This is a genomic window from Deinococcus deserti VCD115 (assembly GCF_000020685.1).
In the GTDB taxonomy this organism is placed as follows: domain Bacteria; phylum Deinococcota; class Deinococci; order Deinococcales; family Deinococcaceae; genus Deinococcus; species Deinococcus deserti.
Window position 1 is genome coordinate 2,236,637 of the sequence record NC_012526.1, and the last position, 108,599, is coordinate 2,345,235.

Below are 108,599 nucleotides of genomic sequence, written 5' to 3' on the forward strand. Positions count from 1 at the left end.
CGTTTCGCGGGTGGTCCGGTGGGCGTGGATACCCTGGCGACAGCCATCAGCGAGGACGCCCTGACGCTGGAAGACGTGTACGAGCCCTACCTGATCCAGCTGGGCTTCATCAAGCGCACTCCGCGCGGACGGGTGGCCACGGCGCACGCCTACGACCACCTTGGGCTGCCGGTCAGCGGCGGAGACGGGGACCTGGGTCTGTTCGTGAACTAGGAGAAGTGCAAACAGGGCCACCGGGGCAATACGCTCCGGTGGCCCTGTTTGCCGTTTAGCTGAACTGCCTCAGCCACGCTGCCGTCAGGTGCACGTCCTCACCAGTCAGTTCGTGTCCGGCATTCAGCAGGTGCTGCTGAACCTGGGCGCCGGCTCCCTTCAGGTAGGGCGTCACGCCCCCCGCGTGGGCAGCGTACGGGTCATGGGCCCCGTGCAGCACCAGGGCGGCCACGCCGCTCAGGTCAGCTGCGGGCGGCTCGTCCAGCGGCATCACCGGGCGCAGCAGCGCGGCTCCCCGGAAAGTCTGCGACTGGGTGGCCAGCGTAGCCAGGGCAATGTTGGCGCCGTTGCTATAACCCAGGGCAACCACCCGGCCGGGGTCAAGACCGTACTCCTGCGAAGCTTCCTGCACGAACTGTGACAGGGCCTGAGCCTCGCTGAGAATCTGCGCCTGATCGTAACGGGTCGCCGAGAACCGGCGGAAATAACGGGGGAATCCTTCGTCCAGCGAGCGGCCCCGCACGCCCAGCAGGTGAGCGTCCGGCGCCACCTGCCGGCCCAGCGACAGCAACTGGGTTTCATTGCCGCCGGTGCCGTGCAGCAACAGCACGGTCAGGTTGCCGCTGCCGCGTTCCAGGTGGTGAATCCACTTCAGATCAGTCATGCCTGCACCTCAGTCGATGGGTTTGAGTCCGGCAACAATCTGCTCACGGCGCGCCTCGAACCGGGGCGGCAGGATCACTTTCTCGCCCAGGGTGGTCATGTCCTCGTCCACTCCGAAGCCAGGGCCGTCGGTGGCGATCTCATAGAGGATGCCGTTCGGCTCCCGGAAGTACAGACTGCGGAAGTAGTATCGGTCCACCTCGCCGCTGGTCTGCAGCCCGAAGTGACGGAAGTGCTCGGTCCAGGCGTGGTACTGCTCCTCGGTCGGCGTCCGGAAGGCGACGTGGTGCACGCCGCCGGCGCCGGGATGGGCCGGGGGAAGGTCGGGACGTACCGCCACGTGCAACTCGGCGTGAGGGCCGCCGTCTCCCATCTCGTACACGTGCACGGTATGGGCAGGGCTCTCCGGATCCGGGTACTGCCGGACCGGGCGCAGGTTCATGACGCGCTGCAGCACCAGGTCGGTATTGCGCAGATTAGGCACCGTCATGGTGATGGGTCCCAGACCACGGATCTGATGCTCGGCCGGTACCGGACTGGCGTCCCAGGGAACGGGCGCGTCTCCGGCACCACCATCTTCGACCAGCGCCAGACGTTGCCCCTCATGGTCCTCGAAGTCCAGGGTCGCCCGGCCGTCGCGCTCTATGATCTCGCCGTGAGGCACCTTCAGGGCCGCGAGTCGCTCGTGCCAGTAGCTCAGGCTGGCTGCGTCGCGCACACGCAGGGCCGTGCGCGTCACGGTGTGATTGCCACGCCGCTCACGCGGTACCGGCCAGTCGAAGAAGGTCAGGTCGGTGCCGGGCGTGCCGACCGCGTCGGCATAGAACAGGTGGTAGGCGCTGACATCGTCCTGGTTTACGCTGCGTTTGACCAGCCGCATGCCCAGATCCTGGGTGTAGAAGCGCTTGTTTTCGCGGATGTCGGCAGATACGGCCGTCAGGTGGTGAATTCCGGTGAGGTTCAGGCTGGTCATGCGGGGTCTCCTTTGCTGAGGGTCAGCGGACGCAGGTGAGCTTCGATGGTGGCGCGGCGGGACTCCAGGAAGGGCGGAAGGGCCAGCCGCTGGCCCAGTTCCTCGGGAGCCTCGTCCGTGGCAAAGCCGGGGCCGTCGGTGGCCAGTTCAATCACCAGACCATTGGGGTCGCGGATATAGATGGACTGAAAGTAGTAGCGGTCTACCCGGCCACTGTTGCCGTACCCGGCCTGCTCCAGATGCAGCAGCCAGCCCAGCACGTCACTGTCCCGCAATCGCAGGGCGACATGATGAACACTTCCCGCACCAGGACGGCTGCGCGGCAGGTCCTGACGCTCGGTGACGTGCAGTTCAGTATGCGGCCCGGCACTCTCTCCCTCCGCTGGCGTCATCTGAAACACGTGCGTCGTGAAACCTTCGGTGGGGTACGTGCGGACCGCAAGCAGGTTGAGGCCCTGTTCCAGGAAGGTGCGGGTCGGCGCCAGATCTGCGACCGTAAAACCGCTGTAGCCCAGGCCCTGAATCTGGTGTTCGACCGGAACATCGGTCAGTGGGTTTGGCTGCGCGCGCGGGCCTGCTCCCCTGTCATCCACCAGGGCCAGACGCGTGCTGTCCACGTCCTCGAAGAACAGGTGCGCGCTCCCGTCAACCCAGGTTACCCCGCTGTGCGCCACACCAAGGGCCGTGAGGCGCTGTGCCCAGAAGTTCAGGGCAGGCTCACCGGTCACCCGGAAGGTGGTCAGCGTAATCGAGTCGTTGCCGCGGTGCTCGGGGGCGGCGCGCGGGAAGTCGAAGAAGGTCATGTCGGTTCCAGCACTGCCCGCCCCGTCGGCATAGAACAGGTGATACATGCCGGGCGAGTCCTGATTGACTGTCTTCTTGACCAGTCTCAGGCCCAGCACCCGGGTATAGAAGTCATGATTTCGGGCGATCTCGGCGCTGAGGGCACTCACGTGGTGCAGGCCGTGCGGAGTGGTGTTCATTGATCTTCCTCCTGAAAACGGGGCCACAGACCAGCCAGCAGTTCGGTTTCCGCCGGGGTCAGGCGGTCCAGAAATCGGGCGCGGACGGCCCGCAGATGACGAACATGCACGCGTCGCAGCTTCTTGACACCCTGCTCGGTCAGGGCCGCCTCCCAGCCGCGGCCATCGGTCGCGCAGCGCCGGCGCTCGATCAGGCCCTGGGCCTGCAGCTTGTCCGCCAGACGCGTCAGGCCTCCCCCGCTGAAGCGCACTCGGCGGGCCAGTTCAGTCATGCGGAGTCCGTCAGGGCCAGCCTCCTGCAGCGTGGTCAGCAGTTCGTAGGCCGGCAGGTTCAGCTCATCGGCAGTCAGTTCTGCGTCCAGCGCCTTCCAGAGGGTGTCGTGAGCATGCAGGAATCCGCGCCAGGCGAGCAGCTCTGTGGGGGTCAGGCTCAGCATTGAGGCCTCCTCTCGTTCTGAAAGCATTCTATAACTATTTGCTTTGCAAAGCAAGTAAATGATCAGAGGTGTGAAGGCAGCTTTCAGACAGATTCTCCCGCTACACTCGCGGCATGAGCGACCTGCAAGTGCAGATCTTCGGGGTCAAGAAAAGTGCGGCGACCCGGGCCGCCGAGCGCTTCTTCAAAGAGCGGAAGGTCAAGATTCATATGGTGGATCTCAAGGAGCGGCCCATTGCCAAGGGCGAACTGGCGCGCTTCGTGCAGAAATTTGGCCTGAATGCCCTGCTTGACCTGGACGGCAAGGCCTATGCCCAGAGCAATCTCGCCTACCTGCGCACGACTGAGGACAGCGTGATCGCAAAGGTCATCGAGACGCCCGAACTGCTTAAACTCCCGCTGGTTCGCGCTGGCAAGGTGCTGACTGTGGGCGAGGACATGGCCGGCTGGAAAGCCATGCTGGACGGCTGAAGCTCCCCATGCACCCTGTGTTCACGAAACTGCATGCTGCCGGCCACCCAAAGCTGCATGTCCTGAATGCTCCGGAGAGTTTCCACCCGGCAATGCAGACCATGCAGGCATCGGCCACTATTTTCACCGAGTTGCGCCCCAACGAACAGCCAACGTTTCTGATGACCTTTGCTACGACCCAAGCGGAACTTGGTACCTTCGCACAGCAATGCGCCCGGCAGACGCATGGGGACGCGGTAATTTGGGTGGCCTACCCCAAAAGTACCTCAAAGCGTTATCGGTGCGAGTTCAACCGCGACTCAGGCTGGGCTGCCTTTGGTGAACATGGCTTTGAGCCGGTACGTCAGGTTGCCATTGACGAAGACTGGACGGCGTTGCGCCTGCGGCGAGTCGGATTTATCAAGTCACTCACACGCGCCGGAGCCATCAGTGACGAAGGCCGGGCCCGTATCGCAGCCCGCAGGAAAAACTCAAGCCCTGTCACGTAGGCTCCTTCACACCGGGCTAAGCCGGACCCGGGTGTTGTGGAACGTGCTGCCGCCGCCCAGGTCCGTCAGGGTCTGCGCGGTCAGCTCGTTGATGCTCGTACCGTCCGGCGCGGACAGACCCCACCACGTGCCTTCCACCACGGCGGTGCCGGGCTGGGTCACGTCGGTGACCTTGACGCGGCGGCGCACCTGCCCCACTTCACTTTGCAGCCACGCGTAGGTGCCGTCGTTCAGGCCGGAACGCGCGGCATCGTCCGGATGAACCAGCACGTGAGGCTCGCTGCCCTCAGCGCGGTTCAGATTCTCCAGCACGCCATAGGTGCTGTTCAGGAAATGATGCGCGGGCGGCGTGAGCAGGCGCACCGGGTACTCGTCATTCAGGGTTGCCCTGGCCTCACGGTGCTGGGGCGCCGGCGAGAGCTGCACCCTGCCGCTTGGTGTTTCCGCGCCGTTCGCATACGGCAGGAATTCTTCAGGTAGGTTGAGGCGGACACTCCCTTCTGCCTTGAGCCGTTCCAGCGTGATGCCAGCCAGATGCGGGTGATCCGTTTCCAGCAGGGCCGTGATCAGTTCGTCCACCGTCCAGTACACGCTGGGCTCGGTCACTCCCAGGCGGCGGGCAAGTTCCTGCATGACCCAGGAGTTGGGCCGGGCCTCTCCCGGCGCTTCCAGCGCCGCCGGGTTGTAGCCCAGGAAATGATGGCCGTAGCTGGTGTACAGGTCAGCGTGTTCGGCAAAGGTGGTGGCCGGCAGCACATAATCGGCCAACCGGGCCGTTTCGGTCATGGCCTGCTCCAGCACCACCACCAGGAGGTCCTCGCGCTGCAGGCCGGCACGCACCCGGCCAGCGTCGGGGGCCACCACCGCCGGGTTGGTGTTGTACACGACCAGGGCGCCCAGGCCAGCTTCAGGGCGCAGGGCACCGGCCAGTTCATTCATGTTGACATGTGGCGTGTCGGGGCGGATCAGATGTGCGGCTCCCAGCTGCGCGCGGTTGAGCTTGAAGGCCCCGCTGGCACTCAGGCTGCAGCCCCCGCCACGCAGGCGCCAGTCCCCGGTCAGTGCAGGCAGCAGGGTGACCGCGCGCAGGTTGGTGCCGCCGGACTCGTGACGCGTCATGCCGTACCCCACCCGGAAGTAGCTGGGGCGCGTCGTGCCGATTGCGCGGGCGAAAGCACGAACCTGCTCGGCCTCCAGTCCCGTGACCTGGGCGGTGCGCTCCGGGGTCCATTCGGCAGCGGCAGCCCGCAGGTCCTCCACGCCGGTGGTGGCCTCGGCAATGTAGGCCTCATCGGTCCAGCCGTGCGCGAACAGTTCGTGCATGACCCCCAGCGCCAGCGCCGCGTCGGTTCCGGGACGGATTTTCAGGTGCTCGTCGGCAAAGGCAGCCGTGCGGTTGCGGTACGGGTCCACACACACGATGCGTGCGCCGCTTTTGCGCGCTGCCGTCAGGTGAGGCGTGAGGTGACTGTTGGTCGACAGGCTGTTGATGCCCCACAGGACGATCAGCCGGGCGTGCGCAATGTCCGGTGGGTCCACCGAGTAGCGCGTGCCGTAGCCCATGCTCCAGGCCTCGGTGCCGGCAGTCGCGCAGATGGTCTCGTCGAGTTCAGGCGTGCCCAGGGCACGGAACAAGGCGTGCACATGGGTGCCTTCCATCAGGCCCATGGTGCCGGCGTAGTTGTAGCGCAGCACGCTCTGTGGGCCGCGCGAGTCGAGCAGCGCCCGCAGGCGGGCGGCAATGTCGTCCAGCGCTTCGGCCCAGCTCACGCGCTCGAACACCGGCTCGGGCTCGGTCTTGGCATTCACGCGCCGCATTGGATACAGGGGACGCTCGGGGTGATTGGCACGCGCCGGATAGTGCACAGTCTTGACGCAGGCAAAGCCCCGGGTAATGGGATGCGCGGCGTCACCCGTCAGCTTCACCATCTGCTCGGTCACCTGTCCGGTTCTGGCATCTTCCACCGGCGCCACCGTAATTTTCAGTCGGCAGGCATCCGGGCAGTCCAGCGGGCAGGTCAGCAGCACTTCACGCGTCATGCCCGCAAGTCTACGGGGAGCGACCGGGAAGCGGCAGGGCCACTCTTCACCTTTGAGGGCGGTCGCTCGGGGCGAACAGCAGCCAGCGGCAGAGACGTGGGTGACCTCCGGTAGCTGCCGCACTGGCGCAGGTCACGCAATAGGGATCAGTCGCATCCCAGCGGCAGCTGGCGTTCAGGCTCCGGCCTGATGGATAAACCAGGCGTGACGACGCTCCCAGTGTGCCTGCACTGCGGGCTCCAGCCCCCAGCTGGCCAGCCGGCCACAGGGCCGCAGCGCCGCCCGCAGGTCCCAATAACGCAGCCGGTCCAGGTCAAGGTCACCGTACTTTCCATACTCGCGGGTAAAGGCCTGCATGGCTGCCTCGCCCTCAGAGAACAGCAGTTCCAGGCGGGTATTGCCCACATCCGCCAGCGGGTCACCCACTGCGGCGTCTTCCCAGTCCAGGACGGCGGAGAGCTGCCCAGCCTGCCACAGCGTATTCCCTGGCCAGAGGTCGCCGTGCAGCACCGAAAGGCGGCCCGGCTCACCCTGGTTCAAATCATGCAGGGCACTTCGGATCCGGCTCTCGGACAAGGACTCGTCTGGCGCGGCAGGTGCCGGGCAGGGTCCAGACAGCAGTGGCAACCCCATTCCCGCCGGGTCCAGCGCATGCAACCGGACCAGGAACCTGGCCAGCTGCCTGGGGTCAGCCAGGGCCGTGGCCCCATTTTGGCCCTCCAGGAAGGTGGTCACCAGGAGGCCCGGCCGATGATGTACCGGAGTGGGGACGGGAAGCCCGGCGCGGTACAGCTCCTCCAGCAGCTGAAATTCGCGCACCGCGAGGTCAGGAGCGCGGATCAGATCCTGGCGGCCATACTCCCGAACAACCAGCCTCCGGCAGTGGCCCTTCTGACGGACATCCAGGGCAGTAACCCGGGCAGACACCCCTCCGGCCAGCCGCTGGGCATCCAGCAACTCAGCGCCCAGTTCCAGCGCCAGCTGCTGGAAACTGTTCATATCATCGGGCGTGGCGTTACTGAAGGATGCCACGGTCGACAAAAGCTTTCTTCACGGTGGCGGCCGCCTGCCTGCCGTACATGGCCTGCGCGGTCCTGACTGTCTGCTCGGCGGCGGCGGCAAAGCTGGTATCGGGCGCGAAGCCAAACTGCGCGTTGATGACAATGCGGTCGGCTGTGCGCGCGCCCAGAGCATTCCAGATATCCCAGAGCGCACGCGACCAGATCATGCCGTCAGCATGAACCTGTCCCCGCAGGTCCTCGGGGTAGTGCTTGTTGGTGTCGATGCGGCGCAGGCAGTGCGGTTCAGTGCTGGTGTAGCTGACCGCGTCCCAGTCCATGATGCAGCCCAGCGGCGCCCTGACTGGAGCGCCATTCGCCGTGGAAACGGCGTATCCGACGGTCATGGCCAGATAATCCCCAAACGCCTCGCCAATGGCACCGGCCTCCAGGCTGCTGCCAAAACCCGGCACCTGCGCAGCATGCACCGCGTGACCGTACTCGTGAACGATCACCTCACCGTCCTCGGCGTCGTCCACACCACCCTTGCCCAGGCGCAGCCAGTTGTGCTTGTCCCACATGTAGCTGTTGTCCACGCCGTACTGGCTGACCTTGATCAGCTGCTGCTGCATGTTGACCGGCTTCAGCTCACTGCCGAAACCCAGGGTCTGCAGGTACTTCTGCGCCTCAGTTACCCAGAAATAGGCCATCACCTGCTCGAAGCCGTCCTGGTCACGGGTGAAGTGAAACGGTCCGGTGCCGTATACCGGCGTGCCGGTCTCGTTGATCACCTTGGCCCACTTACCACTCAGGTAGCCGCTGCCGTCACGTTCACTCAGTGTGACGTTGTAATAGGCGCTGGCAGGAACGGCGCTGGCGCTGTCTCCATCGTCGACGAGCGTCTGATTTCCGCTGCTCTGCACCGGGTTGGGCAGAAAGACCCGTGCGGCGGCGGTGGACTGGCCGGTCGTGGGTTTGCCGTTGCCTCCCTGAGCACTCAGTGACGTGTCCTGACTGACCTGCTGTCCACAGGCGCCGAGAAGGAGGGCGGTCACGAGGGCCGTCAGGCCCTGCCGGCTGAGCTTGGTTTGCATGGTGGGGGCAGTGTACCGGCTTTCAGGGCCCGGGAGGGCCCAATGTGACCTATATACGACGTCAGAAAGAGTGCGGGATTTTTCCCAATGCGCATCTGCAAATAAGCGCACTGGGAGGGCCTGTGGACACCCGGCGGAAAAGGGCCCGGTACATCCTGCATCGAGTGGTGCCAGCGAGCCGGTCGAGTTCATTGGGGTGTTCTAGGCTTCCCGGCGGGATGGTCACGGAGCAGATGGATACCCTCATCTCTCCCGATGACATCGGGAGATGTCCTTAGTGCATTGGACGCCGCCAGCTGTATGCCGACGCTATTAGCGCGACAACTTCTAAAACACCATTCATAGGCTCGCCTGCCAGAACCGCTGCGGCGGACAGAAACCCACCCAGCATCAGCAGGGACCAGCGGCCCCCGCGGGATAAAAATAGAGAGGCATTGAAGAAAACTCGACAGCAGTCATGTCTGCCTTGATGTGAACCTGCAGGCACAGGTTCCCCAGACGCATTCCTGATTCTGCCTGCGGGTATAGACTGCCTCCTATGATTGGAAAGACCTACACCACGATGCTGGGCGGACGTGAACTCAGTATCGAGACCGGCCGGCTGGCCAAGCTGGTCAGTGGCAGCGTCACCCTGCGATACGGCGACACCATGCTGCTGGTCACCGCGCAGGCCCGCGAAGAGAAAAGTCCTCTGGACTTTCTGCCACTCACAGTGGAATTCGAAGAACGCCATTACGCTGTCGGGAAGATCCCCGGATCGTTCCACCGCCGTGAGGGCCGCCCCGGCGAGAAGGCCATCCTCTCGGCGCGTATCACCGACCGCCAGCTTCGCCCGCTGTTTCCCAAGGGCTACCGCCATGAAACGCAGGTGATTATCACGGTGCTCTCGGCTGATCAGCAGAATGCCCCTGACGTGCTCGGGCCTATCGGTGCATCAGCGGCACTGAGCATCAGCGACATCCCCTGGGGAGGCCCCACCGCCTGCGTGCGTGTGGGTCAGGTGGACGGACAGTTCATCGTCAACCCCACCGCCGATCAGCTTACGAGAAGCCGCATGGATCTGGTCGTGGCCGGGACCCGCGACGCCGTCATGATGGTCGAGGCCGGCGCGCAGACCGTCTCCGAGGAAGATCTGGTCAGCGCCATCGAGTTTGCCCATGCCGAGATGCAGGGCGTCATTGACCTGATCGAGCGCATGCGCGCCGAGGTTGGCCAGGAGAAGTTCAACTTCCTGGCCGAGGGCGACCTGACCCAGGATCTGGTTCCTGAACTGGCTGAAAAGGCCCGCGCCGGAGGCATCCGCGACGCTCTACTGACAACGAAGAAAAAGGAGCGCAGCGCCCGCACCAAAGCCGTGCGTGACGCGATCATCGCAGGCTACGTGCCTGACCCCAACGCAGAAGGCGCCGCAGCACGCATTGCCTCGCTCAAGGACGCCTATGCCAAGGTGGAGAAGCAGGAACTGCGCCGGTTGATTCTGGAAGAGGACCTGCGCGCCGACGGCCGTAACGGCCGCGCCGTCCGTCCGATCTGGATTGAGGCCCGCCCCCTGCCGCGCGCGCACGGCAGCGCCATTTTTACCCGCGGCGAAACCCAGGTGCTGGGTGTGGCAACCCTGGGCACCGAGCGTGACGAGATCCTGGTGGACGACCTGACCACAGAGGACAACGACAAGTTCATGCTGCATTACAACTTCCCGCCCTACTCCACCGGAGAGGTCAAGCGCATGGGCGGACAGTCGCGGCGCGAGATCGGGCACGGCCATCTGGCCAAGCGCGCCATCCGCGCGGTCCTGCCGTCCTTTGAGGAATTTCCCTACGTGATCCGCCTGGTGGGCGAGGTGCTGGAATCCAACGGCAGTTCCTCCATGGCTACGGTCTGCGCCGGAGTCCTCGCCCTGATGGACGCCGGAGTGCCGATCAAGGCCCCGGTCGCCGGCGTGGCGATGGGACTGGTCATGGAAGGCGACAAATACCGCGTGCTGACTGACATCCTGGGCCTGGAAGACGCACTGGGCGACATGGACTTCAAGGTGTGCGGTACGGCCGAGGGCGTCACCGCCCTGCAGATGGACATCAAGGTCGGCGGCATCACGCCACAGGTTATGCGTGAGGCACTCGCGCAGGCCCGGGAAGGCCGCCTGCACATCCTGGGCAAGATGGCCGAGGTGCTCAGCAGCCCACGCCCCGAGCTTTCGCCCACAGCGCCGCGCATTATCAGCATCAAGATCAACCCCGAACTGATCGGCAAGGTCATTGGCCCGGGCGGCAAACAGGTCCGCGAACTCGAGGCCATGGGCGCGCAGGTGACCATCGAGGAAGACGGCACCATCCGTGTGTTCAGTGCCGACGGCGCCGCAGCCGAAGCTGTGCGGGCCCGCATCGCCGGGCTGACCAAGGAAGCCAAGGTGGGTGAGGAGTACGAGGGCACGGTGGTCAAGACCGCTCCGTTTGGTGCGTTCGTGAACCTCTACGCCGGTCAGGACGGCATGCTGCACATCTCGCAGATCAGCGAGGAACGCCTGAGCGCGGTGGAAGACGCCCTGAACGTGGGCGACAAGCTGCGCGTGAAGATCGCGGGCATCGATGACCGCGGCAAGATCGACCTGATCCGTCCGGAACTTGAAGGCAAGATCGCCCCGCGTGAGCCGCGTGCCCCCCGTGGAGGAGGCGACCGTGGCCCGCGTCCGCCCCGCCGCGACTGACGCTGCTCTGAGCTGACCTCAATACCGGCTGAAGGCCCCCGTATGCACGGGGGCCTTCTTTGCAGGCTTCGGCAGCTTTACTCGAGAGGGGGCGCCGAGCTGTCCGGGTCGAAGGGCGGTTCACCAAAAGACTCATCTTCAGGCAACGGCTCCTCGGGCTCGTACTCCACGGTGCCGCTGGGATCCTCGACGGGAACTGGGGGCGCTTCTGGAGGTGGGACGGCTTCTGGAGCTGCGGGCTCCGGCTGCGCCGGCTCGGGCGCTGAAGGTGTGGGGGCCGGAAAGTCGGACGCCGAAGGCTCGGGAAGAGGTTCAGGATCAGCTGGCAGCGCGGCAGGAATTTCCTGTACGGTCTCCTCCACCGGCGCTGGTTCTACAGGCTCGCTGGGGGTCGGCTCCGGGTCCAGGACCTCAGGCTCTACAGGCGCCGGGACAGGTTCAGGCGCCGGAGCGCTGTTCTGCCGCCGTCCGAAGAACCCGCCGCCCTGCGCGGTGCTGCGGTCACCATTGCGCGCCACCGGGGCCGTGTCCGCCTCCGCTTCACGGAAAGCCATATTGACCTGACGGACCACCCGGTAGGTAATCCCGGACGGCTGCTGAAAGGTGGCTTTCGGCTGGCCCTGCAGGGCTCCGGCAACAGCCTGCTGCCAGACAGGTGTGGGCACGGTTCCACTGTAGGCCCAATCGGGCATGGCGCCGCCTTCCTGCTTCCCGACCCATACTGCTCCAGCAATGGTTGGGGTCACGCCGGCAAACCACAGATCCTTGATCTCGTTGGTCGTTCCGGTCTTACCCCCGACGTCCCAGCCAGGAATCTTCGCGCGGGTGGCCAGACCGCCCTGGGCTTCGGTCAGGTCGTTGACCACGCCACGAATCATGTCCAGCCCCAGCCACGCAGTCTGCGCATCCCAGATCCGCTTGGCCTTGGGAGCAGGGCGGGTGTAGAGCAGTTTGCCGCGAGCATCCTGGGCTTTACGCACCAGCGTAGGTGCGTAGTACAGCCCGCCGTTGGCAAAAGTCGCGTAGGCCGAAGCCATCTGCAGGGGGCTGGCTTCCAGCGTGCCGATGCTCAGGCTGAGGCCCGCGTCCTTGGGAACCGTGAAGTTCATCTCGCGCAGCTTGTCCTCGAAGGCTTCGATCCCCAACTCCTGGGCAATACGCACGGTGGGCAGGTTCAGGCTGTGATCTAGCGCAAAGCGCATGGTCACGTAGCGTCCGCTCCAGCGGCGGTCGTAGTTCATGGGCTGATAATCACCGGCAATCGGAGCGTCCAGAACGGTATCGCTCTGCTTCCACTTGTTCTGGAGCGCCAGCGTATACAGCAGTGGCTTGATCGCGCTGCCTACCTGCCGCCGACCCTGAGTCGCATTGTTCCAGTCACTTGGCCGCCCCGCCGTCAGTTTCTGGCCGACCAGGGCCAGCACCTCACCATTGACCGGGCTGACCAGCGCGATTCCCATGGTCGCTCCTTCCGGCAGATTGTTCGCCTGCCGGCTGGCCTGCTCGGCGGACTGCTGGGCCTGCAGGCTCATGCCCGTGTAGATCTGTCCGCCCCCATAGAGCGCCTTGCGGCCGATCAGCGGCAACAGTTCCTTTTCCACAGCCTGCAGGTAGTGCTGAAAGCGGAAGCGGCTCTCTCCGCCCCGCGCTTCCATGATGTTGATGTTCTCCTGAAGCCGGTCCGGGCGTTCCAGAGTGGCCGTGCGCACCGTTCCGTCCGGGCCCCAGCCGATGCGCCAGCCAGCCGGATAGATCTCGGTTTTCCAGGCGGCGTCAGCTTCAGCCTGTGTGACACGTCCGTCTTCGACCATGCGCGCGAGCAGACTCTTCATCAGGGGGCGGTAGGCCTTGAATTCCTTGTAGCGTCGGTTGGGAGCAGGAATGATGGTCGCGAGGTAGACGCTCTCGGCCAGGTTCAGGTCCGCCGCGTTCTTGCGGAAGTAGGCGTGAGCAGCCGTTCCGGCCCCCACGATATCGGTGCGGCCACCGTCTCCCCAGTACACGACATTCAGGTAGGAGTTCAGAATCTTGTTCTTGTCGAAGCTGCGGTCAATCTGGTAGGCCAGCAGGGCTTCTTTGAACTTGCGCTCGGGCGTACGTGCACCCTGAAGGTCCGAAAGCAGGGTGTTTTTTACGACCTGCTGGGTAATGCTTGAGCCGCCTTCCAGATCGTTGCGCAGCAGTCCCTTGACCAGCCCGCGCGCGATGCCGATGTAATCGACCCCGTGGTGCTCGAAAAAGCGGCGGTCCTCACTGGTCACCACGGCCTTCTGAAGCCAGGGGCTGATCTCGCCCAGCTTCAGCAGGTTGCGGTTCTCGCCGCTGCCGCTGCTGAGGCTGGGCGTCAGGGTCCCGACCAGCTGACCCGTGCGGTCGTACACGCGGGTCTGTCCGCTGAATTCCAGCACGTCCAGGTCCGAAACGCTGGGAAGGTTCTGCCCCCATGCGGCCCAGAGGCCGGCCACCCCCAGGATGACCAGCACCAGCAATGCGCCAAACAATCGAAACACCCACATCAGCGCCACTCTACCGGGCTTTGATGTGACCGGACCGTGTGCCCGGAGTCAGGAGAAGGCGGGAAGGCCCACATGCGGGCCAGCCTACGCCACGGCAGCCTTCCACCACGTCCCCCATAAGCATGAGCTTTGACCAACCCTGGCCCCTTTACAGCGCGGCCCACACTTGTCCGGCAGCAAAAGCGGGTAGCATGACACGGTTTTTTCCCATGACCCAGCCTGCCTCCCTGTCTTCCTCTGCTTCCGCGTCCAGCGCCGATACCGCGCGCCTCTTCCAGCCGATCGTGAAGGGGGTGGGCCAGGCCATCGGCGATTACCGCATGATCGAGGAAGGTGACCGCGTCATGGTCTGCCTCTCAGGTGGCAAGGACAGCTACACCCTGCTGGATGTGCTGCTGCACCTGCAGCGCAAGGCGCCCATCCGCTTCGAGATCGTGGCGGTGAATCTGGACCAGGGTCAGCCGGGCTTTCCCCAGGATGTCCTCCCCCGTTACCTGACCGGCATGGGCGTGCGGCACGACATCCTGACCCAGGACACCTACAGCGTGGTCAAGGAAAAAACGCCCGAGGGCAAGACCACCTGCGCGCTGTGCAGCCGGCTGCGGCGGGGCATTCTGTACGCGCATGCCCGCAGGATCGGCGCTACCAAGATCGCCCTGGGGCACCACCGCGACGACATCCTGGAAACCATGTTCATGAACCTGTTTTTCGGTGCACGCCTGAAGGCCATGCCGCCCAAGCTGCAAAGCGACGACGGGACCAACGTGGTGATCCGCCCCCTGGCCTATGTGGCCGAAAGTGACATCATCCGCTACGCCCAGGCCCGCGAGTTCCCAATTATTCCGTGCAACCTGTGTGGCACCCAGGAAAACCTGCAGCGCCGCGTGGTCGGCGAGATGCTGGAGGCCTGGGAGCGCGAGCACCCTGGGCGTCTGAACAACATCCTGCGTGCGCTGACGCGCGTCACACCCAGCCACCTGCTTGACCGCGAGCTGTTTGATTTTGCGGCGCTGAGTGTCACGCCTGCCGAGGGCGACCGGGGCTTTGACGCCGAGGAATTTCCCGAGCGCGAGTTCCTGGCCGGACTGGGCGAACTCCAGATGTTGAGCTGAGGGAAAGCCTTCTCCCTCAGCTCACTGGTCCTGCCCGGCGGCTATCGTTTCAGCGTCTGTCCCCTTAGCGCATGACAGCCGCAGGCTCAAGTGCGGCGTGAGCTTCAAGCAGCAGCGCTTCGGTTTCGCTCCAGCCGACGCAGGCGTCTGTGATACTTACGCCCGGGCGCAGATTGCTGAGATCTGCGGGTATAGCCTGCTTGCCAGGGTGCTCATTGCTTTCGAGCATGACGCCGCGAATGGCGCTCACGCCCGCCTGACGCTGCTGCAGGACATCGCGCCACACCAGCGACTGCCGGGTATGGTCCGAGCCGCTGTTGGCGTGCGAGCAGTCGACCATAACGGCTGGTGTGAGCCCGGCGGCGCTCATCAGGTCGGCAGCTTCGCGCACAAACTGTGGCGCATAGTTGGGCCCGCCCCGTCCTCCGCGGAGAATCACGTGTCCGTCGGGGTTGCCGCGGGTGTGCACGATGCAGGCCTGCCCATCGTCGTCTACCGTGAAAAAGGCGTGGGCATGACTGGCAGCCACGATGGCGTCCACGGCCAGCCTGATCCCGCCGCCGGTGCCGTTCTTGAATCCCATCGGCGCGCTGACGGCGCTGGCCATGGCGCGGTGCGTCTGGGACTCGGTGGTCCGCGCGCCAAGGCAGGCCCAGGCGACCGTGTCAAACAGGTACTGCGGCGCAAACGGGTCGAGCAGTTCAGTAGCTACGGGCACGCCCATTTCTGAAACCCGCAGCATCAACTCGCGGGTGCGCTCCAGGCCCCGCGCAACGTCGTTGGCGCCGCTGAGGTCAGGGTCCAGCAGGAATCCCCGCCAGCCTACCGTGGTGCGTGGTTTGTCCACGTATACCCGCATCTGGACTTCCACACGGTCAGCCACCTGCTCGCGCAGCACAGCCAGACGGCGGGCGTAGGCCAGCGCCTGGTCCATATCATGAATGCTGCACGGACCCACCACAGCCAGCAGCCGGTCATCCTGGCCATGCAGGATGGCCTGGGCCGCGCGGCGTCCGGCCAGAACCGTGCGCTCCGCCTCCGGAGTCAGCGGGTGTCGGTTTTTGAGTTCGCGGGGGGTGGGCAGTGGGGAAAATCCGGTAACGTTCAGGTTCTCGGTGGTGCTGGGGGCGGGCTGGCGGGTCATGGCTACTCCTTGAAGTTGAGATGCATGCTGTCTGGCGGGAAACGAAAACCGCCCGGTGGCCTCCTTGGAGGGGTGCACCGGGCGTTGAAGGTCAGAGAAACGCGACGCTAGGCCCGGGGCACCCCGAACCAATAAAAAAACGCGCTGCGAAGCTTCATATGGGCAGTGTATGGCCGGAGTAGGGGGCAGCTGGCGGCAGTGTCTAGCCGGGGGTAACTTAACCGTCCCTAAGCGCCGCAGCGGCCCAGTCCTAAAGGCGGCAACAGAAAGGCTGCTTGGCTGCAGAGCAGCAGATTCATGTTCCCAGAGCTGGGCCTGTATCTCTGATCACCAGAGCCACGTTCAGCCACACATCCCGCGAGCTTCTGTTGTGCTCAGCTCTCGTCAATCTGGCGCAGACGCTCCAGGCGCGTGGCCAGATCCCCCATCTCCAGGGCGCGCAGGGCCTTCGCGGCGCGGGTCAGGCCAGCCTCATCCACGCGGCCCTCGTTCCAGCCGGCGATCAGCATGGCGCAGCCCTGCAGCGCGTCCGTAACGCTTTCACGGTGAAACATGGCTGCAAGGTTACCCGACTGGGCCGGTTTGGTGGCCTGCACCTGGGCCTGGGCGTCGAGAATAACCTGCATAAAAATCTGATCAAGTCGCGCGCGGTCATCCGCGCTGATGGTCTTGCCGGCACTCTGCGTCATGTGGCGCAGCATACCGGCCCAGCCCAGCAGCCGGACGTAATCCCGGCTTCACACCCACTCCTGCCGAAAAGCAGAACCGGGTGCGGCCAAATTAACCAGCGCCCGGTTCTGGACGGCGGTCTACTGGGGCCCGTAGAACAGTGTCTTCAGCAGGCCTCCCATCACACTGCCCAGCAGCCAGTGCGCCATACCCGCCAGCACCAGCGTCATGACCGCGCTGCCCTGATCACGCAGATTCATGCTTGACTGCACGGCAACGTAGCCGAACGCCACCATGACCAGCGAGATCAGCAGTCCGATCAGCCAGCCGAGGACCGGAACGATGCCAATCAGAGTGCCCAGAATGCTGAGCGGCACAAAAAACAGCGTGAAGGTATAGGCCACTTCAGGATAAGTTCCGGTGCCCTTAAACAGCTTCCTGCCGATCAGATACACCGCGCCGGTAAAGATCAGGAACTGCGCTGGAATCAGGATCAGCCGGGTAACCAGCTGTCCAATTACTGTGACGTCCGTATGAAAGATGGCGAAGACGGCGGCAATGATGGCTGACACTGCGGCGGCAAGACCCACATAAACCAGAGCCTGACGGGTGCCACCCCGACGCTCGAAGCGTTCGAACGTGGCTGGGCTGGGGCGGGCCAGTACGGCACTGCTCTGCGCAAACATATCGCTGACAGTGGCCTTGACCTCGGCGGTCTGGAACCTGATGGGCTTGCTCATGGTGCAGGGTACGGGATTCGGGAAGAAAACGTTCCACCGCCGGATTCACGACGAATTCAACGTCACGTCTTCGAGCTGTGTCAGCCCACTGCAGAGGGTGCCCAAAGCCTCCGGCAGTGCATTTCCCAGTGACAGGCACAGCGAGGCAGTTGCGGGTCCTGCAGGGCCGCCCAGACCGGTTCGGCATGATCAGTGTTCCCGCGGCGGCTTCCCCGCGCAGTGCTGGCGCGTCTTGTGGTCACTGCCCAGGCGAGGCACTGAGACCAGAAGGCAGCCCACACAGCCCCGCAGCGCAGCGGGGAAGCAGTGCGCTGCCTGGTCCGTCTACCCAGAGACCTGATAGTGCCAACGCTAATCCCACAAAAGGTGCAGAAAACGGGGGCAGCCCTGCCCACTCCGTGAGAGAATGTCAACCATGAGCGACCCCTCCATGACCTCCGACGGCGCCACGACCCACTCCGGGTTTGTAGCGATCGTCGGCAAGCCGAACGTCGGCAAGAGCACGCTGCTCAACAGTTTTCTGGGGACCAAGGTGGCACCCACCAGTCCGCGCCCGCAGACCACGCGCCGGGGCGTGCGCGGCATTTCCACGACCGACACCCATCAGATTGTCTTTGTGGATACGCCGGGACTGCACAAGCCCAAAGACGCCCTGGGCAAATACATGAACCACGAGGTGCACAGCGCCCTGGCAGACGTGGACGTCATCATCTGGGTGGTGGACCTGCGTCACCCCCCCACCGACGAGGACGAGCTGGTGGCCCGGCAGGTGCGCGAGCTGCCCAAGCCACTGTTTCTGGTCGGCAACAAGACCGACGCCGCCAAGTATCCGGATGAGGCCATGAAGCTCTACCGCGCCCAGCTTGAGGGCCGCAGCGCGGAAACCAGCGAGATCATGCTTTCTGCCCAGAACAACCCGCTGCAGGTGGCCACCCTGCGCGAGCAGATTCTGGACATCCTGCCGGAAAACCCGTTCTTCTATCCGCGTGGCGCGGCCAGTGATCAGAGCCGCGAGACATGGGCCGCCGAGATCATCCGCGAGGAAGCCATGAAGAAGCTGCGCGAGGAGTTGCCCTACGCCGTGGCCACGCGGGTCAACCGCTGGACCGAGCGTGAGGACGGCCTGCAGCGCATCGAGGGCGAGATCGTGGTGGAAAAGAACGCCCATAAGGGCATGGTGATCGGCTCGGGCGGCAAGCAGCTGCGCGAGATTGGTCAGGCTGCCCGCAAGCAGCTGGAAGTGTTCCTGGACCGCAAGGTCTTTTTAGGCCTGGAAGTCATCGTGATTCCCGGCTGGCGCGAGGACGAGGAAGCCCTGCGCGAACTCGGTTACGAGTAAGGGCGCTCAGCCCCACCGAGGCGGAGGCTCAGGCTTCCGCCTTCTGCTTTTTCCGCTCGCGCAGGGCCTCTTCGTAAAACAGCTTCGTGTGGTACATGCGGATTTCTCCGGCGGCATACAGCCCGAGAAATTCCGTTTCGCTGACGTACCGCACCTCGGCCACCTCCTGCCTCAGGACCGGTCGGAACACGGAACCCTCGGTTGGTTCGGCCAACCAGGCGTGGCGCAACACCAGCACCCCGTCCGGAAAGCGGCCCAGCAGGGCGCCCAGAAACTTCAGGAGGCGCACGCGTATCCCAGCTTCTTCCCAGGCCTCGCGCACGGCAGCGTCCTGCGGATTTTCCCCAGGCTCGACCGTCCCGCTGGGAAGATGCCATAAGCCCGCCTTCCCCATCTGCCCAGAGACTCCACGTTCACGGACCAGCAGGATGTCGCCGGCCCGGTTCAGCACCACCATACCGGCCGCCCGGTGCGTGACCGGAAGGTGAAACGACTCGCCGAACTGCACCGCTACCAGCCCTGACGTCCGCGCAGGCCCGTGACATGGGCGATGTGGTGACGTCCATGCCACGCATACATGCCCAGCAGCGTGTCCAGGGTGTAGGTGCGGCCCTGTGCGGGGTGCGTCCAGGGCCGGCCCCAATCGCTGACGCCTTCCAGGCTGGCCACCCAGCGGCGGTGCAGGCTCTCCAGGAGGTCCAGGCTGACGCCGACCGGCAGCCGGGCATCCGGCAACTCGGCCCAGAGCGTTTCGTCATACGGTCTGACGCCCGGGTTGTCCTCTGTCAGGGCCAGCTTCGTGCGGACGTAGGCGTTCAGGTGGCTGTCGGCCACGTGATGCACCACCTGCCGGACCGTCCACCCTTCCTCGCGGTACGGGGTATCCAGCTGGGCATCCGACAGGCCCTCGACCGACGCCCGCAGGGCCTGCGGCAGGGCACCCAGGGCAGCCAGCGCCCCGGACCGCTCCTGTTCAGAGAGGCTGAGGGGCGTGGGCATGGGTCCCAGGGGATAGCGCAGATCGCTCATGATTGAGCCTCCTGTTCCTGGAGCTCTCCGGACCGGAACTCATCAGGCTGGTCTTGTTTTTTCGTCCAGCGTGTGGCGTCACGCTGCTCGATCTTGGCCATCATGCGCTCGAACCCGCGCTCCAGATCCAGGCCGCGCTCGTTGGCCATGCACAGGGTGACGAACAGCAGGTCAGCCAGTTCCATCTCCAGGTCACCGGGCTCTTCGCCAGCCTTCGGCTTCTTGCCGTTCATGTGCGAGACCACGCGGGCGATCTCGCCGACTTCCTCGGTCAGGCGCGCCAGCATCAGGAGTGGCGGAAAGTAGCCCTCCTCGAACTGCGAGATAAACGCATCGACACGCCTGGAAGCCTGCGCGAAAGTCAGCGGATCGCCGGGGGTCAGGGTCATGGTCTCAGGCTAGCGGTTCCGGCAGGACGCCCATACACAACCTGAGAGCCACACCCCACCCGGATGCGGCTCTCAGGTTGTGCAGGTCAGCGGATGTACAGGAACGTTTCCTGAACATCGCGGTCGCTGGCCGCATACGGAGTCAGGTAGGCACTGGTGGCGGCATTCCACTGGGTGCCGTCATAGGTACCGCGCAGAATCAGGTCCCCCGTGGGACGCGTGCGGGTAAAAATCGCACGGACACGCTGCACGCCACGCGGAGCGGCGACGTTGTAGGTCACGCCGTCCTGCGGGCGGGGAAACACTGTGGTCCCGGCGTTGACATAAACGTTCTGAGCCAGGGTCGTTGCAAAGCCGTTCTGCAGGGCCACCAACGTGACATACCCGGCAGTGCGCGTGGTCAGCTGGAACCGCACTGCCTCACCCACGAAGTAGGAACTGCCTTCTCCACGGTCCGGAGCGAAGCGGGCGATCAGGTTGCTGGTGCTGCCGGTCAGCGACACATTGGGCCGGACCGTTACGGAGCAGGCGCTGAGGCCCAGGGCCAGCGTACCGAGAGCCAGGGCAGGGCGGACAGAGAGCATGCGCATAAGTTCAGCGTAAGCTCCGGATCTGACCGGAATCTGAGGCCTTTGGCTGCATCATCCCACCGTTGCCCACCTGGCGCAGGGCGTAGCATGGATCATGTTCCGTCGAGGCGTCCGGAGAGTGGTCCTGAGCCTGCTGCTGGCGTTGCCTGGCGCCCTGGCTGCCACAGCGCCGCCGTCTATGCCGGCCACGCCCTCCCGCCTCACAACGGTCCAGGGACCGTACACCACCAACCGGTTCTTTGAGGACCTGAAGGAAGGCCACGTCGCCGCGGTCACGCTGGACGGTGTCGGGAATGCCAATGTGACCTTGCACAGCAGCATGCGGACCCAGGCGCTGGTTGTTCCACCAGATGCCGCCACCCTGGCACGCATTCGTGCTGCGAACATTCCACTTCGCGTGCTGGCCGGGGGTTCGCCCTTGGGATGGGTGGGTCAGGTGATGCCACTGCTGGTCACTGCCCTGATTCTGCTGGTCCTGTGGCGCTCACTGCGGGGGCCACAGGCCAGCAACAACACAGCTCAATTCGGCAAATCGAAGGCAGCGGTGATCAGCGAGGGGCAGGTGAAGCTGAACTTCACGGACGTCGCCGGCTGTGACGAAGCCAAACAGGACCTCCAGGAAGTGGTGGACTTTCTGCGCCACCCCGAGCGCTACCACCAGCTCGGCGCCCGCATTCCCCACGGTCTGCTGCTCGTCGGTCCCCCCGGCTCTGGCAAAACCCTTCTCGCCAAGGCGGTCGCCGGTGAAGCGCGGGTACCGTACTTCTCCCTGTCCGGCTCAGACTTCGTCGAAATGTTCGTGGGCGTCGGCGCCGCCCGCGTACGCGACCTGTTCGAACAGGCCCGCAAACACGCACCCTGCATCGTCTTCATCGACGAGATCGACGCCGTGGGCCGCAAACGCGGCCTGAACGTCCAGGGCGGCAACGACGAACGCGAACAGACCCTCAACCAGCTGCTGGTGGAAATGGACGGCTTCGCCTCCGGACAGGAAGTCATCATCCTGGCCGCCACCAACCGCCCGGATGTCCTTGACGCCGCGCTGCTGCGTCCGGGACGCTTCGACCGTCAGGTGGTGGTCGACGCCCCCGACGTGCGGGGCCGCGAGATGATCCTGCGCATCCACGCCCGCAAGAAACCACTCGATCCGTCGGTGGATCTCTCGCTGATTGCCCGGCGCACCGCAGGCATGGTGGGGGCGGAACTGGAGAACCTGCTCAACGAGGCGGCCCTGCTGGCGGCGCGGGCGGGGCGGACGCGGATTGTGGGACGGGATGTGGACGAGGCCCGAGACCGGGTGCTGATGGGTCCCGAGCGCCGCAGCATGGTGGTCAGAGAAGCCGACCGTAAGGTTACCGCCTACCACGAGGTCGGTCACGCCCTCGCCGCCCAGTTATTGCCGCATGCCAACCGGGTGGCCAAACTGACGGTGGTTCCGCGTGGACGGGCCGCCGGCTACATGATGCCGGACGCCGACGACCGTCTGCACGTCACGCGCCCTGCCCTGGAAGACATGATTGCTGTGGCCCTGGCCGGGCGCGCCGCCGAGGACGTGGTTTACGGGGAAATCACCACCGGCGCCCAGAACGACTTTCAGCAGGCGACCGCCCTGGCCCGCCGGATGGTCACCGAATGGGGTATGAGCGCGCGCATTGGCAAGGTCGCCCTCGCCACTGAACAGGGCCGTGACCTGGGAGGCATGAGCCAATCGCTGCCCATCAGCGAGGCCACCGCGCAGGCAGTGGACGCGGAGGTACGTTCGCTGATCGACGCGGCCTACACCCGGGCCGTCACCCTGGTGCGCGAGCACCTGCCACAGGTCCACGAGGTGGTCAAAGTGCTGCTGCGCCTCGAAACCCTCAGCGGAGAGGAATTTGCCACACTTCTGGCGGGGGGCACGCTCGACGAACCTGTTCAGGAGCCGCTGGTGGCCTCTCCTCTGCCTGCCTGACGGTCAGGACTTGTCGTCCTCAGCGTCGCGCGTCAGGCTGGGTTTGACAGGTGCCTGCGTCCGCTCCTGCTCAGTCAGCGGCGTCGGCGTAGTGCTGATCAGACCCGGTGCCGGCGCGGACGGTGGCGTCTGCACGGACGGCTGCGTTTCGCGGGGCTGATCGTCACGTGTCAGCTTGATTTCAATGGGTCCGCCGGCAAAATTCAAACTGCGCTGCGGGAACGGGATTTCGATGCCTGCCTGATCCATAGCAATCTTGATCCGCCGGTTGAACTCCCGGCCCACTGCGTACTGGCTCTTGGGCTGCACCTTGAACAGGGCCCTTAAGGTCACGCCATCAGGGGTGAGCTGGGTGACACCCTGGATATCGGGCTCTTCCAGGAAATAGCCCTTCCACTCGTCGTCAGTGGCCAGTTCCTGGCTCACGGCCTTCAGGACCCGCAGGGCGTCGTTGATGTTGGCGTGGTAGGTCACGTCTACTGTCGCGACCACCCTCGACCAGTCCTTGCTGCTCACACTCACCGTGGCGATCTGCCCGTTGGGAATGATGTGAACCGTGCCGTCCAGGCCGCGCAGGGCTGTCATCCGCAGGTTCAGTTTCTCCACGCTGCCGCTCAGCAGTCCGGTGTTTACGGTGATGACGTCGCCCACGCCGTACTGGTCTTCAAGCAGAATAAAAAATCCCGTAAACACGTCCTTGACCAGACTCTGGGCGCCAAAACCCACGGCGATGCCCAGCACCGAGACCCCGGCCAGCAGGCTTGTGGCGTTCACGCCGAGGGACTGCAGCCCCGCAATCAGGCCGACAATCACGATCACTACCTTGAGGGTGCTGTCCACCACGCCTTTGAGGGTCTGCACGCGGACTGTGCGGCGGTTGAACTCATCGTCACTGCCCTGGACGATGCGTCCGCTGAGCGCACCCACCAAGTTCCACGCGATCAGCGCCAGCGCCAGAATCACCAGGGTCTGTCCCGCGCTGTGCCGGAACCACGACTGGATGTCCTGGCCAAGTTCAAACAGCAGTGGTACGTCCGGCAGATATACGACATTGGTGGCAATGGCCAGCCAGCCGATGATGACCAGCAGCCGCCAGATCCATTGCAGGGCCGTGCGCAGCGACCGGTTGATGTGAGGCTCCAGATGGCGCAGCAGAATGCGGCCAAAACGGTACAGGGCGTAGGCAACTGTCAGGGTCAGGGCCAGCCCCACCCAGACCTGAGGTTTTTGCAGTTGAAAGGTCAGCGTATCAAGCATCCTCGGTGCCTCCGGGGGAAGGTGCGCAAGTCCGGCGGACTGCGCGAACAGGAACGGGAAAAAAGCCAAGGCTTCCTGTCAGAAGCCAGCGGCTGGATCAGGTTTCAGGAGCGCTCTGCACCGAACGCCGCTTCCAGCCGCGGGATCAGGTTCGATTCATGTGCGCGGGCGGCGCGCAGCACAGCATTCTTCACGGCGCGCGCGTCAGCGCTGCCGTGACCGATAAAGGTCAGCCCACGCACCCCGATCAGGATGCTCGCCCCATAGGTACTGGGGTCCAGGCGTTCGGCCAGACCACGCAGGGAACCGCGCACGAGCAGTGCGCCCAGCTTGCTTTGCAGACTGCTGGTCAGGGCTTCCTTGACCCAGCCCAGCAGCACCCGAGCCTCGCCCTCGGCAAGTTTCAGAACCACATTGCCGGTAAAGCCGTCCGTAACCACAATGTCGGTGGTGGCCTTGAAAATATCGTTGCCTTCTACATTGCCATAGAAATTCACACCCTGGCCATGCAGCGCACGCAGCAGCGCGTGGGCTTCAAGAACCAGAGCACTGCCCTTGTGGTCTTCCTCGCCAATACTGAGCAGGCCAACCGTAGGGTCCTCTCGGTCCTCGAGCACTTTCAGGTACACCGTCGCCAGACGGGCCCACTGCGCCAGATACGCAGCTTTCACGTCGGCATTGGCTCCCACGTCCAGCAGGGTGGTAAAGCCGCCCCGGGCCGGCAGATGGGTCAGGATCGCCGGCCGATCAACCCCCCGGATCCGCCCCAGGGTCAGCAGCGCGCTGGCCATGGTCGCCCCGCTATGGCCCATGCTGACGGCGGCGGCCGCTTTGCCGTCCTTGACCAGACGGGTGCAGATGTTGATGCTGGCTCCGGTCCGCCCGCGTACATCGCTGGCGTGTTCGTCCATCCCAATCACATCAGTGGCGTCTACGACGTCAATAGGCAGGCTGCTGCTGCCAGAGTGTTTGCCCAGTTCGGCGTGCAGCGCCACCCGGTCGCCGACCAGCAGCACGCTGACTCCAGCGCGGGCCGCCTGCACAGCGCCGTCCACATTGGGCTCCGCGCCGTGATCACCGCCCATGGCGTCGAGCGCAATCGGCAGCGCCGTTGGCAACGGCGCTCCCGTCCTAGCGGTCATCCGTGTCACTCAGAGGAGCCGTGACGTAGAAAGGCCGGCTGTCCGCCGGGCGGTCGTGACCCCGCTGCTCGCTGGGCAGGCGGTAACCAGGGCGCTCGACATGCACGCGGATGTCCTTGAAATCCACGTACTCATCGGCGGCGTTGCGCAGCTCATAGCTGGTCATCTCAGCAATGCTGGCCACCACTACCCGCTTGCCACGGGCCCGCAACACCTCTACCGGGCGCTCGAAGTCGCCGTCACCAGTAAGCAGTACCGCTGTGTCGTACCGGTCGGCGGTGGTCAGCAGATCGGTCACGATCTCCACGTCCAGGTTGGCGCGGCGCGAGGTGTCGCCATGCTCGTCGGTACTTTCCCGGAGAGGGCGGGTACGTACGGTGTAGCCCATGTAGGTCAGGGCATCTGTAAAACGCTTCTGCTTGTCGTCAATCGGCATCGGAACAGCCGTGTAGTAAAAAGCGTTGTACAAGCGGCCCTGCGCAGCGAAGTGCTCCAGAATCTTGCGGTGGTCGAAATTCCAACCCAACCGCTTGGCTGCCGCGTACACGTTGGCGCCGTCAATAAACAGTGCAATACGTTCCATCCTGATAGGTCCCCCTGTCAATGTCAGTCTGTGCCTTCCGGTTTCAGACAGTTGCTCTACAGGATACCGGACCCGTCCGGCAGAGGCAGCACCGGCCGCAATGAGGAGTCGTGCAACGCCTCCCAGACTTCCTGGCGCAGTGCGGCAAGGTCCACGCCCCGGGTGCGGGCTGCGTAGCCTGGCGGCAGCTGTTCCAGGTGTTTCACGGCCTTGTGGTAATTACGGTGGGTCAGGCTGCCATGAACCCAGCGTTTGTGCAGCGCAGCGGCAAGCAGAATCACACCCTGCAGGAAGTGGCGCTCGGGGCCTGTCGACTGTAACCAGAGCGGCTCCCAGGCTTCGTGTGCCTCCCACCAGTGCCCGGCATTGAAGAGCGTCACGCCCGAGGCCCAGAGGTCCTGGCCGCCGCGCGTGGCAGAGTCGGAAGTCACGCTGCTCAGGGTAACCCCCGCACCTTCCAATGAATACGCCGTTAGGTGGGCCCCATGCAGGACGTAAGCACCGCGGCGTATATTCGTGGCATGAAACCAGTGGAACTTACCGACACCAACTTCACCAGTGAAATCGAACAGGGCCTGACCCTGGTAGATTTCTGGGCACCCTGGTGTGGACCCTGCCGCATCATTGCGCCGGTGATTGAGGAACTGGCCGGGCAGTACGAAGGCCGGGTCAAGATTGGCAAGGTCAACGTGGACGACAACCCCGTGACCCAGGGCCAGTACCGCGTCATGAGCATCCCCACCCTGATCCTGTTCAAAGACGGTCAGCCGGTCGAAGGTGTGGTGGGCGCACAACCCAAGCGTGCATTTGAAAGCCTGCTCGACAAGCATCTCGGCGTGGCAGCCAACTAAAGCCAGCGTCCGGCCTAGTCCGGCACCCGCCGCCTCTAGGGGCCGCGGGTGCTTTTGCGCCGTGTCTTACAGCCGCACAAAATCCGGGGGGGTCCAGGCGTGCATGGCTTCCGAAAGCAGCATCTCACCGTCCGGCCAGTCTCCATGCCCGCTCTCGGTATTGATGTGGCCGGCCTCCCCTGCGGTCATAAACTCAGCCTCCCAGGCCTGAGCAAAGAACTCTGCACGTTCGAAGCCGGCGTACGGGTCGTTTTCACTGGCAATGACCAGCGCAGGAAACGGCAACGGAGAAAGCGGCACAGGTGCCATCTGGCACACCGCCGGGTATAGGGCAGGCATGTCGGCCTGCTCGGCGTCGGTGGGTCCGACCAGTAGTGCACCCCGCACCCGTAGATGACCGCCGTACAGCTCGGCCCAGTGCACGATGGTCAGTACGCCGCAGGAGTGGCCCACCAGAATGAGGTCGCCTGGTGTGGCTTCAATCACCTGCTGAAGCCGCGCTGACCAACCCTGCGGCGTGGGATTTTCCGGGTCATCGTGGCGAACTCTGGACGCACCGAACTTCTGCTCCCAGAGGGTCTGCCAGTGGTCGGGGCCGCTGTCACCCAGGCCAGGGACGATTACGAGTTTCGGGGTCATGGGCTCAGGGTACACAAGAAAAACTCCCGCCGGAGCGGGAGCTTTCTGTATTTGTCTGGATTCAGACGAGTTCGATCAGGGCCATGGTGACGCCGTCACCGCGGCGGGTGCCCACGCGCAGGATGCGGGTGTAGCCACCGGGACGCTCGGCGTACTTGGGGGCCACTTCGTCCATGACCTTCCGCACGACAGCGTTGTCGTGGATGTCCTGGGCGACAAGGCGGCGGGCATGCAGATCGCCGCCCTTGGCAGTGGTGATGATCTTCTCGACGTAAGGGCGCAGCTCCTTGGCTTTCGTGAGGGTCGTCTGGATACGGCCCTCGCGCAGCAGCGCCGTCGCCTGGGCACGGGCCAGGGCGGTACGGGCACTGCTGTTGCGGTTGAGCTTGCGACCGGCTTTACCGTGACGCATGGGTGTTCTCCTTGGGGTTCAAGCCCTGGGGCTTGGGGGCGGTTGCCTTCATTCGCTGTGCGCCTGCCGGATACTGCGCCGTCAGCCGCTCTCTTAAAGACAACCTTGTTCGGTTCCTCGCTTCGCTCCGGTGGCCTGCGCCACCTGGCTGCTCAGTCGCGCAGAGCCAGCCCAAACTGGGCCAGTTGCTGCTTGATCTCGTCGAGGCTGCGCTCGCCGATCCCCGGGACCTTTTTGAGGTCGCGGTCGGACAGGGCGCACAGGGCGTCCACGCTGTCGATGCCTTCTTCCTTGAGGGAATGCAGCACGCGGGTGGTCAGACCCAGACCCTCGAGGGTCACGCGGGGCGAGTCGAGTTCGGCGGGGTAATCGCCGGGGTTCAGGTTGACGCTGCCGCTGGTGGGAGGCAGGTCGTACACGTTATGCGCCGGTACGGGCGTAGGCGTGTAGACCGGCGCCACGTCACTGACGAGGGCGGGCAGGGCTTCCACGTTCCCGAAGACAGTCAGCTCGTCACGAAGGATCTCGACAGACTTGTCGAGGGCGTCCTGCGGGCCGGTGCTGCCGTCGGTCCAGACGCGCAGGATCAGGCGGTCCAGGTCGGTCTGCTGACCCACGCGGGTATTTTCCACGTGGTAGGCCACACGGCGAACCGGGCTGAACACTGCGTCCACCGGGATCGAGTTGATGCGGTCCTTGGTGGCGTGCTTATCGGCGGGCACGTAGCCTTCGCCTTCTTCAACGCGCACTTCCATCACCAGTTTGCCGTCTTCGGCAAGGGTGGCGATGGTCAGGTCCGGGTTGACGATCTCCGCGTCACTGGGGACCTCAAAGGCACTGGCCTTCACGACACCTTCGCCCTGCGCACGCAGGGTCAGGGTCTTGGGACCACTCGTGTGAAACCTCACCACGAGTTCCTTGAGGTTCAGGATCAGCTGGATAACATCTTCCTTAACGCCAGGGATGGTTGAAAACTCGTGCAGAACATCCTCGATGTACACGCTGGTTACAGCCGTACCGGGGATCGAGGACATCAGGATGCGCCGGATGGGGTTCCCGATGGTGACGCCGTAACCGCGCGTGAGCGGCTCCAGGACGAACTCGCCGTAATTGCCGTCCACGCGGGCTTTGAGTTGGGGGCGCTTTTGATCCACTGGGGCCTCCTGATTTAGCGCGAGTAGTACTCGATGATGAAGTTCTCGTTAATAGGCAGGGCGAGGTCTTCACGCGCGGGGAGGCGGGAGAAGGTGCCCTTGAAGTTCTCGACATCCAGTTCGACCCAGGGGCTCACGCGGCGGCGCTTCTGCGCTTCCATGTTTTCCTGAACGAAGCCCATCTGACGGCTGCCTTCGAAGACGCTGATCTCGTCGCCGATCTTGACGCGGTAGCTGGGGATGTCGACTTTCTTGCCGTTCACGAGAATGTGGCCGTGGCCCACGAACTGACGGGCCTGACGGCGAGTGCTGGCAAAGCCCATACGGAACACGACGTTATCCAGGCGGCGTTCCAGCAGCTGCAGGAACACGGTGCCGGTCACGCCAGGAACGCTGGCCGCTTCCTCGAAGAGGTTGCGGAACTGCTTTTCGCCCATGCCGTACAGACGCGCGAGCTTCTGCTTTTCACGCAGACGCACGCTGTAGTCGCTGGGACGGCCGCGGCCACGGCGCTGACCGTGCTGGCCAGGCGCGTAGGGGCGCTTGTCGAGATACTTCTGGACTTTTTCAGTCTCCGCGAGGTTGATGCCTTCGCGGCGGCTGAGCTTGGTAATGGAACCACGGAAACGACCCATGTCTTAACTCTCCTGTGCGGCCAGGGAACCCGAGGCTCCTTCTGGCCGGGTCTGCGGCCCTCTGGTGCCCGCTTCCTCGCCGGTGGTGCGGCTTTTGCACACAGGTGTGCAGCGGAAACGGGGCAGGTGGGCGCGCGCGTGCGCTTTAGGCGCGGAACTTCTTCTTGGGGCGGCAGCCGTTGTGAGGCACGGGGGTGTCGTCCATGATGGACTTCACTTCGATGCCCGAGGCCTGAATCGCGCGGATGGCCTGCTCGCGGCCGGAGCCCGAGCCACGCACAATCACGTCAACGATGTTCATGCCGAAGGTCTGCTGCGCCTTTTTCACGGCGTCAGCGGCGGCCAGCTGAGCAGCGTAGGGGGTACCCTTCTTGCTGCCCTTGTAGCCGATGGTCCCGCCACTGCTCCAGGCGACAGAGTTGCCGTCCAGGTCGGTGATGGTAACGATGGTGTTGTTGTAGCTCGCATGCACGTACGCGCGGCCGGCGCTGATGTTGCGGCGGGCGCGACGGGGTGCCTTGCCTTTGGTGGGTTTCGCCATGGCTTACTTCCTCGTCGCCTTTTTCTTCCCGGCAACGGTCTTTTTCGGGCCTTTGCGGGTGCGGGCGTTGGTCTTGGTGCGCTGACCACGCACGGGCAGACCGCGGCGGTGACGCAGGCCGCGGTAGGCGCCGATGTCCATCAGACGCTTGATGTTCTGGCCGACTTCACTGCGCAGATCGCCTTCGACCTTGAAGGTCTTCTCGATGGCGTCACGCAGGGTGCTCTGTTCCGCTTCGGTCAGGTTCTTGACGCGGGTATCGGCACTGATGCCGGTCTGCGCCAGAACTTCCTTGCTGCGGGTCAGGCCAATGCCGTAGATGTAGGTGAGCGCAATTTCAATGCGCTTTTCGCGGGGCAGGTCAACACCAGCTACACGTGCCATGCTTAACCCTGCCTCTGCTTGTGCTTGACGTTGGAGCAAATGACCAGCACGCGCCCATGGCGGCGGATCACTTTGCAGTTGTCGCACATCTTTTTGACACTGCTACGAACTTTCATTGCTTCCTCCTCGCGCCGCCGCACCAATCATGGTGCTTTTCGAGCAGCGCTCGACCCCCCTCCCACCTTGGCGGGTGGGGAATCTGTTGGGTACCTCTGCCTGGCCGTTACTTGCGGTAGACGATGCGCCCTCGAGTGGTGTCGTAGGGGCTGATTTCCAGAACCACGCGGTCTCCCGGCAGAATGCGGATGTAGTGAATACGCATCTTGCCGCTGATGTAAGCCAGGATGTCATGCCCGGTGTCGAGCTTCACACGGAACGTGGTGTTTGGCAGTGCCTCTTCAACCACGCCCTCTGCCCGCACAGTGTCGGACTCTTCCTTCTTACGCTTTTCCCGCTGTTCCGGCATCTTTCGTCTCGCCACGCAACCTCCAGGCCTGATACAAGCCAAACGTAAAGGTATCATGGCTCTGGACCGCAGAGCAAGACACGGCAGACAGTTCGTCCGTAGGGCACCTTCCTTCTTTTTGCGTCCATCTATTGAGGACAAAAACAGGGCCTGCTCTGGGTTCTAAAAGCTCTGCAGGGCAGAAGCGGGCCTACATCATTGCTCGTGTCCTGCTGACCCCCGAACCACCAGCCCCTGTTCGCCCGCCCAGGCCGCAACATCATCGCCCCGGATGGCTGCGGCCATCAGCGCCGGGAAGTGGTCGGGCGTGCAGGCAAAGGCGGGAATCTGCAGCTGAGCAAAGGCGCGGGCCACCCGGTGGTCGTAACTGGGTGAGCCGTCATCGGACAGCGCCAGCAGGGCAATCATGTGGACACCGGCGTCCTTGAGGCTCCGGGCCCGGGCGAGCATCTCCCGCTCGTTCCCGCCTTCATACAAGTCCGAGATCAGCACCAGGATGGTCTGCTCCGGGCGCCGGATCACGCCCTGGCAGTACGCCAGCGCACGGTTGATGTCGGTCCCGCCGCCCAGCTGAACGCCGTAGAGCAGGTCAACGGGATCTTCCAGGTGCTCGGAGAGATCCACCACTTCGGTATCGAACGCCACGACCCGCGTGGCCACCGCCGGCATTGACGACAAGACGGCTCCGAAGACACCGGCATACACGACACTGGAGGCCATGCTGCCCGACTGGTCCAGGCACAGCACGATGTCGCGCAGGCTGCGCCGCTTGCGCCCCATACCGACCAGACGCTCAGGAATGATCGTCTGCCGGTCCGGCAGGTAGTTCTTGAGGTTGACCCGGATGGTCCGGTCCCAGTCGATCTCGCTGGGGCGGGGTCTGAAATTGCGCTGGGCGCGGTTCAGACTGCCGCTGACCGCTGCTCGCGTGGGCTCCTCAAGGCGCCGGGTCAGATCGTCTACCACCCGGCGAACCACTCCACGCGCTGCGTCCTTGGCCGCCGCAGGCATGACCCCCTTGAGGCTGAGCAGCGTGCCTACCAGATGCACGTCCGGCTCCACGTGCTCAAGCATTTCCGGCTCGAACAGCAGCCGCGTGAGGTCCAGGCGCTCGATGGCGTCGGCCTGCATGACCCTCACCACGCTGGCCGGGAAGAACTCCCGCAAATCCGCGAGCCAGCGGGCCACCCTGGGCGCGCTGGAACCCAGACCGGCACGCCGCGAGCCCGTCTCGGCGTCGTACAGCCCGCTGAGGGCGTCGTCCATCCGCTGGTCCTCGATGGTCAGTGCGACGCCTTCGCCAGCACCACTCAGACCGTCAGCCTCGCCCCCCCCCAGCACCAGACGCCAGCGGCGCCGGGCTTCATCATTCATAGCCGTCATGAACCCACCCCCAGCATCCGTGCGACCACCGGCACGACACGCAGACCCCGTTCCTCGCTGAAGGCGTACGGTGCGGCCTGTACTGAACTGCCGCCTGTACGCAGCGCTTCCCCAATGGCGCGGCGCTCAGCTTTCTCGAAACGGCTGAACACCCGGCGCAGCAGCGGCAGCACCTCCTGAAACACCTGCGCGTCCAGGCTGGTCAGCCACCCGTCCAGCAGCGAGAGCAGGACACGGTCATGGGTCAGCAGAATCCCACTCTGTCCCAGAAACCCGTCCAGCCAGGCCGTCACCGCCTGTGGCGGCTGAGCATGAGCCAGGGCCAGCTGCATGTGCCGCTCGACCGTGGAGGCCTCCAGCTCTCCGCCGTCCCGCAGCCGCCGCACGGCGTCTCCTGCCAGCAGGGGCGGAATATCCTCCCGGGCCGCCAGTTCATGCAGAGCCGCGTACCACTCGCTCAGGGCTTCGGGATCATCCAGCAGGCGCACGGCTGCGTCGGCTTCCTGCACCGCAGTGCGTAGCTCGGTCGCTGCGTCGTCGGCCAGACCCGTGGCGGTGGCAGGAAGCCCCACACTGGCCCGTGTCAGCAGGGCGCGGAAGGTGCCGGTGGCTTTGAGGTCACCGGTGACCCGGCCACGCACATCGCCGTAGCGGGCCAGCCGGGCCAGAGGCGGCAAAGCTGCAAGCATCTCTCCCACGTCTGCGCTGACTGCTGCGCGGGCGTCCAGGGCCGTCAATGCCGGGGGCAGGGCACCCGGGAGGTCGGCATACCGCACCGACTCCAGAAGGACTGTCAGCTCACCCAGAGTCGCGGCCTCCCTGGCACGGTTCACGGCGTGAGCTGTGGCGGCCGACTCCACCGTCTGGCCCCAGCGGCTGGCTTCAACCAGCCGGACACTGAATTCCGGCGCCCACTCCAGTGCCCAGGCTTCCTTGAAGGTGCCGCGTCCACCGCTGTAGCGCACCTGTGCCCAGGGCACTCCCAGCAGGTTCAGGCGGTGAAACAGGGCGCTGCGGGCCAGATCGTGATCCTCGCGCAGGTCCAGCGTCAGGTCCAGGCGGTCCGGCTGCACTTTCAGCCGCAGCCGCTTCTGCTGCCGGGCCAGATCCTGAGCCAGGGGCACACTTGGCGTGTCGTCAGGAACCCGGCCCAGGGTCTCCCCCACCACCAGTTGCCGCTCGATGAGGCGCAAAGGCAGGTCACTGTCCCAGCCGAAGACGCTCATGGCCGCCTCGTTCAGCTCGTCCAGCCCCGGAAGGCGCCGGCCACGCAGCGCCGCCAGGGTACCCGCCAGCCGGGTCGCTTCGATCACGCCGGCACTGCTGGCATCCAGCCGCTCGGCACGCAGCAACCGGCCCACCCGGGCAAACCAGCGTTCGGTCACGTGTTCAGGAGAGGTAAAGAGATGATGGTAGTAACCGGGGGACCGCACGCCCGCGCCGTAGCCACTGTGCACCGAGAGCCTCCCGTGGGTCCAGGGCACCCAGGTCAGACTGACTTTAGCCTTGGGAAGCCCCTTGAGCAGCGCAACGTCATCTTTGGCCCGGAACGCGGCCAGGTCCAGCGCTGGAGCGTGCCAGGCGCCGCAGACTACCGCCACCCTCCGGAAACCCTCCTTTTGCACTGCACGCAGGGTCTGGCGCATGAAGGCCTCGCGCTGCGCTTCTGTTCCCGAGGCCACTGGCGCGTCTTCCCGGACTGCCTGCATGGCCTCAAGCACCGCACCGAAAACCTCAAAATCGTCGCCGCGCGCCTCCACCAGCGTTTCCCACCAGCGCTCGAAGTCGGTATGTCCGGCAGCTTCGGCCAGCAGGCGCAGGGGGTCGGTGTGCAGGTCATCCCCCTCTTCCGGCGTCCTCTCCTGGGCCAGGGTCGTGCTGGCGGGGAGATCCATGAAGCGCGCGGAAACGCCAGCCGCAGCTGCCCAGCGGAACGCCACGTACTCCGGGCTGAACGACGCGAACGGCCAGAAGGACGCCCTGGAGGGGTCTTCATTGACATAGCCCAGAAGCGCTACAGGAGGCTGCAGGTCCGGGTCGGTCAAGAACGGCAGAACAGAGTCGGCATCAGCAGGTCCTTCCACCAGCACCAGGTCCGGCTGAAGCTGCTTCAGGGCATGCTCCAGGCTGCGCGCACTGCCCGGCCCGTGATGCCGGATGGGAAACAGGGTGACCTCACTCATGGGCAGGCCTCAGCTCACCGCCCGGCACGCCTTGTAAAACGCCTTCCAGTCGTCACGTTTGCGGGCCACCGTCTCCAGGTACTCGCGCCAGATCACGCCGTCCTGCACAGGGTCTTTGACCACCGCGCCTACCAGGCTGGCGGCTGTGTCGTGTGCTCCAAGCTCCCCGTTTCCGAAATGCGCCGCGAGGCTCAGCCCCTGGTTGACCACACTGATCGCCTCAGCCGTGCTGAGGCTGCCGCTGGGACTCTTGAGCTTGGTTTTGCCGTCCTCGGTCACCCCGGCACGCAGTTCACGGAAGACCGTCACGATACGGCGCACCTCTTCCAGCGCAGGCGGCGCAGCTGGAATCTGCAGGGAGGCAGCCAGCTGGCTTACCCGCTGAACCACGATGCTGACCTCGTCGTCCAGGGTGTCGGGCACCGGCAGAACCACCGTGTTGAACCGGCGTTTCAGGGCGCTGGACAGTTCGTTGACGCCCTTGTCGCGGTTGTTGGCCGTGGCGATCAGGTTGAAGCCGCGCACCGCCTGCACTTCCGTGTTCAGTTCCGGGACCGGCAGGGTCTTTTCGGACAGCACCGTAATCAACGTGTCCTGCACGTCGCTCTGCACGCGGGTCAGCTCTTCCAGGCGGGCAATCTTGCCGTCCCGCATGGCGCGCAGGACCGGGCTTTCCACCAGTGCGGCCGGGCTGGGTCCCTCGGCAAGCAGACGCGCGTAGTTCCAGCCGTAACGGATGCTTTCCTCACTGGTGCCCGCGGTGCCCTGAACCAGCAGGGTGCTGTCACCGGAAATTGCAGCCGCCAGGTGCTCGCTGACCCAGCTCTTTGCAGTTCCCGGCACCCCGATCAGCAGCAGGGCGCGGTCGGTGGCCAGGGTCGCTACGGCAATTTCCATCAGTCGCCGCTCACCGATGTACTTGGGAGAAATCGGGGTGCCGTCACCGGCCTGCCCACCCAGCAGATACGTCAGCACTGCCTGGGGGCTGAGGTTCCAGCAGGGCGGGCGCGGGCGGTCATCGTGTGCGGCAAGGGCAGCCAGTTCGTGGGCATAGGCCTGTTCGGCATGCTGGCGCTGGACATCAGGGCGAGGCGGGGTGGGGACAGCGTGAGTCATGACTTAGCTCCTTGCTGAAAGTCAGCGTGCATCTGGGCACGCAGGCTGAGGGTGCCCAGCAACTCGCTCAGGGCACGGTGAGCAATCTCCGGGGCAGTATCGGGGAGGGGGTCGGGGGCAGGAACCGAAGGGTCTGCGCACAATGAGGTCAGGGAAAGAAGTTGCTGCCAGAACCTGTCCCAGGCGGAGTAGGAGCTCAGGTCGTTCAGGCGGTCACGCAGGGCGCGGATCACGTCGCGGCTCAGCTCAGCAGGCCAGGGACTGGGAAGCGCTTCAAGCAGGTGGTACGCCTTATCAGCCCGGCGACCCGCCAGTGCCAGTCTGAGCTCGGCATACAGGGCAGTCACGGGTCCCAGGCGCAGCAGGCCAGGTTCATGTGGAAAGTGCGGCAGCAGGGCCTGTGCAGTGGGGCGGTGCCGGGCCACCATCGTGCGGGCCGCCAGGGTATCCAGAGCGTCAAGCTGACTTGCCATCCCGACCAGTTGCGTGGGTGACAGGTTCAGCACGTCCAGGAGAGCCTGGGGATGGGCCGCGCCCAGCAGTGCCCGCAGCAGCGAGATGCCACTGTGGGGATCACGCCGGGCCGCGTCCACCAGCCCGTCACGCTTCAGGTCTGTATCCGGCGTGGACACAGAAGGCACAGCAACATCTTCCCCTGCCGCCAGACGAGAGCCCAGGTCACCTGGCAGCAGGGCCTGTGCCTGCGCCGCATAACGGCGGTTCAACGCACTGCGCGGCCACAACCGCAACACTTCACGGGCCAGATGCGCCACATCAGTGCTGCGGTCATTCAGCGCATCTTCGAGCAGGGACTCAAGCACCTCGTCCTCTGGCTCCAGGGTGTCGAGCAGAGCCGAGAGCAGACGCCGGCGGGTCCCGGCGCGCTCCGCAGCAAAGTGGACGCGCAGCAGTTCCCGCGCAATCTCAGGATCCCTGGCGCGCCATGTGCGGAAGATGCCCTCACGCCCGGCCTCGCTGGCCTCGTCCCAGGCATCCGGGTCAGGGCCCGCCGTGGTCTTGCCCCCCGCCAGAAATCGCCAGTCGGGGTTAAAGGCCGCCAGCCAGACTCCACGTTCGCTCAGCACCGGGCGCAGCTGCTCCCGCAGGGTGGTGTCCTGCCGCGCCCTATCAAGCAGTTCAGGCAGTGAGGCCGGCGGCACGTGCCAGCCAGCAGCCGCACAGAGTTGCAGCCATTCCGCCAGCAGGGGCGTACCCACGACCAGGGAAAGGTGCCGCGCGGCGCACGCCGGGGCTTCAGGCCGGGTCTCTTCCGGGGCCGTGGGTGGCAACTCTGTGGCTGCGCGGTCCACGGCCCGGCCAGCCAGCCGGACGCTAGCCGCCAGCGAAGCGCGGGAGAGCAGCATCTGTTCCGGCGTGCCCGGCAATGTGTTCAGAAGTCCGGCCAGGGGCGAACCTTCATGGACAGGCAGGGACGCACGTGAGGTTCCCACCAGCGCACAGGCCAGCAGAGCGTCAAAGTCGTTCATGCCTGCTCCTCCCGGCCGCGCAGCGGCGTCAGCCCGGTGGGTTCCAGCAGACTAAGCGGTGTAAAGCCCGCGCCGTCCCACTCTCCGAAGATGGTTACGGGCCCGCCAGCACTGCGGGCAAGCATCCCCAGCAGCAGGCGCTCGTCACCCATCAGCGGCAGCGCCTGCCCGTGTTCATCTCCTACCTGCCAGCCCGGCAGGAGCCTGACCGGACCCACAAGGTGGGCCGTACGCTCCCGCCAGGGATTCAGTGCCAGCGCCTGAGCGTGGGTGTCGAGCAGGATTTCCAGCGTGATGCCCACCCCCACTGTCACTGGCTCGACACCCCTGACCTCGCCCCGGATGACTGCACGCTGAGGTGCGGCAGACGGCACAAAACACACCTCTGCCTGTACGCTCTGTCCCACCGGAAGCCCAGGCGGGAGGGGACGCCCGGCCACAGCAAAATCCAGCAGCAGGGCGCTGCGTTCTCCCCGTCGCAGCCAGGTGCGCCGGGTGGTCAGGTTATCTTCATCTCTGAGCGTGATCTGTCCCAGCACCTCCCAGCAAGCTGCTGCCGAGACACTCAGGTCTGCTTGGTTCAACGGAAATCCCAGAGCGGCACGCAGATCAGCCTGCTGATTCGAATCCAGAGCCTCCCGCCGGGTCCAGGCCTCGCAGAGCAGGTGCAGCAATGACAGATGGGTCAGCAGCGCCGCCGGATCATCCAGCAGTTCAGGAACACGGCGCACCTGCCGAGCGGCACCTGGAGCCTGAGCGTCCACCAGACGCGCTGCCTGAGTATCCCAGTCGGTGTAGGGGCGGACCCTGGCCTGAGCCAGACCGTCACGCACCAGATCCTGCAAAAAGATATCCAGCCCAGCCAGCCCCGCAGTAACCTTCCGTTCGCGAGCCGCACGCCGCCTGGCCTGGGCCGCAGGGTCAGCGTCCTTTGTGGCCGTGGCCGAAGGCACTCCTTTCTGACCAGCGCGCTCCTGACGGCCATGAAGCCAGGTCTGGATACTTTCAGGGGCAGGTTCCGTACCGAAACTGTCCGCGTAAGAGACGGACAGTAGCAGCAGCGCCAGCGCATGCTTACAGGGAAATTTGCGGCTGGGGCAACTGCATTTACTCACCAGTCCGTCCAGGTCGACAGCAGTCAGATACGGAGTCTTGCCACTTCCCTGACACCGGCCCCACACGACGCCGCCGGGCAAATTGAGCTCTGGCCAACGCGCCGGCGTAGCCAGACTGCGGGCGCTCGCTCCACTGCCGCTATCGGATGCAAGAGCAAGAATACTGTCGGAAGTCAAAGCCATCGTAGAAACCTCTGAGTGAATTACGCTTTGAACGTAATTGTAGCAGAGTTACACTGTGATCGCAACTCCAAATGCTGGAAAGAGATCTGGGGCAAAAAGGGAACGGGAGGCCTGTAACTTCAGGCCTCCCGCAGCTCGGTGCTGTAGCACTACAGCTTTACTGCATCCCCTTCAGAATCCGGTCGTAGACCTCATCCAGGCTGCCTACTCCATTGACCGTATACAGCTGGCCGCGTCCCGCGTAGTAGTCGATCAGCGGCTGAGTCTGCTCGCGGTAGACCTGCTGACGCCGGCGGGCGGTCTCTTCATTGTCGTCGCTGCGAACAGCCTCGCCGCGCGCCTGAGCCTGATTGCCACGCTCCACGATCCGGTCAATCAGGACCTGATCCGGCACTTCGAGCAGTGGAACGGCCGTCACCGGGGCGCCGAGGTCTTCAAGCAGCGCGTCAAGCGCTTCAGCCTGCGCGCCGGTCCGGGGGAATCCGTCAAAGATCACGCGTACAGGCCTCATGCCCGCCAGCTTGTCGCGGATCAGTGCGATCAGGATCTCGTCGGGAACGAGGTGACCTGCGTCCAAGATGGGTTTGACCTGCTGGCCCAGCTCAGTACCGCGCGCTACATGATCGCGCAGAATATCTCCTGTACTGATCTTGGTCAGTGACTGCTCTTGGGCCAGTCGTTCGGCCTGCGTGCCTTTACCGGCCCCAGGCGGGCCCAGGAAGATCACAACCTTGTTTTCCGTTTGCGTCAAGTTAGCGCTCCTTTGACTGGTCTTATGGCATCCGTCGCGCGGGATTCCCGGCTGGAACACACCTGTCTGAATGCCTGCCCACATTCATGTTTCTACACCCTAGAGGCGACTTTTGGGCCTCGGCACAGGTGTCATGTTCATGACCCTGCAGACCCCCGACAGTGAAGCTACAGCATAGGACGTTGCGGCCTGTCTGACACAGCGCATGCTCAGATGTTCCTCTGGTGGTGACCCAATACAGATAAGGAGCTGGGGCCCCCCGCCAGTGTGCGGGAGGCCCCAGGAATCCTTAGCTTTTTCAGTTGTTCAGGCGGCTGCGAATGCGGCCCTTGCTGATAAAGCCATCGTAACGGCGCACAGTAAGTTGCGCTTCGAGCTGCTTGAGAGTCTCCAGCGCGACCCCCACGATAATGAGCAGGCCGGTGCCAGAGAACTGAAACGTGGTGATGCCAGTGGCGCGCTGAACGACCTGCGGGAAGATGGTCAGGACCACCAGGAAGACCGCACCCCACAAGCTCAGGCGACCGCTGATGCCTCCAAGGAACTCGGCAGTAGGCACGCCTGGACGGACGCCAGGAATGAACCCGCCTGCTTCCCGCAACTGCTCCGCAATACGCTTGGGGTCAAACTGCACGCTGTTGTACAGGTACGTAAAGCCGAAGATCAACGCAGCTTCCAGCGCGATGTACAACGGCGCACCAAACACCAAGTTCGACTGAATCCAGGCGTTGACTTCCGGAGCACGGGTTGCCGTGGCACTGGCGATCAGGTTAGGAAGAATCAACATGGCACTGGCGAAAATGACCGGAATTACACCAGCCTGGTTGACCTTGATGGGCAGCCAGGTGGCCTGACCGGCTCCGCGCGCCTGTCCGGCCGCTCCGCCCCGTGCACGCGCGTAGGTCACGGGTACACGGCGCTCGGCCTGATACACGTACACGATGCCCGCGATGGTCGCGATGATCACGGCGATAAAGGCCAGCAGCGGCATCAACTGGACCGCGTCAGTACGGAACAGTTCCGCGGTGTTGGCAATCTCGGTGGGGTACACCGCGATGATGCCAGCAGTAATGATCAGACTGATACCGTTTCCGACCCCCACTTCGGTGATCCGCTCGCCAATCCACATGGTGAAGGCAATACCTGCCACCTGGGTCAGCACCATCACGAGAATGGTGAACAGTCCCGGCTCCCAGCCCACCGCAATGAACGACGGGTTGCTGTTGATGTACAGCGAGAAGAACAGCGCCTGTAAGGTGCCAAGCCCAACCGCGGCGTAGCGGGTGAACTGGTTGATCTTCTTGCGACCTTCCTCGCCTTCCTTGGAGAGTTTTTCCAGGGCCGGGATGGTGGTGGTCATCAACTGGATCACGATGCTCGCCGTGATGTACGGCAGCACCCCCAGCGCAAAGATCGAGAACTGCGAAAGATTGCCGCCCGAGATCATGCTGATCAAGCCGAACAGGCCGCCCGAGTTCGCTTGACTCAGGGCGGCACTGTTCACGCCTGGGGTGGGAATAGCACTCCCCAGGCGATAGACGGCGAGCAGCAGCAGGGTGAAGACAATCTTCCGCCGAAGATCCGGGATCCGGAATGCGTCGCGGAAGGCGCGGAGCATTACTCCGCCTTCTGGGCGTCTTCGGTCTGGCTGTTGGGCAGGATGACCTTGCCCCCGGCAGCTTCCACGGCCTTGACGGCAGCGGCGCTGGCAGCGTCCACGTGCACAGTCACGGCGCGGGTCACTTCACCAGTGGCCAGCAGTTTCACCGGGCGGTTCTTGCGGCGGACCAGACCGGCGAGCTCAAGGGCTTCGCGGTTAAAGGTGTCGCCTTCCAGCACGTCCAGCTGACCCAGCTGGATCACTTCGTAGGTCGTGCCCACGTTGTTGAAACCGCGCTTAGGCAGACGGCTGATCAGGCTGCTGCGGCCACCTTCGAAGAAGCTGCCCTTCCCAGCGCCGCTACGTGACTTCTGGCCCTTATGGCCGCGTCCGGCGGTCTTGTCGGTACCACCAGGGCCACGACCAACGCGCTTGCGATTCTTGCGGCTGCCCTCGGCGGGCTTGAGTTCGTGGAGCTTCACGCTTCCACCTCCAGCAGATGCTTGACGGAGTTCACCATGCCACGGATGGCAGGGCTGTCCTGGACTTCACGGCTGTCGCCGATCTTCTTGAGGCCCAGCGCCTTAACGGTGTCCACCTGGTGCTGAGGACGACCGATAACGCTGCGCTTGAGGGTAATTTTCACTGCGCGCCTCCAGTAACGGGAGCCGCCTCAATGCCGCGCAGTGCGCGGACCTGTTTGGCGGTGCGGAGGTTCTTGAAACCGTCGAAAACGGCGTAGGCCACGTTGACCTTATTGCGGCTGCCCAGTTCCTTGGACAGCATGTTGGTGATGCCAGCCAGTTCGGCAATCGAACGGGGCACAGTGCCGGCAATTACACCGGTACCGGGGCCGGCGGGCTTGAGCAGCACACGGCTGGTGCTGTTCACGCCGACAATCTCGTGGGGAATGGTGCCGTTCTCGACCGGCACACTGATCATGTTCTTGCGGGCAATGCTCTTGGCCTTCTCGATAGCCACAGGCACTTCTTTGGCCTTGCCAATGCCCATGCCCACGCGACCGTTGCGGTCGCCGAGGATCACCAGTGCAGCGAAGCGGAAGCGGCGGCCACCCTGGTAAGTCTTGCTGGTGCGGTTGACGAACAGCATCTTCTCTTCGAATTCGCTGGTCTCGCGCTCCACATTGCGGTCGTTACGACGATTAAAAGTCAAGGCCACCCTCCCGCGCCGCGTCTGCGAGCGCCTTCACGCGTCCGTGATACTTGTACTGGCCGCGGTCGAACACAACCTGCTTGACACCTTTGGCACTGGCAGCTTCAGCCAGAGCCTTGCCGACGGCAGCTGCGGTGTCGGTCTTGTTACCGGCCTTGACGACGGCGCTGGAAGCAGCGGCGAGCGTGGTGCCGTTCTTGTCATCGATAATCTGGGCGTAGATGTGCTTGCTGGAGCGGAACACGCTGAGGCGCGGGCGCTCGCCAGCGGCGATGCGGACCTTGCGGCGGGCGCGCAGCTTGCGGCGGATTGAGGTCTGGGCAGCCATTATTTCTTCCCTTTCCCGCCCGTGGCGCCGGCCTTACCGGCCTTCAGGGCGATCTGCTGACCAACGAAGCGCACACCCTTGCCGTGGTAGGCGTCAGGCTTGCGGACTTCGCGGACGTTGGCGGCCACCTGGCCGACGAGCTGCTTGTCGATGCCGCTCACGTCGATCTTGGTGGGTTCAGGCACGGCGAAGGTCACGCCGGCGGGCGGATCGATCACCACGGGGTGGCTGTAACCGATGGTCAGTTCCAGAGCCTTGCCGTTGAGCTTGGCACGGTAACCGACGCCCCGCAGTTCCAGGTTGATAACGAAGCCGTCACTCACGCCCTTGACGGCGTTGGCCACCAGGGTACGGGTCAGGCCGTGCAGAGCGCGGTGCTCCTGGCGGTCGCTGGGACGTTCGACCAGCAGCTGGCCGTTGTCTTCACGGATGGTCAGGTCGGGGTTGAAGGGAACGGTCAGTTCGCCTTTGGGCCCCTTGACCTTGAACACGCCGCTCTGGGTGTTCACGGTCACGCCGCTTGGCACGGCGATGGGTTGTTTACCGATGCGGGACATAGTGTCTCCTTAAGTGTCGGCCGCTCAGAGGCGGGCCGTGGTCAGGACCGAAGCCGGAAAAACCGGAAAGGGCCGGTTTACCAGAGAACGCAGATAACTTCGCCGCCGACGCCCAGCTTGCGGGCTTCGCGGTCAGGCAGCAGGCCTTTGCTGGTGGAGACCACCGCAACGCCCATGCCGCGCTGGATGCGGGGCAGGTTTTCAGCGCTCACGTAAGCGCGGCGGCCGGGACGGCTGATGCGCTCGATGTGCTTGATGACCTGCTCACGCTTGGCGCCGTACTTCAGCGTCAGGCGCAGCACGTCGGCCGGCTGGCCATCGAGGCGGGTGCGCTCGACGCCAGCCACGTAGCCTTCGGCCACGAGCAGGTTGGCGAGCTGCTCTTTGAAGTTGGAAGCCGGGACATCCACGGTTTCCTTGTGGGTGCGCGTCGCGTTGCGGATGCGCGTGAGCATGTCGGCGATAGGATCACTCAGCATGGGTTTCCTCCGGGGGCGTGTGAAGATTGGACACAGAGGCCCCGGCGGGTGGCGCCTACAGCTGTCTGCTGAGGCGCACGCTTCTTCCCGTGGAATGTGGGTCTGCCGTTCCAGACACTTCTTCTGTTGGGTCTTCTCCCGTGTGGACGATCACCGCTCAAATGGGAACGGTTCGTATCCAGTTGGGCCTGCACAAGTCGCATGCCAGCCTCGCACAGGGTGCGGGGACTGGCGCACGAGAGTCTAGCTTACCAGCTGCTCTTCTTCACGCCGGGCAGTTCGCCCTTGTGTGCCATCTCGCGGATGCAGATGCGGCACATGCCGAAGAAACGGTAGTAACCGCGTGCGCGGCCACAGCGGGAGCAGCGGCTATAGTTCTGCACGGCAAATTTATGCCCGCGCGCCGCCTTGACAACTTTCGAGGTGTTCGCCATTTACCTGTTTCCTTACTTGCGGAAGGGGAGTCCCATCGCCTGGAGCAGCGCGCGGGCTTCCTCGTCGGTTTTCGCGGTGGTCACGATGGTGATGTCCATACCACGCACCTTATCGACCATATCATAGGTGATCTCCGGAAAGATCAGCTGCTCTTTGATACCGAGGTTGTAGTTGCCACGGCCGTCAAAGGCATTGGGGTTGATCCCACGGAAGTCACGGATACGGGGCAGACCGATGTTGATCAGCTTCTCCAGGAACACGTACATGCGCTCGTTGCGCAGCGTGACCTTGACGCCCACGGGCATGCCCTGGCGCAGCTTGAAGTTGCTGATGCTCTTCTTGGCCTTGGTGATGATTGGCTTCTGCAGGGTGATCAGGCCCAGTTCACGGGCGGCCTTGTCGATGGCCTTGCTGTCTTCCTTGCTGCTGCCGAGGCCTTCGTTGATCACGATCTTTTCGATGCGGGGCACGGCCATCACGCTGGAGTAGCCAAACTGCTGCATCAGCGCGGGACGCACCTGCTCGTTGTACTTGGTCTTGAGGGTCTGCATGTTGCCTCTCTTCGAGCGGAAAGGGCCGCTCAGGTCAGGCATTGGGCGCCTGACCCTGAGTATCAGTCGATGACTTTGCCGCTGGCGACCGCGACGCGCACTTTCTTGCCGTCAACGATCTGCTTGCGGATGCGGGTGGCCTTGCCGGTCTCGGGGTCCACGATAGACACCTTGCTGGCGTGCAGCGCGCCTTCACGCTGCTCGATGCCGCCCTGGGGGTTGCTGGCACTGGGCTTGACGTGCTTGGTGACCAGGTTCACGCCTTCCACGATGACCTTCTGGTCACGGGGCAGCGCGAGCAGGACCTTGCCTGTCTTGCCTTTGTGCTTGCCGCTCAGAACGACAACAGTGTCGCCCTTCTTGACGTGCAGCTTGTCGCTGTGGTGGCTTCCGGCGCTAGGACGGGGCATTACAGCACCTCCGGGGCCAGGGACACGATCTTCATGAAGCGGCGGTCACGCAGTTCGCGGGCCACCGGCCCGAAGACGCGGGTACCGCGGGGCTCGCCCTGGTTGTTGATGATGACGGCGGCGTTCTTGTCGAACCGGATGGTGCTGCCGTCGGCGCGCTTGATGGCGTGACTGGTGCGAACGACCACAGCCTTGACCACGTCACCGGCCTTCACGGCGCCGCGCGGAGCGGCGTCCTTGACGCTGGCCACGATGATGTCACCCACATGGGCGTAGCGCTTGTTACCGCCGCCACCCGTGGTCAGGCCCTTGCCGCCGATGCCGCTGTTGAGCACGCGGATGCACATGATCTCGCGGGCGCCGCTGTTGTCCGCGACGTCCAGGCGGGATTGAGGCATGATCATGCGTTACCCCCTTCAGTTTCCACGGCGGTGGTCTCAATGCCGCGGGGACGCTCGATCAGCTTGGTGACCTTCCAGGTCTTGGTCTTGCTGATAGGACGCACGGCCAGGATCTCGACGCGGTCACCGATCTTGAACTCGTTGTTCTCGTCGTGGGCCGCGTACTTGTGGCTGCGGGTCACGACCTTGCCGTACAGGGGGTGAGCGAAGCGGCGCTCCACCTTGACACTGACGGTCTTGTCGGCCTTGTCGCTCACGACGACGCCGGTGAAGGTCTTCTTCATTTCTGCTCTCCCGCGCGCTGCTCACCACGGATGGTATTGAGCTGCGCGACTTCGCGGCGGAGTTGCGTGACGCGGTGCGGCTGGGCCAGGTTTCCCATGGCAGCCTGGAAGCGCAGCTCCATCAGTTCTTTCTTGCGGCTGTCGATTTCCTTCTGGAAGTCTTCGGCCTTGAGTTGACGCATGTCACTGGGCTTCATCGTAGACCTCGCGCTTGACCATCTTGGTCTGGATGGGGAGCTTGTGGCCGGCCAGGCGGAAGGCTTCCTTGGCCTGTTCCTCGGTCACGCCAGCAACTTCGAACATCACGCGGCCAGGCTTGACGACGCTCACCCAGAATTCCACGGCGCCCTTACCCTTACCCATTCGGGTTTCAGCGGGCTTCTTGGTCACCGGCTTGTCAGGGAAGATGCGGATGTAGATCTTACCGCCGCGGCGGAAGTGACGGCTCATGACGATACGGCAGGCTTCGATCTGGTTGCTGCGGATCCAGGCTGGCTCCAGAGCAATCAGGCCGTAGTCGCCGAAGGCCACGTAATCGCCGCCCTTGGCGTCGCCGGTCATGCGGCCACGGTGCTGCTTACGGTACTTGGTGCGCTTCGGAAGAAGCATCATTCACCTCCGGCGCGGCGGCGCGCGGTGGGGCGACGGCGGTTGGCGCGGTCGCCACCTTCGGGACGGCGTTCGTCGTTGCGGCGCTGGGGACGGGCGATGGTCTCGGTGCGGCCACCGATAACTTCACCGGTAAAGACCATCACTTTGATACCCAGGATGCCGTAGGTGGTGCGGGCCAGTGCGGTGCCGTAGTCGATGTCGGCGCGCAGGGTGTGCAGGGGCACACGGCCTTCACGGACGGTCTCGCGGCGGGCCTGCTCGGCGCCACCCAGACGGCCGCTCAGCACAACCTTGACGCCACGGGCGCCGGATTCCATCACGCGCTGCGCAGCCTGCTTCATAGCGCGGCGGAACGCGAAACGGCGCTCGATCTGCTCGGCGATACGCAGGGCCACCAGGGGCGCGCTGATGTTGGGGTTGGGAATCTCGGCAACATTCACAGCGACGGTGCCGGCGCTGACGAGTTTCTCGATATCGGCGCGCAGCTGCTTGATGCTGTCGCCGCCCTTACCGATCACGATGCCAGGCTTGGCGGCGGAGATGATCACGTTGACCTGCTGGCCAGCGCGCTCGATTTCCACACGGGCGATGCCGGCGGCGGACAGTTTTTTGTCCACGAGCTTGCGGATCTTCTCGTCTTCCTTGAGCAGGCCGGCGTACTGCTTCTTGCCGGCGTACCAGCGGCTGTTCCAGCCACGGGTGATGCCCAGGCGGAAGCCGTTCGGGTTGATCTTGTTGCCCATTAGCGTTTGCCCCCACGGGTGTCATTGCGCTCGCCAACGATGATGGTGATGTGGCTGGTGCGCTTCTTGAGGATGTTGGCGCTGCCACGGGCCCGGGGGATCAGACGCTTGAGGGTCGGACCAGCGTCCACGTAGGCGGCGGTGATGACCAGGCGGTCTTCGAGCATCTCGTCGTTGTGCAGCGCGTTGTGCTTGGCGCTGTTCAGCACCTTGGCGACGGGCTCGGACGCGCTCTTGGGCAGGAAGCGCAGGATCGCTTCGGCGTCGCTGACGCTCTTGCCGCGGATGACGTCCACGACCAGGCGCACCTTGCGGGGGCTCATACGCACGTACTTGGCGATGGCCTTGCCAGGCGTGCGCAGCTTGACCTGCTGCTTGCGCTGCTTCTTGTTGCGGAATTCAGGCGTGGGGGCGGTCATTTCTTCTTGCTCCCCTTGGCGTTCTTATCCGCACCGTGCCCGCGGTAGCTGCGGGTGGGGGAAAATTCGCCGAGCTTATGGCCGATCATCTGCTCGTTGACGAACACCGGCACGTGCTGCTTGCCGTTGTGCACAGCGATGGTATGACCGATCATTTCCGGCACGATGGTGCTGCGGCGGCTCCACGTCTTGATGACGCGCTTGTCTTTGCGCTCGTTCTGGGCGTCAACCTTTTTCAGGAGGTGATCATCCACGAACGGGCCTTTCTTGAGGCTGCGGGGCATGCTCTACCCTCCTTACTTCCCGCCGCGGCGGGTGACGATGAAACGGTCGCTGTTCTTGCGCTTGCGGCGGGTCTTCAGGCCCTTGGCCAACTGGCCCCAGGGGCTGACAGGCTGACGGCCTGCGCCGGTACGGCCTTCACCACCGCCGTGGGGGTGATCCACGGGGTTCATGGCGCTACCGCGCTGATGGGGCTTGCGGCCGAGCCAACGGCTGCGTCCGGCTTTACCGAGGTTGATGTTCTTGTGCTCGGCATTGCCTACCGCGCCGATGGTCGCGTAACACTCGGTGTGGATACGGCGCAGTTCGCCGCTGGGCAGGCGCACGATGACGTACTCGCTTTCCTTACCCTGAACCTGCACGCTGGTGCCAGCGCTGCGGGCAAGCTGGGCGCCCTTGCCGGGAACCAGTTCCAGCGCGTGCACAACTGCACCCACGGGGATAAAGCGCAGGGGCAGCGCGTTGCCGAGTTTGGGTTCGGCTTCAGGGCCGGTGTTGATGGTGGCGCCGACCTGCAGGCCTTCGGGAGCGAGGATGTAGCGCTTCTCACCGTCAGCGAAGTGCAGCAGAGCGATGCGGGCGCTGCGGTTGGGATCGTACTCGATCGCGGCCACGCGGGCGCTGACGCCACTCTTGTCACGGCGCTTGAAGTCGATGATGCGGTACAGGCGCTTGTGCCCGCCGCCGATAAAGCGGCTGGTGATGCGGCCGCGGTTGTTACGTCCACCAGTCTTGGGGAGCGCTTCGGTCAGGGCCTTCTCGGGGCGCTTCTTGGTCAGTCCGCTGAAGTCCGCAGTCGTCATCTGGCGACGGCTGGGGGTATAGGGACGGTATTTCTTGACGGCCATGTTTCAGATCTCCTTAGGCCTGGCCCTCGAGGGCAGCAATGGTCTGGCCCTCGGCGAGGCGCACGATGGCCTTCTTGCGATCTGCACGCTGTCCGATGAAACGGCCCACGCGCTTGCGCTTGCCACGGACATTCATGGTGCTGATGCCCACGACGGTTACGTCAAACGCCTTCTGAATGGCGCTCTTGATGTCCGTCTTGGTTGCGTTCGGGCTGACCCAGAAGGAGTACACGCCGCGTTCCATGCCGGCGTAGGCCTTCTCACTGATCACGGGCTTGTGGATGATGTCGTAGTGGCTCATTGCTCCACCTCTTCCTGCGCGGGCTCGAGGGCCACAGCGTCGATCACCAGGCGGTCATGACGCAGGATGTCGTAGGCGTTGAGGCCAGCGACAGGCAGCACAGTCGCCCAGGCTACGTTGCGGGCGCTCTGGCGGGTCTGGGCGTCGTCGGTGACGATCAGCACGCGCTCGCTGCCGTCCAGGCCGTTCTGCGCGGCCCACGAGACAAAGCTCTTGGTCTTGCCGTCGAGGTCAAAGCCGTCGACAGCGATCAGCTTGCCGCCGTCCTGACGGTCGGCCAGAGCCATCGCCAGGCCCAGCTGACGAACCTTGCGGGGCAGGGTGTAGCCGTAGCTGCGGGGCTTGGGCCCGAAGGCCACGCCGCCGCCCACGAAGGTGGGAACGCCGCGGTCGCCGTGACGGGCGTTACCGGTGCCTTTCTGGCTGTACATCTTCTTACCGGACTTGCTGACCTGCGCGCGAGTCTTGGTGCTGGCCGTGCCACGGCGGCGGCTGGCAAGCTGCCAGGTCACCACGTCGTGCAGGATGGCCGCGTTCACTTCCGGCAGTTCGAGGTCGATGGTGCGCCCCCCGTTCTTGCCGATGACGTTGATCTGCGCCATGTCTTACTTGCCTCCCTTGGCAGCCTGACGCAGCACGACAAGACCACCGTTGGCGCCGGGAATGGCTCCCTTGACGAGAATCAGATTCTCGTCGGCGCGAACTTCCACCACTTCCAGGTTCTGGACGGTAATGCGGTCCATGCCCATGTGGCCGGCCATGCGCTTGCCCTTGTACACGCGGCCGGGCGTCTTGCGCTGGCCGATCGAACCGGGGCGGCGGTGCCACTTCTTGGAGCCGTGGCTCGCGGGACCACCCTTAAAGTTCCAGCGCTTCATAACGCCCTGGAAGCCCTTACCCTTGCTGGTACCGGTTGCGTCGATCTTCTCGCCTTCGGCGAAGATGTCCACGCTGACGGTGTCGCCGTCGGGGTTGAAGTTACGGAACTCGCGCAGGAAACGCACGGGCGAAACGCCGTACTTCTTGAAGTGCCCGGCAGCAGGACGGTTCACGCGCTTCTCGCTCTTGGGCGCGAAGCCGATCTGCACCGCCTCGTAGCCGTCGCTCACGGAGGTCTTGCGCTGCACGACAGGGCAGGGACCCGCCAGCACAACCGTCACGGGAACGGCGCGGTCGCCCTTCCAGATCTGGGTCATGCCGACTTTGGTGCCGAGGATGCCCTTCATGCGCGGCCTCCCACCGTCTTGATCTCGATGTCTACACCGGTGGGCAGATCGAGGGTCATCAGGCTATCGATCGTCTTTTTGGTGGGGTTCATGATGTCCACCAGACGGTTGTGGGTGCGGATCTCAAAGTGCTCGCGGGCATCCTTGTACTTAAAGGGGCTACGCAGCACGCAGAAGCGGCGGATGCGGGTGGGGAGCGGCACAGGACCGCTCACGTCCGCCCCGGTGCGCCGGACCGTGTCCACGATCTTGCTCGCGGACTGGTCCAGGGCCTTGTGGTCAAAGCCACGCAGTTTGATACGAATCTTCGGGGCAACCATGTTCTATTACTCCAGGACCTTGGAGACGACGCCAGCGCCGACGGTACGGCCACCTTCGCGGATCGCGAAGCGCAGACCTTCTTCCATGGCGATGGGCTTGATCAGTTCCACGGTGAAGGTGACGTTGTCACCAGGCATGACCATTTCGACGCCTTCAGCGAGTTCCACGATACCGGTCACGTCGGTGGTGCGGAAGTAGAACTGGGGGCGGTAGCCACCGAAGAAGGCGCTGTGACGGCCACCTTCATCCTTGGACAGGATGTAGACGCTGGCTTCGAACTTGGTGTGGGGCTTGATGGAGCCGGGCTTGGCCAGCACCTGGCCACGCTCGACGTCATCACGGGCCACACCACGCAGCAGCACGCCCACGTTGTCGCCGGCCATACCGCTGTCGAGCAGCTTGCGGTGCATTTCCACGCCGGTCACGGTGGTTTTCTTGGTGTCGCGCAGGCCGATGATTTCGACTTCGTCCTGGATCTTGACGATGCCACGCTCCACACGGCCGGTAGCCACGGTGCCACGACCGGTAATGGTGAACACGTCTTCGACGGGCATCAGGAAGGTCTTGTCCAGGTCACGCTCGGGGGTAGGGATGTAGCTGTCGACGGCGTCGAGCAGTTCCCAGATGTTGTCGACCCACTTGTTCTCGCCGCGGGCGGTCTTGGGGTTACCCTGCAGGGCTTCGAGGGCCTGCAGCGCGCTGCCCTTGATCACCGGCAGGTCGTCGCCGGGGAACTCGTACTTGCTCAGCAGTTCGCGCACTTCCATTTCGACCAGCTCGAGCAGTTCTTCGTCGTCGACCATGTCGACCTTGTTCATGAACACCACGATGTACGGCACGCCAACCTGACGGGCGAGCAGGATGTGCTCGCGGGTCTGGGGCATGGGGCCGTCGGCGCTGGAGACCACCAGGATCGCGCCGTCCATCTGCGCGGCGCCGGTGATCATGTTCTTGACGTAGTCAGCGTGGCCGGGGCAGTCCACGTGGCTGTAGTGACGGGTCGGCGTGTTGTATTCCACGTGGCTGGTGTTGATGGTGATGCCACGGGCCTTCTCTTCAGGCGCCTTGTCGATCTGGTCGTAGGCCAGCGTTTCGATGGTCGGGTCCATCGCGGCCGCCGTGAAGGTGATCGCTGCCGTCAGCGTGGTCTTCCCGTGGTCGACGTGTCCAATCGTCCCCACGTTCACGTGGGGCTTCGTGCGCTCAAACGTTCCCTTTGCCATGTTCTTACTCCCTCCAAGCGGTGGATTCACACGCAAAATCGCCCCTTTGTTCGGGCTTCCCCCGCGCATGCCGCAGGGTTTTGATGGTGTGACCCACATTGGGTTGGTTCTCGCCAGGGCAGTGTCCCGCCATGCTGGCACGTTGCGTATCCTTTCCTGTGTTGGGTCCAGGACCGTCCACGCACCGACTTCATAGGGTACAAGAAGTTCGCCCACACTGCAAGCAGTGTGGGCGGAGCAACTCAGAAAATGCCCTGGGAAATCAGCGGCGGGTATAGGCCTGGACCTCGCGGTCAAAAGCTCCGATCAGCATGATGACCCCCAACACCGTTCCAAACGGAATAAGCAGCAGACTCAGCACGGCAATTACAATGCTCGCGCCCCGGCCCCAGGCGCGCCCCTCCAGGACTGCCCGGCGCGTGAAATACAGAAACAGGATGAGGCCGACCGTAATGAAAAAGGACAGCCACAGGATCAGCGTGATCTGCTCCGGCGTGAGCTGCATCGGCGGCAGCCCCGATTGGGCGCTGTACTGTGCGAGCAGCTCATTGATAGTTCCCGTAGAGAAGGGCAGCATCAGCAGGGAAATAGCGTTGTAGATCAGGCCGATCAACAACGGCACGGTCAGAAACGACAGCCTTCTGGGCTTGGGACCGGCTGGGGACGCAGGAGGCGAGGCGTGCGGCGGGTGGGTCATAGGGTTCTCAGACTACTGCTCAGACCTGCGGCCTGCGCCTGATTCACAAGAAAAAGACCCGCCATATGGCGGGTCTTTTCTTCCCTTATGGGATTTACTTCTTCATCAGCTGCTGGGCAAGGTTGTTGGGAACCTGGCTGTAGTGATCAAAGAACATGCTGTAGCTGGCGCGGCCCTGAGTCATAGAGCGCATGTCGGTCGCGTAACCGAACATCTCGCTCAGCGGCACGAAGGCCTTGACGATCTGCGCATTACCGCGGGCTTCCATGCCCTGGATCTGACCACGGCGGCTGTTCAGGTCGCCGATGATGTCGCCCATGTAGTCCTCAGGCACAGTCACTTCGACGCGCATGATGGGCTCCAGGATGGCAGGCGCACCCTTCTGGACGGCTTCCTTGAGGGCCATGGATCCGGCGATCTTGAACGCCATTTCCGAAGAGTCCACTTCGTGGTACGAGCCGTCGTACAGACTGACCTTCATGTCCACGACCGGGAAGCCGAGCATGGGGCCGCTCTGCAGCGCCTCTTCGATCCCCTTCTGGGCTGGTCCGATGAACTCGCGGGGAACGGTACCGCCCACCACGATGTTCTCGAACACGAAGCCAGCGCCGGGCTCGAGGGGCTCGGCCTTGATCTTGACGTGTCCGAACTGACCACGGCCACCGGACTGACGCACGAACTTACCTTCCACGTCCACGGCCTTGGTGATGGTCTCGCGGTAGGCCACCTGGGGGGCGCCCACATTGGCCTCGACCTTGTATTCACGCTTCAGGCGGTCCACCAGGATTTCCAGGTGCAGCTCGCCCATGCCGGAGATGGTGGTCTGGCCGCTTTCCTGATCGGACTCCACGCGGAACGTGGGGTCTTCTTCAGCGAGCTTCTGCAGACCAATACCCATTTTCTCCTGGTCGGCTTTGGTCTTGGGCTCAATGGCCAGCTTGATGACAGGCTCGGGCACGTCGATGCTTTCCAGCAGGACGCGGTCCTCACCGTCGGCGATCAGGGTGTTGCCGGTACCGGCGTCCTTGAGGCCGATCACGGCGCCCAGTTCGCCTGCACGCAACTCGGTGACTTCCTCACGGCTGTTGGCGTGCATCTTCAGCAGGCGGCCCACACGGTCACGCTTGTCCTTGGAGGCGTTGTACACGTAGCTGCCGGACTGCAGGGTGCCCGAGTAGATGCGCACGAAGGTCAGGCGGCCCACGTAGGGGTCGGCCATGATCTTGAATGCCAGCGCGGCCAGCTTGCCTTCGGGGTCGGCGGGGAACTCGACGGTGTCCTCGCTGTCCTCGACCTTGCCGCGGATGGCCGGCACTTCCAGTGGGCTGGGCAGGTAGTCCACCACGGCGTCGAGGAGCAGCTGCACACCCTTGTTCTTCAGGGCGCTACCGCACAGCACGGGGAAGATCTTCTTCTCGATGGTGCCCTTGCGGATGGCGGAAACCAGCTGCTCAACGCTGGGCTCCTCGCCTTCCAGGTACATCATCATCAGGTCTTCGTCGACTTCGGCGGCAGCTTCGATCAGCTGGGCGCGCATCTCGGCAACCTTGTCGGCGAACTCGGCAGGGATGTCGCTTTCCACGATGTCGGTACCCAGATCGTTGGTGTAGACGTGGGCGCGCATACGAACGATGTCGATGATGCCCTTGAAGTCATTTTCCTGGCCCATGGGGTACTGGATGGGGGCAGGAATAGCGCCGAGGCGCTCTTTGATGTCCGTCAGCACGAGCTCGAAGCTGGCGCCGGTCTTGTCCATCTTGTTGGAGAACGCGATGCGGGGCACACCGTAACGGTCGGCCTGACGCCACACGGTCTCGGACTGAGGCTCCACGCCCTGGCTGGAGTCGAACACAGCAACAGCGCCGTCGAGCACGCGCATGGAACGCTCGACTTCAATGGTGAAGTCCACGTGGCCAGGGGTGTCGATGATGTTAACGACGTACTCCTGGTCGGTACCCGAGCGCTTCCACTTGGCGGTGGTAGCAGCGGCAGTGATGGTGATGCCGCGCTCGCGCTCCTGCTCCATCCAGTCCATGGTGGCGGCGCCGTCGTGCACTTCACCGATGTTGTGGGTACGGCCGGTGTAGTACAGGATGCGCTCGGTGGTGGTGGTCTTGCCGGCGTCGATGTGCGCGGCAATCCCGATATTGCGGAAGTGGGTCAGGTAGCTCTGGGCTTTGGTGGTCATAAGACTCCCTAGGTTGAAGGGGCGACCGCTCCGGTCACCGTGATGAAATCACGTACTTCGCAGGAAACCCGGACAGGCAGGGCGAGCCCTACCGCGTCCGGGAATGCACTTCAGCACCCTGAAGTGGTTTACCAGCGGTAGTGCGCGTAGGCGCGGTTGGCTTCCGCCATGCGCTCCACGTCGTCTTTCTTCTTGATGGCGCCGCCACGGCCCTGGGCGGCGTCCATGATCTCGCCAGCGAGACGCTCGATAGCGGTGCGCTCAGGACGGCCGTCCACGGCCGACATCATCCAGCGCAGGGTCAGGCTCTGCTGACGACGGGCGCTGACTTCGACGGGCACCTGGTAGGTGCTGCCGCCCACGCGGCGGCTGCGAACTTCCACGCGGGGCTTGATGTTGTCATAAGCCTGCTTGAAAACCTTGAGGGGCTCCTGGCCGGTGCGCTCCTGCACCAGGCGGCAGGCGCCGTAGAAGATGCGGCTGGCCAGGTTCTTCTTGCCGTCTTCCATGATGCGGTTGATCATTGCGCTGACCAGCACGTCCTGGTAAACCAGGTCCGGCTGGAGGGGGCGCACTTCTGCTTGGCGGCGACGTGCCATGTTGACTCCTTAAAAGGCGCCTCGAAAGAGTGCGCGGGGTGTGTGAGGGGACAGGAACCGGGATACGGCACTTGTGCCGCGTGTAAGGGGGGCGGGGCGGAGCGCGGCATCAGACCCGACAGGGGTCAGGCCAGCAGCTGCGACGCCCGGACCAGTCCTTACTTCTTCTTGCCTGCGGCGGCTGCGCCGGCCTTGGGCTTCTTGGTGCCGTACTTGCTGCGGCTCTTGTTGCGGTCCTTGACGCCCTGGGTGTCGAGGCTGCCACGAACGATGTGGTAGCGCACACCAGGGAGGTCCTTCACACGACCGCCGCGGATCAGCACAACGCTGTGCTCCTGCAGGTTGTGGCCTTCACCGGGGATGTAGGCGGTGACTTCAAAGCCACTGGACAGACGCACACGGGCAATCTTGCGCAGCGCGGAGTTGGGCTTCTTGGGGGTGGTGGTCTTAACGACCGTGCACACGCCACGGCGGAAGGGGCTGCCCTTCAGGGCCGGAACTTTGCTCTTCTTCTGGAGCGTGGTGCGCCCCTTACGGAGCAGCTGCTGGGTGGTAGGCAGAGTAAATCACTCCTCGTGCTGTCTTGCGGTGAGTGGGCGGTGAAACAGACACACGCCCGTGCTTGGAAGATACCCGCCCACACGACAGATACTGAAGGGGGCAGGGTTGGGTTGGCGGTTGTGCTTGAGGTGATCAACGCACTGTCCGGCCACTGTCAGCATCAGGGCCTGGAAGCGGCGCATGCCGAGAAACGCCCGAGGTGCAACCCAGTACCGGGGCCGTTTTCCAACCTTGACAGCATACGCGCTTCACCGGGCAGCTGCAAGATGCCTCCGGACGTTCATCAGGGCAGCAGTCCTGCCTGCGGGGCGACATGGGCCTGTCTTCCAAGTCTTACAGACCATCAGACAGGCCCACAAAGCGCTCGGTGAAGCCCTGTTGCTTCTTTCGTCGAATGGCGCTCATTCCGCTGTACTTCCCGACTTCTTCTCTCCCTGCTGAGGCTTCCATTCGGGTGGACGACAGGCTTCTGGGCAGGCCTCACCGTTCGTCATTGCGGTGACATAGGAGTCGCTGCTCTTTTGTGCTACACTCCCGGTCGCCCGTTCAAGGCTGTGCGGAGAGGTGCCAGAGTGGTTGAATGGGTCGGTCTCGAAAACCGAAGTACGGGCAACTGTACCGTGGGTTCGAATCCCACCCTCTTCGCCAGAAGCAGAACGCCGGAATGCACAGAGCATCCGGCGTTCTGCCTTTGTGCATCGCCGAGCGAGGGCAGCCCTTCTGGCGCAGCGGCAGCGTCTGCATTTATCCCTGCAGCGGTCTGCGCCGGAAGAGTGCCAGGCCTCCGGCCCGGACAAGCACACAGGCCAGGAGGACTTTGCAGTGCGCTGGCCGCTTGGCGGAGCCAGCGCGTGTCTGATTCTGCGCCTCCCACCTCCCGGGAGGCGACGGGTCGAAGTAGGGCGTGCCTGTTCTCAGGGCCTGCCTGGCCACCAGCAGGGAGCGGTCATGGCCGGCATGCAGCGGGGGAAGCCCATCCCAGGAAAACCAGCCGACCTCACTGGCCTCCAGAATGGCGTGTGGCTCTCCTGGAGCCTCGACCAGGAAAACAGGGGCGACGAGATGCAGGCATGCAGGTGGGGGGTATAGCGCGAGTCAAGAATCGCGAGCAGCCGGGTGGCAGCGCCCCGCAAGCCGGTTTCCTCAAACAGTTCACGCTCGGCGCCCTGGGCAGGGTCTCCCCTACTTCCGCCATACCGCCCGGCAATGCCCAGCGGTTGGTGTCGGTCCGGCGGATCAGCGAGACGCGGCCTTCGCGGATCACCACAGCCTCAACGGCCAGCAGCGGGGTCACATGAGCCAGGTGGCTCAGGTACGCAGCCCGGACCTGCCGCAGGTTCACGCCCGAATCCATGGCAGCGAGCCGGACGCTGAGATCCAGCATCCGCCGGAAACGGGCTACGTCATAGGAATCCTGCCCATACGTCAGGCCCATCAGGGCCAGGGAACGGGGTTCCTGCGCAATCAGCTGGGGGCAGGTCGGGCTTCGTCAGAGTGACTCCCCTATGTGCTGGCCTGCAGGTTCCCCAGGTGAAAGCGAAGCGCACCTGTGTGGTAGGCCGCGTGAAGGATGGCCGCATGCGCCAGACGTGTCTGCTCGGCATTCAGCGGTAAATACAGCGCGTCGTACAGTGCCTGACCCGCCCGCGCCAGCCGCACCAGTTCATCACGCCATAGCGTAGCGGTGACCTGCATGTCCCAGGCCTCTGGCTCATCCGGACGCAGCGCCAGTGGGTCCTGAAGCTCTGCCGCCGCGTGCTCCAGGGACTGACGCAAATGCACCACGACCTGCGCCGGACTGGGGCGGTCCGGCGCGGCGGGCGCAGCTGCCTGCGCGTACGAGAAACCATGCACAGTCCGCAGGAGCCCCGCCTCCTTCTCGCTGAACAGTCCCGTGCCCAGACCGAAACTCGGATTTGGGCCGTACAGAACTTCACGCAGCGTCTCGCGGAGCAGGTCGGGCGTCATAGCGTCAGGGTACGCCAACCGTCACCTGGACCGGGTGACCGCCCTCCTAGGCACGGAGCAGGAGGCCGGGCGATGATCCGCCTGGCCGCAATAACGGCCTCAGGTACCGCGCTGTCAGCAGCGAGGCCTGACCTGCGAGAATCTGGCTCTACGCTTCATTTCGCTGTTCCACCCGCCTGATCCGGCGCGACGTAGCGGACGGTGCAGACAGTATTGAGCCCACCACGCATGCCGTAATCACAGCGGATGGTCATCGACAGTGGATCAAGCAGCCGCGTCAGGTCCGCAAGCAGCCGCCGGGTGGCATGCTCGTGATAGATCCCCACGAAGCGGTAGCTGGTCAGGTAGTACTTCAGGCTCTTGAGCTCCACGCATTTTTCGCGTGGCTGGTAGCGGATCTCCAGCCGCCCGAAGTCCGGCAGGCCGCTCCAGGGGCACACCGGGCTGAACTCGTCAGTGATGATCTCAATGTCCATTGGCTCGCCAGGGTAGGCCGCCGGATCGTCCTGACGGACATAGGCAAAGGTGTCGAGCACCGCCACGTCGATGGCGTCGAGGCCTTGCACGTCGTAGCGCCGGTCAAAGCCCGGCTGGCACGGGGGGGTCGTTGTCATATGGTCCTCCTTATGACCGCCAGCGGCGGCCAGACCAGCAGCACAGGCCGGTCCAGGCGGGAGGCTAGCGCATACGCCACAAGGCCGATGCAGGAGAGCTCACGCTGCCCTACCTTGGGTCCACGATGATCAAGAATTTCCTGTAAATGCACACCTTGATATCAGGACCTCAGGAGTACCCTTAGGGCAATGACCGGACGTGTTTTTTTCAGGGCGGCCCCCACATCCGTTGGGATAGAACCGGCGCCGGCCTGCTGGTCATGCCACCCAACCGTCAATCCTGATGCAATGCCTCCCGGCGCGAGTTGAGACCACTCCTCCGCCTCACCCTTCTTTCCCTGTAAAGGAAGTGAACCACCATCGATAAAGTGCATGGCAATACATCGGGCCTACGCCCGTCACAGCTGAAGGCTCTGGGCAATCTGTACCGCCGCCGCATTGAACCTGGCCGGATCGGGTCACCGGAACTGGCCCGCAATCTGGCAGAACTCTCGCACGACGTGCGGCGCGAGGTCGGAGTACTGATCGACCGCCGCGGACGTGTCATCAGCGTGTCGGTGGCCGACGCCAAAGCCACGGAATTCCCCGACCTGCGTATGGGCGAAAACCGTCTGGCGGGCTTTCATCTGCTGCACGCCCATCCCAAGGGCGGGCCTCTGAGCAAGGGCGATCTGTCTACGCTGTTCCTAAAGCGCCTGGATGCGGTCAGTGCTGTAGAAGTGCGGCAGGAAGGGCAGCCCGGACTGGTCCACACGGCACACCTCACGCCTCCGGGCACAATCGGCGAGGAAGAGGACTGGCGCATTCTGCCGCCGGTGTCTTCTCATCAGATCGACGAATTTGATCTGGGAGCTCAGGTGTCGGCGCTGGAGGAAGAAATTGCCCGCGCTGCGGTTGGCCGGGAGTCCAAAAAGGACCGTGAGCGCGCCATCCTGGTTCAGATTGATCAGGGCGAGTTCGACGCCGAGGAGCGGCTGGATGAACTGGCTGAGCTGGCCCGCACGGCCGGCGCAGAAGTGGTTCACAAGGAGCTGGTCTACCGGCGCAATCTGAAGGCCGGGACCCTGGTCGGGGCCGGCAAGCTGGAAGAACTGACCAGCCGGGCCTACCACCTGGATGCGGACCTGCTGATCTTCGGGCAGGAACTCGGGCCTGCCCAGGCGCGCGAGATCGAAGCCGCCACCGGTCTGAAGATTCTGGACCGTACCCAGCTGATTCTGGACATTTTCGCGCTGCATGCTCAGGGGGTCGAGTCTCGCCTGCAGGTGGAGCTGGCTCAGCTGCGGTATATGAAACCTCGCCTGCTGGGAGCAGGCGCTGCCCTCTCGCGCATCGGGGGTTCGGCTGGCAGCTCGGCAGGGGGCGCCATCGGGACGCGCGGGCCCGGGGAAACGAAACTGGAGCTGGACCGCCGGCGGATCAACGACCGCCTGAGCTTTCTGGAAAAGCAGCTCGAAAATGTCTCGCAGCGCCGTGAGGAACGCCGCAAGAGCCGCGAACGCAATGACGTACCGGTGGTGTCCATCGTGGGCTACACCAACGCCGGCAAGAGCACGCTGCTTAACACCTTCACGCACGCTGCCGAGGAACCCCGCCGCGTGCTGGCTGAAAACAAGCTGTTTGCCACGCTGCGTCCGACCAGCCGCCAGGGATTTATTCATGGAGTGGGCCCGGTGGTCCTTACTGACACGGTGGGGTTTATCCGGGACCTGCCCAAGGACCTGACCCGCGCCTTCCGCTCCACCCTCGAAGAAATTGGGGACGCCGACGTTCTGCTGCACGTGGTAGACGCAGCCAGCCCTGGCGCTGATACCCGTCTGGACGCCGTGAACCGCATTCTGGAGGAACTGGGTTTCCGGGATATGCCAACCGTGGTGGCGCTGAACAAGGCTGACGCGGCCGATCCCGAACAGCTGGCCCGTGAAGTCGAGCGGACCGACGGCATCGCGGTCAGTGCGCTGCGCAACATCGGTCTGGCTGAACTCAAGGAAGCTCTGGCTGACGCCATCGGACAGGTGCAGCGTGCCGAACTGGCCCAGCGCGAGGAAGAGCGGGAGCGCTCAGCACAGTACCGCTAACCTCCACACTTCACTCCATCCAGCTGCCTCTTTCGGCAGACGCGCCTCTCACCTGCGGGTGGGGGGCTTCTATGTTTGCGGAGCAGTTCATGTGTTGCCTGGGTCTATCTTTCGTGGTCCTGGTCATGCTGCTGGGTGAACTGGTGGCCGAGCGAACCGTTCCGACCCTGCTGCTGTGGTTCTGTTGCGGTCCTTGACGCAGAGGCGCGGCATAGCCATTGCGCTGGTCAGTCCCCTGTTGGCCGCCTGGGGTGCGGATCTGCTGAATGTTCCCTTGGGGCAGCTGTTCATCACAGGCCCGTCAGCACGGATTATGACCTACAACGTGGCGCGCGGAACTCTCGGCCAGCCAGCCGCGCTGGCCCAGACACCACGGGCCGCAGATGCGGACATTATCCTGTTGCAGGAGTCAAATTTCGTGCGGGCCAGCGATCTGGCTGTGATCAGGGCCGCGCTGCCGGGCTACCGGGCCGTGCAGGCACACGAGGTGACCTCCTGGACCCGCCTTCCTCTTCTGGATGCTGAGCGACTGAACCTGCCGCTGATTACGCGGCAGATTCTGGTGACCCGGTTACGCTGGAATGCCCAGCCGCTGACCGTGATCAACATTCACCTGGGCACGGTCATGCTGACCAGCGCCCTCAAGGGTGATCTGGCACGGATCAGACGCACGCGTGACGTGCGTACCGCTCAGATCCGTGTAGTGACGGAAATTGCGGCGCGTACCCAAGGCCGTCTGCTCCTGGGCAGTGACCTGAACACTCCGCCCAGGACAGGCATTCCGGCTTCCGCAGACCTCGTTTGGATGCCCGGCACACGACGTGGCCGGGCGAGGTCCCGGCTGGACTTTTCCCTCATTGAAGCTGCGTATCGATCATGTGATGGGCCGCGAGCTGAGTCCGGCCCTCAGTGAGGTCGGAGCAGCGCAAGGCAGCGACCACCAGCCGCTGCTGACCGAGTGGCAGGCTGTCCCTGCCAAGCCATCACGGCCATAGGAGTGAAACTTTCTTCACGCCCCTCTTGGCCCCCGCGCAGGAACAGCCGACATACTCGGGATTACCCACAGGAGGTTTTCGCATGACTGGACCCTATGACCGTCCGCCTTCCCCCGCGTCTGAACCGACCGATACACCTGCACCTCTGCCTGAGCAGTTGCCAGGAGCCACCGAATCGGGGCCAATGATAGACCCACCCGTCAATCCTGATCTTCCCGGCATGCCCGTACCCACACCCAACGAAAACCCTGATACGCCTGGGTTACCTACCCCGTCGCCGACCCCCATGCCTGCGATGTGATCAGCGGTGAACTTGCCAGGGAAGCCAACGCTTTCCTGGCAAATTTTCTTATGACCTCACGGGTACTGTCTGCGCTACAGAGTCTGGCCTTGATCCCTCAACCAGCGTCGCCAGGTCGGATACTCCGGCATGACCCGGGCCACGTGAGCCCAGTAGCGGGCAGAGTGATTGAGCTCCAGCAGATGCGCAGCTTCATGGAGTGCCACGTACCTTAAGACCTCCAGCGGTGCCCTGGTCAGTTTCCAGTGCAGGCGGATATCGCCTCCTTGTGTGCAGCTGCCCCAGCGGGTACGTGCACCGCTGACCAGCACCCGGCCCAAGCGGGGGCGCGCCCCCAGCATGTCGGCGTACTCCTCGACCAGGGCGCGGTAAGGCCCTGCGGCAGCACGCCTGGTCCAGGATTCCAGGTGTCGCTCCGGGTCCTCGTCCGGAAGCCACAGAAGTTCACCTTCGCGCCGTGCCCGGGTCGTGCTTCCCAGCCGGAGGGTCAGTTCTTCACCCAGGAAGCGTATTGCGCTGCCATCTGTTACTGGCCCCCGGGCCGGCGGCTGAGCAGCGTACCGTTGGAGATGGCCTTCTACCCAGCCACGGCGGTCCACCAGAAACAATTGCAGACGCTCGTCCGGGATTCGGACCGGTGCGTACAGGGTCACCTCGCCGGGACGTACCTGGAGACCCACGGTGCGGCGGCGGGCACTGCGCTTCAAGGTAACTGGAATGCCAGAAATGACCCAGGGGTCGTGCATGACACCCAGCTAAGCGCGCCCACGTGCAAGAAAAAGGAACGCAGCCTGCACTCGCCGCGTTCCTGCCGTGGTGACCTTACAACTGCCGGTAATCAATGTTGAAGGTATCGCACTTGTTGGGGTCGCCCGACTCGTAGCCACGCATGAACCAGCTGACCCGCTGCTGGCTTGAGCCGTGGGTAAAGGAGTCCGGCACCACGTAGCCCTTCGACTGCTTCTGAAGGTTGTCGTCGCCGATGGCTTCGGCTGTCCTGACTGCTTCCTGCACGTCCTGCGGGGTGATATTGGCCTGCGACTGCACGCGGTTTCCCCAGACACCAGCGAAACAGTCCGCCTGCAGTTCCAGCCTGACACCGTAGCTGTTCTGCTCTGCCTCACTGCGGGCCGACCGCTGCTGGCGCTCAACCTGATCAGCGATCCCCAGTTCATTCTGGATGTGGTGGCCGACCTCATGGGCGATGACGTAGGCATAGGCAAAGTCACCACCACCACCCAGACGGCGCTCCATGGTCTGAAAAAAGCTGGTGTCGATATAGATCTTGTTGTCCAGCGGGCAGTAGAACGGGCCCACCGCGCTGCTGGCCTGTCCACACCCGGACTGGGTGCCCTGAGTAAACAGGCGCAGGGTCGGATTCGTGTACACCCGTCCCGCCTGCTTAAAAATGCCCCCCCAGACCTCATTGGTGCTGCCCAGAATGCGGTCTACAAAGTCGTAGTCCTCATCGGGAGCAGGCTGCCCCTGGGCCCCGCCCTGCGTGGGCGGCTGCTGAGTCTGCGTCTGCTGGGTTTGAGTCTGGGTTGGTGTGGAGCCGCCCCCCAGGATGACGCTGGGGTCGATCCCAAAAAACATGGCGATAAGGGCAATAATCAGGCCGCCGATTCCACCGACTGCCATTCCCCCGCCCGGCAGACCACCCGCGCCACGGCGATCCTCGATTCCGCCCCCACTGCCCGGAAGATTTCTCCAATCCATATGTTGCCTGTCTCCTTCGTCCATGCCCCACCAATTCGCGGTGCGGCGGGTGGCTGAACGCGTCACGCTTGATCTGCAGGCATTCTAGAACTGGACTTGGGAAGCGGCTCTGACGCATTTCTTTAGGGTCGGCCGTGACATCTGCTCAGGCATCTGGACCGGAAACCTTGCAGGCCTATGTCAGGAGACGGGCCGGGCGGGCTGGGTCACCAGGATCCGGGCCTGCTCCCCCTCGGCACGGATCAGCCCGGTGGTGTCGTGAACAAGCAGTTCCTGGGCACCTCCACCTGCGAGGCGCACCGTATAGGTGGCGTCCCGGCCACGGAACTCCCGGGCCAGAACCGTCACTTCGGTAGCGGCCGGGTCATCAGTAAAGGCCAGATGTTCGGGGCGGACGCTAACCAGCACGGGCCCACTGGCAGCTTCCACCAGCGGCACGATGCCCAGGGCTGTCCGGGCCATGAAGCGGTCAGCGGTACCGCTGAGCAGATTGCTGCGGCCCAGAAAGTTGGCCACGAATGCGGTGGCCGGGCGGGTATAGACCTCAGCCGGCGTACCGATCTGCTCGGCTTTTCCGCCGCGCATCAGCACCAGGCGGTCACTGAAAGCCAGAGCTTCCTCCTGATCGTGGGTCACCAGGATGGCGGTGGTGCCGCTGTGACGCAGGATGGCGCGGACTTCCTGACGGGTAGAGTGACGCAGTTGGGCGTCCAGATTGGAAAACGGTTCGTCCAGCAGCAGCAGCGCCGGGCGGGGTGCCAGCGCACGGGCCAGCGCCACACGCTGTTGCTGCCCACCAGACAGCTGGTGGGGCATCCGGGACTCGAACACCGTCAGACCTACCAGCGCCAGAGTCTCGCGGGCACGCGGCAGGCGCTGGGCGCGCGGCAGGTGCTGCAGCCCGAACAGCACATTGCCGAGCACACTCAGGTGGGGAAACAGGGCGTAATCCTGAAACACCAGCCCTACCCCACGCCGCTCGGGCGGCACGAACGGCGCGCTCATTTCACGTCCGCCAATGCTGACAGTTCCCGCGTCCGGGCGTTCCAGACCTGCGATCAACCGCAGGGTGGTGGTCTTCCCGCAGCCCGAAGGGCCCAGCAGGGTCAGCAGTTCGCCAGGCTGCGCAGTCAGCGACAGGTGATCCACCACCGGTGGAAGACCCGGTGCATAGCGCTTGGTCAGCCCCTGAAGGTCCAGGGGAACCGAATCCGGCGCGGAAGTGCGGCCTGGCATGGGCTCAGTGTTTTTAATGAAACTGGGGCTGGCAGGAATGGGCTGAACAGTCATAGGCGGCCTCGGGAGGAGTCGGCGGGCCCGGCACTGGACGCAGGGCGGCGGGGATGGTCACGGCGCAGGATCAGCAGGGTCAGCAGCGCCCCACTGACAGCCAGAGCCAGGGCGTATGGCGCAGCGCTGGCGTACTGGGCCTCTTCGGTGTAGGTCCAGACGTTGCGGGCCAGTGTCTCAAACCCGATGGGACTGAGCAGCAGGGTCAGAGGGAGCTCCTTGAGCACACTGAGAAATACGAACGCAGCGCTGACCAGCAGGCCCGGCCGGATCAGCGGCAGGGTCACGCGGGTCAGGGTGCGGCCGGCACTCAGCCCCAACACACGCGCAGCTTCCTCCAGCCGGGGAGTCGCTGTGTTCAGACTGCTGCGCAGGGGTCCCACGGCCTCGGCCACAAAATGCAGCGTGTACGCAGCGATCAGCAGGGGAAGCGTCTGGTAGAGCGGCGGGGCAACCTGCAAGGAAAAGAACACCAGGGCCAGGGCGAAAGCCAGAGGCGGAGTCGCGTATCCCAGGTACGCGGCCCGCTCGGTCACACGAGCCCAGCGTCCCCGGTAACGGCTGCCGATATAGGCCAGCGGAAAAGCCAGAAGTGTGGTGGTAAACGCAGCCAGAGCCGCTGCACCCAGCGCAGTGCGCGCCGCTTCCCACAAACCGGCCCAGGCAAATGGATTGGTTTCCAGACGCATCCAGTACACGATGGTGCCCAGCGGCACGACCAGCGCGGCGCCGGCCAGCGTTGCGGCAAAGATCCAGGCCAGCGGCGTCAGGCGGCCCAGCTGGACCCGGCGGGGTTCCCTGGCGCCGCCAGGAGACACACGCGACACATGAAGGTTGCGCATCAGTCTGGCTTCCAGCCACAGCGCAGCCGCAGTCACCAGCAGCAGCAGCAGCGCCAGCCAGGCCGAGTACACCCGGTCATAGGCCGCGGTGTACTGCTGATAGATCGCGGCGCTGAAGGTTGGATACCGCATCAGACTGACCACACTGAAATCTCCCAGCACGTGAAGCGCAATCAACAGCGCTCCCGACAGCCACGCAGGACGCAGGTACGGCAGGGTCACCTTGCGGAAGGTCTGTATCGGCGAGCGGCCCAGCAGGCGGGCTGCGTCTTCCAGCGCCGGGTCCTGGGCACGCAGCGCAGCATGCAGGTTCAGAAACAGGTAGGGAAAGGTAAACAGCGTCAATACGCCCAGCGCACCCCAGAAGCCACTGGGCCCGGGCCAGGCCAGACCCAGCAGGGTATCCAGAGCACCACCTGGTCCGCTTGCAGCAATCAGGGCGTAGGCGCCCACATACCCAGGAATGGCCAGTGGAAGCACGCCCAGCAGCAGCAGCACCGACCGTGGACGAAAGTCACTGCGGGCGCTCAGGAAAGCCAGTGGCAGCGCCACCAGCGTAGTGGTGACCAGCACAGCAACTGTCAGTAGTACGGTATTGCCAAACAGCTGTACGTTCCGCCAGCGGAAGACAATCTCGCGCAGCTCGGTCCACTCGGCACCCAGGGCACGCAGAACCAGATATGACAACGGCAGTAAGACGCCCAGCACGGTCAGCACGGCAGGCAGCAGCAGAGCCAGAGGGGGGCGGCGGTAGGTCATAGAGGCTTCGGACTCCAGGGCCCGGAACCCTGGAAAGTTATCACAGCGAATTACTCAGGATTGAAGGATCAGATGCATGAGAACGCCCCCGGTCCTCCGGGGGCGTTGGGGAGACATGTTTCAGAGCAGGCCGGCATCGCGCAGCAGCTTCTGCGCCTTCTCGATGTTCTTGGGCAATACGGTGGGATCAATGCGCGGGCTGCGCTTGACCACGTCGCTGTAAGGCAGCATGGTGGTGGGCTGCAGCGTCGAGGCGATCACGGGATATTCAAAGTTGACGCTCAGGAAGAAGTTCTGGGCATCCTTGCTTGTCAGGGTGCTCAGGAAACGGTTGGCGTTCGAACGGTTCTTGGCCGACTTGAGCACCGCAGCGCCGGTCGCGTTGCCCAGGTTCCCGATATCACCATTCTTGAAGAAGAAGGTATCGATCGGGTAGCTCAGGCGGTTGACCCGCTGGATGTAATAGTGGTTCGTCAGCGCCACATCGATCTCGCCAGCGCGCATGGCTTCGAGCATACCCACGTTGCTGGTCTTGTAGTCCTTCGGAGCCAGCGCCTTCATACCCTCGATCCACTGGCGGGTGGTTGCCTCGCCATGCTTGGCAATCATGGCGGCCAGGAAGTCCTGGAAGCTGGGGTAGCTGACCGTCCAGCCGATGCGGCCTTTCAGGCTGGTCATCTTGGGCAGGTCAAGCACGCTGTCAGGCAGCTGATCAGGTTTGATCTTGCTGGTGTTGTACGCCAGGACCCGGAAGCGCACGGTGGTTGGCAGCCAGCTGCGGTCGTCCGGCAGGTAGTCGTCACTGACCGTGCGGGTCAGGGCGGTGCCCAGCTTGCTGAACCGGCCCTCAGACGCCAGTTCACCCAGTGCACCCACACTGTTGCCCCAGTAGATGTCGGCCGGGCTACGGTTGCCTTCCTCACGAAGGGCAGCGACCAGCTGAGCATCGGTGCCATAACGGACGTTCACCTTGATGCCGGTCTGGCGCTCGAACTGCTGGACGATTGGTTCGACAAAGGTTTTGGCACGGCCTGAGTAGATGGTCAGCGTTCCCTTGGTCTGAGCAAAGGAAGTGCCTGCCACGAGGAGAGCGGTAAGGGCGGTCACAGTGCGGATCATGCCTTAATCCTAAGTAAACCGCTCAGATTAGTTAGGGCCAAACGTCCCTACAAAGAGAAACGCGTCCAGGTGCTGGTTCTCAGCGTTCCTCCAGCGCCAGCGTCACCAGCCGGGTCACCAGTTCGCTATAGCCGATGCCAGCGGCCTCAAACAGCTTGGGATACATACTGGTGGTAGTGAAGCCTGGCATCGTGTTGACCTCGTTCAGGAACAGCTCGCCAGTTTCTTCGACATAAAAGAAATCCACACGCGCCAGACCAGCACAGTCCAGTGCACGGAACGCCTGAAGGGCCATCTCACGCACGCGCTCGCTCATGTCGCGTGGCATGCGGGCCGGGATATGCATCTGGGCGCGGCCTTCGGTGTATTTGGTTTCGTAGTCGTAAAACTCCGAATCGAAGCTCAGTTCCCCGACCGGGCTGGCCACGGGTGCGTCGTTGCCGAGAATGCCAACTTCGACCTCGCGGGGTTTATGAGAGGTCATGGCCTCCAGAATGACCCGGCGGTCCAGACTGAAGGCGAGATCCAGTGCCGCCTGCAAGTCATCTGTATGCGACACCTTGCTGATGCCCACGCTGGAGCCCAGGTTGGCCGGCTTGACGAATAATGGAAAGCCAAGCTCGGTTGCACGCGCCGTCACCACTTCGGGCTGACTCCGCCACTCGCGGCGCAGTGCCAGCCGCCACTCCACCTGAGCGATTCCGGCGGAAGCCAGCACCTGTTTGGTCATGACCTTGTCCATGCTGACGGCCGACCCCAGCACGCCACTTCCGACGAAGGGGATTCCTGCCAGCGTCAGCAGTCCCTGGATGGTGCCGTCCTCACCCATGGGTCCATGCAGCAGAGGAAAGACGGCGTCATATCCTTCTGCACTCGCCACGCGGTGCAGCACCAGGTCTCCCCCACCAGGAGCTTCTCCGGTTTCCAGCGCCTTCTGGGTGCCGGTGGGAGGCAGCCAGCGGCCCTGCTTGCTGATCACCACCGGCGTGACATCAAACTGGTCACGGGGGAGCGCGGCCAGCACGCTCCGGGCGCTCATGAGACTGACTTCGTGTTCACCGGACTGACCGCCCGCCAGCAGCAGGATGCGCTTCTTCACGCGGCGCAGTATTCCACGCCGGGGTGCCCGCGGCACAGCGAGGTACAGCTTGTACACATCGGGCGCATAAAGCTCATCTGCGGACCATGCTGATAGCGCTGCACCTGCGCCCAGCGGCCATAAAGGGGAGACGCTTCACATCTTGTCCAGATATGTGGGCTATTATGCTCATCGTTATCCACAATAGGTGCCGATCTTGCGACGCTTTCAAAAGCCCGTTAGATTCACACCTCAGCACTACCAGGAGGCCTATGAAGAAAATCGCGATCCTCAGTACTCTGCTCGTGACCAGCATGGCGTTTGCCGTTGCCCCCAAGGACACCTTGGTGATCCAGCGCAGCGCAGACATCCCCACCATGGATCCCGGCGTGACATATGACACGGCTTCGGCCGAGGTCGTTGACCAGATGTACGAGACGCTGCTGACCTACAGCGGCAGCAGCCTTACCAAGCTCGAGCCCCTGCTGGCCACCAAGTGGGCCATCAGCAACGGCGGAAAGACCTACACCTTCGACCTGCGCAAGAACGTCAAGTTCCACAGTGGCGCCACCATGACCTGCGCCGACGCGGAATACACCTTTGAGCGCAACCTGGTGACCAACAGCGCCGAATCCGGCAACTGGTTTATCGCCGAAAGCCTGACCGGCGTCCAGGGCAACGCCAACGACGAGAAGAGCGTGACCTGGGCCGTGATCGACAAGGCTGTGGAGTGCAACAACGCTGGTCAGCTGGTGTTCAACCTGCCCAAGGTTGACCCCGCGTTCCTGGCCAAGCTGGCCTACACCGGCCAGGCCATCATTGAGAAGAAGTACACCACCGGCCTGGGCGAGTGGAGCGGCACCGAGAAGGACTGGAAGGAATGGGTCGGTAAAGACCTGACCGGCAGCAACCTGAGCAAGAAGCCCAACGGAACCGGCCCCTACGAGTTCGTGCGCGCTGACGCCAACACTTTCCTGGCCACCGCTTTCGATGGCTACTGGGGCAAGAAGCCAGCCATCAAGAACGTCATCAGCCAGAAGGTGCCTGAGCTGGCAGCCCGTCAGCAGGCCTTCCTGCGTGGCGACGCCGACTTCATTGACGGCGGTGGCCGCAGTGTCGACGAGGCCCAGATCAAGGGCAAGCCTGGCGTGACCTGGATCGACAACCTCCCCAACACCACTGCCACTGCCATCTTCATGAACGAGAAGATCAACCCCAGTGGCGGTCTGCTGGGCAGCGGCAAACTGGACGGCAAAGGCATTCCGTCAAACTTCTTCACCGACGTGAACGTGCGCCGTGGATTCTCCTACGCTTTCAACTACCAGCAGTACATCGAAGACGTGCAGAAGGGCAAAGGCAAACAGCGCACCATGCTGCTGCCCGATATCTTCCCTGGGTACGACCCCAAGGTGAAGACCTACACCTACGCTCCCGCTAAGGCTACGGCAGCCTTGAAGAAGGCTTTCGGGGGCCAGGTCTGGAAGAACGGCTTTACCCTCACGGCAAACTACCGCGCCAACAGCGTGCCCGCTCAGACCGCGATGGAAATTCTGAAGCGCAACATTGAAGCCCTGAACCCCAAGTTCAAGGTCATCCTGCAGCCCAAGCAGTGGAGCGAAATGCTCGCCGCCTCCAAGAAGGGCGAGGAAGCCATGATGCTGATGGGCTGGGCACCTGACTACGCCGACCCTGACAACTTCATGTACACCTTCTATGCCTCGGACGGCTACTACAGCCCCCGCGCCAACTGGAAGGACGCCAGCGTGGACAAGTGGCTCAAGCAGGCCCGCAGCACGGTCAACACCGCGCAGCGTAACCGCCTCTACAGCCTGGTCGGCAACCGTGCTTACGAGCAGGCTCCGTTCATCCTGATCCCCGGCGGCATCGACTACACCTTCTTCCGCAGCAACATCAAGGGCATTACTGCCCAGAACTACAACCCTATGATCTCCACGCGTTGGGCTGACCTCAGCAAGAGCTGAGCTGATACCCTTCTGGAGTCCCGCCTGAGCGGGCGGGGTGGCCCCACAGCCACCCCCCCGCTTTCGCCGTGTTACACGAATTCAGACGCAGGTAAGACAAGAGGCTCACATGCTCAATTTCATCGTCAGGCGACTGATCCAGATTCCGGTGGTGATGCTCGTCCTTTCTCTGATGGTCGTCGGGCTCACGCAGATGCTCACCCCCGAACAGCGCGCCGCGCCATACATCCGCAGTGAACAGCAGGCCGCCCGCCTCGAACAGATCATCGAAGAACGTGGTCTGCGTGACCCGTTTCCAGTTCAGTACAGCCGGTGGTTTGTCAAGACAATCAGCGGTGACCTGGGCTTTTCGAAAGCCAGCGGCAAGGATGTGCTTGACACCATCCGCGAAAGGCTGCCCGCCACGATTGAACTGACCATCATTACGGCTATCCCTATTCTGCTCCTAAGTATCTGGTTGGGGACCCTCAGTGCTCTACACAAGGACAAGCTGATTGATCAGGTGTTGCGGGTAATGACCATCATTGCCTACAGCCTGCCCACGTTTGTGCTGGGTATCCTGATGCTTGCCATTTTCTATGCCTATCTCGGCTGGTTGCCTGGAGCTGGACAGCTCAGCATTGTCAACCAGTTTGCGATTGGAGATCTCAGACGCTACACAGGCATGCTCTCTGTCGACGCCATGCTCAACGGACGCTGGGACATAGCCTGGGATGTCATCCGTCACATGCTGCTGCCTGCGGCGACGCTGACCATCGTGTCCAGCGCCAGCATCATCAAGGTGATGCGCAACAACATGCTTGAAGCCCTGACGAGTGACTACGTTCGTACTGCGCGGGCCAAGGGTCTGTCGCCGCGGATCGTGAACAACAAGCACGCTCGCCGCAACGCACTGCTGAGCATCGTCACGCTGGGTGGTTTCCTCATTATTGGCCTCCTGGGCGGGTCGTTGATCACCGAGACCATCTTCGCCTTCCCAGGTATCGGCCAGTGGGTGGTACAGGCAGCGCTGCAGATCGATCTGGCGGCTGTACTTGGCTTTGCCCTGCTTTCAGCACTGATTGTGGTTGTGGTCAGTACCCTGGTGGACATTTTGTACGGCGTGATCGATCCTCGCGTGAGGTTTGACTGATGTCCACTCGCCCATTCCACAGCACTGTCCTCAGGAGCGCCGCATGACGACCACCTCTGCCCCTCTGACCGTGAATAAAAAGAGCCGCTGGCAATTGTTCTGGACCAGCCCGGCCATGCGCAAGCTACGCCGTAACCCGCTGGCCCTTACAGGTCTGTTTATCACGCTGCTGTTCGGGCTCATGGCCCTGTTTGCGCCGCTGATTGCCAAGCCCACTGGCGACTGTCTGCGTGACCTCGGGCTCACCAGCGCAAGTCAGGTCACCAATCCGGCCAATGGAGCCTTCTGGCGTGCCATTCTTGCTCCGCCGGCAAGCTGCTACAAAATGGAGCGGGTCAGTTTCGCCCAGGAGCCTAAACCTGCCAGCGAAATTACCGGTACCTTTGCTCCGTTCGGCACTGTCAACGGGTACAACATTTTCTATGGCCTGGTCTGGGGAACCCGCACTGCGCTGAAGATGTCGTTCATCATCGTGGCGATCACCCTGACGATCGGCGTGATTATCGGGGCAATCAGCGGCTATTACGGCGGCTGGATCGACAACCTGATCCAGCGCTTCATTGACGTGCTGTTTGCTCTGCCACCTCTGATCCTGACGGTGGTACTGCTGACCATCCTGCGCGCCAAAAACCCAGGGGGGGATCCAACAGGACCTATCATCCTGGCGTTCAGCGTGGCCGGTTGGGCGAGCTACGCCAAGATCATTCGCGGTGACGTGCTGCGAACCCGCCAGCTGGAGTATGTGGACGCAGCGCGCGGTCTTGGTGCCCGCGACCCGCGCCTGATCCTGAAGCATGTGGTTCCCAACAGCGTGGCCGCTGTGTTCACCATTGCCGTGCTGGACCTCGCCACCGTGCCTCTGAGTGTGGCGGCGCTGTCCTTCCTGGGCCTGGGGTTTGAACCTGGATCTTCTGAATGGGGTCAGCTGGTGGACTTCTCGCGTGCGTGGCTGAAGCCTGAGTACTGGTACGCACTGGCCTACCCGGCTGCGTTCATCATCACGTTCAGCCTGGCGTTCAACCTGTTCGGTGACGGCCTGCGCGACGCAATGGACCCCAAGAGCCGTTAAGCCTGCCTGTCATATTTCAAAGAAGCGCCCGCCTTGTCCTGGAGACAGGCGGGCGCTTTGCTGTGTGCACAGCCTTCAGGTCAGCCTTTCAGCCGCCTTGTGGACTTGAGGCTCCCGTACCCAGCCCGCCAGCTGTCCATATCCCACAAGGTAGGCACATAGCGCCAGTACCCAAAGCAGAATCACCCCGCGCAGGTCATGCAGCAAAGCGCAGCCCAGCAGAAACGTGATTCCTGGCGCCGAAGCTGCCTGCATAGCGGCCGTCAGAGCCGCGCGGGAAGATGGCAGTGCCGGGTCACGTGCCACACGGCCCGCAAGCCAGAGCGCCGCCCCAGCAAACGCAATGCCCATGCCTCCCAGTCCCAGGACTGCGCCCAGAGGTAAACGTTCTGGACGTGTCAGCAGATACAGGCCACCAAGCGGCAATCCTGGAATTGCCAGGGCCAGAAAAGCCAGAGTATAGGCGCGGCGCGAAGCCCGGATCAGGCCGTCACGGGTACCAGTCTGCAGGTCGCGTGAAATGGATTGCAGCATGCGCAGATTCAAGGGGCAGCCAGGGTCAGCAGCTGAACTGTCGCCAGATGCCCCCCTACCTGCACCTGTGCACCCTCCGGCAGTTCCTTGCGCAGTCGGGCCAGACTGAGGCCCCCGGCAAAGTGACCGGATTGCCCGACCACCTTACCCTCAGCGGTGACCTCAGCATGATCAGGCAGATCTGTGCCCGACAGGCGAGCCAGGTGATAGCGGGTATTTCCACGCGCTTCCAGGCGGGCCATAATCTCCTGGCCTACGTAGCAGCCCTTGCGGTAGCTGATGGCGGGCAGTGGCCCGCCCAGATCCAGCCCGACCTCCTGCGGCAGCACCCCTGTAAAGCCGTCCCGGACGATATCCGGAATGCCGGCACGCACCCGCGCCGTTTCCAGTTCATCGAGGGGTGCTTCCTGGCCGCCCAGCGCGTTCAGAACATCTTCTTCCTGCCGCGCGAGATAGTGCAGGTCTACGCCGGATGTACCGCTGCGGTTGACCCGCCCAGCCAGGGTGACGGCCCCCCCAAGGTCGAGGCTCTGGGCCGCCGGTCCGTCGGTCAGCCAGCCCGGAACAGCCTGATCCCAGACGTGGACAGTCCGCAGGGTGTCCGTCACGTCCTCGACTTCTACCTGATCGAAGATGATGTAACGCTTGAGCCGGGCTGCCAGCCCTGGGGCCTGACCGGCATCCAGGTGCAGGTAGATGTCCTGCTCACGGCGGTAAGCGCGGGCAAACTGCTCGATCTGGCCCCGCACGTTGAGAAAGGCGCAGGGCACCAGACCCGGAGTAGGTGCGCCGCGCAGATCACCGGTCATCTGGCCGTGTACAAAATCCACACGGTCAGCGCCTGTAATGCGCAGGCTGGATGAAGGCAAAAAGGTCCACATAGGGTCAGGGTACGGGATACACCGCCAAGCATGTGCAATGCCTGTCCCGAACAGCATGTGGCGCTGTAATCAGGAAACCCTGACTGCACTGTGCTGAGTCAGCACCTGGTTGCTTTCTGATCAGCCGTCCAGCTGACTCCAACCAGGTCAACGGGACGGCGTTATTCCGACCTGATGTGAACATACCGGGAAAAACGTCTGGAGTCACTTGTTCTCTGATCGGCGTTCAGTTTCTTCGCGAACTGCTTCCAGACAGTTTTGTACAGAGACCCTGGGGCTGCTGAAGGACTGAGTGCAGCCTCGCTGCGCGAATCTTCGTGCCTGCGTGAGTGCTCTCGCCTGCTCGTTACGGAGCCACCCGGGAGTCGTCCCGGTTTCCCTGCTGTCAGTCGCAGGCGGTGGCCAGGGCCCGGCGCCCCAGCTGCGCCTCGCGGGTCAGGTGCCAGCGCTGCAGGTCAGCGGCCGACTCCCGGATAATGGCCTGAGCGTGTGGTAGGGCGTCACGCCGGCTCTGCAGGTTACGAGTCACGATGTCAGTCAGGTCGTCCAGGTTCAGGAGGTGCGCACCAGTCACCTGAGCGATGTCAGGGTCCAGAATGCGCGGCACACTGATGTCAATCAGGAACATCTCGCGCTCGGGACGGCCAGCCAGGGCAGCCTGGACGCCCTCGCCATGCAGGACGTAGTGGGGCGCAGCACTGGAGGCAATCACCACGTCAGCCTGGGGCAGAACCTCGTGCAGGTATTCGTGGGCGCAGGCCTGTCCACCAAGCTTCTCGGCCAGCTGCCGGGCGCGCTCTACGGTACGGTTGACCACGATCACGTCTTCCACGCCCGCCGCACGTAAATGCGTCAGGGTCAGTTCGGCCGTCTCGCCGGCACCCAGGATCAGGGCTGTCCGCCCTTCCAGCGTTCCAAGGGCTGCCTGCGCCAGTTCCACAGCAGCACTGGAGACACTGACCACCTTGTCACTCATGCCGGTTTCAAAGCGCACGCGCTTCCCAGCTGCCAGGGCACCCTGCGCAACCTTGTTCAGCACCTTGCTGCTCAGCCCACGGCTGTGGGCACTTTGCCAGGCCCGCTTCACCTGTCCCTGAATCTGGGTCTCCCCAATCACCAGGCTGTCCAGGCCCGCTGCGACCCGGTACAGGTGAGCCACAGCCGCCTCGCCGCGGTAAACATACAGGTGATCCGCCAGTGCGTGACCCCACGCTCCCTCGAAGGCCGCGACCGGGTCACCTTCCAGACCGGCCAGATAGACCTCGGTACGGTTACAGGTGGCCAGCAGCATCACTTCCTGCGCATGACGTGACAGGTGTGAGTACAGCGCCTCTTCTTCACCACCCCGGACAGCGGCTCGCTCACGGACCTCAACCGGAGCAGTGTGGTGGTTGAGCCCCACCACGATGAAGTCAAGCGGAGCAGGCGGCAACGTACCAGACAGATCAAGGAACTGTTTCGCCGTAGGGCAGGAAAGGGTCATGCTGGGACTCCCATTGTGGTCCGGATGTCTTTGCGCAGGGTCTGCAGGGCCAGCTCACGTCCAGGGCCCGTCTCCCGCAGGGCCTCCTCACGCTGCCTGGACCACTGCTCCACAGTGGTGCTGTCAGGCAGCAGCGCGGAGATTCTTTCACCCAGAGCCTGGGCGAGCATCGGCAGCTCACGCCCGGTGCTGACCGCCACCTGAAGGTCGCCGCTCGATATGACCGCCGGGAATCTCAGCGTGCTGAGTGCAGCGTCGCCCGCATGATTGACCAGGGCGCCCTGCTGATGGGCCGCAGCACAGAGCCTGTCATTCACGGCCGGGTCGTTTGTGGCGGCCACGACCACCTGCGCATCTTTCAGGTCAGCGGGCTCACAGGAGCGCTGGACAACAGTCACGGGCAGAACAGAGAATTCAGGGTGAACCTGCGGAGCCACCACTGTCACCTGCAACCCGGCTTCCAGCAGTGTCTGGGTGCGGCGCAGCGCTACCCGGCCACCACCCGCCACAACGGCCGGCTGACCGCTCAGGTTAAGGAAGGCAGCAAGCAGACTCATCTGGCGCAGCATACCTCCTTATGGCGGGGCTCACGTCCCGGACCGAACGGTAAGAAGGCTGTCCAGCACGCTTTTCAACTTTGAAGCCTGCCTGGGGGCTCAGGCCTGGGGCCCCGTACCTTCCTCGCTCAGAACGGAAAGAAAGGTCTGCAGGAGTGCTGGATCAAACTGAGTGCCTTCTCCAGCGCGCAGCAGCTCCAGGGCCTCGGCAGCCGGAATGGCCGCGTGATACGGCCGGTCATGCGTCAGGGCATCGAACACGTCCACCAGGGCAAACAGACGGGCCAGCAAGGGAATGTTCTCGCTCTGCAGCCCGTCCGGATAGCCGCGTCCGTCCCAGCGCTCGTGGTGCGAGCGGATCACACTCAGGGCGCCGGACGTGACCCCAGGCACCCGCCGGGCCAGATTCTCGCCAGTGACAGTGTGCTGCCGCATCAATGCCCATTCGTTCTCGTCGAGAGGTCCTGGCTTGAGCAGCACGCGGTCAGGGATATTCAGCTTGCCCAGATCATGCAGATAGGCTCCCTGACGGAGATCATCCAGGGCGGCTTTAGGCAGCTCCAGGGCACGGCCAAGCTGCTGTGAAAGCTTTACAGTCCGCCGGGTATGGCCCTGGGTTTCGTAATCCCGTGCCTCCATGGCCAGACCTAGCACCAACAACGTATTTTCCTGCGCCTCCGCCGCTTTCTGAGCCTCACGGGCGCGTTCGAGAGCCACGGTGCCCGCGTGAGCGAACGCCAGCAGCAGTTCGCGCTCCTGCGTGCTGAACGGAGGCTCTACGCGCCCCAGAGCGAGTACACCCAGCAGTTCATTGTGAGACGTGTACAGTGGCGCAAACAACAGATGCTGGTCCGGAGCTCCGGGGGTCCGGACCGCTGTCGGTGGGATCTGCTCTCTGGCCACCATCAGCACTTCACGTCCGTTCAGTGCAGCCTGCCAGGTGAGCCCCTGGCCACGCGGCACCCGGAAGCCCAGAGGCGGGTCTGATTCCCCTGCCGAGTGGGTCACTATCAGGGCGTCCTGCATGGGCGTGACGCTCAGAAAATACACGTACCGGCTGTGCATCAGGCGCAGGGCAACAGAGGTCAGAACAGCCTCGACCTCACGCAGGGTGTGGGCGCCCAGCAGCTGCGCGCCCAGGTCCAGCAGCGCGCGGAGTCCCGCGTTCTCACGCTCGATGTCCCTGGCGTGCATGCTTCACCCTACTGGAGCCAGCAGGCTGCAGGTGAGAATGGTTGCCAGCAAGACTTATTCAGTGGGCTGAAGCGTAGGACTCCGAAGGCAGACCCGTCATTCGAAGCTGTGCTCTACCGCGTCGGCCAGAGCCTCCAGACTGGCGGTCTCGGCCACCTGAAGGTGCCGGAACCCGGCCTGCCGGGCTGCTTCGGCGGTCTGCGGCCCCATGGCGACCACCCGGAGTGTCAGTGGGTCAAACTCTGGACCGGCCAGGGCTGCGAGATGCCGGGCCGCACTGCCTGAGGCGAGCGTGACTGCATCCACAGTGCGCAGCCGGCTCCGCAGAACCGGATCCAGAGCAGCAACCTCGGTACGGTACAACTCAGCGCGCTGGTATACCACGCCGCGGGCTTCCAGCAGGCGCTGAAGGCTGTCTTCGGCCAGCTGGGAGGTCAGGTGCAGCGCCACCTCGCCCGGACGGACCGGCAACTCGTCCGCCAGATGGCGTGCCCCTGGAGTAGAGGGCACAAAGTCGGCGCGAAGCCCACGTTGCTGCAGGCTGGCGGCGGTACTGGGCCCTACCGCCGCGAGGCGAACCCCCGCCAGGTGCCGGGCATCCAGGCCGAGAGCCTGCAGATGCTCCATTAATGCTGTAATTGCCTGATTGCTGGTCAGAAGTAGCCAGGACACATCATTCACATCCCGCAGCCGGGCATGCAGGGCGTCATGGTCGCTGGTCGGCGCAAAACGGATAAGTGGCACCTCCAGGACCTCGGCGCCGCGTGTGCGCAGCACGTCACCCAGGGCGCTGGCACCTTCGCGGGTGCGGGTCACCGCAACCGTGCGGCCTGAGAGGGGCCGGGAGGCCGGGTTGAACCACTGCAGGGTTTCACGCAGACGCACAACCTCACCCACTACCGTGACCGCCGGTGCACCCAGCCCGGCCTCCCTGACCGCCTGAGCGATGGTCGCCAGCGTGCCGGAAACCTCGCGCTGCCGGGGGGTACTGGCCCATTGCACCGTGGCAGCGGGAGTCGCGGGATCGCGGCCACCTTCGATCAGCTGCGCGGCAATCCGTTCCAGATTGCGCACGCCCATCAGCAGAACAAGGGTGTCGACGCCCGCCAGGGTCTCGTGAGGCATGCCGCCGTCATGGGTATGGCCAGTCAGCACCGCGAAATTCCGGGCGACGTTGCGGTGGGTAACGGGAATCCCGGCATATGCGGGCGCCGCGATGGCACTGCTGACGCCCGGCACGACCTCGAAAGGAACCCCAGCCTGGACACAGGCCTCGGCTTCCTCTCCGCCCCGACCAAAGACGAACACGTCTCCGCCCTTGAGCCGGGCCACCCGCTGCCCGCCGTTCTCCTGTGCCATCTGGACAATCAGCGTATTGATCTGCTCCTGCGAGATGTACTCCGAAAAGCCCTTTTTCCCGACGTATATGGTGCGTGCCTGCGAGCAGTAGCGCAGGAGTTCCGGATTGGCCAGGTAGTCGAACAGCACCACATCCGCCTCCTGCAGGGCCTGCTGGCCACGCAGGGTCAGCAGGCCCGGGTCACCCGGACCGGCCCCGATCAGGGACACAAAAGCTCGGCTAGGTCCAGCGTCGGTCATGCGTTACAGGCTACGTCAGGGATGCTGGAACAATGCGTATAAGCTCAGGCATGCCCATGACTAATCTGCTCGACCGTCTGGCACAGGCTGAGGCGCGCGCCCACACACGCTACGGTCTGAGCGGTGCTGTGGGGCAGTTTGGGCCACTGACAGCCGTGTATGCCGGAGCAGCTCTGGTGCTGAATTCCGCGTGGCTCGGTGGCCCTGGTGTGCCCTCAGCTGACGAGCTGGACGCCTTTGAAGCATTCAGCCGGCAGCATGGAGAGGCACCGACCATTCATATGCTGTCGCATGCTGCCCCCACCCTGCTGCCGGAACTGGAGGAACGTGGCTATGCCCTGACGTCCCTGCCGCACCTGTATACGCGGAACCTGGACAATCTCCCTCCAGCGCCGGGCATGACCATCTGCCAGGAAGACGACCCTGACCAATGGGCCGAGTGGTCCGCCCAGGGTTTCGGCGGGGGACTGGAGATCATGCGGGCTGTGGCCCAAGCTCCGGACACCCGGCTGTACACGGCGTGGCTGGACGGTCAGCCTGCCGCAACCGCTGCCATGAGCCTGACTGACGGCCTGGCTGCCCTCCACGGCACCTCTACTCTGCCGGCGTTCCGTGGCCGAGGTGCCCAGACGGCGCTGCTCGCCTGGCGTCTGCACCAGGCTGTGAAGGCAGACGCCGACCTGGCCAGTGTATTTGTGACTCCTGCCTCGCCCAGTGAGCGCAATATCGTCCGGGCTGGCTTTGTGTTGACCGGTTTCCGGCTGACCTTCAGGCAGCGTTGAGTGGAGTGCCGCTTCAGGCCTGCTGGACAGATGACCGGTCTGAGCAACCGGTCATCCTCCGTTGGAATCTGCACGGGAACCACGAGTGCAAGGGAAACCGCGGGCTGCAGGCAGCCCGCGCGGTCCTATTTCGAGTCCGGGTCCGACTCTTCTGCGCCCTCCACCCATTCCAGCAGGTCTCCTGGCTGACACTCCAGGACGCGGCATATTGCATCCAGGGTACTGAATCGAATGGCCCGTGCCTTACCGGTTTTCAGAATGCTCAGGTTTGCCAGGGTGATTCCTACTCGTTCGGAAAGTTCTGACAGGGTCATCCGGCGCTCGGCAAGGACCTGATCAAGCTTGACCAGTACAGGCATCAGACCGTTAATTCGTGTTCGTGGCGCAGCTTCCGTTCCTCTTCGCGCAGCACGCACGCCTGCTGGAGGACCGCAGCGAAGATGGCTAGCACGGCAGCTGTAAGTAGAGGAGCCACGCCCAGTTCCAGTACGCTCAGGGCACCGAGAGAGGTCCGCGACGCCAGAAACACGGAAGCATCCGGCACGTCTTTCAGGGCAGTGTGGACCACATCATATGGTTGAGCCTGCTGGATGGCCCACCACCTGAGGGGTACGCCAATCAGCACGAGCACTTGGCAGAACAGCGCAATCCGGGCAGCGAGGTGAAGGTCACGGATGTTTGCTGGGTCAAACGGATCGAACATCAGACGGTTAAAGAAGGTTTTTACCCGGCTGTAGGCCACGAAAAGAAAGGTCAGGAGTCCAAGGCTCGCTGCTACACCAAGCACCTTGATCCACACAGGTGGATTCAGGGTGACGCTCATTTCGGTGATGCGAAAGTGCTGATCGTCAAGTCGAAGAGCGATTCCAACCGGTACAGCGAAGCTGAGGGGGTGGGACAGAGGTGACCCGGTCAGCAGAGTCCACAGAAAGCCGAGGCTAAACAGAACAAGGAACAACATGCCCAGATTCAGGACCCAGTTGAGGACGATACGCGCAGATTCGGGGTGAAGCATGACGCCTCCTTATCGAATTTCAATATACTGCTTTATCGATTATCGGTAAGGCGCATATAGCCAGCCTCTGGAAAGGGTATAGCCATATGCCGCGCAGTTCACATGGTCCGGCCTCCAGGAGCCCTTAGTTCATATTGTTTTCAGGACTGTGCCCTTCCTCTGATATGGCCGTTTCACGGCCATATCCCCGAACCGCCTCACTGTGGGCGCGACTGCCGGACCGCGTCACGCACCGCTGCACATACGGCTTCCTGCACCAGCGCCCCAAGAAGCAACGGGTCGGCTGCTGGCCGCATTCCACTACTGAGCATAAAAGCGCTGTCTCCATCCCAGAAGGTATGGCTCGGATGAATCACGCGTCCCAGAGCGGTCTGAGCAGCGTCAGCGAGCCGGCGGCATTCACTTTTGGTCAGGATATGCTCGGTGACTACTGCCACCAGGGTGGTGCTCTCCACGTCGCCTGGGGTAAACGCCAGGGCTCCAGGCCCTGTGCCCGGACCGGCAAGCACCTCTCCCCTCTCGTCCAGCACGTCTCCAATAGGGTTCGCTACGGCCAGAACGCCGACCCTGACGCCGTGACGCTCCAGGCACACGCTGCCCAGACCACCGGGGACTGCCCCCGTTCCCAGGTATTTCCCGGCCGTGGCGCCAGTGCCTGCTCCAACGCGCCCACGCTGCACCGGAGCTGACGAGGCGGCGCGCGCTGCGTATTCGCCCTCGGCATCACCTGGCCGGACCTGGGCGTCTCCCACCCCCAGGTCGTAGATCACAGCGGCCGGTACGATCGGTACCCGCGCCCAGGGCGTCTCATGCCCAATCCCGCGTTCTTCCAGAACCCGCACCACACCGCTGGCCGCCGCCAGCCCGAAGGCGCTGCCGCCAGTCAGGAGTAGGGCGTGCACCCGTTCGACCTTCTTCTCCACTTCCAAAAGCACCCCTTCGCGGGTCCCAGGGCTGGGGCCCAGAAACGAAGCGGAAGCTACAGCGCCCTGAGGCGGGCACAGCACAACTGTGCAGCCGGTCAAGCCGACCGGGTCGCTCCAGTGCCCCACCTGAAAGCCAGGAACTGCGGTCAGGGTGGTGTTCTCAACAATCATGTCCTGCAGTCTGGCAGGGTCAGGGCATTAAAAAACCTCGCCCGCGGGGGCGAGGTCAGGCAGCAGCCACAGTGATCAGGGCGTCTTGAGGGCGTACCCGATGCCGCGAACCGTGCGGATGATGCCGTAACCATCAAGGTCGCGCAGCTTGGCGCGCATGTTGGCCATGTGCACGTCCACAACGTTGCTGTTGCTGGGCAGCTCACCGTTCCAAACTTCGCGCTCAATTTCCTGGCGGGAGTAGACGCGCCCCGGCTGGCGGGCCAGGAAGGTCAGCAGGTCGAACTCCTTGGGCGACAGGCGCACCTCGTGACCGTTGTAATGGCACAGGCGCTTTTGCGGATGAATTTCAAGCGCACCTATGGAGATCACTTCGCCGTGCTGCTGATGACGCAACTGCACCTTGACGCGCGCGACCAGTTCCTCCGGATGGAAGGGCTTGGTCATATAGTCGTCGGCACCGGCCTCCAGCAGGTTTACCTTGCGGTCCACCGCGTCCATGGCGGTCAGGATGATGATCGGCACGCTGCTGGTCTTGCGCAGGCGACGGGCCACTTCCGCGCCGTCGAAATCTGGCAGGCCGAGGTCGAGAACCACCAGATCCGGAGCGTGTTCGCGGGCCGACGTCAACCCAGTGATGCCGTCGGCGGCCGTCAGGACACGGTAACCGGCTTGTTCCAGTTCGTACTGGACGACGCGAGTGATGTCCGGATTGTCTTCGATAAGAAGGATGCGTTGGTCCATGGCTGCCCTTTAACTCCTGAAGTCCGTGAGTGTGTCCCGTATGGACGCCTGCTCGGCGCCTATGCGGAATTCCCCCTCGGTGGATCGAGGGCGAATCGTGATTGTGGTCATCGTAGGGTCAGGGGTGCGTTGCAGTGGCGTTAACACGGTTTATGTTCGCTTAACAGCCGTCAGGTTCCGTCCTGCCCTCCCAGGTCCGGCATGGTGCCTACAATGCGGGGATGACTGGTGGCTCTCACGATTTCGACGATACGGACTTTGACCCTTTTGCCCTTGAGGACGAAGGACAGCTCGAACGGCTCAACGGCGCGGATCTGTACTTTGAAGTCGCGGGCAAGGGCCAGGAGGACAGCGCACCTCTGATCTTTCTGCATGGCGGTCCTGGCTACAACAGCTATTCGTTCCGGATTCTGTTTGGCGAACGACTCACGGGGCGCACCGTCGTGTATCTGGACCAGCGCGGCTCCGGACGCAGCGGACCTCTGGAAGACACCGAACAGGGCGCAGCTACCCTTGACCTCGACACCCTGGTCGCAGACGTAGAAGCCCTGCGCGACCATCTGGGAGCCGAGCGGATCGTGCCCCTGGGGCACGGCTTCGGAGCCCTGGTGGCCCTGGAGTATGCCCGGCGTCACCCCACGCGCACCGAACGGGTGGTGCTGGTTAACCCCTGGGTTCACTTCCCGGACCTGGCGCTTACCCTGCTGGAAGAGGCCAGCACACTGCGCAGCCGCGACCTGGAAGACCCCGCCGATCAGGTCCGTGCCAGCACGCCCGAAGGCCAGCACCCCCAGGTGGGCAGCGCGCGGGTGGAAGCAGCTTTTGACCTGCTGAACGCCCGCGATCTGCTCAATGCCATGCACTTCAGGGACGCGGCCAGCCGGATGCGGCTGGAGTTCGTGGACGCCGAGGGTCAGCTTGCCGGGGGCGGTGAGGTGCAGGAGGCACTGGTAAACCAGGGGCTGTGGGAGTTCGAGTACGCACCGTTCCTGCAGCAGATCCGCCGGCCAGTGTTCCTGATTGCCGGCGCCCATGACCGCAGCAGCTATCCCACGCAGGTGCAATGGGTGGCTGATCTCGGCGGGGCGGACGTCAGCGTGCTGGACGCCGGACACTACCCCTGGCTGGACGATGAGGACGCGTTTGCCGAGGCTCTGGAGGAATCTTTATCCCGCTGAGCCTCCCGTGCCCGTGCAGATGGCCTCTCATAGCGCTTCATGACCCCCGGCTATACTCCCGGACGAGCTCATGAAAGGTCTGATTCTGGCCGCGGGTCGCGGCAGCCGTCTTCTTCCCATCAGCGCCACCCGGCCCAAACATGCGCTGCCCATAGCTGGCGTGCCGATTATCCGGCGCGCGGTGCGGGCCCTGCATGAAGCAGGAATCCACGACATCGGCATCGTGACGAGCCGTTCAAGCGAGACCGACCTGCGCGACGCCACGCAGGGAAGCGGCCACCTGACCTTTATTCTTCAGCCGGAAGCCCTGGGCACCGGCGACGCGGTGCTGTGCGCGCGTGACTTCCTGGAAGAGCAGCCCACACTGCTGTACCTGGGTGACAATCTGTTTGAGAATTCCCTGCGTCCGGTTGCACTGGGCCTGCCGGGGACCGACGCTGTGATAGGTGTCAAACAGGTAACCAATCCTCAGGCCTACGGCGTGGCCGTGGTGGACAAGGGTCAGCTGAGGCGACTGGTAGAAAAGCCGCGCCAGCCGGAAAGCAACCTGGCAGCCTGCGGGGTATTCGCGTTCCAGCCGCAACTCATGGACCATCTGGCAGAACTGGCGCCCAGTGAGCGCGGCGAGATCGAGTTTCCGCAGGCGCTGACCTCGGTTCTGGCGGCTGGAGGACGTGTCCGTGCGGTGGAGTTCAAAGGCTTCTGGTCGGATGCTGGAGCTCCAGCAGACCTGCTGACGGCCAATGCCCACTTCCTGTCGCGCCTGCCATCACGCGTAGATGGCCGGGTCCAGGGCACAACTGTTTCTGGCACGGTCGTCATTGAGGCAGGCGCCGTGGTGGAGGACTGTACTCTGCGCGGCCCGGTGTGGATCGGGCCGCACGCGACCGTAAGGGGCAGCACATTGGGCCCACATGTCAGTGTGGGTCCCCACGCCCGGATCAGTGGGGCGACAGTCAGTGCCTCGCTGATCGACGAGTTTGCGCACATCCTGCATCCCTCACGTCCACTGCGCAACGCTGTGGTGGGCCGGCACGCCGTCATCAGTGCTCCCAGCGACGCTGGCCTGCAACTTGTGATCGGCGACCGCAGCGTCGTGCGGCTGTAGTGGGCAGAGGTTCGTCTGATCATGAGCTGCTCCGGTATGAACGCTCCGATTGCGCCCCGGTCTTGAGCGGACGCACACCCGCCTGGGCTCAGGGCCCACTACCCTGGGCGCATGACGCAACCTGAACGCGAGCGGCCTGGCGGAGAAGTGCTGATCAGCGGCCTGGATACCGGTCCTTGCGACGCGGAAAGAGAGAACCGGTCTCCTACCGAGGACGCTGCACGCCTGATACCAACTGCGCACCCCGCACAGGAACCTGAAGACGAAGACGGCTGAGGCTCTGGCCTCTATGTACCGCTGTCCTTTCCTGACGCCGCGCTAGAATGCGCGGCGTCTCGCGCCCCCTTGACTGTGTGGGCGCAATTTTACGGACAGGAGAACCTTATAAATCATGGCCGGTCACAGCAAATGGTCGCAGATCAAACGCAAAAAGGGTGCCAACGACAAAAGACGCAGCGCGATGTACTCCAAGCATATCCGCGCCATTCAGGCCGCCGTCCGCTCCGGTGGAAGCGGTGATCCAGGCGGAAACCTCAGCCTGAAAAATGCCATCGCGGCCGCCAAAGCCGACACTGTGCCGGTAGACAACATCGACAATGCCATCAAGCGTGCGGTGGGTGCAGGTGAAGGCGCCGCTGACTACAAGGACGTGACCTACGAAGGTTACGGACCGGGCGGGACGGCGATTTTCATTGAGGCGCTGACGGACAATGTCAACCGCACCGTCGCCGACATCCGCGCGGTGTTCAACAAGCGCGGCGGTTCGCTGGGCACCAACGGCAGCGTGGCGTGGCAGTTCGAGAAAAAAGGCGTGATCCTGCTGACCGACCGCAGCGAACAGGCACAGGAAGTAGCCATTGAGCACGGCGCAGAAGATATCCAGGAGTCCGACGAAGGCCTGGAAATCAGCACCCCGCCCACCGAGCTGTATGCGGTGCAGGACGCTCTGGCCAGCGCCGGATTCAACATCGAAAGTGGTCAGATCACCATGATTCCCAGCAATACCGTGGCCGTCACCGGAGACGACGCGAAAAAGCTGATGGTGCTGCTTGAAGCCCTTGAAGACCTGGATGACGTCCAGAACGTCTACAGCAACGCTGACCTGCCCGACGAGGAGTAATCCACCAACCAGGGGAAGCGGGGCGCAGACTGGCAAGAGTCACGCGCCCCGCTTCCTTTGGGTGACTTTCTAATACGTTCCCAGACGGTCCTTTCAACGACAGGCCCTGGCGCGCACGCCCGCGAACCTGAACTTACAGCACCAGCGCCTGCGCCTGGCCACCCAGCCGGTCCCACAGAGTGAATGCGGCGCGCGCTCCGGGCCGGATGATGCCTTCATCGTCCCAGCCAGCAGCCAGCGCCGGTCCGCGGGTATGCGCCCACAATACCTCCAGCTCGGTCATGGCTTCTGACGGGGCCAGGGCCTGCCCGTCATCTCCCACACGAGTAATCGCCGCCGCGAAGTTGGCCTGCGGCACCGGCGGAGCGACCGGCGCGTCACTGCCGAAAGCCAGGATCGCGCCTGCCTCCTGCAAGGAGCGGAAGGCGTAACTCCTGGCCTCCAGATGCGGCATCAGGGCCCGGATCATGGGCGCGTCAGCCTGCAGGTGAATGGGTTGCACGCTGGCAGTGAGACCGCGGAAGCGCGCAATATCCTCCGTGCGCAGGTGCTGGGTGTGCTCGATCCGCAGGCGGATTCCACGCGCCTGGGCAGAGGCACGCAAGTCGTCATACACGTTCAGGACCTCGGTATTGGCCCGGTCTCCAATGGCGTGTGTCACTGGTGTCAGGCCCAGGGCAATGGCTTCCAGGCCTCGTTCACGAATCAACTCTGGAGGGTCCAGTGGGATCCCTGTTCCAGAGCCGTCAGCAAAACCAGGGGCGTGGAGCCACGCCGTGCGGCTGCCCAGCGCACCGTCGGCAAAGAACTTCACCCCACCCCACTGGAAGAGCCCACCCGGGTTCATGGCCAGGCCCAGGCTACGGGCCTGGTCGAGCCGCTCGTGGGGAAGGCAGGCCCATACCCGCAGCGGCAGTTCACCCCGCGCCGCCAGGGTCTGCAGTGCCCGCGGAGCTTCCGCGGCTTCAAAGCCCATGGTATGGGCACTGACATAGCCGCGTGCGGCCAGATCATCAGCCCCAGCCTTTGCGGCCGCCAGATACTCCGCCTCGCTGGGAGCGGGAAGAGCTCGTGCTACCAGTTCAATGGCCGTTTCGAGCAGGGTTCCAAGTGGCTGCACGACCCGTCCGCCCTCCGGATCCGGCGTGTGGTCACTGACCCCCGCAGCACGCAGCGCGGCTGAGTTGGCCCAGGCCATGTGCAGGTCCCGCGAGTACAGCAGCACCGGGTGGTGCGGGCTGACCTCGTCCAGCATGGCAGCGGTCGGGTATTCAGTCAGGCCCAGCTCGGCCATAAGGAAACCGCCTCCCCGAATCCAGCTGCCAGCCGGCAGAGCCGCGGTGCGGGCTGCCACGCGGGCAAGAACCTCCTGCAGGCTCTGCACGCCGTGCAGAGACAGCTGCGAAAGCGAGAAGCCGTAGGACACAAGGTGAATGTGGGCGTCAGCGAGTCCCGGTGTCAGCAGCAGGTCGCGGTGATCCTGCACGGCTGCACGAGGGGCGAGGTCGCACATTTCCTCGCGTGAACCAGTGGCCAGGACACGTCCGGCACCAATCAGCACCGCCTGGACTTCAGGCCGGGCGTCATCAAGCGTCAGGGTACGGGCATGAACAATGGTCAACGGCTCACTCATTCCCTAAGGGTAGAGCACCAGAAGACCTCATCGGCTCCGGCCTCTGAGGCTGTTAGACTCCGGAATATGCCGCGCATTCTCGTGGTGGATGACGATGCCGCCATTCTCAAACTCGTCAGCGTGATCCTCTCCCGCTCCGGGCATGAGGTCCGCACCAGCAGCCATCCCGTGGAAGCGCTTGACCTGCTCAAGGTCTTCACGCCTGACCTGATTATCAGCGACGTCGTCATGCCTTACATGACCGGCCTCGAATTTCTGGAGAAGGTCCGGGAAGACGAGAAACTTTCTGCCCTGCCGTTTATGTTGCTGTCCAGCCACGCAGAGCGGGGCGACGTGCGGCGCGGCATGAACCTGGGTGCAGACGACTATCTGCCCAAACCTTTTACGCCGCAGGAACTGAATGTCGCCATTGATGCCCGTCTGCGCCGCGCCGGCCTCAATGTGCAGGGCGAAGACAGCATGCAGGCCAAAGGCCTGGGGACCGCACAGGTGGTCTGGAAGGGAACCCCGGTGGCCTGGGTCAGCCGTAAGGCCCTGGAGCTGTTTTTCTACCTGCTTGAACACAAGGAAGTTACCAGCTGGGAAGCCGCTGAGGCGCTCTGGCCCGAGAAGGATGAGGGCCGGGCCAGCAGCCTGTTTCACACCACTCTGCACCGTCTGCGTAAAAGCCTGAGCAACGAGGCTGTGGTCAGTGCCAACCGCCGCTACGCCCTGGCGCCGGACCTGAACCCCACCTACGACGTTCAGCGCTTCGAACTGCTGGCCCAGCAGGCCGAGCAGGGCAGCCTGGGCCTGGAAGAGATGCGGGAACTGGTCAGCCAGTACGGCCTGTTTCTGCCGGGTGCCGACAGCCCCTGGGTAGACGATGTGCGGTCCAGGCTGGAGCAGAAGCAGTTGAGCCTGCTGAGCCTGTGTGCCAAGGCGGCCACAGCTGCTGGCAAGGACCGTGATGCCGCACAGTTTCATCAGCGTGCCCTGGCCATTGATCCCATGAGCGAGGCCGACTGGCAGGGACTGGCCCGCGCCCTGGCAACCATTGGAGACCCCCGTGCACGCCTAGCTGCCCAGCGCGAGGCCTGGTGGGCTGTTGATCTGGACTGAACAGGAGTAAACGTTCGTGAAGGCCCAGGCACTTTCCTGGGCTTTTTTGTGGTGGTCAAATCGTCGACCAGACTTCAGAAATGGCGCGTAGCATGCCTCCACAGTTCACGGAGGTTCCCATGATTGCTTCCCCACAGACCACTGGGCCCAAACCAAAGTCCAAACCAAATCAGCCCATAAATGAGCCCTATAAGCCAACAGCGCCGAGAAAAGCCAATCAGCAGAAATGGCGAAAGGGTTTTCGGGGCAGAAAGAATGGTCTTGAATTCTTCCTGAATATTGAGCGCAAGTCAGACGGAAGCTTACACGCACGCTACTGGGTACATCCTGGTAGTTCTACGGGATGGCAGCTAACTGGCAACGTACATCAGGACAACACATTTATCCTGAGAGGCATAGAGAATAGTGCTTCATTTGAAGGCAGATTTACAACCAATGCAGTATCCATTACTGCCAACTTCGCCAAGGGAGGCAAAAAGATTGGGGGCCTTCAACTCGCCCAGGCGCCGCTCCGCCTTCCAAGTAACGTTAAGCCAGTGCTCGATGGCCCAAAGCCAGAGAGCACGAGCAACCCAAGTGTGGACGCCGTCGTCTTGGCGGCTCAAGCCCTTGCCAAGAAATTGGGTAAACCTTTTAACAGAACCCAGGCAAATCACCATGTATCTTTGATAATTTCTGCCTGCTCAACGGCAGGCATTACAGATATAAATCAAATGGCATATGTATTTGCGACAGCCGTATGGGAATCTTCAGGCTTTACTGCATATTACGAGAAATACATGCCTGGATGGACAGCAAAAGAATATTTTGAACAAGCCTATGGGCCAAACCCTACACGTATTCTACCTAAGGACGCAAGACGCCTTACATTAGGTGTTAGTGCTACAAAAATTTTAGAAACACGCAAACGAAGAAATTTAGAGGAACTTGGTAACACCGAACCAGGGGATGGACACAGATTCAGAGGCCGAGGCTATGTCCACCTGACGGGAAGGGCAAACTACGCGCGAGCTCAGCAATATGCCGTTATTCCGAGCGGCATTAAACGTAATGGAAAGGTTCCCAATTTATTGGAAAATCCAGATCTCGCCGCTTCAGATAGCGAAATCGCGGCAATTATATTGGCCAAAGGTATGGCTACCGGATCATTTACCGGGACATCGCTCAAAGAACACATCAACTCGCAAAAGACAGATTTTATCGGGGCTCGGAAAATCATCAACGACAGGGATGAAGCTGCTCGGATAGCTACAGGAGCTGACACATTTGCGTCTGCCATAAGACGCGTCACATCAGACGACCAAGATGGTGATCCAACCCCAAATACAGCTTTGATGGAAATAACTGCAAATCAAGAACAGTTTATTTTGAAAATTCCTGTTGCTGGATATAGCTCAGACGAACTAAAAGAGATGCGCTCTGGCGTTGCAATCGGTTCACTGAACGGTATAAATGCTTATTTCAATGGTCCAGATGAAGCCCAAACCTGGGGTGATAGTTACTCCAAGGATGGAACTATCTACTATGGATTCAAATGGCAATGCGTGGAATTTGTCAGACGATACACAAGCATGAGCGGTGGGAAGTACATTTCCCACCGTGGCAACGCCTCTACGTTTTACAAGAGCTCGATCCCAGACGGTGGCCATACCTTCGATGCTTTCACCCAATATCGAAATACAGATCCTAAAACAGGTGCAAAAATAGGAAGCATTGGAAAACCAAAGCCTGGAGATATAATAGTTCTTTCTACAAATACATATGGACATGTAGCAGTTATTGCCGAAGTCGGTGACGAGCATATTTCAATTGCACAACAAAATGTCTTGACAAACTTTAAAGAAGAAATCTCGCTTAAGAAGAACGGTAATCGATGGGTCGTGGGAGGAAAAGCACAATGCTGGCTAAGACATCAATAAGATACTTAAATATATACATATCGATCCTGTTTATTACAAGTTGCGCTGCCACTGCTGGTTCACCGATGATGGGCCGAGAACTCTCAAAAGCCTTCTTGGAGGGCGCATTCTGTAAAAAATATCGTTGTGAGATCAACGACTCTATCGAATCTTCCGATACTTTATCATTCAATATTACTGTGCCAGGAAACAAATATTCTGATGACCTTAGTTTGCACAACTCAGCAACTAATCTTGTATTCCGATTTTCAAATTCCACCAATCGCCTTATCTCAGCTTCTGCATTTTTTCGCACAGACTACGCTATAAATCGATTGAGGCCTGAATATGCAGAACTCGCCAACGATTTTTATCTTATTATGACTGGAAGAAAAATGATGCAAGAGCATGAGTACTCCCATGGCGGAGTAATTACTACATGTCTATCTTCGTTAGGCAAGTCTCAACGCTCCGGAAAGTCCATTACATATCAAGTACTTTTGAAAGGGGTTCTGCCTGATAGAACACCTTATATAAGTACATGCCATCAATTACTAAATAAAGGTATTAAACAGGTCAACCGATGGATGGTAATTAGGATTCATTGAAGCATATGTAACCATCGTATATATCACCATGTATAATATTCATACTCTTGAGATCAATTCCAATTTATTACAATAAAATTTTAATCTTTTCAACACTATTGCCACGAAGCCAAGTCTCTTAAGATTTATCGGAGCCGAATAATAAAAGCTTAAAGTCTCGACTAATCGGGTGTAGGTGCGGCCAGTTGGACCCTAAGCCCGTGTACTGCTGCATCAATCGCGTCCGACGCTAAACTGCTCACCATGACTGCTCCGCTCACCACGTCCCAAATCCGCGAGAAGTTCCTTCAGTTCTTCGAATCCAAGGGGCATCTGCGCCTGCCTTCGCATTCCACCATTGCTCCGGACCCGACCACGCTGTTCACGGTGGCCGGAATGCAGCCGTTTAAGGATCAGTTCATGGGGGCGCCAGCGGTCTTTGATGGTGTGGCCAACAAGCGGGTCACCACGGCACAGAAATGTGTGCGCGTGCCGGACATCGAGAACGTGGGCCGGACCCGCCGGCACCTGACTCTGTTCGAAATGATGGGCAACTTCTCGTTTGGTGACTATTTCAAACGGGACGCGATTCTGTGGGCCTGGGACTTTCTGACCGGCCCCGAGTGGATGGGCATGGACCCGGACAAGATGTACGTCACCATTTACAAGGATGACGACGAAGCATTCGGATACTGGACGCAGGAAGTGGGCCTGGACGCCAGCCATATTCACCGCTTTGATGCCGATGAAAACTTCTGGCCCGCCAACGCTCCGCTTGAAGGTCCCAACGGACCATGCGGGCCGTGCAGCGAAATCTACTATGACCGTGGTTCCAACTATGGAGACGACACCTGGGCCGACTACGCGCAGACCCGTGAAAGCGCCCGCTTTCTGGAGGTCTGGAATCTGGTCTTTCCACAGTACGACCGTCAGGATCCGGCCGAGGATGGCACGCCTGTCCTGAAAGATCTTCCGTTCAAGAACATCGACACGGGCATGGGTCTGGAGCGGGTGGCCAGCGTCGTGCAGGATGTACCCGACTTCTATAGCAATGACGTGTTCCGGCCTATCGTGGACAAGGTCGCCGAACTGTCCGGAAAGCCCTACGAAGGAGAGATCAGTGTGTCTCACCGCGTGGTGGCCGAGCACATGCGCAGCGTATGCATGATTCTGGCCGACGGCACAGCCCTGAGCAATACCGGCCGCGGCTACACCCTTCGTAAGATTCTGCGCCGCGCTTCCCGTCACGCTTACCTCCTCGGTATGCGTGAGCCCGCGCTGTATCAGATCGCGCCGGTGGTCGCTGCTGGTATGGGCGACGCTTACCCAGAGCTCCGAACTGAGCAGGGGCGGGTCGAAGCAGCCATCCGGGCTGAGGAGGAGCGTTTCCTGAAAACGCTGGAAGGCGGCATCCAGCGCCTGGGCAGTCTGCTCAGTGGTATGCCGCAGGGCGGCACCCTGAGCGGCGAGGAAGCCTTCGTTCTGTACGACACCTACGGCTTCCCACTGGACCTGACCAAAGAAATCGCTGAGGAGTACGGCATTTCAGTGGATGAGGCGCGGTATGCAGAGAGCCTGGAAAATGCCCAGAATATCGCCCGGGCAGGCAGCAAGTACGGGAAGTCCGAGCTGTTCGGCGGCAACCAGGAGGCGCTTGAGGGCCTGAGTGCCACCGAGTTTGTGGGCTTCGATCACCTGGAGGCCGAAGGTCAGGTTCTGGCGCTGGTGGGCGCTGGCGAGCGGCTGAGCCACCTGTCTGCTGGCAGTGAGGCCACTGTGGTGCTGTCCCGTACGCCGTTTTACGGTGAGGGCGGCGGCGAGGTTGGCGACACTGGCCGTCTGGAGTGGGAGGGCGGCGCCGGGATGGTACGTGACACCCGCAAGACACCGGCAGGGGTGTTCCTGCATGACGTTCTGGTGGAGCAGGGTGAACTGACAGAAGGCGTCACGGTCCGTGGTGTGGTGGGGCCTGAGCGGCAGGCCATCCAGCGTCACCACACCGCAACGCACCTGCTGCACGCGGCTCTGCGTGCCGTGCTGGGCTCTGGCGTCCGGCAGGCCGGCTCACTGGTGGCAGCCGACCGTCTGCGTTTCGACTTCTCGCACGGCGCAGCCCTGAGTGCTGAGGAACTGTCCCGGGTGGAGACCCTGGTCAGCCGCTGGATCAGCGCGAACTTCCCGGTGACCTGGCAGGAAATGCCGATTGCCGAGGCAAAAGCTGCGGGTGCCACCGCCTTGTTCGGTGAGAAATACGGCGAGAAGGTCCGGGTCGTGTCGGTTGAGGGCGATGTCGAATACGGCGGCCAGCCGGTGAGCAGCAAGGAACTGTGCGGCGGGGCCCATGTACGCCGGACGGGTGACATTGGCGCCTTTGTTCTGCTGAGCGACGAGAACGTGGCAGCTGGCGTGCGCCGCATTGAAGCTCTGGCCGGCGAAGCTGCCACGAGCTGGGTGCGCGAGCGCCTGAACGGAACAGCGCGGGTCGCCGCGCTGCTGAACACCTCGCCTGATGGCCTTGAGGCCCGCGTAACTGGGCTGCAGGCTCAGCTGAAGGCTGCCGAGAAGGAGGTGGCGGCGGTCAAACGTCAGCTGGCGCAGGCTCAGATGGGCAGCAGCAGTGGCGGCGGCGCACAGACCCGCGAACTGGGCGGCTTTCGGGTAGCGGCCCTGAAGCTCAGTGGTATTGAGGGCAATGAACTGCGCGGCGCCGCCGACAAACTGCTGGACCAGAGCGGAGCGGATCTGGTGGTGCTGGCCTCGGACAAGGGTCTGGTCGTGAAGGCCAGCAAGGACGCTGTAACGCGTGGCGCGCACGCCGGGCAGCTGGTCGGTAAGCTGGCGGCCGCCGGTGGAGGCAAGGGGGGCGGCCGGCCAGACATGGCTCAGGCTGGCATCACTGACCCGGTTGCTGCCCTGAACGCGCTGGATACGGCCTTCTAAGCTCGGCCGAGAGCGACGACCAGGGCTGGGGCGTGTGCCCCAGCCCTTTTACCTTATCCGCCGGGCTGCTCTCTGGCCTGGCGGTACAGCATCTACTGTCCTGCTGCCGACCACGCGCAAAGTAACGTCACGAGCAGCTCCAAGGCCAGGGCGAACCCGTGGAGTTTCTGCTGGACGCTCTGGAGTTGATCCTGCTAGTGATCGACCATCTGCCGCGCTTCGCTCAGCCCTGACAGGGCTGAGCGGCGGGACAATGTTTCCTCCCAGGCGCGAGTCAGGATTACAGCGGTGCTCAGGACCTCCTCGCCCAGCACCGCCCCAGCCAGCCGCGTACCCTGCGCTGTCTACGCCGCATCAGCCAGCACCCGGACTGCCGCAACAGTCTGTGACCATCCCAGCAGAGCAGACGGGGCAAGAATGCGTGGGGTTATGGTCAGCTGAGCCTCCAGACGCTCAAGCTGAATGCCGGCATGTTCAAGGTTTTTCTGAGCTGAAGCCAGGATTATCAATAGGCCCAGCCAGGTGTTCACGGTCACCACCGAGGGCCATACGCCTGTCAGGCCCAGGGCACGGGCAGCCCTCAGGTCTGAAGGCTGTGACTGTTTCAGGGCCTGAGAATACCGGGGATCAGGTTGGTCAAGCCGGGCGGTTCTCTCCCCTGCTGATGAACGGCCTCGTACCCCTGCAACGGACCGGTCGGTGAAGAACCGAAGCGGCCGGCATGACTGCCTGGGCCTACCGGATCACATCCAGGCTGCACACCGCTCCGATCCTCAGCAGGCGTCATTCACAGCCCCAACTCCTCACGGGCAGAACGGGTCAGGCCCCGAATCACCAGGGCGTGGCTGCCTGTCAGCAGCTCATTGACCAGCGGATCGGGAACTGAGCCATCGAGGATCAGGGTGACCCAGTGGCGTTTGTTCAGGTGATAACTGGGCTGGATGGCTGGATAGGCGGCGCGGAGTTCCTGGCCATACTCAGGCTGCACCTTCAGCGACACAGTCAGCGGATCACCGTGAATATCGGTCAGGGCGTACATCTTGCCACCCGCCTTGAACACCAGCGTGGATGCATCAAAGGGAAAGGTTTCCTGCGTCTGCGGCAGAACCGCGCACGCCGCTCGCAGCTCGGTGACTGATTGCATGGGGTCAGGATAGACGCCAGCCCCAGAGCTCAGCTTTCAGTATGAGGATCGAGGCCCTCAGCCGTTTCCAGCGACAGGTTGGCCTCGGTGGTTGAGGCGTCGGCGCCACCAAGCAGCGTCGTGACCTCGCCGGTGCTGAGGCCCTCGCCAGGCCGGGTCACGATACCGGAGGCTGGCCGGCTGGCCACATCGGCTGGCGCCGGCCCCTGCTCTGCTGGGATGTGCTCCTGAGGCGGGCTCTGATGGGGCCGCAGTGTGGGATTGACCAGCAAGGGCTCCGTGTTGCGGTTGCGATCATCCTGAGACATACCTCAGGATGCGGTGTCTGTGACCGGGGCGGCTGATCTTCTGCTCAAGGAACCGTGATGAACTGCGGGGGTGCGCCGAGTGTTTCTGTCCCTGCTGTTCTTCTGGCCCCTTCTGAGTGCTGCTGCCCCACCTGTGGCTGAAACTCCGGTGCAGTTGGTCATCCTGAGTGATTTCAACGGCGCCTACGGCAGCCTGACCTATCCACCTGCCCTGACCCGTGCTGTGCAGCGGACGGTGCAGGAATGGCAGCCTGACGCCGTGCTGTCAGCCGGTGACCTGGTCGCAGGGCAGAAAGCCAGCCTGAGCGACACCACCGTCCGCGCCATGTGGGCCAGCTTCGAGCGCGACGTTCATGGTCCACTGCGGCGGGCTGGGATTCCGTTCAGTTTTACCCTGGGCAATCATGACGCCAGCCTGACGCGCGACCGACGGGAAGCGGCCCGGTACTGGCAGGCCCACCCACCGGTCCTGAATTTTGTTGACCGGTCCTCGTTTCCCTTTCAGTACAGCTTCACGCTGGGTGAGGGACGGGTCTTTGTGGCGTCCATTGATGCCAGTCGTTCTCAGCTGGGGACCGCGTCGCAGACCTGGCTGGCGGCACAGCTGGACACGCCAGAGGCGCGCCAGGCGGGTGTCAGGCTGGTGCTGGGTCACCTGCCGCTGGCCGCAGTCAGTCAGGGAAAGAACCGCCCGGGCGAGATCCTGCGTGACGCGCCGGCCCTACGGAGCGTGATGGCAAAGGGCAAGGTGCTGGCCTATATCCACGGACACCACGCGGCGTTTTACCCTGGACGGCTGGGGCCGCTGAATGTACTGTCCAGCGGCGGCATCGGCGGGCGCGATTACGTGGGATATCCCGGCACGGCCCGCAGCACGGTAACCCTGCTGAATGTGCATCCCTCAGCTGGGCGCGCGACCTTTCAGACATTTGACGCCGATACAGGTGCCCAGGTACTCAGCAGAGGTCTGCCTGCGCGTCTGAGTGGCCTGGGCGGGCCCCTTTACCGGGTGGACGATTTCCGCTGAGATGAATGGACTGGGGTGGCCTCAGGCCTAGTCGTTGCCGAAGCTCCAGATGTCAAGCTCATCCACCGCGTTTCCCATGCCCTGAAGCTGTTCGAGATCCTGTGCCTGAACCGGCGCTGTGCTCACGTCATCGGTGCGCCCGATGGCATGGGCCATCACATCGGTCGGTACCGAAGCGAAGAGCTGCTGAAGCTGTGCAGGCGTTACGTCCAGCAAGGCGTCTGACAGCACTTCGTCGGGAACCTCCGGCTGCACCGAAGCGCGTGCCGAGGCCAGCAAATCGGCGCTGACTTCCGGGCGGATGGCGTCAGGGTCGTCCAGTGCGGCCGTGCCTAGCGGTGCAGCAATGGCCACGGCTGAAGCGGCTGCAAGCGGAGCCGCCATTACCGGAACTGGAGCAGGCGTTACGGGGGGCTTGGGAGCAACCGGCGTGGCAACCGGCACCGGCGTGGTTCGTGGAGCCGCGGCCGGCTCTTCACGTGGAGCGGCAGGCACCACACGCACACCGGATGGACGGTTGGAGGGCAAGCTGCCTGTTTCCTGCGAGCGGGGCGGGGCGGAGTCGGATCGGCGGAAGGTCTGGCGTCCCCAGCGTTGAATCCTTGGCCATAGGAATACCAGCAGGGCCAGAATTGCCAGGGCGACGAGAAGTCGCATCATGGAGTTAACTTAAAACGAGCGACATCACACTTTTCTTCCTGTATCCCCAAGTAAATGCAGGCTTCTGTTTCACCAGCCGGAAGAGCGGCACTGGATATATGCACCTCATGACCATGTGCTGACCACGGTGGGCCGGAGTTCGCAGCCTCCCCCGCTTCTCCTGACCGCACTGGAGAAAAGAAGTCAACATCAGCTTTCCCGGTCACCGCACAGCGCCATCAGCTCAAGCTCCCAGGTCAGCTGGTCATACAGTTCATCGCACAGGAGTGGTTCTGCTGCGGCCAGCAGGCCGATCTCCTCCAGGGTCGAGGCGTAGATGTCATGGGACACATCCCCCATCTGAATACGCAGCCGGACGCGCCCATCCAGCAGGATGGCCAGCCTGGCCTGCTGCCCATCTTCGCCGTACACATGCAGAAGCGCCCGCCGGACGGTTTGGGTCATGCTGGCACGATTCTGTCGTTACCGATGCCAAAAAAGAAGGGAGGCGGGGTGTGACCCCGCCTCCCTTCTGTGCTTCTGAACGCTCAGGCTTCGCTGTAGGTTTTCTCGATGGGCATGCCGACGGCGTTGCCCCACTCGGTCCAGCTGCCGTCGTAGTTGCGCACCTTGGGGTAACCCAGCAGCTCGCGCAGCACGAACCAGCTGTGTGAGCTGCGCTCGGCAATACGGCAGTAGGCGATGACGTCCTTGTCCGCAGTCACGCCTTCACCCTCGTACAGGGCCTTGAGTTCCTCGGCGGACTTGAAGGTGCCGTCTTCGTTGGTGGCTTTGGCCCAGGGAATGGAGCGCGCACCGGGAATGTGACCCCCGCGCAGCACGCCTTCCTGAGGGTAGTTGGCCATGTGCGTGACCTTGCCCGAGAACTCGTCGGGGCTGCGCACGTCCACCAGCGCGCCCTGGCCAGCCTGGACGCTTTCCAGGTGGGCCCTGACCTCGTCGCGGTAGGCCCGCAGGCTTTCGTCGCGCTGCAGGGCGGGGTACTCGGTGGCGGGGTAGGTGGGCACATCGGTGGTCACGTCACGGCCTTCAGCCATCCACTTCTGGCGGCCACCGTTCATCAGCTTGAGATTCTGTACACCGCTGTAGGTCAGGAACCAGTAGGCGTAGGCCGCCCACCAGTTGCTCTTGTCGCCGTACAGGATGATCTGATCGGTGGGCTTGATGCCCAGACGACCCAGCAGCGCGCTGACTTCCTCAGCGGTAATGAAGTCGCGCTGCACGGGGTGCCACAGGTCGGTCTGCCAGTCGAGCTTGACGGCGCCGGGAATATGGCCGGTGTCGTACAGCAGGATGTCTTCGTCGACCTCGATAAGGCGGATGCCTTCCTGGCCGAGGTTCTGGGCAACCCAGTCGGTGTTGACAAGGACGTCTTTAGCGTAGTTCATGGCGGTCTCCTTAAAGGCGAGAGGCGAGTGGGACGTGTCACCGAATTGTAATCCGACTCGAATAGTTTACAAAAGCACTCAACTGTACAGGGCTTACCATACCCCCTCCGGGGGCAGGGGTACAGTGGGTACATGACCCAGCCCGATACCACGCCCCTGCCCGAAAAGCTCCAGAGCATCGTGACGATGTTCCGCAGCGCCCCCAAGGCCCTGCGTCTTCAGGCCCTGCTGGAATACAGCCGCAAACTGCCGGCCCTGCCTGAAAAGTACGTGGAGCACCCTGAATTCATGCAGCCGGTGCCCGAGTGCACCAGCCCGTTTTTCCTGGTCACCGAACGTGACGATCAGGGAGGTATGAATCTGTTTTTCAAGGTGCCTGAAGAAGCTCCCACAGTGCGCGGCTATGCCGGCATCCTCCACGAGGCTCTCAGCGGTGAGGCCCCCGAAACCATCCTGAGTGTCCCTGATTCCTTCTACCTGGACATGGGACTGACCGAACTGATTACCCCCATGCGCCTGCGCGGCATGGGCGCCATTCTCAAGCGGCTCAAGAGCGACGTACAGGAACACGCCCAGGCCTGAGCAGTCCACTGGAAAAAGAGCCGATCTTGTACTGATCGGCTCTTTCTTCTGCCATACCCAGCCGGGGCCTGACTGGTACCCAAGGCTCAGGAAAAGACAAACTTCATACTCAGAACGTCATGGGGACTGGCTGTGATTGTATCCGGCACCTCGCTCCCCAATCCCCTGTTCAATTAGTCGATCACGCTGACCTGACGGGGAGGCAGGCCGTCCTTATGCGCGGCCTGCAACGCTGCGAGCGCCCGGCCCCGGTGGCTGATGGCACGTTTTTCCTCAACCGTCATCTCCGCCAGGCTGCGTGTCTCGCCGTCTGGGACAAACAGCGGATCGTAGCCAAAGCCGTTCTCACCGCGGGGCCCCTCGAGCAGCTGCCCGGTCATTTCGCCGCGGTAGGTCTCCAGATGTCCGTCCGGATAGGCCAGAATCACCACCGACACAAATTTGGCCCGGCGGTTGGTTTCGCCCCGCAGCTTTTCCAGCAGGTACAGATTGCGTTCCCGGTCATTGGGCCGGTTGCCGAAGCGGGCGCTGTAGACCCCTGGCTGACCATCAAGAGCCTCAACCTCCAGGCCGGAATCGTCAGCCAGGGCCGGAAGTCCGCACGCCACTGCGGCGGCGCAGGCCTTCAGTGCAGCGTTTTCCTCGTAGGTAGCGCCGGTTTCCTCAGGCAACGTCACAGACCCCAGCCCAGTGAGCCGCCAGTCCAGGCCGGCCAGCGCCTGTTCGATCTCGCGAACCTTCCCGGCGTTCCCGGTTGCTACAACCACCTGTCTGCCTTTCAAGCCCACGCCTTCAGTCATCACCGCCCAAGTTTAGGCCAGGGGCTGCCCCAGGGACATGAACAGTTTCCTGCCGGAGCGTTACGGCAAGCGACATCTCAGTAAGCGGCAGCCAGCGCCTGCACAAGACGGTCCTGAGCGTCACGCAGGGTCAGGATAGGGGACGACTCCGGCCCGTTCATCAGCACCACAAACACCAGGATCCGGCCACTGCGGGCCGTGACGTATCCTGCCAGAGCACTCACGCCAGGAAGGGTTCCCGTCTTGGCACGCACGTCAAGGCCCTCATCCTGCAGCCGCAGGGCCAGGGTGCCGCCCCGCCCGTCATGTCCTGGAACGTTCTCTCCGGTACCGGCCTGGGGAAGAGCCTCGACAAACACGTTTTGTCGGCTACGGTACAGGCGTTCAGGCAGGCCGCGCTGAGGAAGAAGCTGGAGCTGCCTGAGGCCAGCCCGGTTTGGATACGGCAGGTCATGCATGACCTTCAGCAACTGGGCCAGTGCGCGGGGAGTCAGGCGGTTCTTGCGGCTCAGGCCGCTGCCGTCGGCCAGCACCACGCCGCTCAGGTCGGCGCCTGTCCGGCGCAGCATCGCCCGCTCACGGGCCAGGGCATCCTGCAGCGTTCCGGTGCCCTGGGGCCGGACCGCCAGCGTCGCGAGCAGTTCCTCGGCCCGCAGGTTGTCGCTGGGACGCAGGGTGCGGGCCAGCACGCCTGCTACTGAAGCGCTGCGCACACTGGCAATGCCCTGCTCGGGGCGGCGGGAGACCGGTACCTGCGGGTCAGGCGGCAGGGCGCGGCCCTGGTCATCCAGGCGCGTGGGCGGCACATAGGGACGGGAGCGGGCTGCCTGACGAACCCGGTCGGAGACGACCCGCACCCCAGCCTGCCGCAGCTCGGCAATCAGCGCGGCGCCCAGCCGGGACCGCGCCTCGGCGGATGCCGCAGGAGGATCGTCATGCCAGTCGGCCAGACGCAGCCCGGTCATGGGCACGCCAAGAGAAACGCCTTGCCAGCTATCAACGTCCAGGGTTCCATCGGCCACACGGACCTCCCCCACTTTCCGTAATCCGCGGGCATAAGCCTGCCTCGCCAGGGAGCGCAGGCTGTAGGAACCGTTGCGGACGCTCAGGGTGGGGTCGCCGCTTCCCCGCAGCGTGACGGTCTTTGCATGGCTGCGTCCGACCTGAACGGCAGGAATGGTCAGGTCGGTGCTCCAGTAGCCCTGTGCCCCGCCCCGTTCGGCCAATACCGACGAAGCCGTGATGAGTTTGACGGTGCTGGCCGGAATAAAAGACTCACGGTCACGGAGAGCTTCCAGGACCTGGCCGCTCCCGGCGTCACGCACGAGCACACCCACACTTACGTCCTGCGGCACATCCTTCAAGGCCAACCGCACACCGGCACTCAGCGCCGGTTCCTGCTTTGTCTCCTCATCTGCGCGCAGGGTCACATCGGCCGGAGCATGTGGAGGTGCCACAGCAGCGCTGAGGCCGCCGACCAGCAGAACCAGAGCCAGGGTATGACGCATCGCGGCAGGATAGCGGACACCGCCGTGCATTCCGTTCCCAGTTCCAGCCGCCGGCAGCTACATCACGCGGTCACTTTCACGCAGCAGGATCGGCGCACGGAACGCCGCTGGCAGCCACTCGTCCTGCGCGTAGATCGCGCCTGGGGGACAGGAATGCAGGCAGGCCATGCAGCCGGTGCAGGCACTCAGATCCAGCAGCAGACGCACGCCGCCGTCCGGCTGCAGGTCACGCGTGATTGCTTCGGTTGGGCAGACATTGGCGCACACCGGGCAGTCGATACACTTCTCGTCTACCAGAGGCGCAGGCCAGTGCACCCCGGCCGTTTCGGGGGGAGCAGGCGAGAGGGCCCGCGAGCGCCATTTCCATTCCTGGGGGGTGCGCTCTTCGGGCACGCTCCAGTCCACAAACGGCAAGGGCTGATCCGGCAGGGCCTGCGCGAGTTGCTGCTGACCCGACCTCAGTAGAGCCTTGAAGGCGCCGCGGCGGCTGATGCCGTGCGTGCGGCTGCGGTCCTCGTCCGTCGCGCGGCGCACCGTGACCTGAGCCGGACGGCCCGTCGCGGCCCGCAGCTGCTGAGCCTCGTCAACGACACGCGCCACACGCTCAGGCACGTCCGCTGCGCCCACCGGGCAGGCAGCACAGTCTCCGTGGATCAGGGTCAGGGGCGTGTCCCAGGCGCCCGCAGCGGCCACCAGCGCCGGCGTCACCCTTCCCAGACACGGCAGGGTTGGTCCTCCAGCCTCGCTGGGCGAACAGGCCAGGGTGGCTCCAGCCTCCCCGGTACCCCGGGCTTCCGGGGCACCCGCACGCTGGTCATGCACACTCTGCAATGCCGGCTGTAGGCCGTATTCCAGCGCTCCAGTCGGACAGACCTGCACGCACAGGCCGCACCCGGTACACAGGTCGGGGTCAATCTGAATGCTTGCCCCCAGAGGCCCCAGATTCACCGCCTGATGGGGACAGGTGGTATGGCACGCGTCACAGCCCCCCACCGACTGCCTTTCCAGCAGACACCGCGGCGCTGTAAAACGCGGCAACAGATTGTCTGCCTCGCCCAGCTGGTCCAGAAAACCCCGTAACATCTCTGCTCCCTTACCGGCGGGTAGGCACACGCAGCGTAATAAACCCTACGCCTGCAAGTCCTACCAGCCCCCAGAGGAGTTGTGCGCTCAGCCCCGGCAGGCGGGTCATGGTGAATACCACGGCCAGCACGATACAGCTACAGGCGATCCATTTTGCACGCAGCGGCATGCCGCGCCCGGCACGGTAATCGCTGATCAGCCCCCCCACCACCGGCCGGGACAGCAGCCAGGCCTCCCAGCGCGGATCACCCTTGGCAAAGGCTGCAGCAGCCAGCACGAACCACACCGTGCCCGGAAATCCAGGCACCAGCAGCCCCACGAAACCCAGGCTGCTCAGCACGAATCCCAGCATCACCCACAGCGGGCGGACCCTCGGCACGTGTCCTGGACCTGGCAGCTCAGACGAGGAGGCAGAAGGCGTCACGCGGCCCAGGCTAGCGGCCAGGAGGGTGGGCCGCCAGTCCTGAACTCTCAATTGGCGCTTTTCCCGTGCCCCTTCACGGCACAAGAACAATGCCGTCCTCATCGGCGTGCAAAGTCATCCCTGGATGCACCCTGACGCCCGCGAATTCAATGGGCACCCCCACCTCTCCCAGGGGCACCTTGCCACTTCTGCGGGGGTGAGCAGCCAGCGCCCGGATTCCTGCCGGAAGCCCGCGTAACTCGGCCACATCGCGCACGCAGCCGTGGATGACCACACCTGCCCAGCCGTGATCGACAGCCAGTTGCCCCAGCTGGCCGCCCAGCAGAGCGCAGTTCAGACTGCCGCCGCCATCGACCACCAGCACCCGGCCCTCTCCAGAGGTTTCCAGCGTCTGGCGAACCAGGGGATTGTTTTCGTGGACCCTCAGTGTCTGTACTGTTCCACTGAAACGGATCTGTCCTCCGTAATCATTGAAGACCGGTGGCAGCACCACGGCCTCCGGAAAGGCGTCACTCAGATCACTGGTAGGCATCACCGCAGGGACAAGTTCAGCGCTCATGCCTCGTATCTTCAATGGACAGTTGCTGTCAAACCGTGATACTCCTTTGGAGACAACACTTGTGGTAACGGGCAGAACACAACATCTGTCGCCAGCCTTTCCTAAGCCAGCCCTCACCTGTAACGCGTTCAGGACGCGCAGACTACGCTTATGCTGGATAACATTCTGAACAGTGTCCGTCGTGGAGCCGAGCGTGTGCAGCGCCGTGGGGAAGAAGTTGCGCAGGTCACGCGGCTGCGGGTGGAGGCTTTTCAGCTGGGCCGCGAGCTGGACAGTGCCTATGCCCGCCTGGGACGTGCCTACCACTCCGGCAATGACATTGAAGTCCTGCAGGGAGTACGCGCCGAGATACGCCGGATTGAGGAGGAAATCAGCGCCCGTGAGCGCCTGATTACTGAGCTGGGTGGCGATGCGCACTCCGAAAACAATCAATCTTCGGCGGCAGCCACGCAGCCTGCCCAACAGACCGTCGTGCCGGAGGCTGGAGGAACCGCTGCGCCCAGCAACCGCCCGGATTTCACTGCCCAGCCGACCACCCCGTTTACCGGCCAGGGCGCGTCTCCTACGGTCACAACAACCAATCCGGTGACCGGCAGTTCCATGACCGGCAGCGTGACCACCGGCATTCAGGGAGCTGCGACGGAACCCACCATTCCCGATGCCATGCCCCGCCCCACACACGACGGAAACGACCGCCAAGGCTGAGGGCCGCTTTCAGGCAAAGGCGTTTGGCCGGTGTGTACCCCAGGAGCAGCTAAGTTTCCTTATCCACAGGGACAGGACCCTCCTTTTCTTCAGGGGCCGCAGCCTACTGCGCCGGGATCTCCATTTTTCCGGCCCTGGCCTCTGAACTTTCCTTTAATGGCAGACCATCTGCCTGCCACGTGCTGATGCCAAGGTGAGGCATGACTGCATTGATTGCTCAGCGGATGCAGGATTGTCTTGACGCCTGCTTGACGTGTATGAGGGCCTGTGAAACCTGCGCAGCAGCCTGCCTGGCCGAATCAGAAATCGACATGCTGCGCGAATGTATCCGTCTGGACCGTGATTGTGCGGATGTCTGCGCCCTGACAGCCCAGCTGATGATGCGCGGCAGCGACCTGTACGCTCACGCCGCGCGGCTCTGTGCCGAAGCCTGCGCCCGCTGCGCCCAGGAATGCGCGCAGCATGTCCAACACGATCATTGTCTGGTCTGCGCCGAAGCCTGCCGGGCCTGTGAGGCTGCCTGTCGCGCGGTCGCGGCCTGAGCCGCCTGCCTCCCCTTACGCTCCTGACGCCAGCCTCTCTCAAACGATTGCCCGATTTACATCAGGGAAAAGGGCAGGGCTGGCGCCTACACTTGGACCATGTCAGAGGCTTATTTGGGGTGGACGTGCGTTTCGTTTTGACCTATAGTTTGGCGAGGTTGTTATGCTTCTAGCAGAAATCATCAGTGTAGGCACAGAGTTGCTGTTCGGCGAGATTGTCGACAGCAACGCTGCCTTCCTGGCCCGTGAACTGGGTGCCAGGGGCCTGACCCTACACCGCAAGACGGTGCTGGGCGACAACCTGGAGCGTGTGACGCAGGCCATCGGGCTGGCCCTGTCGCGCGCCGATCTGGTGATTCTGGGCGGCGGTCTGGGTCCTACCGATGACGACCTGACCCGCGAAGCTATCGCCGCTGCGCTGAACGAAACGCCAACGGAAGACCCAGGGCTGATCAGCTGGCTCGAAGGTCTGTACACGTCACGGGGCCGGGTCATGCCTCAGATCAACCGTAAACAGGCCTGGCTGATTCCCAGTGCAGAGGCGTTGCCAAATCCAGTCGGGACCGCGCCGGGATGGTACGTCCGGACCGCCGGCAACAAGGTGATCGTGGCGCTGCCAGGACCGCCGCGTGAGATGCAGACCATGTGGCGTGAGGAGGTGCTGCCGCGCCTGCCGTTGCCCACGCGTGCCCTGCACGCCACGACCCTGCACACCCAGGGCATCGGTGAAAGCCAGCTGGCTGAACTGCTCGGCGAACTGACCCGGCAGGCCAATCCCAGCGTGGCCACCTACGCCCGCAAAACTGGTGTAGATGTCCGGGTGGCAGCCAGTGCCGATACCCCCGAAGCCGCCCGCGAACTGGCGGCGCCTGTGCTGGATCAGGTTCGTCAGACGCTGGCCCGCTGGCTCTGGGGCGAGGACACCGACACCCTGGCGGGCGCCGTTACCCGCGCACTGGACAGCCGCACCCTGGGAGTCATTGAGGCTGGCAGCGCTGGAGCACTGTGCACCCTGCTGGCCGACGAACCGACTTTTCTGGATGCAGCCGTCACGCAGGACCACCGCCGCCTGATCACCCTGGGGCTGACGCCAGTCACGCTGCATGCCCAGGGTCTGGTCAGCGAACAGGCTGCCCGTGAACTGGCCGCAGGAGCGCGAGAGCACCTGGGTGCAGAGGTCGGGCTGGCTGTGGTGACAGCCGTTCAGGGTGAGCGGGCCGGTCAGGCCTACGTCGCGCTGGACACGGGGAACGCCCAGCACACCGCTGCACTGAACTGGCCCGGCAATGCCGAACAGATCCGTGAGCGCGCAGCGGTGCTGGCTCTGGCCCTGGCCCAGCGCAGCCTGACCCGCCAGGAGGTCCTGGCATGACCCGTATCCGCCGCACCCACAAACCCGCTCCCAGGACCGATAAACCTCAGCGCAATACCGAACCGGCTTCCCAGCCCCTGGGTCCGGATGTGTATGAACCGGCCAAAGCCTCTATCAAGCCTGCGGCATCTCCGGCGCGCCAAGGCGGTAGGGGGCGATCAGGTGATGACGAAGCCCCTGATCGCACGCTGCGGCTGTTCTATGCCCTGCGTGTCCCTACTGACATTAGTGGCCCACTGGCCGAAGCGCAGCGCGCCCTGCGGGGCAACTGGCGGGCCGTGAGGCGCGACCAGATGCACGTCACGTTGGCGTACCTGCCAAGCGTGGCGCCGGAACGACTTGATGACCTCAAGCGGCTGGGCGCCCTGCTGACCCAGGATGTTGTCCCTATGGAAGTCCGACTCCGGGGGACCGGATACTTTCCCAACGAAGGCAGCCCCCGGGTGTGGTTTGCAAAGGTGGAGGCTGAGGGCCTGACAGAGCTGGCGACCAAGCTGCGTGAGGGCATCCGGAATCTGGATATCCAAACCGACGATCTGCCGTTCAAGGCGCACATCACGCTGGCACGCAAGAAAGGCCCGGCTCCCCGGGTTGCACCACTTACCTTCGATCTGGGCTGGCAGGCCGGGCACGCTGTGCTGTACCGCAGCATCCTCCGTAAGACCGGCCCTATCTACGAGACCGAAAGCACCTTCCGTTTCCGGGGCCTGGCCCCGCAGGAGACCGCATGAGCAAAGACAGCACCAAGGAACTCTCCGCTCCCACCGACGCCCGCGAGCGTACCAAGGCGATCGAGACGGCCATGAGCCAGATCGAGAAGGCCTTCGGCAAGGGCAGCATCATGAAACTGGGCGCCGAGAGCAAACTCGACGTGCAGTCCGTGTCGACCGGCAGCCTCAGCCTGGACCTGGCGCTGGGGATCGGCGGTATTCCGCGTGGCCGTGTCACTGAGATCTACGGCCCGGAATCCGGCGGCAAGACCACGCTGGCGCTGAGCATCGTGGCTCAGGCTCAGAAGGCCGGCGGGACCTGCGCCTTTATCGATGCCGAACACGCCCTCGACCCCGTCTACGCCCGCGCCCTCGGGGTCAACACCGACGAACTCCTGGTGTCCCAGCCCGACAACGGCGAGCAGGCACTGGAAATCATGGAACTGCTGGTCCGCTCCGGCGCCATCGACGTCGTGGTGGTGGACTCGGTGGCCGCCCTGACCCCCCGCGCGGAAATTGAAGGCGAGATGGGCGACAGCCTCCCGGGGTTGCAGGCCCGGCTGATGAGCCAGGCCCTGCGTAAGCTCACAGCCATCCTGTCCAAGACCGGCACCGCCGCGATCTTTATCAATCAGGTGCGCGAGAAGATCGGCGTAATGTATGGCAACCCCGAAACCACCACTGGGGGCCGTGCGCTGAAGTTCTACGCCTCGGTCCGGTTGGACGTACGTAAGATCGGTCAGCCGGTGAAGCTCGGCAATGACGCGGTGGGCAACACCGTCAAGGTCAAGAGCGTCAAGAACAAGGTCGCGCCTCCCTTCAAGGAAGTCGAACTGACGCTGATGTACGGCAAGGGCTTTGATCAGCTCAGCGATCTGGTGACTCTGGCCAGCGATATGGACATCATCAAGAAAGCCGGCAGCTTCTACAGCTACGGTGACGAGCGCATCGGACAGGGCAAGGAAAAAGCTATTGCCTACATTGCCGAGCGTCCCGAAATGGAGCAGGAGATCCGCGACCGGGTGTTGAATGCCATCCGCGGCGGCGCTTCCGAGCAGCCCACGAAACCGGCCCTGGCCGAGTAACTTTTCCAGTCTTCCTTACCCTGGCTTTCGTGCCAGGGTTTTTTGCTGTCCTGACGCTGAAGTATCTGACCCAACTGACGTTAATCCACCTGACTTGTAAGACTCTGGTAAGAAGTTAGTAAGATTGCACTAAGTACAGTCAGCTATCCCAAATGTAGGGAATCTCACTGCAATAGGGTTCTGTTCCTCAGCCTCCAATGGCAATTTTGCGAAGGGACGGATATTGAGGTGTATGTGCGCCACCATGAAGCCGGTGCAAGCCTAATTATCGTCGTTCTAGGGACTCTCCTGGTCCTCGCTCTTGTCATTGCTATGACATCAACAGTAACCCTGCGTACCACCCGGACATCGGCAGACAACCAAGCGGCTCTAGGTGCCCAGTACGCGAGTGAGGCAGCCTTAGCGCGAGCCAGAAGCATCATGGCGATTCACGCACGCCACCTTCAGAGTCTGACTATAAAAAAAGGCACAACACACCAGGCACTTATGGCCCAGCTTGGTAGCCTCTGTAATACTGGTCCACTCACGCTGCCTGAAAACATCACAATGCTACCTGCTGATGGTCAGGACTTATGCCGCATTTCCCCCATCCAAGAGAACGACAACGCCCGTCTCGGTTTCTTCGTCAGTAACTCCGTGAATACTGGCGCAATGACAAACTCCCAGTGGGTGGAGTACTGGAAGACTATGCTTCGAGGGCACAGGTCCGTCCTCCTTACTGAGGAACAAACGAGCCATACCTATTCGTTCGGTAGCAGTGTTCGTACGGTAAGCGAAGTCACTGGTGGCATTGTTCCTGACAGCATTCGCGTCTACCCGACGGGTGCGCTGCGCATCATGATGCAAGTCACTCCCATTACAGCCACTACCCGAGTGCTGGCTGGGAACCGCGAAATTGCACGCAAGCGCTACGTTGAGGGAACCACCAACTCCATCTACACGGAACTATCACAGCCGCCCTTCTCGCAGTACCAGTACTTCGTAAATCGTCGCTTAACACCGTCAGGGAGCCGCCTGGTGTTTTGGGACCAAGACCGGTTCGAAGGACGCGTACATGCGAACGGTACAGGTGGAGTTGACGCCCCTCTCTTCTATGCCACCACCAGTACAGGTGGACCCCGCTTCCAAGGAAAATATACCTCCACTGCTAACCTCGAGTGGTCCACAAGTACCCCTGCGAAGGCACCCGAAAGCCAGATGTTCCAGGGTGGAGCTGCTTTCGGCGTGGACCGTATCACGCTGC

At 63.1% G+C, this 108,599-nt stretch carries 121 protein-coding genes and 1 tRNA gene (2 of these 122 running past the window's edge); 31 read left to right on the forward strand and 91 right to left on the reverse strand.

Features of this window, described 5'->3' with window-relative positions; genetic code table 11:
• Window positions 1-213, forward strand: partial view of a Holliday junction branch migration DNA helicase RuvB gene (ruvB, locus tag DEIDE_RS10550; RefSeq protein ID WP_012693944.1) — the 3' portion only. 792 nt of this gene lie to the left of the window's left edge; only the last 213 of its 1,005 coding nucleotides appear in the window; the start codon falls outside the window, past its left edge; its stop codon occupies window positions 211-213.
• A gap of 55 nt (window positions 214-268) precedes the next feature.
• On the opposite strand, the gene DEIDE_RS10555 is transcribed toward ruvB, so the two are convergent.
• Genes DEIDE_RS10555 through DEIDE_RS10570 form a run of 4 tightly spaced genes read right to left on the reverse strand, consistent with a single transcriptional unit; the run spans window position 269 to window position 3,269 of the window.
• The gene (locus DEIDE_RS10555) at window positions 269-877 is read right to left on the reverse strand and encodes an alpha/beta hydrolase (protein WP_012693945.1); all 609 of its coding nucleotides are present in this window, start codon (window positions 875-877) and stop codon (window positions 269-271) included.
• A 9-nt stretch (window positions 878-886) separates the two neighbouring features.
• Window positions 887-1,849 carry a ring-cleaving dioxygenase gene (locus DEIDE_RS10560; protein WP_012693946.1) on the reverse strand — a complete coding sequence of 321 codons (963 nt, stop codon included), beginning with the start codon at window positions 1,847-1,849 and terminating at the stop codon, window positions 887-889.
• Window positions 1,846-2,832, reverse strand: coding sequence for a VOC family protein (locus tag DEIDE_RS10565; RefSeq protein WP_012693947.1), 987 nt, complete (start codon window positions 2,830-2,832; stop codon window positions 1,846-1,848). The genes DEIDE_RS10560 and DEIDE_RS10565 overlap by 4 nt, the downstream gene beginning before the upstream one ends.
• Window positions 2,829-3,269: a MarR family winged helix-turn-helix transcriptional regulator gene (locus DEIDE_RS10570; RefSeq protein WP_012693948.1), complete on the reverse strand. Its 441-nt coding sequence runs from the start codon at window positions 3,267-3,269 to the stop codon at window positions 2,829-2,831. Before DEIDE_RS10570 ends, DEIDE_RS10565 begins: the two co-directional genes overlap by 4 nt.
• Window positions 3,270-3,382: 113 nt before the next feature.
• On the opposite strand from DEIDE_RS10570, the gene DEIDE_RS10575 reads away from it, so the two are divergent.
• Window positions 3,383-3,739: an ArsC/Spx/MgsR family protein gene (locus tag DEIDE_RS10575; RefSeq protein WP_012693949.1), complete on the forward strand. Its 357-nt coding sequence runs from the start codon at window positions 3,383-3,385 to the stop codon at window positions 3,737-3,739.
• A gap of 8 nt (window positions 3,740-3,747) precedes the next feature.
• Window positions 3,748-4,227 (forward strand): hypothetical protein, encoded by a 480-nt coding sequence (locus tag DEIDE_RS10580; RefSeq protein ID WP_012693950.1) that lies wholly within the window; start codon window positions 3,748-3,750, stop codon window positions 4,225-4,227.
• Between the two features lie 6 nt (window positions 4,228-4,233).
• Here the strand turns inward: DEIDE_RS10580 and DEIDE_RS10585 are convergent, their stop codons facing one another.
• The 3 genes from DEIDE_RS10585 to DEIDE_RS10595 all read right to left on the reverse strand — a co-directional run bounded on the left by DEIDE_RS10585 (window position 4,234) and on the right by DEIDE_RS10595 (window position 8,359).
• Entirely contained in the window at window positions 4,234-6,267 is a 2,034-nt protein-coding gene (locus DEIDE_RS10585) for a molybdopterin oxidoreductase family protein (RefSeq protein ID WP_012693951.1), read from the reverse strand.
• A 174-nt stretch (window positions 6,268-6,441) separates the two neighbouring features.
• A complete protein-coding gene (locus tag DEIDE_RS10590; protein WP_049760470.1) occupies window positions 6,442-7,266 on the reverse strand; it encodes a phosphotransferase family protein in 825 nt (274 codons plus the stop codon).
• Between the two features lie 16 nt (window positions 7,267-7,282).
• Window positions 7,283-8,359 carry a M4 family metallopeptidase gene (locus DEIDE_RS10595; protein ID WP_012693953.1) on the reverse strand — a complete coding sequence of 359 codons (1,077 nt, stop codon included), beginning with the start codon at window positions 8,357-8,359 and terminating at the stop codon, window positions 7,283-7,285.
• Window positions 8,360-8,897: 538 nt separating this feature from the next.
• Here DEIDE_RS10595 and pnp point away from each other — a divergent pair.
• A complete protein-coding gene (gene pnp, locus DEIDE_RS10600) occupies window positions 8,898-11,063 on the forward strand; it encodes a polyribonucleotide nucleotidyltransferase (RefSeq protein ID WP_012693954.1) in 2,166 nt (721 codons plus the stop codon).
• A 77-nt stretch (window positions 11,064-11,140) separates the two neighbouring features.
• Here pnp and DEIDE_RS10605 read toward each other — a convergent pair whose 3' ends face one another.
• A complete protein-coding gene (locus DEIDE_RS10605; RefSeq protein WP_041227582.1) occupies window positions 11,141-13,579 on the reverse strand; it encodes a transglycosylase domain-containing protein in 2,439 nt (812 codons plus the stop codon).
• Between the two features lie 209 nt (window positions 13,580-13,788).
• On the opposite strand from DEIDE_RS10605, the gene ttcA reads away from it, so the two are divergent.
• A complete protein-coding gene (gene ttcA / locus DEIDE_RS10610) occupies window positions 13,789-14,691 on the forward strand; it encodes a tRNA 2-thiocytidine(32) synthetase TtcA (RefSeq protein WP_012693956.1) in 903 nt (300 codons plus the stop codon).
• Between the two features lie 64 nt (window positions 14,692-14,755).
• Here ttcA and DEIDE_RS10615 read toward each other — a convergent pair whose 3' ends face one another.
• The 3 genes from DEIDE_RS10615 to DEIDE_RS10625 all read right to left on the reverse strand — a co-directional run bounded on the left by DEIDE_RS10615 (window position 14,756) and on the right by DEIDE_RS10625 (window position 17,244).
• Window positions 14,756-15,835 carry a 3-deoxy-7-phosphoheptulonate synthase gene (locus tag DEIDE_RS10615; RefSeq protein WP_012693957.1) on the reverse strand — a complete coding sequence of 360 codons (1,080 nt, stop codon included), beginning with the start codon at window positions 15,833-15,835 and terminating at the stop codon, window positions 14,756-14,758.
• A 374-nt stretch (window positions 15,836-16,209) separates the two neighbouring features.
• Entirely contained in the window at window positions 16,210-16,524 is a 315-nt protein-coding gene (locus tag DEIDE_RS10620) for a hypothetical protein (protein WP_041227583.1), read from the reverse strand.
• A 120-nt stretch (window positions 16,525-16,644) separates the two neighbouring features.
• Window positions 16,645-17,244: a YIP1 family protein gene (locus DEIDE_RS10625; RefSeq protein ID WP_012693959.1), complete on the reverse strand. Its 600-nt coding sequence runs from the start codon at window positions 17,242-17,244 to the stop codon at window positions 16,645-16,647.
• 415 nt (window positions 17,245-17,659) lie between these two features.
• On the opposite strand from DEIDE_RS10625, the gene era reads away from it, so the two are divergent.
• On the forward strand, window positions 17,660-18,583 hold the full coding sequence (era, locus tag DEIDE_RS10630; protein WP_012693960.1) for a GTPase Era: 924 nt from the start codon (window positions 17,660-17,662) through the stop codon (window positions 18,581-18,583).
• Window positions 18,584-18,611: 28 nt separating this feature from the next.
• Here era and DEIDE_RS10635 read toward each other — a convergent pair whose 3' ends face one another.
• The 4 genes from DEIDE_RS10635 to DEIDE_RS10650 form a co-directional block, all read right to left on the reverse strand.
• The gene (locus DEIDE_RS10635) at window positions 18,612-19,091 is read right to left on the reverse strand and encodes a Nudix hydrolase (RefSeq protein ID WP_012693961.1); all 480 of its coding nucleotides are present in this window, start codon (window positions 19,089-19,091) and stop codon (window positions 18,612-18,614) included.
• A 2-nt stretch (window positions 19,092-19,093) separates the two neighbouring features.
• Complete coding sequence (locus tag DEIDE_RS10640) at window positions 19,094-19,612, reverse strand: YfiT family bacillithiol transferase (protein ID WP_012693962.1); 519 nt, start codon at window positions 19,610-19,612, stop codon at window positions 19,094-19,096.
• On the reverse strand, window positions 19,609-20,001 hold the full coding sequence (locus DEIDE_RS10645; RefSeq protein WP_012693963.1) for a nucleotide pyrophosphohydrolase: 393 nt from the start codon (window positions 19,999-20,001) through the stop codon (window positions 19,609-19,611). Before DEIDE_RS10645 ends, DEIDE_RS10640 begins: the two co-directional genes overlap by 4 nt.
• 86 nt (window positions 20,002-20,087) lie before the next feature.
• Window positions 20,088-20,585, reverse strand: coding sequence for a DUF4384 domain-containing protein (locus DEIDE_RS10650; protein ID WP_012693964.1), 498 nt, complete (start codon window positions 20,583-20,585; stop codon window positions 20,088-20,090).
• Window positions 20,586-20,685: 100 nt separating this feature from the next.
• Between DEIDE_RS10650 and ftsH the strand changes: the two genes are divergently transcribed.
• Complete coding sequence (ftsH, locus tag DEIDE_RS10655; RefSeq protein WP_012693965.1) at window positions 20,686-22,542, forward strand: ATP-dependent zinc metalloprotease FtsH; 1,857 nt, start codon at window positions 20,686-20,688, stop codon at window positions 22,540-22,542.
• A 3-nt stretch (window positions 22,543-22,545) separates the two neighbouring features.
• Here ftsH and DEIDE_RS10660 read toward each other — a convergent pair whose 3' ends face one another.
• The 4 genes from DEIDE_RS10660 to DEIDE_RS10675 all read right to left on the reverse strand — a co-directional run bounded on the left by DEIDE_RS10660 (window position 22,546) and on the right by DEIDE_RS10675 (window position 25,955).
• On the reverse strand, window positions 22,546-23,799 hold the full coding sequence (locus DEIDE_RS10660) for a mechanosensitive ion channel family protein (RefSeq protein ID WP_012693966.1): 1,254 nt from the start codon (window positions 23,797-23,799) through the stop codon (window positions 22,546-22,548).
• A 104-nt stretch (window positions 23,800-23,903) separates the two neighbouring features.
• Window positions 23,904-24,941 (reverse strand): phosphate acyltransferase PlsX, encoded by a 1,038-nt coding sequence (gene plsX, locus DEIDE_RS10665; RefSeq protein ID WP_012693967.1) that lies wholly within the window; start codon window positions 24,939-24,941, stop codon window positions 23,904-23,906.
• Window positions 24,931-25,524: a LabA-like NYN domain-containing protein gene (locus tag DEIDE_RS10670; RefSeq protein WP_012693968.1), complete on the reverse strand. Its 594-nt coding sequence runs from the start codon at window positions 25,522-25,524 to the stop codon at window positions 24,931-24,933. The genes plsX and DEIDE_RS10670 overlap by 11 nt, the downstream gene beginning before the upstream one ends.
• Window positions 25,525-25,580: 56 nt before the next feature.
• Entirely contained in the window at window positions 25,581-25,955 is a 375-nt protein-coding gene (locus DEIDE_RS10675; RefSeq protein WP_012693969.1) for a DUF309 domain-containing protein, read from the reverse strand.
• Between the two features lie 90 nt (window positions 25,956-26,045).
• Here DEIDE_RS10675 and trxA point away from each other — a divergent pair, with 90 nt between their 5' ends.
• Window positions 26,046-26,375: a thioredoxin gene (trxA, locus tag DEIDE_RS10680; protein ID WP_012693970.1), complete on the forward strand. Its 330-nt coding sequence runs from the start codon at window positions 26,046-26,048 to the stop codon at window positions 26,373-26,375.
• 66 nt (window positions 26,376-26,441) lie between these two features.
• Here the strand turns inward: trxA and DEIDE_RS10685 are convergent, their stop codons facing one another.
• From DEIDE_RS10685 to rpsL, 41 genes are all read right to left on the reverse strand, one after another.
• On the reverse strand, window positions 26,442-27,014 hold the full coding sequence (locus tag DEIDE_RS10685) for an RBBP9/YdeN family alpha/beta hydrolase (RefSeq protein WP_012693971.1): 573 nt from the start codon (window positions 27,012-27,014) through the stop codon (window positions 26,442-26,444).
• Between the two features lie 61 nt (window positions 27,015-27,075).
• Window positions 27,076-27,426 (reverse strand): 50S ribosomal protein L17, encoded by a 351-nt coding sequence (gene rplQ / locus DEIDE_RS10690; protein WP_012693972.1) that lies wholly within the window; start codon window positions 27,424-27,426, stop codon window positions 27,076-27,078.
• Window positions 27,427-27,578: 152 nt separating this feature from the next.
• Window positions 27,579-28,580 carry a DNA-directed RNA polymerase subunit alpha gene (locus tag DEIDE_RS10695; RefSeq protein ID WP_012693973.1) on the reverse strand — a complete coding sequence of 334 codons (1,002 nt, stop codon included), beginning with the start codon at window positions 28,578-28,580 and terminating at the stop codon, window positions 27,579-27,581.
• 14 nt (window positions 28,581-28,594) lie between these two features.
• Window positions 28,595-29,215, reverse strand: a complete 621-nt coding sequence (rpsD, locus tag DEIDE_RS10700) for a 30S ribosomal protein S4 (protein WP_012693974.1) — start codon at window positions 29,213-29,215, stop codon at window positions 28,595-28,597.
• 145 nt (window positions 29,216-29,360) lie between these two features.
• Window positions 29,361-29,756, reverse strand: a complete 396-nt coding sequence (gene rpsK / locus DEIDE_RS10705; protein ID WP_012693975.1) for a 30S ribosomal protein S11 — start codon at window positions 29,754-29,756, stop codon at window positions 29,361-29,363.
• 3 nt (window positions 29,757-29,759) lie between these two features.
• On the reverse strand, window positions 29,760-30,140 hold the full coding sequence (gene rpsM / locus DEIDE_RS10710) for a 30S ribosomal protein S13 (RefSeq protein WP_012693976.1): 381 nt from the start codon (window positions 30,138-30,140) through the stop codon (window positions 29,760-29,762).
• Window positions 30,141-30,142: 2 nt separating this feature from the next.
• Window positions 30,143-30,256 (reverse strand): 50S ribosomal protein L36, encoded by a 114-nt coding sequence (gene rpmJ / locus DEIDE_RS10715; protein ID WP_012693977.1) that lies wholly within the window; start codon window positions 30,254-30,256, stop codon window positions 30,143-30,145.
• A 107-nt stretch (window positions 30,257-30,363) separates the two neighbouring features.
• Window positions 30,364-30,606: a translation initiation factor IF-1 gene (gene infA / locus DEIDE_RS10720; protein ID WP_012693978.1), complete on the reverse strand. Its 243-nt coding sequence runs from the start codon at window positions 30,604-30,606 to the stop codon at window positions 30,364-30,366.
• A gap of 195 nt (window positions 30,607-30,801) precedes the next feature.
• Complete coding sequence (locus tag DEIDE_RS10725; protein ID WP_041227227.1) at window positions 30,802-31,989, reverse strand: vWA domain-containing protein; 1,188 nt, start codon at window positions 31,987-31,989, stop codon at window positions 30,802-30,804.
• On the reverse strand, window positions 31,986-34,172 hold the full coding sequence (locus tag DEIDE_RS10730; protein ID WP_012693980.1) for a DUF5682 family protein: 2,187 nt from the start codon (window positions 34,170-34,172) through the stop codon (window positions 31,986-31,988). Before DEIDE_RS10730 ends, DEIDE_RS10725 begins: the two co-directional genes overlap by 4 nt.
• A gap of 9 nt (window positions 34,173-34,181) precedes the next feature.
• Window positions 34,182-35,288: an ATP-binding protein gene (locus DEIDE_RS10735; RefSeq protein WP_012693981.1), complete on the reverse strand. Its 1,107-nt coding sequence runs from the start codon at window positions 35,286-35,288 to the stop codon at window positions 34,182-34,184.
• Window positions 35,285-36,775: a DUF5691 domain-containing protein gene (locus DEIDE_RS10740; RefSeq protein ID WP_012693982.1), complete on the reverse strand. Its 1,491-nt coding sequence runs from the start codon at window positions 36,773-36,775 to the stop codon at window positions 35,285-35,287. Before DEIDE_RS10740 ends, DEIDE_RS10735 begins: the two co-directional genes overlap by 4 nt.
• Window positions 36,772-38,073 carry an SWIM zinc finger family protein gene (locus DEIDE_RS10745; protein ID WP_083764253.1) on the reverse strand — a complete coding sequence of 434 codons (1,302 nt, stop codon included), beginning with the start codon at window positions 38,071-38,073 and terminating at the stop codon, window positions 36,772-36,774. Before DEIDE_RS10745 ends, DEIDE_RS10740 begins: the two co-directional genes overlap by 4 nt.
• A 157-nt stretch (window positions 38,074-38,230) precedes the next feature.
• Window positions 38,231-38,824, reverse strand: coding sequence for an adenylate kinase (locus tag DEIDE_RS10750; RefSeq protein WP_012693984.1), 594 nt, complete (start codon window positions 38,822-38,824; stop codon window positions 38,231-38,233).
• A 298-nt stretch (window positions 38,825-39,122) separates the two neighbouring features.
• Entirely contained in the window at window positions 39,123-40,442 is a 1,320-nt protein-coding gene (gene secY, locus DEIDE_RS10755) for a preprotein translocase subunit SecY (RefSeq protein WP_012693985.1), read from the reverse strand.
• Entirely contained in the window at window positions 40,442-40,906 is a 465-nt protein-coding gene (gene rplO / locus DEIDE_RS10760; RefSeq protein WP_012693986.1) for a 50S ribosomal protein L15, read from the reverse strand. Before rplO ends, secY begins: the two co-directional genes overlap by 1 nt.
• On the reverse strand, window positions 40,903-41,070 hold the full coding sequence (gene rpmD, locus DEIDE_RS10765) for a 50S ribosomal protein L30 (RefSeq protein ID WP_012693987.1): 168 nt from the start codon (window positions 41,068-41,070) through the stop codon (window positions 40,903-40,905). The genes rplO and rpmD overlap by 4 nt, the downstream gene beginning before the upstream one ends.
• Entirely contained in the window at window positions 41,067-41,597 is a 531-nt protein-coding gene (gene rpsE / locus DEIDE_RS10770) for a 30S ribosomal protein S5 (RefSeq protein ID WP_012693988.1), read from the reverse strand. Before rpsE ends, rpmD begins: the two co-directional genes overlap by 4 nt.
• The gene (rplR, locus tag DEIDE_RS10775) at window positions 41,587-41,925 is read right to left on the reverse strand and encodes a 50S ribosomal protein L18 (RefSeq protein ID WP_012693989.1); all 339 of its coding nucleotides are present in this window, start codon (window positions 41,923-41,925) and stop codon (window positions 41,587-41,589) included. The genes rpsE and rplR overlap by 11 nt, the downstream gene beginning before the upstream one ends.
• Entirely contained in the window at window positions 41,925-42,482 is a 558-nt protein-coding gene (gene rplF, locus DEIDE_RS10780; protein WP_012693990.1) for a 50S ribosomal protein L6, read from the reverse strand. The genes rplR and rplF overlap by 1 nt, the downstream gene beginning before the upstream one ends.
• A gap of 77 nt (window positions 42,483-42,559) precedes the next feature.
• Window positions 42,560-42,961 (reverse strand): 30S ribosomal protein S8, encoded by a 402-nt coding sequence (rpsH, locus tag DEIDE_RS10785; RefSeq protein WP_012693991.1) that lies wholly within the window; start codon window positions 42,959-42,961, stop codon window positions 42,560-42,562.
• Window positions 42,962-43,209: 248 nt separating this feature from the next.
• Window positions 43,210-43,395 (reverse strand): type Z 30S ribosomal protein S14, encoded by a 186-nt coding sequence (locus tag DEIDE_RS10790; RefSeq protein ID WP_012693992.1) that lies wholly within the window; start codon window positions 43,393-43,395, stop codon window positions 43,210-43,212.
• 12 nt (window positions 43,396-43,407) lie between these two features.
• Window positions 43,408-43,947, reverse strand: a complete 540-nt coding sequence (gene rplE / locus DEIDE_RS10795; RefSeq protein WP_041227586.1) for a 50S ribosomal protein L5 — start codon at window positions 43,945-43,947, stop codon at window positions 43,408-43,410.
• Between the two features lie 62 nt (window positions 43,948-44,009).
• Window positions 44,010-44,357: a 50S ribosomal protein L24 gene (gene rplX, locus DEIDE_RS10800; protein WP_012693994.1), complete on the reverse strand. Its 348-nt coding sequence runs from the start codon at window positions 44,355-44,357 to the stop codon at window positions 44,010-44,012.
• Complete coding sequence (gene rplN / locus DEIDE_RS10805) at window positions 44,357-44,761, reverse strand: 50S ribosomal protein L14 (protein WP_012693995.1); 405 nt, start codon at window positions 44,759-44,761, stop codon at window positions 44,357-44,359. Before rplN ends, rplX begins: the two co-directional genes overlap by 1 nt.
• Complete coding sequence (rpsQ, locus tag DEIDE_RS10810) at window positions 44,758-45,042, reverse strand: 30S ribosomal protein S17 (protein WP_012693996.1); 285 nt, start codon at window positions 45,040-45,042, stop codon at window positions 44,758-44,760. The genes rplN and rpsQ overlap by 4 nt, the downstream gene beginning before the upstream one ends.
• Window positions 45,039-45,239, reverse strand: coding sequence for a 50S ribosomal protein L29 (gene rpmC, locus DEIDE_RS10815; protein WP_012693997.1), 201 nt, complete (start codon window positions 45,237-45,239; stop codon window positions 45,039-45,041). Before rpmC ends, rpsQ begins: the two co-directional genes overlap by 4 nt.
• Complete coding sequence (gene rplP / locus DEIDE_RS10820) at window positions 45,226-45,651, reverse strand: 50S ribosomal protein L16 (protein WP_041227228.1); 426 nt, start codon at window positions 45,649-45,651, stop codon at window positions 45,226-45,228. The genes rpmC and rplP overlap by 14 nt, the downstream gene beginning before the upstream one ends.
• A complete protein-coding gene (gene rpsC, locus DEIDE_RS10825; protein WP_012693999.1) occupies window positions 45,651-46,397 on the reverse strand; it encodes a 30S ribosomal protein S3 in 747 nt (248 codons plus the stop codon). The genes rplP and rpsC overlap by 1 nt, the downstream gene beginning before the upstream one ends.
• Window positions 46,397-46,816: a 50S ribosomal protein L22 gene (gene rplV / locus DEIDE_RS10830; RefSeq protein ID WP_012694000.1), complete on the reverse strand. Its 420-nt coding sequence runs from the start codon at window positions 46,814-46,816 to the stop codon at window positions 46,397-46,399. Before rplV ends, rpsC begins: the two co-directional genes overlap by 1 nt.
• Window positions 46,813-47,100 carry a 30S ribosomal protein S19 gene (gene rpsS / locus DEIDE_RS10835; protein ID WP_012694001.1) on the reverse strand — a complete coding sequence of 96 codons (288 nt, stop codon included), beginning with the start codon at window positions 47,098-47,100 and terminating at the stop codon, window positions 46,813-46,815. Before rpsS ends, rplV begins: the two co-directional genes overlap by 4 nt.
• Before the next feature lie 12 nt (window positions 47,101-47,112).
• Window positions 47,113-47,946 carry a 50S ribosomal protein L2 gene (rplB, locus tag DEIDE_RS10840; RefSeq protein ID WP_012694002.1) on the reverse strand — a complete coding sequence of 278 codons (834 nt, stop codon included), beginning with the start codon at window positions 47,944-47,946 and terminating at the stop codon, window positions 47,113-47,115.
• A 13-nt stretch (window positions 47,947-47,959) separates the two neighbouring features.
• Complete coding sequence (locus DEIDE_RS10845; RefSeq protein ID WP_012694003.1) at window positions 47,960-48,247, reverse strand: 50S ribosomal protein L23; 288 nt, start codon at window positions 48,245-48,247, stop codon at window positions 47,960-47,962.
• Entirely contained in the window at window positions 48,244-48,849 is a 606-nt protein-coding gene (gene rplD / locus DEIDE_RS10850; RefSeq protein ID WP_012694004.1) for a 50S ribosomal protein L4, read from the reverse strand. Before rplD ends, DEIDE_RS10845 begins: the two co-directional genes overlap by 4 nt.
• Before the next feature lie 3 nt (window positions 48,850-48,852).
• Window positions 48,853-49,473, reverse strand: coding sequence for a 50S ribosomal protein L3 (gene rplC / locus DEIDE_RS10855; RefSeq protein ID WP_012694005.1), 621 nt, complete (start codon window positions 49,471-49,473; stop codon window positions 48,853-48,855).
• Window positions 49,470-49,793 carry a 30S ribosomal protein S10 gene (gene rpsJ, locus DEIDE_RS10860; protein WP_012694006.1) on the reverse strand — a complete coding sequence of 108 codons (324 nt, stop codon included), beginning with the start codon at window positions 49,791-49,793 and terminating at the stop codon, window positions 49,470-49,472. Before rpsJ ends, rplC begins: the two co-directional genes overlap by 4 nt.
• 6 nt (window positions 49,794-49,799) lie before the next feature.
• On the reverse strand, window positions 49,800-51,017 hold the full coding sequence (tuf, locus tag DEIDE_RS10865; protein ID WP_012692578.1) for an elongation factor Tu: 1,218 nt from the start codon (window positions 51,015-51,017) through the stop codon (window positions 49,800-49,802).
• A 262-nt stretch (window positions 51,018-51,279) separates the two neighbouring features.
• Window positions 51,280-51,714 carry a hypothetical protein gene (locus tag DEIDE_RS10870; RefSeq protein ID WP_012694007.1) on the reverse strand — a complete coding sequence of 145 codons (435 nt, stop codon included), beginning with the start codon at window positions 51,712-51,714 and terminating at the stop codon, window positions 51,280-51,282.
• A 94-nt stretch (window positions 51,715-51,808) separates the two neighbouring features.
• Window positions 51,809-53,902: an elongation factor G gene (fusA, locus tag DEIDE_RS10875; RefSeq protein ID WP_012694008.1), complete on the reverse strand. Its 2,094-nt coding sequence runs from the start codon at window positions 53,900-53,902 to the stop codon at window positions 51,809-51,811.
• A 128-nt stretch (window positions 53,903-54,030) separates the two neighbouring features.
• Window positions 54,031-54,501 carry a 30S ribosomal protein S7 gene (gene rpsG, locus DEIDE_RS10880; protein WP_012694009.1) on the reverse strand — a complete coding sequence of 157 codons (471 nt, stop codon included), beginning with the start codon at window positions 54,499-54,501 and terminating at the stop codon, window positions 54,031-54,033.
• A 158-nt stretch (window positions 54,502-54,659) separates the two neighbouring features.
• Window positions 54,660-55,061 carry a 30S ribosomal protein S12 gene (rpsL, locus tag DEIDE_RS10885; RefSeq protein ID WP_012694010.1) on the reverse strand — a complete coding sequence of 134 codons (402 nt, stop codon included), beginning with the start codon at window positions 55,059-55,061 and terminating at the stop codon, window positions 54,660-54,662.
• A gap of 559 nt (window positions 55,062-55,620) precedes the next feature.
• Between rpsL and DEIDE_RS10890 the strand changes: the two genes are divergently transcribed.
• Window positions 55,621-55,710 (forward strand) — tRNA-Ser (locus DEIDE_RS10890).
• 349 nt (window positions 55,711-56,059) lie between these two features.
• Here DEIDE_RS10890 and DEIDE_RS19965 read toward each other — a convergent pair.
• The 3 genes from DEIDE_RS19965 to queF all read right to left on the reverse strand — a co-directional run bounded on the left by DEIDE_RS19965 (window position 56,060) and on the right by queF (window position 57,644).
• Window positions 56,060-56,497: an NUDIX hydrolase N-terminal domain-containing protein gene (locus DEIDE_RS19965; protein ID WP_012694011.1), complete on the reverse strand. Its 438-nt coding sequence runs from the start codon at window positions 56,495-56,497 to the stop codon at window positions 56,060-56,062.
• A 68-nt stretch (window positions 56,498-56,565) separates the two neighbouring features.
• Window positions 56,566-57,030, reverse strand: coding sequence for a hypothetical protein (locus tag DEIDE_RS10905; protein ID WP_012694012.1), 465 nt, complete (start codon window positions 57,028-57,030; stop codon window positions 56,566-56,568).
• Window positions 57,031-57,185: 155 nt separating this feature from the next.
• Complete coding sequence (gene queF / locus DEIDE_RS10910; protein ID WP_012694013.1) at window positions 57,186-57,644, reverse strand: preQ(1) synthase; 459 nt, start codon at window positions 57,642-57,644, stop codon at window positions 57,186-57,188.
• A 368-nt stretch (window positions 57,645-58,012) separates the two neighbouring features.
• Here queF and hflX point away from each other — a divergent pair, with 368 nt between their 5' ends.
• From hflX to DEIDE_RS19540, 3 genes are all read left to right on the forward strand, one after another.
• Window positions 58,013-59,722, forward strand: coding sequence for a GTPase HflX (gene hflX / locus DEIDE_RS10915; RefSeq protein ID WP_012694014.1), 1,710 nt, complete (start codon window positions 58,013-58,015; stop codon window positions 59,720-59,722).
• Window positions 59,723-59,915: 193 nt separating this feature from the next.
• Entirely contained in the window at window positions 59,916-60,635 is a 720-nt protein-coding gene (locus DEIDE_RS10920; protein WP_162485453.1) for an endonuclease/exonuclease/phosphatase family protein, read from the forward strand.
• A 164-nt stretch (window positions 60,636-60,799) separates the two neighbouring features.
• Window positions 60,800-61,018, forward strand: a complete 219-nt coding sequence (locus DEIDE_RS19540; protein ID WP_012694016.1) for a hypothetical protein — start codon at window positions 60,800-60,802, stop codon at window positions 61,016-61,018.
• A 74-nt stretch (window positions 61,019-61,092) separates the two neighbouring features.
• Here DEIDE_RS19540 and DEIDE_RS10925 read toward each other — a convergent pair whose 3' ends face one another.
• The 6 genes from DEIDE_RS10925 to DEIDE_RS10950 all read right to left on the reverse strand — a co-directional run bounded on the left by DEIDE_RS10925 (window position 61,093) and on the right by DEIDE_RS10950 (window position 67,846).
• Window positions 61,093-61,764, reverse strand: coding sequence for a M48 family metallopeptidase (locus tag DEIDE_RS10925; protein ID WP_012694017.1), 672 nt, complete (start codon window positions 61,762-61,764; stop codon window positions 61,093-61,095).
• A gap of 76 nt (window positions 61,765-61,840) precedes the next feature.
• A complete protein-coding gene (gene ypfJ, locus DEIDE_RS10930; protein WP_012694018.1) occupies window positions 61,841-62,737 on the reverse strand; it encodes a KPN_02809 family neutral zinc metallopeptidase in 897 nt (298 codons plus the stop codon).
• Window positions 62,738-62,917: 180 nt separating this feature from the next.
• Window positions 62,918-63,973: an ABC transporter ATP-binding protein gene (locus tag DEIDE_RS10935; protein ID WP_041227589.1), complete on the reverse strand. Its 1,056-nt coding sequence runs from the start codon at window positions 63,971-63,973 to the stop codon at window positions 62,918-62,920.
• Between the two features lie 50 nt (window positions 63,974-64,023).
• Window positions 64,024-65,628: an ABC transporter permease gene (locus DEIDE_RS10940; protein WP_012694020.1), complete on the reverse strand. Its 1,605-nt coding sequence runs from the start codon at window positions 65,626-65,628 to the stop codon at window positions 64,024-64,026.
• 120 nt (window positions 65,629-65,748) lie between these two features.
• Window positions 65,749-66,747 (reverse strand): extracellular solute-binding protein, encoded by a 999-nt coding sequence (locus DEIDE_RS10945; protein ID WP_012694021.1) that lies wholly within the window; start codon window positions 66,745-66,747, stop codon window positions 65,749-65,751.
• A 79-nt stretch (window positions 66,748-66,826) separates the two neighbouring features.
• Window positions 66,827-67,846, reverse strand: coding sequence for a D-alanine--D-alanine ligase family protein (locus DEIDE_RS10950; protein ID WP_012694022.1), 1,020 nt, complete (start codon window positions 67,844-67,846; stop codon window positions 66,827-66,829).
• 251 nt (window positions 67,847-68,097) lie between these two features.
• On the opposite strand from DEIDE_RS10950, the gene DEIDE_RS10955 reads away from it, so the two are divergent.
• From DEIDE_RS10955 to DEIDE_RS10965, 3 genes are all read left to right on the forward strand, one after another.
• Window positions 68,098-69,807, forward strand: a complete 1,710-nt coding sequence (locus DEIDE_RS10955) for an ABC transporter substrate-binding protein (protein ID WP_012694023.1) — start codon at window positions 68,098-68,100, stop codon at window positions 69,805-69,807.
• Window positions 69,808-69,916: 109 nt separating this feature from the next.
• On the forward strand, window positions 69,917-70,939 hold the full coding sequence (locus DEIDE_RS10960; RefSeq protein WP_012694024.1) for an ABC transporter permease: 1,023 nt from the start codon (window positions 69,917-69,919) through the stop codon (window positions 70,937-70,939).
• 43 nt (window positions 70,940-70,982) lie between these two features.
• Window positions 70,983-72,008: an ABC transporter permease gene (locus DEIDE_RS10965; protein WP_012694025.1), complete on the forward strand. Its 1,026-nt coding sequence runs from the start codon at window positions 70,983-70,985 to the stop codon at window positions 72,006-72,008.
• Window positions 72,009-72,083: 75 nt separating this feature from the next.
• Here DEIDE_RS10965 and DEIDE_RS10970 read toward each other — a convergent pair whose 3' ends face one another.
• The 6 genes from DEIDE_RS10970 to cobA all read right to left on the reverse strand — a co-directional run bounded on the left by DEIDE_RS10970 (window position 72,084) and on the right by cobA (window position 78,256).
• Window positions 72,084-72,542, reverse strand: coding sequence for a hypothetical protein (locus DEIDE_RS10970; RefSeq protein WP_012694026.1), 459 nt, complete (start codon window positions 72,540-72,542; stop codon window positions 72,084-72,086).
• Window positions 72,543-72,550: 8 nt separating this feature from the next.
• A complete protein-coding gene (gene ygfZ / locus DEIDE_RS10975; RefSeq protein ID WP_041227231.1) occupies window positions 72,551-73,423 on the reverse strand; it encodes a CAF17-like 4Fe-4S cluster assembly/insertion protein YgfZ in 873 nt (290 codons plus the stop codon).
• Between the two features lie 385 nt (window positions 73,424-73,808).
• Window positions 73,809-74,906: a glutamyl-tRNA reductase gene (hemA, locus tag DEIDE_RS10980; RefSeq protein ID WP_012694028.1), complete on the reverse strand. Its 1,098-nt coding sequence runs from the start codon at window positions 74,904-74,906 to the stop codon at window positions 73,809-73,811.
• Window positions 74,903-75,463 (reverse strand): precorrin-2 dehydrogenase/sirohydrochlorin ferrochelatase family protein, encoded by a 561-nt coding sequence (locus DEIDE_RS10985; protein ID WP_242402908.1) that lies wholly within the window; start codon window positions 75,461-75,463, stop codon window positions 74,903-74,905. Before DEIDE_RS10985 ends, hemA begins: the two co-directional genes overlap by 4 nt.
• Window positions 75,464-75,562: 99 nt before the next feature.
• Window positions 75,563-76,657: an HD domain-containing phosphohydrolase gene (locus DEIDE_RS10990; protein WP_012694030.1), complete on the reverse strand. Its 1,095-nt coding sequence runs from the start codon at window positions 76,655-76,657 to the stop codon at window positions 75,563-75,565.
• Window positions 76,658-76,753: 96 nt separating this feature from the next.
• On the reverse strand, window positions 76,754-78,256 hold the full coding sequence (cobA, locus tag DEIDE_RS10995; RefSeq protein WP_012694031.1) for a uroporphyrinogen-III C-methyltransferase: 1,503 nt from the start codon (window positions 78,254-78,256) through the stop codon (window positions 76,754-76,756).
• A 50-nt stretch (window positions 78,257-78,306) separates the two neighbouring features.
• On the opposite strand from cobA, the gene DEIDE_RS11000 reads away from it, so the two are divergent.
• Window positions 78,307-79,038 carry a GNAT family N-acetyltransferase gene (locus DEIDE_RS11000; RefSeq protein WP_083764254.1) on the forward strand — a complete coding sequence of 244 codons (732 nt, stop codon included), beginning with the start codon at window positions 78,307-78,309 and terminating at the stop codon, window positions 79,036-79,038.
• A 125-nt stretch (window positions 79,039-79,163) separates the two neighbouring features.
• Here DEIDE_RS11000 and DEIDE_RS11005 read toward each other — a convergent pair whose 3' ends face one another.
• From DEIDE_RS11005 to DEIDE_RS11020, 4 genes are all read right to left on the reverse strand, one after another.
• The gene (locus tag DEIDE_RS11005; RefSeq protein ID WP_012694033.1) at window positions 79,164-79,397 is read right to left on the reverse strand and encodes a helix-turn-helix domain-containing protein; all 234 of its coding nucleotides are present in this window, start codon (window positions 79,395-79,397) and stop codon (window positions 79,164-79,166) included.
• Window positions 79,397-80,053, reverse strand: a complete 657-nt coding sequence (locus tag DEIDE_RS11010) for a hypothetical protein (RefSeq protein ID WP_012694034.1) — start codon at window positions 80,051-80,053, stop codon at window positions 79,397-79,399. Before DEIDE_RS11010 ends, DEIDE_RS11005 begins: the two co-directional genes overlap by 1 nt.
• 197 nt (window positions 80,054-80,250) lie before the next feature.
• Complete coding sequence (locus DEIDE_RS11015) at window positions 80,251-81,150, reverse strand: P1 family peptidase (RefSeq protein ID WP_012694035.1); 900 nt, start codon at window positions 81,148-81,150, stop codon at window positions 80,251-80,253.
• 75 nt (window positions 81,151-81,225) lie between these two features.
• Window positions 81,226-81,894, reverse strand: coding sequence for a response regulator transcription factor (locus tag DEIDE_RS11020; RefSeq protein ID WP_012694036.1), 669 nt, complete (start codon window positions 81,892-81,894; stop codon window positions 81,226-81,228).
• A 221-nt stretch (window positions 81,895-82,115) separates the two neighbouring features.
• Between DEIDE_RS11020 and DEIDE_RS11025 the strand changes: the two genes are divergently transcribed.
• The 4 genes from DEIDE_RS11025 to DEIDE_RS11035 all read left to right on the forward strand — a co-directional run bounded on the left by DEIDE_RS11025 (window position 82,116) and on the right by DEIDE_RS11035 (window position 85,300).
• The gene (locus tag DEIDE_RS11025; protein ID WP_012694037.1) at window positions 82,116-83,072 is read left to right on the forward strand and encodes an alpha/beta fold hydrolase; all 957 of its coding nucleotides are present in this window, start codon (window positions 82,116-82,118) and stop codon (window positions 83,070-83,072) included.
• Window positions 83,073-83,142: 70 nt separating this feature from the next.
• Entirely contained in the window at window positions 83,143-84,180 is a 1,038-nt protein-coding gene (locus tag DEIDE_RS11030; RefSeq protein ID WP_012694038.1) for a sugar phosphate nucleotidyltransferase, read from the forward strand.
• Between the two features lie 111 nt (window positions 84,181-84,291).
• Window positions 84,292-84,456, forward strand: coding sequence for a hypothetical protein (locus tag DEIDE_RS19395; RefSeq protein ID WP_012694039.1), 165 nt, complete (start codon window positions 84,292-84,294; stop codon window positions 84,454-84,456).
• Window positions 84,457-84,571: 115 nt separating this feature from the next.
• Window positions 84,572-85,300, forward strand: coding sequence for a YebC/PmpR family DNA-binding transcriptional regulator (locus DEIDE_RS11035; protein ID WP_012694040.1), 729 nt, complete (start codon window positions 84,572-84,574; stop codon window positions 85,298-85,300).
• A gap of 133 nt (window positions 85,301-85,433) precedes the next feature.
• Here DEIDE_RS11035 and DEIDE_RS11040 read toward each other — a convergent pair whose 3' ends face one another.
• Window positions 85,434-86,933, reverse strand: coding sequence for an amidohydrolase (locus DEIDE_RS11040; RefSeq protein ID WP_012694041.1), 1,500 nt, complete (start codon window positions 86,931-86,933; stop codon window positions 85,434-85,436).
• A gap of 66 nt (window positions 86,934-86,999) precedes the next feature.
• Between DEIDE_RS11040 and DEIDE_RS11045 the strand changes: the two genes are divergently transcribed.
• The 3 genes from DEIDE_RS11045 to alaS all read left to right on the forward strand — a co-directional run bounded on the left by DEIDE_RS11045 (window position 87,000) and on the right by alaS (window position 93,459).
• Entirely contained in the window at window positions 87,000-88,034 is a 1,035-nt protein-coding gene (locus DEIDE_RS11045; protein ID WP_012694042.1) for an AfsR/SARP family transcriptional regulator, read from the forward strand.
• 119 nt (window positions 88,035-88,153) lie between these two features.
• The gene (locus tag DEIDE_RS18485; protein WP_012694043.1) at window positions 88,154-89,953 is read left to right on the forward strand and encodes a CHAP domain-containing protein; all 1,800 of its coding nucleotides are present in this window, start codon (window positions 88,154-88,156) and stop codon (window positions 89,951-89,953) included.
• Window positions 89,954-90,783: 830 nt separating this feature from the next.
• Window positions 90,784-93,459 carry an alanine--tRNA ligase gene (gene alaS, locus DEIDE_RS11055; protein WP_012694045.1) on the forward strand — a complete coding sequence of 892 codons (2,676 nt, stop codon included), beginning with the start codon at window positions 90,784-90,786 and terminating at the stop codon, window positions 93,457-93,459.
• A 344-nt stretch (window positions 93,460-93,803) separates the two neighbouring features.
• Here alaS and DEIDE_RS11060 read toward each other — a convergent pair whose 3' ends face one another.
• The 3 genes from DEIDE_RS11060 to DEIDE_RS11070 all read right to left on the reverse strand — a co-directional run bounded on the left by DEIDE_RS11060 (window position 93,804) and on the right by DEIDE_RS11070 (window position 94,911).
• Window positions 93,804-93,989, reverse strand: coding sequence for a hypothetical protein (locus DEIDE_RS11060; protein ID WP_162485454.1), 186 nt, complete (start codon window positions 93,987-93,989; stop codon window positions 93,804-93,806).
• Between the two features lie 257 nt (window positions 93,990-94,246).
• Complete coding sequence (locus DEIDE_RS11065) at window positions 94,247-94,603, reverse strand: MmcQ/YjbR family DNA-binding protein (RefSeq protein WP_012694046.1); 357 nt, start codon at window positions 94,601-94,603, stop codon at window positions 94,247-94,249.
• 29 nt (window positions 94,604-94,632) lie between these two features.
• Window positions 94,633-94,911, reverse strand: a complete 279-nt coding sequence (locus DEIDE_RS11070; RefSeq protein WP_041227233.1) for a hypothetical protein — start codon at window positions 94,909-94,911, stop codon at window positions 94,633-94,635.
• A gap of 70 nt (window positions 94,912-94,981) precedes the next feature.
• Here DEIDE_RS11070 and DEIDE_RS11075 point away from each other — a divergent pair, with 70 nt between their 5' ends.
• Window positions 94,982-95,938: a metallophosphoesterase family protein gene (locus DEIDE_RS11075; protein WP_041227234.1), complete on the forward strand. Its 957-nt coding sequence runs from the start codon at window positions 94,982-94,984 to the stop codon at window positions 95,936-95,938.
• Window positions 95,939-95,965: 27 nt separating this feature from the next.
• Here the strand turns inward: DEIDE_RS11075 and DEIDE_RS19545 are convergent, their stop codons facing one another.
• From DEIDE_RS19545 to DEIDE_RS11095, 3 genes are all read right to left on the reverse strand, one after another.
• The gene (locus DEIDE_RS19545; protein ID WP_242402909.1) at window positions 95,966-96,598 is read right to left on the reverse strand and encodes a hypothetical protein; all 633 of its coding nucleotides are present in this window, start codon (window positions 96,596-96,598) and stop codon (window positions 95,966-95,968) included.
• 189 nt (window positions 96,599-96,787) lie between these two features.
• The gene (locus DEIDE_RS11090) at window positions 96,788-97,042 is read right to left on the reverse strand and encodes a hypothetical protein (protein WP_041227236.1); all 255 of its coding nucleotides are present in this window, start codon (window positions 97,040-97,042) and stop codon (window positions 96,788-96,790) included.
• Between the two features lie 83 nt (window positions 97,043-97,125).
• Window positions 97,126-97,986: a sulfurtransferase gene (locus DEIDE_RS11095; protein ID WP_012694051.1), complete on the reverse strand. Its 861-nt coding sequence runs from the start codon at window positions 97,984-97,986 to the stop codon at window positions 97,126-97,128.
• Between the two features lie 132 nt (window positions 97,987-98,118).
• Between DEIDE_RS11095 and DEIDE_RS11100 the strand changes: the two genes are divergently transcribed.
• Window positions 98,119-98,568: a SufE family protein gene (locus DEIDE_RS11100; protein ID WP_012694052.1), complete on the forward strand. Its 450-nt coding sequence runs from the start codon at window positions 98,119-98,121 to the stop codon at window positions 98,566-98,568.
• 173 nt (window positions 98,569-98,741) lie between these two features.
• Here the strand turns inward: DEIDE_RS11100 and rdgB are convergent, their stop codons facing one another.
• From rdgB to rraA, 5 genes are all read right to left on the reverse strand, one after another.
• The gene (gene rdgB / locus DEIDE_RS11105) at window positions 98,742-99,368 is read right to left on the reverse strand and encodes an RdgB/HAM1 family non-canonical purine NTP pyrophosphatase (protein WP_041227237.1); all 627 of its coding nucleotides are present in this window, start codon (window positions 99,366-99,368) and stop codon (window positions 98,742-98,744) included.
• 77 nt (window positions 99,369-99,445) lie between these two features.
• Window positions 99,446-100,876 carry a D-alanyl-D-alanine carboxypeptidase/D-alanyl-D-alanine-endopeptidase gene (locus DEIDE_RS11110; RefSeq protein WP_041227593.1) on the reverse strand — a complete coding sequence of 477 codons (1,431 nt, stop codon included), beginning with the start codon at window positions 100,874-100,876 and terminating at the stop codon, window positions 99,446-99,448.
• A 57-nt stretch (window positions 100,877-100,933) separates the two neighbouring features.
• On the reverse strand, window positions 100,934-101,959 hold the full coding sequence (locus DEIDE_RS11115; RefSeq protein WP_012694055.1) for a 4Fe-4S dicluster domain-containing protein: 1,026 nt from the start codon (window positions 101,957-101,959) through the stop codon (window positions 100,934-100,936).
• Window positions 101,960-101,969: 10 nt separating this feature from the next.
• A complete protein-coding gene (locus tag DEIDE_RS11120) occupies window positions 101,970-102,383 on the reverse strand; it encodes a YbaN family protein (RefSeq protein WP_242402910.1) in 414 nt (137 codons plus the stop codon).
• Window positions 102,384-102,456: 73 nt separating this feature from the next.
• Window positions 102,457-102,942 (reverse strand): ribonuclease E activity regulator RraA, encoded by a 486-nt coding sequence (gene rraA, locus DEIDE_RS11125; protein ID WP_041227239.1) that lies wholly within the window; start codon window positions 102,940-102,942, stop codon window positions 102,457-102,459.
• A gap of 150 nt (window positions 102,943-103,092) precedes the next feature.
• Between rraA and DEIDE_RS19550 the strand changes: the two genes are divergently transcribed.
• The 6 genes from DEIDE_RS19550 to DEIDE_RS11155 form a co-directional block, all read left to right on the forward strand.
• Entirely contained in the window at window positions 103,093-103,647 is a 555-nt protein-coding gene (locus tag DEIDE_RS19550; RefSeq protein ID WP_012694058.1) for a hypothetical protein, read from the forward strand.
• Window positions 103,648-103,904: 257 nt separating this feature from the next.
• Window positions 103,905-104,189: a four-helix bundle copper-binding protein gene (locus DEIDE_RS18490; RefSeq protein WP_476696189.1), complete on the forward strand. Its 285-nt coding sequence runs from the start codon at window positions 103,905-103,907 to the stop codon at window positions 104,187-104,189.
• 163 nt (window positions 104,190-104,352) lie between these two features.
• The gene (locus DEIDE_RS11140) at window positions 104,353-105,561 is read left to right on the forward strand and encodes a CinA family nicotinamide mononucleotide deamidase-related protein (RefSeq protein WP_012694060.1); all 1,209 of its coding nucleotides are present in this window, start codon (window positions 104,353-104,355) and stop codon (window positions 105,559-105,561) included.
• Complete coding sequence (gene thpR, locus DEIDE_RS11145) at window positions 105,558-106,292, forward strand: RNA 2',3'-cyclic phosphodiesterase (protein ID WP_012694061.1); 735 nt, start codon at window positions 105,558-105,560, stop codon at window positions 106,290-106,292. Before DEIDE_RS11140 ends, thpR begins: the two co-directional genes overlap by 4 nt.
• A complete protein-coding gene (gene recA / locus DEIDE_RS11150) occupies window positions 106,289-107,356 on the forward strand; it encodes a recombinase RecA (protein WP_012694062.1) in 1,068 nt (355 codons plus the stop codon). The genes thpR and recA overlap by 4 nt, the downstream gene beginning before the upstream one ends.
• 420 nt (window positions 107,357-107,776) lie before the next feature.
• Window positions 107,777-108,599: the 5' portion of a hypothetical protein gene (locus DEIDE_RS11155; RefSeq protein WP_162485456.1), read on the forward strand. 1,031 nt of this gene lie beyond the right edge of the window; the window shows 823 of its 1,854 coding nt (coding positions 1-823); the start codon lies at window positions 107,777-107,779; the stop codon falls past the right edge of the window.

Bases quoted from the DNA above. Each gene is read 5' to 3' on its own strand.
- DEIDE_RS11035 (WP_012694040.1), top strand. From the start codon at position 84,572: ATGGCCGGTCACAGCAAATGGTCGCAGATCAAACGCAAAAAGGGTGCC.
- fusA (WP_012694008.1), bottom strand. From the start codon at position 53,902: ATGACCACCAAAGCCCAGAGCTACCTGACCCACTTCCGCAATATCGGG.
- DEIDE_RS10605 (WP_041227582.1), bottom strand. From the start codon at position 13,579: ATGTGGGTGTTTCGATTGTTTGGCGCATTGCTGGTGCTGGTCATCCTG.
- DEIDE_RS10925 (WP_012694017.1), bottom strand. From the start codon at position 61,764: ATGCACGACCCCTGGGTCATTTCTGGCATTCCAGTTACCTTGAAGCGC.
- tuf (WP_012692578.1), bottom strand. From the start codon at position 51,017: ATGGCAAAGGGAACGTTTGAGCGCACGAAGCCCCACGTGAACGTGGGG.
- DEIDE_RS10625 (WP_012693959.1), bottom strand. From the start codon at position 17,244: ATGAGCAAGCCCATCAGGTTCCAGACCGCCGAGGTCAAGGCCACTGTC.
- infA (WP_012693978.1), bottom strand. From the start codon at position 30,606: ATGCCGGAACAGCGGGAAAAGCGTAAGAAGGAAGAGTCCGACACTGTG.
- rpsJ (WP_012694006.1), bottom strand. From the start codon at position 49,793: ATGGTTGCCCCGAAGATTCGTATCAAACTGCGTGGCTTTGACCACAAG.
- DEIDE_RS10735 (WP_012693981.1), bottom strand. From the start codon at position 35,288: ATGACTCACGCTGTCCCCACCCCGCCTCGCCCTGATGTCCAGCGCCAG.
- rpsM (WP_012693976.1), bottom strand. From the start codon at position 30,140: ATGGCACGTGTAGCTGGTGTTGACCTGCCCCGCGAAAAGCGCATTGAA.
- DEIDE_RS10660 (WP_012693966.1), bottom strand. From the start codon at position 23,799: ATGCTTGATACGCTGACCTTTCAACTGCAAAAACCTCAGGTCTGGGTG.
- DEIDE_RS10970 (WP_012694026.1), bottom strand. From the start codon at position 72,542: ATGCTGCAATCCATTTCACGCGACCTGCAGACTGGTACCCGTGACGGC.
- DEIDE_RS19395 (WP_012694039.1), top strand. From the start codon at position 84,292: ATGACGCAACCTGAACGCGAGCGGCCTGGCGGAGAAGTGCTGATCAGC.
- pnp (WP_012693954.1), top strand. From the start codon at position 8,898: ATGATTGGAAAGACCTACACCACGATGCTGGGCGGACGTGAACTCAGT.
- DEIDE_RS10670 (WP_012693968.1), bottom strand. From the start codon at position 25,524: ATGGAACGTATTGCACTGTTTATTGACGGCGCCAACGTGTACGCGGCA.
- rpsC (WP_012693999.1), bottom strand. From the start codon at position 46,397: ATGGGCAACAAGATCAACCCGAACGGCTTCCGCCTGGGCATCACCCGT.
- DEIDE_RS11140 (WP_012694060.1), top strand. From the start codon at position 104,353: ATGCTTCTAGCAGAAATCATCAGTGTAGGCACAGAGTTGCTGTTCGGC.
- DEIDE_RS11005 (WP_012694033.1), bottom strand. From the start codon at position 79,397: ATGCCTGTACTGGTCAAGCTTGATCAGGTCCTTGCCGAGCGCCGGATG.
- DEIDE_RS10570 (WP_012693948.1), bottom strand. From the start codon at position 3,269: ATGCTGAGCCTGACCCCCACAGAGCTGCTCGCCTGGCGCGGATTCCTG.
- DEIDE_RS11025 (WP_012694037.1), top strand. From the start codon at position 82,116: ATGACTGGTGGCTCTCACGATTTCGACGATACGGACTTTGACCCTTTT.
- DEIDE_RS10565 (WP_012693947.1), bottom strand. From the start codon at position 2,832: ATGAACACCACTCCGCACGGCCTGCACCACGTGAGTGCCCTCAGCGCC.
- rplB (WP_012694002.1), bottom strand. From the start codon at position 47,946: ATGGCCGTCAAGAAATACCGTCCCTATACCCCCAGCCGTCGCCAGATG.
- DEIDE_RS19550 (WP_012694058.1), top strand. From the start codon at position 103,093: ATGCTGGATAACATTCTGAACAGTGTCCGTCGTGGAGCCGAGCGTGTG.
- DEIDE_RS11030 (WP_012694038.1), top strand. From the start codon at position 83,143: ATGAAAGGTCTGATTCTGGCCGCGGGTCGCGGCAGCCGTCTTCTTCCC.
- hemA (WP_012694028.1), bottom strand. From the start codon at position 74,906: ATGACCCTTTCCTGCCCTACGGCGAAACAGTTCCTTGATCTGTCTGGT.
- rraA (WP_041227239.1), bottom strand. From the start codon at position 102,942: ATGAGCGCTGAACTTGTCCCTGCGGTGATGCCTACCAGTGATCTGAGT.
- secY (WP_012693985.1), bottom strand. From the start codon at position 40,442: ATGCTCCGCGCCTTCCGCGACGCATTCCGGATCCCGGATCTTCGGCGG.
- DEIDE_RS10620 (WP_041227583.1), bottom strand. From the start codon at position 16,524: ATGACGCAGAGTGCCGGCAAGACCATCAGCGCGGATGACCGCGCGCGA.
- DEIDE_RS10650 (WP_012693964.1), bottom strand. From the start codon at position 20,585: ATGCTCTCTGTCCGCCCTGCCCTGGCTCTCGGTACGCTGGCCCTGGGC.
- ttcA (WP_012693956.1), top strand. From the start codon at position 13,789: ATGACCCAGCCTGCCTCCCTGTCTTCCTCTGCTTCCGCGTCCAGCGCC.
- DEIDE_RS11015 (WP_012694035.1), bottom strand. From the start codon at position 81,150: ATGATTGTTGAGAACACCACCCTGACCGCAGTTCCTGGCTTTCAGGTG.
- DEIDE_RS11045 (WP_012694042.1), top strand. From the start codon at position 87,000: ATGCCGCGCATTCTCGTGGTGGATGACGATGCCGCCATTCTCAAACTC.
- DEIDE_RS10595 (WP_012693953.1), bottom strand. From the start codon at position 8,359: ATGCAAACCAAGCTCAGCCGGCAGGGCCTGACGGCCCTCGTGACCGCC.
- rplE (WP_041227586.1), bottom strand. From the start codon at position 43,947: ATGCAGACCCTCAAGACCAAGTACAACGAGCAGGTGCGTCCCGCGCTG.
- DEIDE_RS11020 (WP_012694036.1), bottom strand. From the start codon at position 81,894: ATGGACCAACGCATCCTTCTTATCGAAGACAATCCGGACATCACTCGC.
- DEIDE_RS10870 (WP_012694007.1), bottom strand. From the start codon at position 51,714: ATGACCCACCCGCCGCACGCCTCGCCTCCTGCGTCCCCAGCCGGTCCC.
- alaS (WP_012694045.1), top strand. From the start codon at position 90,784: ATGACTGCTCCGCTCACCACGTCCCAAATCCGCGAGAAGTTCCTTCAG.
- rplP (WP_041227228.1), bottom strand. From the start codon at position 45,651: ATGCTTCTTCCGAAGCGCACCAAGTACCGTAAGCAGCACCGTGGCCGC.
- rpsD (WP_012693974.1), bottom strand. From the start codon at position 29,215: ATGGGTCGTTTCCGTGGTTCCATTACCAAGCTCAGCCGCCGCGAAGGC.
- rplF (WP_012693990.1), bottom strand. From the start codon at position 42,482: ATGTCCCGCATCGGTAAACAACCCATCGCCGTGCCAAGCGGCGTGACC.
- DEIDE_RS10790 (WP_012693992.1), bottom strand. From the start codon at position 43,395: ATGGCGAACACCTCGAAAGTTGTCAAGGCGGCGCGCGGGCATAAATTT.
- DEIDE_RS10960 (WP_012694024.1), top strand. From the start codon at position 69,917: ATGCTCAATTTCATCGTCAGGCGACTGATCCAGATTCCGGTGGTGATG.
- ftsH (WP_012693965.1), top strand. From the start codon at position 20,686: ATGTTCCGTCGAGGCGTCCGGAGAGTGGTCCTGAGCCTGCTGCTGGCG.
- DEIDE_RS10645 (WP_012693963.1), bottom strand. From the start codon at position 20,001: ATGACCCTGACCCCCGGCGATCCGCTGACTTTCGCGCAGGCTTCCAGG.
- DEIDE_RS10685 (WP_012693971.1), bottom strand. From the start codon at position 27,014: ATGACCCCGAAACTCGTAATCGTCCCTGGCCTGGGTGACAGCGGCCCC.
- DEIDE_RS10555 (WP_012693945.1), bottom strand. From the start codon at position 877: ATGACTGATCTGAAGTGGATTCACCACCTGGAACGCGGCAGCGGCAAC.
- DEIDE_RS10640 (WP_012693962.1), bottom strand. From the start codon at position 19,612: ATGAGCGATCTGCGCTATCCCCTGGGACCCATGCCCACGCCCCTCAGC.
- DEIDE_RS11110 (WP_041227593.1), bottom strand. From the start codon at position 100,876: ATGCGTCATACCCTGGCTCTGGTTCTGCTGGTCGGCGGCCTCAGCGCT.
- DEIDE_RS18485 (WP_012694043.1), top strand. From the start codon at position 88,154: ATGATTGCTTCCCCACAGACCACTGGGCCCAAACCAAAGTCCAAACCA.
- rpmC (WP_012693997.1), bottom strand. From the start codon at position 45,239: ATGAAGCCCAGTGACATGCGTCAACTCAAGGCCGAAGACTTCCAGAAG.
- rpsQ (WP_012693996.1), bottom strand. From the start codon at position 45,042: ATGAAGAAGACCTTCACCGGCGTCGTCGTGAGCGACAAGGCCGACAAG.
- DEIDE_RS19540 (WP_012694016.1), top strand. From the start codon at position 60,800: ATGACTGGACCCTATGACCGTCCGCCTTCCCCCGCGTCTGAACCGACC.
- DEIDE_RS10990 (WP_012694030.1), bottom strand. From the start codon at position 76,657: ATGCACGCCAGGGACATCGAGCGTGAGAACGCGGGACTCCGCGCGCTG.
- DEIDE_RS11065 (WP_012694046.1), bottom strand. From the start codon at position 94,603: ATGCAATCAGTCACCGAGCTGCGAGCGGCGTGCGCGGTTCTGCCGCAG.
- recA (WP_012694062.1), top strand. From the start codon at position 106,289: ATGAGCAAAGACAGCACCAAGGAACTCTCCGCTCCCACCGACGCCCGC.
- era (WP_012693960.1), top strand. From the start codon at position 17,660: ATGAGCGACCCCTCCATGACCTCCGACGGCGCCACGACCCACTCCGGG.
- DEIDE_RS10740 (WP_012693982.1), bottom strand. From the start codon at position 36,775: ATGAACGACTTTGACGCTCTGCTGGCCTGTGCGCTGGTGGGAACCTCA.
- DEIDE_RS10560 (WP_012693946.1), bottom strand. From the start codon at position 1,849: ATGACCAGCCTGAACCTCACCGGAATTCACCACCTGACGGCCGTATCT.
- DEIDE_RS10730 (WP_012693980.1), bottom strand. From the start codon at position 34,172: ATGAGTGAGGTCACCCTGTTTCCCATCCGGCATCACGGGCCGGGCAGT.
- DEIDE_RS10575 (WP_012693949.1), top strand. From the start codon at position 3,383: ATGAGCGACCTGCAAGTGCAGATCTTCGGGGTCAAGAAAAGTGCGGCG.
- rpmJ (WP_012693977.1), bottom strand. From the start codon at position 30,256: ATGAAAGTTCGTAGCAGTGTCAAAAAGATGTGCGACAACTGCAAAGTG.
- DEIDE_RS19965 (WP_012694011.1), bottom strand. From the start codon at position 56,497: ATGGGCCTGACGTATGGGCAGGATTCCTATGACGTAGCCCGTTTCCGG.
- rplQ (WP_012693972.1), bottom strand. From the start codon at position 27,426: ATGCGTCACGGTAAAGCCGGTCGCAAGCTCAACCGCAACAGCAGTGCC.
- DEIDE_RS10965 (WP_012694025.1), top strand. From the start codon at position 70,983: ATGACGACCACCTCTGCCCCTCTGACCGTGAATAAAAAGAGCCGCTGG.
- rpsS (WP_012694001.1), bottom strand. From the start codon at position 47,100: ATGCCCCGCAGCCTCAAGAAAGGCCCGTTCGTGGATGATCACCTCCTG.
- rplR (WP_012693989.1), bottom strand. From the start codon at position 41,925: ATGGCTGCCCAGACCTCAATCCGCCGCAAGCTGCGCGCCCGCCGCAAG.
- DEIDE_RS11115 (WP_012694055.1), bottom strand. From the start codon at position 101,959: ATGTTACGGGGTTTTCTGGACCAGCTGGGCGAGGCAGACAATCTGTTG.
- DEIDE_RS11070 (WP_041227233.1), bottom strand. From the start codon at position 94,911: ATGTCTCAGGATGATCGCAACCGCAACACGGAGCCCTTGCTGGTCAAT.
- DEIDE_RS10940 (WP_012694020.1), bottom strand. From the start codon at position 65,628: ATGACCTACCGCCGCCCCCCTCTGGCTCTGCTGCTGCCTGCCGTGCTG.
- cobA (WP_012694031.1), bottom strand. From the start codon at position 78,256: ATGACCGACGCTGGACCTAGCCGAGCTTTTGTGTCCCTGATCGGGGCC.
- DEIDE_RS11095 (WP_012694051.1), bottom strand. From the start codon at position 97,986: ATGAACTACGCTAAAGACGTCCTTGTCAACACCGACTGGGTTGCCCAG.
- DEIDE_RS10905 (WP_012694012.1), bottom strand. From the start codon at position 57,030: ATGACGCCCGACCTGCTCCGCGAGACGCTGCGTGAAGTTCTGTACGGC.
- rpsK (WP_012693975.1), bottom strand. From the start codon at position 29,756: ATGGCGAAACCCACCAAAGGCAAGGCACCCCGTCGCGCCCGCCGCAAC.
- rpsG (WP_012694009.1), bottom strand. From the start codon at position 54,501: ATGGCACGTCGCCGCCAAGCAGAAGTGCGCCCCCTCCAGCCGGACCTG.
- DEIDE_RS11000 (WP_083764254.1), top strand. From the start codon at position 78,307: ATGCCCATGACTAATCTGCTCGACCGTCTGGCACAGGCTGAGGCGCGC.
- DEIDE_RS10585 (WP_012693951.1), bottom strand. From the start codon at position 6,267: ATGACGCGTGAAGTGCTGCTGACCTGCCCGCTGGACTGCCCGGATGCC.
- rdgB (WP_041227237.1), bottom strand. From the start codon at position 99,368: ATGACTGAAGGCGTGGGCTTGAAAGGCAGACAGGTGGTTGTAGCAACC.
- DEIDE_RS11100 (WP_012694052.1), top strand. From the start codon at position 98,119: ATGACCCAGCCCGATACCACGCCCCTGCCCGAAAAGCTCCAGAGCATC.
- DEIDE_RS18490 (WP_476696189.1), top strand. From the start codon at position 103,905: ATGAGGGCCTGTGAAACCTGCGCAGCAGCCTGCCTGGCCGAATCAGAA.
- rplD (WP_012694004.1), bottom strand. From the start codon at position 48,849: ATGGCGCAGATCAACGTCATCGGCAAGAACGGGGGGCGCACCATCGAC.
- DEIDE_RS10945 (WP_012694021.1), bottom strand. From the start codon at position 66,747: ATGATCCGCACTGTGACCGCCCTTACCGCTCTCCTCGTGGCAGGCACT.
- trxA (WP_012693970.1), top strand. From the start codon at position 26,046: ATGAAACCAGTGGAACTTACCGACACCAACTTCACCAGTGAAATCGAA.
- DEIDE_RS10745 (WP_083764253.1), bottom strand. From the start codon at position 38,073: ATGGCTTTGACTTCCGACAGTATTCTTGCTCTTGCATCCGATAGCGGC.
- DEIDE_RS10955 (WP_012694023.1), top strand. From the start codon at position 68,098: ATGAAGAAAATCGCGATCCTCAGTACTCTGCTCGTGACCAGCATGGCG.
- plsX (WP_012693967.1), bottom strand. From the start codon at position 24,941: ATGACCGCTAGGACGGGAGCGCCGTTGCCAACGGCGCTGCCGATTGCG.
- DEIDE_RS10845 (WP_012694003.1), bottom strand. From the start codon at position 48,247: ATGAGCCACTACGACATCATCCACAAGCCCGTGATCAGTGAGAAGGCC.
- rplV (WP_012694000.1), bottom strand. From the start codon at position 46,816: ATGACCGCCCCCACGCCTGAATTCCGCAACAAGAAGCAGCGCAAGCAG.
- DEIDE_RS10590 (WP_049760470.1), bottom strand. From the start codon at position 7,266: ATGAACAGTTTCCAGCAGCTGGCGCTGGAACTGGGCGCTGAGTTGCTG.
- thpR (WP_012694061.1), top strand. From the start codon at position 105,558: ATGACCCGTATCCGCCGCACCCACAAACCCGCTCCCAGGACCGATAAA.
- DEIDE_RS10985 (WP_242402908.1), bottom strand. From the start codon at position 75,463: ATGAGTCTGCTTGCTGCCTTCCTTAACCTGAGCGGTCAGCCGGCCGTT.
- rplX (WP_012693994.1), bottom strand. From the start codon at position 44,357: ATGCCCCGTCCTAGCGCCGGAAGCCACCACAGCGACAAGCTGCACGTC.
- DEIDE_RS19545 (WP_242402909.1), bottom strand. From the start codon at position 96,598: ATGATGCGACTTCTCGTCGCCCTGGCAATTCTGGCCCTGCTGGTATTC.
- DEIDE_RS10725 (WP_041227227.1), bottom strand. From the start codon at position 31,989: ATGACGGCTATGAATGATGAAGCCCGGCGCCGCTGGCGTCTGGTGCTG.
- DEIDE_RS11010 (WP_012694034.1), bottom strand. From the start codon at position 80,053: ATGCTTCACCCCGAATCTGCGCGTATCGTCCTCAACTGGGTCCTGAAT.
- DEIDE_RS10935 (WP_041227589.1), bottom strand. From the start codon at position 63,973: ATGCCAGGCCGCACTTCCGCGCCGGATTCGGTTCCCCTGGACCTTCAG.
- DEIDE_RS11090 (WP_041227236.1), bottom strand. From the start codon at position 97,042: ATGACCCAAACCGTCCGGCGGGCGCTTCTGCATGTGTACGGCGAAGAT.
- queF (WP_012694013.1), bottom strand. From the start codon at position 57,644: ATGACAACGACCCCCCCGTGCCAGCCGGGCTTTGACCGGCGCTACGAC.
- rpsH (WP_012693991.1), bottom strand. From the start codon at position 42,961: ATGCTGAGTGATCCTATCGCCGACATGCTCACGCGCATCCGCAACGCG.
- rplN (WP_012693995.1), bottom strand. From the start codon at position 44,761: ATGATCATGCCTCAATCCCGCCTGGACGTCGCGGACAACAGCGGCGCC.
- ypfJ (WP_012694018.1), bottom strand. From the start codon at position 62,737: ATGGATTGGAGAAATCTTCCGGGCAGTGGGGGCGGAATCGAGGATCGC.
- ygfZ (WP_041227231.1), bottom strand. From the start codon at position 73,423: ATGTGGACCTTTTTGCCTTCATCCAGCCTGCGCATTACAGGCGCTGAC.
- DEIDE_RS11040 (WP_012694041.1), bottom strand. From the start codon at position 86,933: ATGAGTGAGCCGTTGACCATTGTTCATGCCCGTACCCTGACGCTTGAT.
- rplC (WP_012694005.1), bottom strand. From the start codon at position 49,473: ATGAAGGGCATCCTCGGCACCAAAGTCGGCATGACCCAGATCTGGAAG.
- DEIDE_RS10615 (WP_012693957.1), bottom strand. From the start codon at position 15,835: ATGACCCGCCAGCCCGCCCCCAGCACCACCGAGAACCTGAACGTTACC.
- DEIDE_RS10580 (WP_012693950.1), top strand. From the start codon at position 3,748: ATGCACCCTGTGTTCACGAAACTGCATGCTGCCGGCCACCCAAAGCTG.